101 protein-coding genes and 2 pseudogenes (2 of these 103 running past the window's edge) are annotated in these 115,343 nt (G+C 70.9%); 47 read left to right on the forward strand and 56 right to left on the reverse strand.

Annotation, left to right across the window (positions count from 1 at the left end; all coding sequences use genetic code 11):
- Positions 1-1,256, reverse strand: the 5' portion of a protein-coding gene (locus ABZ822_RS01515; protein WP_360845580.1) for a FadD3 family acyl-CoA ligase. It extends 352 nt beyond the left edge of the window; only the first 1,256 of its 1,608 coding nucleotides appear in the window; it begins with the start codon at positions 1,254-1,256; its stop codon lies beyond the left edge, outside the window.
- A gap of 147 nt (positions 1,257-1,403) precedes the next feature.
- Between ABZ822_RS01515 and ABZ822_RS01520 the strand changes: the two genes are divergently transcribed.
- The 4 genes from ABZ822_RS01520 to ABZ822_RS01535 all read left to right on the forward strand — a co-directional run bounded on the left by ABZ822_RS01520 (position 1,404) and on the right by ABZ822_RS01535 (position 4,628).
- The gene (locus ABZ822_RS01520; RefSeq protein WP_360845582.1) at positions 1,404-2,555 is read left to right on the forward strand and encodes a lipid-transfer protein; all 1,152 of its coding nucleotides are present in this window, start codon (positions 1,404-1,406) and stop codon (positions 2,553-2,555) included.
- A gap of 1 nt (position 2,556) precedes the next feature.
- Complete coding sequence (locus ABZ822_RS01525; protein ID WP_360845584.1) at positions 2,557-3,018, forward strand: OB-fold domain-containing protein; 462 nt, start codon at positions 2,557-2,559, stop codon at positions 3,016-3,018.
- A complete protein-coding gene (locus tag ABZ822_RS01530; RefSeq protein WP_360845587.1) occupies positions 3,015-3,779 on the forward strand; it encodes an enoyl-CoA hydratase/isomerase family protein in 765 nt (254 codons plus the stop codon). The genes ABZ822_RS01525 and ABZ822_RS01530 overlap by 4 nt, the downstream gene beginning before the upstream one ends.
- A gap of 285 nt (positions 3,780-4,064) precedes the next feature.
- A complete protein-coding gene (locus ABZ822_RS01535) occupies positions 4,065-4,628 on the forward strand; it encodes a hypothetical protein (RefSeq protein WP_360845589.1) in 564 nt (187 codons plus the stop codon).
- A 144-nt stretch (positions 4,629-4,772) separates the two neighbouring features.
- Here ABZ822_RS01535 and ABZ822_RS01540 read toward each other — a convergent pair whose 3' ends face one another.
- From ABZ822_RS01540 to ABZ822_RS01550, 3 genes are all read right to left on the reverse strand, one after another.
- The gene (locus ABZ822_RS01540) at positions 4,773-7,505 is read right to left on the reverse strand and encodes a serine/threonine-protein kinase (protein WP_360845591.1); all 2,733 of its coding nucleotides are present in this window, start codon (positions 7,503-7,505) and stop codon (positions 4,773-4,775) included.
- 191 nt (positions 7,506-7,696) lie between these two features.
- Positions 7,697-8,548: a VOC family protein gene (locus ABZ822_RS01545; RefSeq protein ID WP_360845593.1), complete on the reverse strand. Its 852-nt coding sequence runs from the start codon at positions 8,546-8,548 to the stop codon at positions 7,697-7,699.
- Positions 8,549-8,567: 19 nt separating this feature from the next.
- Complete coding sequence (locus ABZ822_RS01550) at positions 8,568-9,359, reverse strand: VOC family protein (RefSeq protein WP_360845595.1); 792 nt, start codon at positions 9,357-9,359, stop codon at positions 8,568-8,570.
- Positions 9,360-9,626: 267 nt separating this feature from the next.
- Between ABZ822_RS01550 and ABZ822_RS01555 the strand changes: the two genes are divergently transcribed.
- Complete coding sequence (locus ABZ822_RS01555) at positions 9,627-10,274, forward strand: TetR family transcriptional regulator (protein ID WP_360845597.1); 648 nt, start codon at positions 9,627-9,629, stop codon at positions 10,272-10,274.
- A 318-nt stretch (positions 10,275-10,592) separates the two neighbouring features.
- Here the strand turns inward: ABZ822_RS01555 and ABZ822_RS01560 are convergent, their stop codons facing one another.
- On the reverse strand, positions 10,593-11,063 hold the full coding sequence (locus tag ABZ822_RS01560) for a nitroreductase/quinone reductase family protein (RefSeq protein ID WP_360845599.1): 471 nt from the start codon (positions 11,061-11,063) through the stop codon (positions 10,593-10,595).
- Positions 11,063-12,436 (reverse strand): acyl-CoA dehydrogenase family protein, encoded by a 1,374-nt coding sequence (locus ABZ822_RS01565; protein WP_360845601.1) that lies wholly within the window; start codon positions 12,434-12,436, stop codon positions 11,063-11,065. The genes ABZ822_RS01560 and ABZ822_RS01565 overlap by 1 nt, the downstream gene beginning before the upstream one ends.
- Positions 12,437-12,623: 187 nt before the next feature.
- Between ABZ822_RS01565 and ABZ822_RS01570 the strand changes: the two genes are divergently transcribed.
- Both ABZ822_RS01570 and ABZ822_RS01575 read left to right on the forward strand, forming a co-directional pair.
- A complete protein-coding gene (locus ABZ822_RS01570) occupies positions 12,624-13,868 on the forward strand; it encodes an acetyl-CoA acetyltransferase (RefSeq protein WP_360845603.1) in 1,245 nt (414 codons plus the stop codon).
- Between the two features lie 45 nt (positions 13,869-13,913).
- Positions 13,914-14,582, forward strand: a complete 669-nt coding sequence (locus tag ABZ822_RS01575) for a pyridoxal 5'-phosphate synthase (protein ID WP_360845605.1) — start codon at positions 13,914-13,916, stop codon at positions 14,580-14,582.
- 13 nt (positions 14,583-14,595) lie between these two features.
- Here the strand turns inward: ABZ822_RS01575 and ABZ822_RS01580 are convergent, their stop codons facing one another.
- Both ABZ822_RS01580 and ABZ822_RS01585 read right to left on the reverse strand, forming a co-directional pair.
- Positions 14,596-14,913 (reverse strand): DUF397 domain-containing protein, encoded by a 318-nt coding sequence (locus ABZ822_RS01580; RefSeq protein ID WP_360845607.1) that lies wholly within the window; start codon positions 14,911-14,913, stop codon positions 14,596-14,598.
- Positions 14,910-15,734 carry a helix-turn-helix transcriptional regulator gene (locus tag ABZ822_RS01585; protein WP_360845609.1) on the reverse strand — a complete coding sequence of 275 codons (825 nt, stop codon included), beginning with the start codon at positions 15,732-15,734 and terminating at the stop codon, positions 14,910-14,912. Before ABZ822_RS01585 ends, ABZ822_RS01580 begins: the two co-directional genes overlap by 4 nt.
- 75 nt (positions 15,735-15,809) lie before the next feature.
- Between ABZ822_RS01585 and ABZ822_RS01590 the strand changes: the two genes are divergently transcribed.
- Positions 15,810-16,118 (forward strand): hypothetical protein, encoded by a 309-nt coding sequence (locus tag ABZ822_RS01590; protein ID WP_360845611.1) that lies wholly within the window; start codon positions 15,810-15,812, stop codon positions 16,116-16,118.
- Between the two features lie 64 nt (positions 16,119-16,182).
- Here ABZ822_RS01590 and ABZ822_RS01595 read toward each other — a convergent pair whose 3' ends face one another.
- The 3 genes from ABZ822_RS01595 to ABZ822_RS01605 form a co-directional block, all read right to left on the reverse strand.
- Positions 16,183-17,298: a hypothetical protein gene (locus tag ABZ822_RS01595; protein WP_360845613.1), complete on the reverse strand. Its 1,116-nt coding sequence runs from the start codon at positions 17,296-17,298 to the stop codon at positions 16,183-16,185.
- Between the two features lie 184 nt (positions 17,299-17,482).
- Entirely contained in the window at positions 17,483-17,887 is a 405-nt protein-coding gene (locus tag ABZ822_RS01600; protein ID WP_360845615.1) for a Zn-ribbon domain-containing OB-fold protein, read from the reverse strand.
- Positions 17,884-18,336, reverse strand: a complete 453-nt coding sequence (locus ABZ822_RS01605) for a DoxX family membrane protein (protein ID WP_360845617.1) — start codon at positions 18,334-18,336, stop codon at positions 17,884-17,886. Before ABZ822_RS01605 ends, ABZ822_RS01600 begins: the two co-directional genes overlap by 4 nt.
- A gap of 162 nt (positions 18,337-18,498) precedes the next feature.
- Between ABZ822_RS01605 and ABZ822_RS01610 the strand changes: the two genes are divergently transcribed.
- On the forward strand, positions 18,499-19,845 hold the full coding sequence (locus tag ABZ822_RS01610) for an NAD(P)/FAD-dependent oxidoreductase (RefSeq protein WP_360845619.1): 1,347 nt from the start codon (positions 18,499-18,501) through the stop codon (positions 19,843-19,845).
- 198 nt (positions 19,846-20,043) lie between these two features.
- Here ABZ822_RS01610 and ABZ822_RS01615 read toward each other — a convergent pair whose 3' ends face one another.
- Together ABZ822_RS01615 and ABZ822_RS01620 are read right to left on the reverse strand one after the other, a co-directional pair.
- Positions 20,044-20,736, reverse strand: coding sequence for a GAF and ANTAR domain-containing protein (locus ABZ822_RS01615; RefSeq protein ID WP_360845621.1), 693 nt, complete (start codon positions 20,734-20,736; stop codon positions 20,044-20,046).
- 239 nt (positions 20,737-20,975) lie between these two features.
- A complete protein-coding gene (locus ABZ822_RS01620; RefSeq protein ID WP_360845623.1) occupies positions 20,976-22,196 on the reverse strand; it encodes a histidine kinase in 1,221 nt (406 codons plus the stop codon).
- Positions 22,197-22,432: 236 nt separating this feature from the next.
- Here ABZ822_RS01620 and ABZ822_RS01625 point away from each other — a divergent pair, with 236 nt between their 5' ends.
- The 10 genes from ABZ822_RS01625 to ABZ822_RS01670 all read left to right on the forward strand — a co-directional run bounded on the left by ABZ822_RS01625 (position 22,433) and on the right by ABZ822_RS01670 (position 33,110).
- A complete protein-coding gene (locus ABZ822_RS01625; RefSeq protein ID WP_360846921.1) occupies positions 22,433-23,005 on the forward strand; it encodes a sigma-70 family RNA polymerase sigma factor in 573 nt (190 codons plus the stop codon).
- A complete protein-coding gene (locus tag ABZ822_RS01630) occupies positions 23,002-23,769 on the forward strand; it encodes an anti-sigma factor (RefSeq protein ID WP_360845625.1) in 768 nt (255 codons plus the stop codon). Before ABZ822_RS01625 ends, ABZ822_RS01630 begins: the two co-directional genes overlap by 4 nt.
- 497 nt (positions 23,770-24,266) lie before the next feature.
- The gene (locus ABZ822_RS01635; protein WP_360846923.1) at positions 24,267-25,931 is read left to right on the forward strand and encodes a molybdopterin-dependent oxidoreductase; all 1,665 of its coding nucleotides are present in this window, start codon (positions 24,267-24,269) and stop codon (positions 25,929-25,931) included.
- A 308-nt stretch (positions 25,932-26,239) separates the two neighbouring features.
- Positions 26,240-26,917: a fasciclin domain-containing protein gene (locus ABZ822_RS01640; RefSeq protein WP_360845627.1), complete on the forward strand. Its 678-nt coding sequence runs from the start codon at positions 26,240-26,242 to the stop codon at positions 26,915-26,917.
- Positions 26,918-27,111: 194 nt separating this feature from the next.
- The gene (locus tag ABZ822_RS01645) at positions 27,112-27,828 is read left to right on the forward strand and encodes an alpha/beta fold hydrolase (RefSeq protein WP_360845629.1); all 717 of its coding nucleotides are present in this window, start codon (positions 27,112-27,114) and stop codon (positions 27,826-27,828) included.
- A gap of 210 nt (positions 27,829-28,038) precedes the next feature.
- Positions 28,039-30,264, forward strand: coding sequence for an acetate--CoA ligase family protein (locus ABZ822_RS01650; RefSeq protein WP_360845631.1), 2,226 nt, complete (start codon positions 28,039-28,041; stop codon positions 30,262-30,264).
- Between the two features lie 247 nt (positions 30,265-30,511).
- Positions 30,512-31,342: an enoyl-CoA hydratase-related protein gene (locus ABZ822_RS01655; protein ID WP_360845633.1), complete on the forward strand. Its 831-nt coding sequence runs from the start codon at positions 30,512-30,514 to the stop codon at positions 31,340-31,342.
- Positions 31,343-31,461: 119 nt separating this feature from the next.
- Complete coding sequence (locus ABZ822_RS01660) at positions 31,462-31,899, forward strand: MarR family transcriptional regulator (RefSeq protein ID WP_360845635.1); 438 nt, start codon at positions 31,462-31,464, stop codon at positions 31,897-31,899.
- A complete protein-coding gene (locus tag ABZ822_RS01665; protein ID WP_360845637.1) occupies positions 31,896-32,384 on the forward strand; it encodes a hypothetical protein in 489 nt (162 codons plus the stop codon). Before ABZ822_RS01660 ends, ABZ822_RS01665 begins: the two co-directional genes overlap by 4 nt.
- Before the next feature lie 24 nt (positions 32,385-32,408).
- On the forward strand, positions 32,409-33,110 hold the full coding sequence (locus ABZ822_RS01670) for a flavin reductase family protein (RefSeq protein WP_360845639.1): 702 nt from the start codon (positions 32,409-32,411) through the stop codon (positions 33,108-33,110).
- Positions 33,111-33,167: 57 nt separating this feature from the next.
- Here the strand turns inward: ABZ822_RS01670 and ABZ822_RS01675 are convergent, their stop codons facing one another.
- Entirely contained in the window at positions 33,168-34,511 is a 1,344-nt protein-coding gene (locus ABZ822_RS01675; protein ID WP_360845641.1) for an MFS transporter, read from the reverse strand.
- 203 nt (positions 34,512-34,714) lie between these two features.
- On the opposite strand from ABZ822_RS01675, the gene ABZ822_RS01680 reads away from it, so the two are divergent.
- Positions 34,715-35,674, forward strand: coding sequence for a helix-turn-helix domain-containing protein (locus ABZ822_RS01680; RefSeq protein WP_360846925.1), 960 nt, complete (start codon positions 34,715-34,717; stop codon positions 35,672-35,674).
- Positions 35,675-36,106: 432 nt separating this feature from the next.
- Here ABZ822_RS01680 and ABZ822_RS01685 read toward each other — a convergent pair whose 3' ends face one another.
- The 4 genes from ABZ822_RS01685 to ABZ822_RS01700 form a co-directional block, all read right to left on the reverse strand.
- Positions 36,107-37,180, reverse strand: a complete 1,074-nt coding sequence (locus ABZ822_RS01685) for a Zn-dependent alcohol dehydrogenase (protein ID WP_360845643.1) — start codon at positions 37,178-37,180, stop codon at positions 36,107-36,109.
- A 185-nt stretch (positions 37,181-37,365) separates the two neighbouring features.
- Positions 37,366-38,832 (reverse strand): aldehyde dehydrogenase family protein, encoded by a 1,467-nt coding sequence (locus tag ABZ822_RS01690; protein WP_360845645.1) that lies wholly within the window; start codon positions 38,830-38,832, stop codon positions 37,366-37,368.
- Complete coding sequence (locus tag ABZ822_RS01695; RefSeq protein ID WP_360845647.1) at positions 38,829-40,244, reverse strand: acyl-CoA dehydrogenase family protein; 1,416 nt, start codon at positions 40,242-40,244, stop codon at positions 38,829-38,831. The genes ABZ822_RS01690 and ABZ822_RS01695 overlap by 4 nt, the downstream gene beginning before the upstream one ends.
- Before the next feature lie 12 nt (positions 40,245-40,256).
- Entirely contained in the window at positions 40,257-41,255 is a 999-nt protein-coding gene (locus ABZ822_RS01700) for an SDR family NAD(P)-dependent oxidoreductase (RefSeq protein WP_360845649.1), read from the reverse strand.
- A 278-nt stretch (positions 41,256-41,533) separates the two neighbouring features.
- Here ABZ822_RS01700 and ABZ822_RS01705 point away from each other — a divergent pair, with 278 nt between their 5' ends.
- Positions 41,534-42,460, forward strand: a complete 927-nt coding sequence (locus tag ABZ822_RS01705) for a cyclase family protein (protein WP_360845651.1) — start codon at positions 41,534-41,536, stop codon at positions 42,458-42,460.
- A gap of 556 nt (positions 42,461-43,016) precedes the next feature.
- On the opposite strand, the gene ABZ822_RS01710 is transcribed toward ABZ822_RS01705, so the two are convergent.
- The 4 genes from ABZ822_RS01710 to ABZ822_RS01725 all read right to left on the reverse strand — a co-directional run bounded on the left by ABZ822_RS01710 (position 43,017) and on the right by ABZ822_RS01725 (position 47,835).
- The gene (locus tag ABZ822_RS01710) at positions 43,017-43,721 is read right to left on the reverse strand and encodes an ATP-binding protein (RefSeq protein ID WP_360845653.1); all 705 of its coding nucleotides are present in this window, start codon (positions 43,719-43,721) and stop codon (positions 43,017-43,019) included.
- Between the two features lie 388 nt (positions 43,722-44,109).
- The gene (locus tag ABZ822_RS01715; RefSeq protein WP_360846927.1) at positions 44,110-45,429 is read right to left on the reverse strand and encodes an acyl-CoA dehydrogenase family protein; all 1,320 of its coding nucleotides are present in this window, start codon (positions 45,427-45,429) and stop codon (positions 44,110-44,112) included.
- Positions 45,430-45,434: 5 nt separating this feature from the next.
- Entirely contained in the window at positions 45,435-46,592 is a 1,158-nt protein-coding gene (locus tag ABZ822_RS01720) for an acyl-CoA dehydrogenase (RefSeq protein ID WP_360845655.1), read from the reverse strand.
- 7 nt (positions 46,593-46,599) lie between these two features.
- Positions 46,600-47,835, reverse strand: a complete 1,236-nt coding sequence (locus tag ABZ822_RS01725; RefSeq protein WP_360845657.1) for an amidohydrolase family protein — start codon at positions 47,833-47,835, stop codon at positions 46,600-46,602.
- Positions 47,836-47,977: 142 nt separating this feature from the next.
- Between ABZ822_RS01725 and ABZ822_RS01730 the strand changes: the two genes are divergently transcribed.
- Entirely contained in the window at positions 47,978-49,678 is a 1,701-nt protein-coding gene (locus ABZ822_RS01730; RefSeq protein WP_360845659.1) for an AMP-binding protein, read from the forward strand.
- An 88-nt stretch (positions 49,679-49,766) separates the two neighbouring features.
- On the opposite strand, the gene ABZ822_RS01735 is transcribed toward ABZ822_RS01730, so the two are convergent.
- On the reverse strand, positions 49,767-50,576 hold the full coding sequence (locus ABZ822_RS01735; RefSeq protein WP_360845661.1) for an alpha/beta hydrolase: 810 nt from the start codon (positions 50,574-50,576) through the stop codon (positions 49,767-49,769).
- A 672-nt stretch (positions 50,577-51,248) separates the two neighbouring features.
- Between ABZ822_RS01735 and ABZ822_RS01740 the strand changes: the two genes are divergently transcribed.
- The 3 genes from ABZ822_RS01740 (at position 51,249) to ABZ822_RS01750 (ending at position 54,959) form a co-directional block, all read left to right on the forward strand.
- A complete protein-coding gene (locus ABZ822_RS01740; RefSeq protein WP_360845663.1) occupies positions 51,249-53,030 on the forward strand; it encodes a hypothetical protein in 1,782 nt (593 codons plus the stop codon).
- Between the two features lie 266 nt (positions 53,031-53,296).
- A complete protein-coding gene (locus ABZ822_RS01745; protein ID WP_360845665.1) occupies positions 53,297-53,734 on the forward strand; it encodes a VOC family protein in 438 nt (145 codons plus the stop codon).
- 331 nt (positions 53,735-54,065) lie between these two features.
- Positions 54,066-54,959, forward strand: coding sequence for a virginiamycin B lyase (locus ABZ822_RS01750; protein WP_360845667.1), 894 nt, complete (start codon positions 54,066-54,068; stop codon positions 54,957-54,959).
- Between the two features lie 121 nt (positions 54,960-55,080).
- On the opposite strand, the gene ABZ822_RS01755 is transcribed toward ABZ822_RS01750, so the two are convergent.
- Positions 55,081-56,445, reverse strand: coding sequence for an ABC transporter substrate-binding protein (locus ABZ822_RS01755; protein ID WP_360845669.1), 1,365 nt, complete (start codon positions 56,443-56,445; stop codon positions 55,081-55,083).
- A gap of 181 nt (positions 56,446-56,626) precedes the next feature.
- Between ABZ822_RS01755 and ABZ822_RS01760 the strand changes: the two genes are divergently transcribed.
- The gene (locus ABZ822_RS01760) at positions 56,627-57,079 is read left to right on the forward strand and encodes a hypothetical protein (RefSeq protein WP_360845671.1); all 453 of its coding nucleotides are present in this window, start codon (positions 56,627-56,629) and stop codon (positions 57,077-57,079) included.
- A 66-nt stretch (positions 57,080-57,145) separates the two neighbouring features.
- Here the strand turns inward: ABZ822_RS01760 and ABZ822_RS01765 are convergent, their stop codons facing one another.
- Entirely contained in the window at positions 57,146-57,661 is a 516-nt protein-coding gene (locus ABZ822_RS01765) for a hypothetical protein (protein WP_360845673.1), read from the reverse strand.
- 182 nt (positions 57,662-57,843) lie between these two features.
- On the opposite strand from ABZ822_RS01765, the gene purU reads away from it, so the two are divergent.
- Positions 57,844-58,728, forward strand: coding sequence for a formyltetrahydrofolate deformylase (gene purU, locus ABZ822_RS01770; protein ID WP_360845675.1), 885 nt, complete (start codon positions 57,844-57,846; stop codon positions 58,726-58,728).
- A gap of 77 nt (positions 58,729-58,805) precedes the next feature.
- On the opposite strand, the gene ABZ822_RS01775 is transcribed toward purU, so the two are convergent.
- Entirely contained in the window at positions 58,806-60,161 is a 1,356-nt protein-coding gene (locus tag ABZ822_RS01775) for a maleylpyruvate isomerase family mycothiol-dependent enzyme (RefSeq protein WP_360845677.1), read from the reverse strand.
- On the reverse strand, positions 60,158-60,784 hold the full coding sequence (locus tag ABZ822_RS01780; protein ID WP_360845679.1) for a sigma-70 family RNA polymerase sigma factor: 627 nt from the start codon (positions 60,782-60,784) through the stop codon (positions 60,158-60,160). Before ABZ822_RS01780 ends, ABZ822_RS01775 begins: the two co-directional genes overlap by 4 nt.
- A 270-nt stretch (positions 60,785-61,054) precedes the next feature.
- Here ABZ822_RS01780 and ABZ822_RS01785 point away from each other — a divergent pair, with 270 nt between their 5' ends.
- Complete coding sequence (locus tag ABZ822_RS01785) at positions 61,055-61,429, forward strand: STAS domain-containing protein (RefSeq protein ID WP_360845681.1); 375 nt, start codon at positions 61,055-61,057, stop codon at positions 61,427-61,429.
- Here the strand turns inward: ABZ822_RS01785 and ABZ822_RS01790 are convergent.
- Positions 61,375-61,893 (reverse strand): ATP-binding protein, encoded by a 519-nt coding sequence (locus ABZ822_RS01790; protein WP_360845682.1) that lies wholly within the window; start codon positions 61,891-61,893, stop codon positions 61,375-61,377. The genes ABZ822_RS01785 and ABZ822_RS01790 overlap by 55 nt on opposite strands.
- Positions 61,894-61,986: 93 nt before the next feature.
- Here ABZ822_RS01790 and ABZ822_RS01795 point away from each other — a divergent pair, with 93 nt between their 5' ends.
- The 3 genes from ABZ822_RS01795 to ABZ822_RS01805 are packed head-to-tail and all read left to right on the forward strand — an operon-like array spanning position 61,987 to position 63,613.
- Positions 61,987-62,796, forward strand: coding sequence for a helix-turn-helix transcriptional regulator (locus ABZ822_RS01795; RefSeq protein ID WP_360845684.1), 810 nt, complete (start codon positions 61,987-61,989; stop codon positions 62,794-62,796).
- Positions 62,793-63,059, forward strand: coding sequence for a DUF397 domain-containing protein (locus ABZ822_RS01800; protein ID WP_360845686.1), 267 nt, complete (start codon positions 62,793-62,795; stop codon positions 63,057-63,059). Before ABZ822_RS01795 ends, ABZ822_RS01800 begins: the two co-directional genes overlap by 4 nt.
- A 32-nt stretch (positions 63,060-63,091) precedes the next feature.
- Entirely contained in the window at positions 63,092-63,613 is a 522-nt protein-coding gene (locus ABZ822_RS01805) for an EF-hand domain-containing protein (protein WP_360845688.1), read from the forward strand.
- Positions 63,614-63,726: 113 nt separating this feature from the next.
- On the opposite strand, the gene ABZ822_RS01810 is transcribed toward ABZ822_RS01805, so the two are convergent.
- Complete coding sequence (locus ABZ822_RS01810) at positions 63,727-65,121, reverse strand: transcriptional regulator (RefSeq protein WP_360845690.1); 1,395 nt, start codon at positions 65,119-65,121, stop codon at positions 63,727-63,729.
- Positions 65,122-65,398: 277 nt separating this feature from the next.
- On the opposite strand from ABZ822_RS01810, the gene ABZ822_RS01815 reads away from it, so the two are divergent.
- Positions 65,399-66,238, forward strand: coding sequence for a bifunctional DNA primase/polymerase (locus ABZ822_RS01815; protein ID WP_360845692.1), 840 nt, complete (start codon positions 65,399-65,401; stop codon positions 66,236-66,238).
- Positions 66,239-66,503: 265 nt separating this feature from the next.
- Entirely contained in the window at positions 66,504-67,811 is a 1,308-nt protein-coding gene (locus tag ABZ822_RS01820) for an ATP-grasp domain-containing protein (protein ID WP_360845694.1), read from the forward strand.
- Here ABZ822_RS01820 and ABZ822_RS01825 read toward each other — a convergent pair.
- Entirely contained in the window at positions 67,797-68,858 is a 1,062-nt protein-coding gene (locus tag ABZ822_RS01825) for a fibronectin type III domain-containing protein (protein ID WP_360845696.1), read from the reverse strand. The two genes, ABZ822_RS01820 and ABZ822_RS01825, sit on opposite strands and share 15 nt — an antisense overlap.
- A gap of 361 nt (positions 68,859-69,219) precedes the next feature.
- On the opposite strand from ABZ822_RS01825, the gene ABZ822_RS01830 reads away from it, so the two are divergent.
- Complete coding sequence (locus ABZ822_RS01830; RefSeq protein WP_360846928.1) at positions 69,220-70,026, forward strand: ABC transporter ATP-binding protein; 807 nt, start codon at positions 69,220-69,222, stop codon at positions 70,024-70,026.
- A gap of 62 nt (positions 70,027-70,088) precedes the next feature.
- Entirely contained in the window at positions 70,089-71,738 is a 1,650-nt protein-coding gene (locus tag ABZ822_RS01835) for a transporter (protein WP_360846930.1), read from the forward strand.
- Positions 71,739-71,800: 62 nt separating this feature from the next.
- Here ABZ822_RS01835 and ABZ822_RS01840 read toward each other — a convergent pair whose 3' ends face one another.
- From ABZ822_RS01840 to ABZ822_RS01925, 18 genes and pseudogenes are all read right to left on the reverse strand, one after another.
- A complete protein-coding gene (locus tag ABZ822_RS01840) occupies positions 71,801-72,466 on the reverse strand; it encodes a hypothetical protein (protein WP_360845698.1) in 666 nt (221 codons plus the stop codon).
- Positions 72,467-72,704: 238 nt separating this feature from the next.
- Complete coding sequence (locus ABZ822_RS01845; RefSeq protein ID WP_360845700.1) at positions 72,705-75,653, reverse strand: bacterial transcriptional activator domain-containing protein; 2,949 nt, start codon at positions 75,651-75,653, stop codon at positions 72,705-72,707.
- Between the two features lie 252 nt (positions 75,654-75,905).
- The gene (locus tag ABZ822_RS01850; RefSeq protein ID WP_360845702.1) at positions 75,906-76,946 is read right to left on the reverse strand and encodes a hypothetical protein; all 1,041 of its coding nucleotides are present in this window, start codon (positions 76,944-76,946) and stop codon (positions 75,906-75,908) included.
- Positions 76,934-77,590, reverse strand: a complete 657-nt coding sequence (locus ABZ822_RS01855) for a hypothetical protein (protein ID WP_360845704.1) — start codon at positions 77,588-77,590, stop codon at positions 76,934-76,936. The genes ABZ822_RS01850 and ABZ822_RS01855 overlap by 13 nt, the downstream gene beginning before the upstream one ends.
- A 207-nt stretch (positions 77,591-77,797) precedes the next feature.
- On the reverse strand, positions 77,798-78,445 hold the full coding sequence (locus ABZ822_RS01860; RefSeq protein WP_360845706.1) for a hypothetical protein: 648 nt from the start codon (positions 78,443-78,445) through the stop codon (positions 77,798-77,800).
- Positions 78,446-78,635: 190 nt separating this feature from the next.
- On the reverse strand, positions 78,636-78,758 hold the full coding sequence (locus tag ABZ822_RS01865; protein ID WP_360845708.1) for a hypothetical protein: 123 nt from the start codon (positions 78,756-78,758) through the stop codon (positions 78,636-78,638).
- Positions 78,759-78,874: 116 nt separating this feature from the next.
- Positions 78,875-79,369 (reverse strand): hypothetical protein, encoded by a 495-nt coding sequence (locus ABZ822_RS01870; RefSeq protein WP_360845710.1) that lies wholly within the window; start codon positions 79,367-79,369, stop codon positions 78,875-78,877.
- Positions 79,370-79,644: 275 nt separating this feature from the next.
- Complete coding sequence (locus tag ABZ822_RS01875; RefSeq protein WP_360845712.1) at positions 79,645-80,640, reverse strand: hypothetical protein; 996 nt, start codon at positions 80,638-80,640, stop codon at positions 79,645-79,647.
- Complete coding sequence (locus tag ABZ822_RS01880) at positions 80,622-81,272, reverse strand: hypothetical protein (protein WP_360845714.1); 651 nt, start codon at positions 81,270-81,272, stop codon at positions 80,622-80,624. Before ABZ822_RS01880 ends, ABZ822_RS01875 begins: the two co-directional genes overlap by 19 nt.
- Positions 81,273-81,373: 101 nt before the next feature.
- Positions 81,374-81,784, reverse strand: a complete 411-nt coding sequence (locus ABZ822_RS01885; RefSeq protein ID WP_360846933.1) for a pilus assembly protein TadG-related protein — start codon at positions 81,782-81,784, stop codon at positions 81,374-81,376.
- A gap of 62 nt (positions 81,785-81,846) precedes the next feature.
- Entirely contained in the window at positions 81,847-82,353 is a 507-nt protein-coding gene (locus ABZ822_RS01890; protein WP_360845716.1) for a TadE/TadG family type IV pilus assembly protein, read from the reverse strand.
- Between the two features lie 6 nt (positions 82,354-82,359).
- Positions 82,360-82,731: a TadE family protein gene (locus tag ABZ822_RS01895; protein WP_360845718.1), complete on the reverse strand. Its 372-nt coding sequence runs from the start codon at positions 82,729-82,731 to the stop codon at positions 82,360-82,362.
- A gap of 538 nt (positions 82,732-83,269) precedes the next feature.
- Positions 83,270-83,539 (reverse strand): hypothetical protein, encoded by a 270-nt coding sequence (locus ABZ822_RS01900; RefSeq protein WP_360845719.1) that lies wholly within the window; start codon positions 83,537-83,539, stop codon positions 83,270-83,272.
- 75 nt (positions 83,540-83,614) lie between these two features.
- A complete protein-coding gene (locus ABZ822_RS01905) occupies positions 83,615-84,532 on the reverse strand; it encodes a type II secretion system F family protein (RefSeq protein ID WP_360845721.1) in 918 nt (305 codons plus the stop codon).
- Entirely contained in the window at positions 84,529-85,521 is a 993-nt protein-coding gene (locus ABZ822_RS01910) for a type II secretion system F family protein (protein ID WP_360845723.1), read from the reverse strand. The genes ABZ822_RS01905 and ABZ822_RS01910 overlap by 4 nt, the downstream gene beginning before the upstream one ends.
- A 10-nt stretch (positions 85,522-85,531) precedes the next feature.
- Positions 85,532-86,881 carry an ATPase, T2SS/T4P/T4SS family gene (locus ABZ822_RS01915; RefSeq protein WP_360846936.1) on the reverse strand — a complete coding sequence of 450 codons (1,350 nt, stop codon included), beginning with the start codon at positions 86,879-86,881 and terminating at the stop codon, positions 85,532-85,534.
- Between the two features lie 311 nt (positions 86,882-87,192).
- Positions 87,193-87,999: pseudogene (locus ABZ822_RS01920) on the reverse strand (hypothetical protein); the annotation flags it as partial.
- A 59-nt stretch (positions 88,000-88,058) separates the two neighbouring features.
- Positions 88,059-88,670 carry a hypothetical protein gene (locus ABZ822_RS01925; protein WP_360845724.1) on the reverse strand — a complete coding sequence of 204 codons (612 nt, stop codon included), beginning with the start codon at positions 88,668-88,670 and terminating at the stop codon, positions 88,059-88,061.
- A gap of 383 nt (positions 88,671-89,053) precedes the next feature.
- On the opposite strand from ABZ822_RS01925, the gene ABZ822_RS01930 reads away from it, so the two are divergent.
- The 3 genes from ABZ822_RS01930 (at position 89,054) to ABZ822_RS01940 (ending at position 92,288) form a co-directional block, all read left to right on the forward strand.
- Positions 89,054-89,782 carry a hypothetical protein gene (locus ABZ822_RS01930; RefSeq protein WP_360845726.1) on the forward strand — a complete coding sequence of 243 codons (729 nt, stop codon included), beginning with the start codon at positions 89,054-89,056 and terminating at the stop codon, positions 89,780-89,782.
- Between the two features lie 187 nt (positions 89,783-89,969).
- Positions 89,970-91,562, forward strand: coding sequence for a hypothetical protein (locus tag ABZ822_RS01935; protein ID WP_360845728.1), 1,593 nt, complete (start codon positions 89,970-89,972; stop codon positions 91,560-91,562).
- A gap of 198 nt (positions 91,563-91,760) precedes the next feature.
- Complete coding sequence (locus tag ABZ822_RS01940) at positions 91,761-92,288, forward strand: hypothetical protein (RefSeq protein ID WP_360845730.1); 528 nt, start codon at positions 91,761-91,763, stop codon at positions 92,286-92,288.
- Between the two features lie 127 nt (positions 92,289-92,415).
- On the opposite strand, the gene ABZ822_RS01945 is transcribed toward ABZ822_RS01940, so the two are convergent.
- The 6 genes from ABZ822_RS01945 to ABZ822_RS01970 all read right to left on the reverse strand — a co-directional run bounded on the left by ABZ822_RS01945 (position 92,416) and on the right by ABZ822_RS01970 (position 97,629).
- Positions 92,416-93,084, reverse strand: a complete 669-nt coding sequence (locus tag ABZ822_RS01945) for a hypothetical protein (protein ID WP_360845732.1) — start codon at positions 93,082-93,084, stop codon at positions 92,416-92,418.
- Between the two features lie 8 nt (positions 93,085-93,092).
- Positions 93,093-94,523: a hypothetical protein gene (locus ABZ822_RS01950; protein ID WP_360845734.1), complete on the reverse strand. Its 1,431-nt coding sequence runs from the start codon at positions 94,521-94,523 to the stop codon at positions 93,093-93,095.
- Entirely contained in the window at positions 94,520-94,858 is a 339-nt protein-coding gene (locus ABZ822_RS01955; protein ID WP_360845735.1) for a hypothetical protein, read from the reverse strand. The genes ABZ822_RS01950 and ABZ822_RS01955 overlap by 4 nt, the downstream gene beginning before the upstream one ends.
- The gene (locus ABZ822_RS01960) at positions 94,843-95,631 is read right to left on the reverse strand and encodes a hypothetical protein (RefSeq protein ID WP_360845737.1); all 789 of its coding nucleotides are present in this window, start codon (positions 95,629-95,631) and stop codon (positions 94,843-94,845) included. Before ABZ822_RS01960 ends, ABZ822_RS01955 begins: the two co-directional genes overlap by 16 nt.
- Before the next feature lie 322 nt (positions 95,632-95,953).
- Positions 95,954-96,988 carry a hypothetical protein gene (locus ABZ822_RS01965; protein ID WP_360845739.1) on the reverse strand — a complete coding sequence of 345 codons (1,035 nt, stop codon included), beginning with the start codon at positions 96,986-96,988 and terminating at the stop codon, positions 95,954-95,956.
- Between the two features lie 11 nt (positions 96,989-96,999).
- Complete coding sequence (locus ABZ822_RS01970) at positions 97,000-97,629, reverse strand: hypothetical protein (protein ID WP_360845741.1); 630 nt, start codon at positions 97,627-97,629, stop codon at positions 97,000-97,002.
- 318 nt (positions 97,630-97,947) lie between these two features.
- Between ABZ822_RS01970 and ABZ822_RS01975 the strand changes: the two genes are divergently transcribed.
- From ABZ822_RS01975 to ABZ822_RS01985, 3 genes and pseudogenes are all read left to right on the forward strand, one after another.
- Entirely contained in the window at positions 97,948-98,586 is a 639-nt protein-coding gene (locus ABZ822_RS01975; protein ID WP_360845743.1) for a hypothetical protein, read from the forward strand.
- An 88-nt stretch (positions 98,587-98,674) separates the two neighbouring features.
- Positions 98,675-99,001 (forward strand): annotated as a pseudogene (locus ABZ822_RS01980) (hypothetical protein); the annotation flags it as partial.
- Positions 99,002-99,557: 556 nt separating this feature from the next.
- Positions 99,558-99,812, forward strand: coding sequence for a hypothetical protein (locus tag ABZ822_RS01985; RefSeq protein WP_360845745.1), 255 nt, complete (start codon positions 99,558-99,560; stop codon positions 99,810-99,812).
- A 454-nt stretch (positions 99,813-100,266) separates the two neighbouring features.
- Here the strand turns inward: ABZ822_RS01985 and ABZ822_RS01990 are convergent, their stop codons facing one another.
- Positions 100,267-100,569: a WXG100 family type VII secretion target gene (locus tag ABZ822_RS01990; protein WP_360845747.1), complete on the reverse strand. Its 303-nt coding sequence runs from the start codon at positions 100,567-100,569 to the stop codon at positions 100,267-100,269.
- A 269-nt stretch (positions 100,570-100,838) separates the two neighbouring features.
- On the opposite strand from ABZ822_RS01990, the gene ABZ822_RS01995 reads away from it, so the two are divergent.
- From ABZ822_RS01995 to ABZ822_RS02020, 6 genes are all read left to right on the forward strand, one after another.
- Entirely contained in the window at positions 100,839-105,476 is a 4,638-nt protein-coding gene (locus ABZ822_RS01995) for an FtsK/SpoIIIE domain-containing protein (RefSeq protein WP_360845749.1), read from the forward strand.
- A 299-nt stretch (positions 105,477-105,775) separates the two neighbouring features.
- Complete coding sequence (locus tag ABZ822_RS02000; RefSeq protein WP_360845751.1) at positions 105,776-106,423, forward strand: hypothetical protein; 648 nt, start codon at positions 105,776-105,778, stop codon at positions 106,421-106,423.
- Between the two features lie 26 nt (positions 106,424-106,449).
- The gene (locus tag ABZ822_RS02005) at positions 106,450-107,439 is read left to right on the forward strand and encodes a hypothetical protein (RefSeq protein ID WP_360845753.1); all 990 of its coding nucleotides are present in this window, start codon (positions 106,450-106,452) and stop codon (positions 107,437-107,439) included.
- Between the two features lie 162 nt (positions 107,440-107,601).
- Positions 107,602-108,249, forward strand: coding sequence for a hypothetical protein (locus ABZ822_RS02010; RefSeq protein WP_360845755.1), 648 nt, complete (start codon positions 107,602-107,604; stop codon positions 108,247-108,249).
- Positions 108,250-108,690: 441 nt separating this feature from the next.
- Positions 108,691-113,265 (forward strand): RHS repeat-associated core domain-containing protein, encoded by a 4,575-nt coding sequence (locus ABZ822_RS02015; RefSeq protein WP_360845757.1) that lies wholly within the window; start codon positions 108,691-108,693, stop codon positions 113,263-113,265.
- On the forward strand, positions 113,262-113,792 hold the full coding sequence (locus tag ABZ822_RS02020) for an Imm15 family immunity protein (RefSeq protein ID WP_360845758.1): 531 nt from the start codon (positions 113,262-113,264) through the stop codon (positions 113,790-113,792). Before ABZ822_RS02015 ends, ABZ822_RS02020 begins: the two co-directional genes overlap by 4 nt.
- A gap of 156 nt (positions 113,793-113,948) precedes the next feature.
- Here the strand turns inward: ABZ822_RS02020 and ABZ822_RS02025 are convergent, their stop codons facing one another.
- On the reverse strand, positions 113,949-115,343 hold the 3' portion of the coding sequence (locus ABZ822_RS02025; protein ID WP_360845760.1) for an AarF/UbiB family protein. It continues 795 nt past the right edge of the window; 1,395 of the gene's 2,190 nt are visible here — the last part of the coding sequence; its start codon lies off the right edge, out of view; the stop codon is at positions 113,949-113,951.

Below are 115,343 nucleotides of genomic sequence, written 5' to 3' on the forward strand. Positions count from 1 at the left end.
ACGTCGCCCGTGCGCAGCCAGCCGTCCGCCGTGACGGCCTTCCTCGTCTCCTCCGGCTCCTCGAAGTAGCCCTGCATGACGTTGTAGCCGCGGACGAGCACTTCGCCCGGGCGCCCCGGCGGCAGGTCGTCCCCGGCCGGGCCGACGACCTTCACCTCCGTGTCGGGGATGGCACGCCCCGACGTCCCGGAGACGACCTCGGGCGGGTCGCTGCGGCGGCACATCGTCACGGTGCCGCCGGCCTCCGTGAGCCCGTACGCGGTGAGCACCGTGGCGATCCTCAGCTCGGAGCGGAGCCGTTCCACGAGTTGCAGCGGCACGACCGCGGCCCCGGTCACCACCAGGCGCAGCGCCGAGAGGTCGTGCTTCGCGCGCGAGGGATGGTCGAGGATCGACTGGTGGAGCGTGGGCGGGCCGGGCAGCACGCTGATGCGTTCGGCCGCGATGTTGGCGAGCGCGGTGTCCACGTTGAACACCGGTTGCGGGATCATCGTCGCGCCGCGCAGCAGGCAGGCGATGATGCCCGCCTTGTAGCCGAAGGTGTGGAAGAACGGGTTGACGATCAGATAGCGGTCGCCCTCGCCCAGTCCGGCGAGTTCGCTCCAGGTGTCGTAGATGCGCAGGGTCTGCGCGTGGGTGACGACGGCGCCCTTCGGCCGGCCGGTCGTCCCCGAGGTGAAGGTGATGTCGGAGGGGTCGCCGGGCCGCACCGCGTCCGCCCGGTCCCGTACGGAGGCGGCGGGCACCGCTTCGCCCGCGGCCAGGAAGTCCTTCCACGTGCGGAACGCGTCCGGGGCGTCGTCGCCGAGCACGACCACCTCGCGCAGATGCGGTAGTCCGGGCAGCGGCCCGTCGCCCGCCCCCACCCCCGCGGCGCGCCGCAGCGAGGCCACGTAGGAGGTTCCGAGGAAGGTTCCGGTGACGAACAGCAGCCTGGCGCGGGTCCGTTCCAGCACGTGGGCGGCTTCGGTGCCCTTGAAGCGGGTGTTGACCGGGACGAGGACGGCTCCGGCCGTCACCGCGCCGAGCGCCGAGACGATCCAGTCGGCCGTGTTGGGCGCCCAGACCGCGACCCGGTCCCCCGGTTCCACGCCGGCCGCCATGCAGGCCGCGGCGGCCCGTTCGACCCGCTCCCCCAGCTCGCCGTAGGTGATCCGGGTCCGGCCGTCGACGACCGCCTCGCGGCCCCGGTGGCGTTCCGCCGCCGCGCGGACCAGCCTCGGGATGCTGCCGAACTCCACCTCTGCGCGCCGCATCGCACACCCCTCCCGTGCGGGACTCCGTACGGATCCCGTCCGTGTCCCGGTACGAACAACCTCCGCAACCGCCATAGCTGACTGTCCGTCAGATTAGCGGTACCCTTCCCGGCTGTCAGCAGTGGCGGCTGGACCGCGGAGGTGGCGATGGCGGCAACCCTCAAGGACGCGACGGCGATAGCGGGGATCGGACAGACCCCGTTCGCCAAGCGTCTCCCCGAGTCCGAGAAGACCCTGGCCTGCCGGGCGATCCTGGCCGCCCTCGACGACGCGGGCATCGCCCCGCACGAGGTCGACGCCTTCGCCTCGTACACCATGGAGGAGACCGACGAGGTCGAGGTCGCCAAGGCCGTCGGCGCCGGTGACGTCACCTTCTTCTCCAAGGTGGGCTACGGAGGCGGGGGTTCGTGCGCGACCGTGGGCCATCTCGCCGCGGCCGTCGCGACCGGGCAGGCGTCCGTGGGCGTCGCGTGGCGCTCGCGCAAGCGCGGCAGCGGCCCCCGCCCCTGGAAGAACACCGCCGTGCAGCTCCCGACCCCCGGCCAGTGGACGCGGCCCTTCGGGCTGCTGCGCCCCGCCGACGAGATCGGCATGCTCGCCCGCCGCTACATGCACGAGTACGGCGCGACCCGCGACCACCTCTTCAACGTCGCACTGGCCTGCCGCAACCGGGCCAACCAGAACCCCGCCGCGATGATGTACGAGCGGCCGCTGACCCGCGAGATGTACATGACGGCCCGCTGGATCAGCGAACCCCTCTGCCTGTTCGACAACTGCCTGGAGACCGACGGCGCCCTGGCGTGCGTCGTCGTCTCGGCCGAGCGCGCCCGCGACTGCCGCAGGAAGCCCGTCTACGTCCACTCCGTCGCCCAGGGACTGCCGGCCCAGCACCACGGGATGGTCAACTACTGGTGCGAGGACCCGCTGAGCGGCCCGGCCTGGACGGCGGCCCGGCACCTGTGGAAGTCCGCCGACTTCGGCCCCGACGATGTCGATGTGGCGCAGATCTACGACGCGTTCACCCCCCTCATCCCGCTGTCCCTGGAGGGCTACGGCTTCTGCGGCCGCGGCGAGGGCGCGGCCTTCACCGAGGGCGGGGCGCTGGAGATCGGCGGGCGGCTTCCCGTCAACACCGGCGGCGGCGGGCTCTCCGAGGCGTACGTCCACGGCTTCAACCTGATCACCGAGGGCGTGAAACAACTGCGCGGCACCTCCACCGCCCAGGTGCCCGACGCCGCCACCTGCCTCGTCACGGCGGGCGAGGGCGTGCCCACCTCCGCGCTGCTGCTGAGGAGTTGAGATGCGCGAGACGACGACCACCGACGGCACCGGCCTGCTGGCCCCCACCGTCGACGAGGACGGCGCGCCGTTCTGGGAGTACGCGGAGCGGGGCGAACTGCGCGTGCAGGCATGCGGCGCGTGCGACCGGCTGCGGTTCCCGCCGCGGCCGTGCTGCCCGCACTGCCAGTCGTTCGACAGCACCTGGCGGAGGATGAGCGGACGCGGCCGGATCTGGTCGTTCGTCGTCCCGCACCCGCCGCTGCTGCCCGCGTACGCCGACCAGGCCCCGTACAACGTGATCCTCGTGGAGCTTGAGGAGGACCCGGCGATCCGGCTCGTGGGCAATCTGGTGCCGTCACCCGAGGCGCCACTCGGCGCGGCCGACCCGTTCGCGATCCGGATCGGTACCCCGGTGCGGGCCGTGTTCGCCGGGCTCGCGGACGGTGTGACCGGTCCGCGCTGGATCGCGGAGCGGCCATGACCGTCCGCACCGAGGTGAAGGACGGCGTCGCGCTGGTCACGCTCGACCGGCCCGAGCGCCACAACGCCATCGACCTGCCCATGGCCGCCGAACTCCGGTGCGTCTGGAAGGAGTTCCGGCGCAGGGACGACGTACGGGCCGTGGTCCTCACCGGCGCCGGCGACCGCGCGTTCTGCACCGGTCTCGACCGCTCCGCCGACGTCCCGCAGCCCGCCGGCCCGTACGCGATCGACGACCCGCTGCTGCACGTGGGCCCGAAGGCGTGCGACCTGTGGAAGCCGGTCGTCGCGGCCGTCGGCGGTATGGCGTGCGGAGGAGCGTTCTACCTGCTGGGCGAAGCCGAGTTCCTCATCGCCTCCACCACCGCCACCTTCTTCGACCCGCACACCACGTACGGCATGGTGAGCGCGTACGAGGCCATCGGGATGGCGCAGCGCATGCCGTTCGGCGAGGTGGCGCGGATGGCGCTGATGGGCACGGCCGAGCGGCTCTCGGCGGCCCGGGCTCACGAGATAGGGCTGGTCTCGGAGGTCGTCGCCCCGGAGGAGCTGGCGGAGGCGGCGCTGCGCGCGGCCGGGGTGCTGGCCTCGTACCCGACGGAGGCGGTGCAGGGCACCGTACGGGCCGTGTGGTCGGCGCGGGAGGCGGTGCGCGCGCAGGCACTCGCGGGCGCGCCGCATCTGATCGCGCTGGGGAACCTGCCGCCGGAGCGGCAGGCGGAGCTCTTCGCGGACCGGGGCCGCGACTTCCGCGTCCGCTGAGTCGGTGCCGGAGGGCGGTGCGCGGAACGACGCCGGAGGTCGGTGCGCGGAACGACGCCGGAGGTCGGTGCGCGGGGCGGTGCCGGAGGTCGGTGCGCGGGGCCGTGCCGAGGAGCGCCGCACGCGGACGGCCGCTCCCGGCACGGGACTTGACGCCCGTCGCCGCGTTCCGGGGAGGCGCGCGGGGGCTCGCGTGGCGGGCGCACCGCACCGGGCGTAGCGTCGGCAGGGGAAGCGCTCCCCGGCCGGTCCGCGGGAGAGGCCCGAACGAGGTGGTCCGCGCGTATGGTCCGCAATCTGCTGGGTTCCTTCATCGCCCTCATCGGGGCGGCGGTGGCCGTGTGGAGCCCGTTCCACGACTGGTACGGCACCCGTGAGGGCCAGGACATCCGCGTCCAGGACCCCTTCACGGGGATCACGTCGACGATCCCCTCGGATCTCTGGGTCTCGGTCATGCTGCCGATGCTGGTCGCGGCGTTGCTGACGCTGATCGGGGTGGTGTTCCGGTCGCGGCTTGTCGTGGCGATCGCGGGCCTGCTGATCCTCGGCTACACCGTCCTGTGGATGGTGCGGCAGGGCATGGAGCTGGGCAGCCTGACGGCCGGCGGAGACGGAGGGCTCGGTGCGGGAGCCGGGCTGGCCGTGGCGGGTGGCGTGCTGGTGCTGATCGGCTCGCTGGTGATGCGCGGACGGAAGCCGCGTGGCCGGGCCCGGCACGGGCTCGACGGCCCGGAGACGCCGGAGGACGACCTGTACGGGGGGCCGCCGACGGTCGCGACCGACTACAGCGACTACCGGCCGCGCCCGGACGACCCCTGGCCGCCGCAGGATCACCGCCGCTCCCCGTAGCGCGAGTACGGCCTCGTGGCGCGGGGGGCGTCGTGGCACGCGCACGGCGTCGTGGCGCCGCGTACGGCCGGGCCGACGCGGGCCGGGTCCGGACCGCCAGGCGTGGGGCCGGCTGCACCCGGACCCGCCTAACCGCCCTACCCGCTACCCGCGCCCGGAGGCCGACTGCCGCGAGAGCCCCGTGCCCTTGAGGGCGTCCAGCGCGTACACGCACCGGTCCTTGCTGCATGCGTAGACGACACCACCGGCCACCAGCGGCGCGCCCGTGATCTCCCCGCCCGTCGCGAGTTTCCACCGGAGCTGGCCGCCACCCGCGTCGAGCGTATAGAGGCAGTGGTCGGCGGAACCGAAGTGGACTCGGCCGTCGGCGACCACGGGGGCGCCGATGACTTCGCCCTGCGCGGCGAAACGCCACTTCGGGGTGCCCGTGACCGCGTCCAGGGTGTAGAGCGCGCTGCCGCTGCCCACGTGGACGGATCCGGCGGCGACGAGGACGGGTTCGGTGGACTGCCGGGTCTCGGTCGCGATGCGCCAGCGGTCGCGGCCGTCGGCCGCGTCCAGGGCGTACACCATGCCGAGGTGGTCGGCGATGTAGATGCCACCGCCGGTCACGGCGGGGCCCGGCGCGTAGGCCGGGGCGCTCAGGAAGACCGCGGGCGCCTCGAAGCGCCACCGCACATCGCCCCGCGCCGCGTCGATCGCGAGGACGCGCGCCCCCGCCGCCACGTACACGACCCCGTCAGGGGCGTGCAGCAGCCGCACCGGGACGCCGCCGCAGGACGCCGCGTCCCCGACCGGGTAGGACCAGCGCTCCACGCCCGTACGGGCCTCCAGCGCGCGCAGCCGGCCGTCGGACCAGACGTAGACGATGCCCTCGTGGACGGAAGGACCCGCCTCAGGCGTCTCGAAGTCGGTCTGGGCGCCGGTGATTTCCCACAGCTTCTCGCCGTTGGCGGCCTCCCACGCCTGGACACCTCCGCCGCGCGTGCCGGTCACCACCGTGCCGTGGCCGACCTTCAGCGAGTAGACCCAGCCGTCGGCGTTCAGCCGCCACCGCTCGGAACCGTCGGCGGCGTCCAGCGCGTACAGCGTCGGCCCGTCCGAGGCGTGGATGCGGCCGTCGGCGACGGCCATCGCCCACGCCACGTCACGGGTCTTGAACTGCCGCCGCCCGGTGGCCACATCGAGCGCGTGCACCTCGAAGGAGGTGACGTAGAGCAGGTCCCCGGCGACGGCCGGGGTGCCCCAGACGTCGTTCGACATCCGGAACCGCCACGGCCGCCAGCGCGCGGGCGCGCCCTGTGCGCCGGGCGGCTCCGCGGGCGCGGGCAGGGGTGCCGATACGGGGGCGGGCGGGGCGTGGTGGTTGTCGGCCGCGGCCGCGGGTCCTGGCACGGCCGCCGTGCCCGCGGGCGGCCGGACCCAGCCGGTGGCCCCGGCGCCGTGCCGGGCGGCGTCCCGGCCGTCGGCCGCGGCGCGGGGGCCCGGCCCTATCGCGACCTGCGACCCGGGCAGGCGCACCGCGCCGTCGGCGGGCGCTCCGGGTCCGGCCGCGGGCGCGCTGGCGCCGTCCCAGCCTGCGGCGGCGGGGCCGTGGCCCGCTGCCGGCGGGCGGTCGGGGGCGGGGCGCAGGGCCGTGGGGCCGTGGCCCATAGCGGGCCCGGAGGCCAGCGGTCCCGGCCCGCCCTGCGCTGCGGCCGCGCCGCGCGGATCTCCCACGCCGTGGCCGCCTCCGCCGGGCCGGTGAGCGTCGGGCCCCGCCGCGTGGCGTGCGGCGGCGGCCGCGGCTCCGAGACCGGGCGGGCCCGGCGCCTGGCCGTCCGGGGCGCCGGCGTGCCGGGCGGGGCCGCCGTGCGCGTCCGCCGGGGCCGGGGCGCCGCCCTGGCCCGCACCCGGGCCGTACGAGGGGCGCGGCGGCTGTGCGGGGCGTGCCTTCGCGCCGCCCGCACCGCTGCCACCCGACGGCCTCGGTGCCGACGGCCGCCCGCCGCGCCGCTGCTCGATCATGGTGACGGCCCGCCCGGGCAGCCAGGCCGACGCCGTCCCGCTGTCGTCGCCGCCCGCGGAGAACAGATGGGGCGCGAGCTGGGACTGCAGGTCCGCGGGGCTCGGCCGGTTCTCGGCGGCCATCTGCATACAGGATTCGATGAGCGGTCGCAGTTCGTCCGGCAGCCCGGCGAGGTCGGGCCCTTCGCGGAGGAGCATGAAAACCGTCTCCACGGGGTTGGCACCGTGGAAGGGCGCGTGCCCGGTCGCCGCGAAGACGAGGGTCGAGCCGAGCGAGAAGATGTCGCTGGCGCCGGTGACGCTGCGCGAGTCGCGCGCCTGCTCGGGGGACATGTACGCGGGCGTGCCGACGGCCACATTGGTCATCGTCAGACGGGTGTTGGAGACGCCGCTCGCGATGCCGAAGTCGATGACGCGCGGACCGTCCTCGACGACGAGGACGTTGGACGGCTTCAAGTCCCGGTGGACGAGGCCCGCTCCGTGGATGGACTGCAGCGCCTCGGCGACGCCGGCCGCGAGCCAGCGCACCGCCTGAGCGGGCAACGGGCCGCACTCATTGACTATTTCCTCGAGGGAGGGCGCCGGGACGTACGCCGTCGCGAGCCACGGCACGGCGGCCCGCGGGTCGGCGTCCACGACCGCGGCGGTGTAGAAGCCGCTGACGGCGCGGGCCGCCTCCACCTCGCGTGTGAAACGGACCCGGAAGAGCTGGTCCTCGGCGAGTTCCGTCCGCACCGTCTTGATCGCCACCCGTCGGCCGGACGCCGAGCGGGCGAGATAGACCAGCCCCATGCCGCCGGCACCGAGTCGGCCGAGCACCTCGAAGGGCCCGATCCGCCTCGGGTCGTGCTGCGTCAGCTGCTCCACCACTTGCCTGCCACCTCCCCGTGGGGGCCTCGAAGGTTTTCAGCCCCGTGCAGCGTCTCACCGTGAACCGTCGCGGGGTACGCAACCTGATTCTTCCTGGCGAAGGCGGTGGTTGCGAACCCGGGGGCAAATCGGGGTGTCTCCCCGGACAATTAACGCAAATACCCAGGCAGAAGGGGGTTACCCATGGGTTGTCACAGGTTTGCGGCGGGTTGACAACGATCGGCGGACAGATCCCGGAACGGGCCACGCGCGCCTAGTGTGCCGCTCTCGAGAGGTCGATGACCGCAAAGTTTGCGCCCTGATTGTCGACCATGACCGCGAGGCGACCGTACGGCGTGTCTTCGGGATCGAGGATGACACGTCCGCCGAGCCGGACCGTCGTCCGTACCGCCTTGTCGCAGTCGGCCACGGCGAAGTACACGAGGAAGTGCGCGGGCATTTCGGCCGGAAAACTGCCGTCGATCTCGGCACGCCCGGCGACCGCGCCCTCCACGCCGGCCGGCTTGCCGGGCGGGGACCCAGACCGCGAAGGGAACACCGTCGCCGGTGTCCAACTGCCGTGTGGTGTAACCGAATACGGTCTCGTAGAAGGTGTCGGCCCGCTCCGGCACCCGCGTGTAGAGATCGGTCCAGGCGTACGAGACGGGGCGGCCCCGCTTCTCGAATCCGGCGTGCGCGCCCGCCTCCCACAGCCCGAAGACCGCACCGCCCGGGTCGGCCGCCATCACCGTCGCGCCGAAGTCGCCGACCGGCCTGGGCGCACTGACGATCCGGCCGCCCGCCTCCTCGATCCGGGCGGCGGCCGTGTCGGCGTCGCGGGTCGCGAAGTAGAGGTTCCAGACGGTGGGCATGCGCCCGTCGGGCTTGGGCACGAGGGCCGCGACGCCGCGCCCGTCGTGGAAGGCCCAGGTGTAGAAGCCGTACTTCTGCTCGCTCTCCTGGAAGGTCCAGCCGAACAGCTCGCCGTAGAAGCGCTTGCCCGCCTCGAGATCGGGGACCATCACGTCCACCCAGCAGGGGACGCCCTCGTCGAACGCGGCCATCGGAACCGTCCTCCCCGGCCTAGCCCTGGACCTCGGGCTCGCCCACCGTCGTCCGCGGGTCGATCACGGAGAACGCCGCGCCCTGCTGGTCCTCGACGATCGCGAAACGGCCGTACGGGCTGTCCTGGGGGTCCACCCGCACGGCGCCGCCCAGCCTGCGGACCGTGCCCACGGCGCCGTCGCAGTCGTCGACGACGAAATAGACCATGGCGTGCGGCGGGACGGAATCCGGTGTGCCCTCGGGCAGTTTGAAGCGTCCGGCGACCGGCTTGCCCGCCACCTGCCAGACGACGAAGTCGACGCTGTCGTCGCCGTACGCCACGGGCTCGATGGGGAAGACGGCCGGGTAGAAGGCGTCCACGCCCTTGGTCTCGCGGACGCTGATCTCTGCCCATCCGAAGGAGCCCGGCTGGTACTGCCGCTCGAACCCTTCGTGCGCACCGGCCTGCCAGACGCCGAAGACGGCGCCGCCCGGGTCCTTGGCCGTCATCATGCTGCCGTGCGGGCCGACCTGCATCGGCTCCGTCACCACCTCGCCCCCGTGCTCGCGGATGCGCCCGGCGGTCCGCTCGATGTCGTCGGAGGCGAAGTACAGGCTCCAAGCCGGCGGCATGCCCTCCATGCCCTCGGGGACCGGGTAGAGCGCGGCGACCCGCTGTCCGTCGCGGAGCGCCTGCGTGTAGTGGCCGTAGTCGGCCTCACCCTGGTCGAAGGTCCAGCCGAAGAGCTCGCCGTAGAAGCGCTTGCCCGCCTCGAGATCGGGGACCATCGCGTCCACCCAGCAGGGTGCGCCCTCGGGGAATGCGGCCATGACGTGCTCCTCGTGGTCCTTGTGGTCGGCAGATGTCTGGAGAATGTCCTGTTTCTGCACGTTAACCGCATATTTGAGGGGGCGCCCGTTGTCCACGGAAGTTGTCCACAGCCTGTTGATAAGAGGATTCATTCGTATGGACCAAAAGGGCCTCGCGGATCTTCGGCGTCACCGGCACTGAGCTGGCCCTTCTCCCCGCGGTCCGAGCCCCTCCCCATTTGCATGCGGCCGAATCGCGCTCCGATCACCCCTCGGTAAGCTGACGGCATGACAGGACAAGTTCGCACCGTCGACGGCCGGGTCGCCGGGCGCCGCGGGCAGGCGACGCGGCAGAAGCTGCTCGACTGCCTCAGCGAGATGCTCAGCTCCTCGCCGTACCGCGACGTCAAGGTCATCGACGTCGCCCGCAAGGCGGGGACGTCCCCCGCGACCTTTTACCAGTACTTCCCCGACGTCGAGGGCGCCGTCCTCGAACTCGCGGAAGAGATGGCCAAGGAGGGCCAGAAACTGACCGACTTGGTCGCCGGGCGCTCCTGGACGGGCAAGGGCGGCTGGCAGACGGCCGAGGAGCTGGTCGACGGCTTCCTCTCCTTCTGGCGCAAGCACGACGCGATCCTGCGCGTGGTCGACCTCGGCGCGGCAGAGGGGGACAAGCGGTTCTACAAGATCCGCATGAAGATCCTCAACGCCGTCACCAACTCCCTGACGGATTCGGTCAAGGAGCTGCAGAGCAAGGGGCGCGTCGACAAGGACGTGAGCCCGGCCGCGGTCGCCGGTTCGCTGGTGGCCATGCTCGCCGCGGTGGCCTCGCACCAGAAGGGCTTCCAGAGCTGGGGCGTCAAGCAGGCAGAGCTGAAGCCGAACTTGGCACTGCTGGTGCACCTCGGCATCACCGGCCGCAAGCCGACGAAGTAGACGACGCAGGGGCGCATCGCGGATCGCGCCCCGACGGCGGCCATGTGCCCGCCCTCGTCTCCTGCCGCACGCGCGGGAGTTCCCCCGTGGGGCGCGCCAACGCCCTGATGCCGCATGTCGACCGGCCCTCCGGCCCGTGGGCGACCGCCGATGTCCTGTCACACAACGGCGGCGCCGGCGCCCGGGGAGCCGGTCGTTCCTGTTCCCGTATCTCCCGTGCCGTGCGCGGACGTTCACCACACCGTTCCCCGAACTCCCCTACGGAACCCCGCGATCGGACCGCGGATGGCTGTCGGGTGGAGACGTCGAAGCAGCCCGTCAGCGCGGGTGCAGGCGGAAGACGCGGATCCTGCGCTCCACCCGCCGCTGGTACGTGGCGTACGGCGGCCAGTACGCCAGCGCCGCCGACCACGCCTCCTCCCGCTCCTCCCCCTCCAGCAGCCGCGCAAGGACCGGGACGTCGCACCCTTTCCAGCTGATCTCCGCCTCCGGGTGCGCCAGCAGGTTGGCGGTCCACGCCGGATGCCCCGGACGCCCGAAGTTGCTGCCGACCAGCAGAAACGTCCCGCCGTCCTCCGGCAGGCAGGCCAGCGGCGTACGTCGCGGCTCCCCGCTCCTCGCGCCCGTCGCCGTCAGGACCGCCCCGGGCAGCATCCGCGCGCTCGGCAGCACCCTGCCGCGCGTCAGCCGGTGCACGGCCCGGTCGAGCGCCGGGATCACATGCGGCGCGACCTTCGCGAAGCCCTTCGTCGAGGACACCTTCTGCACGATGCGCAGGGCCGCGTCCATCAGACCGCCATCCCTTCCGCCGCGGCGCCCCGCGCGGCCCGTACCGCACGGGCCTCGCCGAAGAGGCCCGCCTTCTCCGCCGCGTGCGCCCGCAACCGGTGCACGGGCCCGAAGAGGAGTTCGTCGGACGCGGCGCGCTTGAAGAACAGGTGCGCGTCGTGCTCCCAGGTGAAGCCGATACCGCCGTGCAGCTGGACCGCCTCGCCCGCGACCGCGCGTTGCGCCTCCAGCGCCTGCGCGAGCGCAAGTCCCCCCACGCCCGCCGCATCCCCGTCCAGGCCGCCCGGCCGGTCCAGGCTGTCGGGTATCTCCCGACCGTCCGGTAGCCCCCGCCCGCCCCGGGACTCCTGCCCGTCCCCCTGGGCTCCTTCGCCCGCCGCCCACGCCGCGTAGTACGCCGCCGATCTGGCCGCCTGGATCCGCACGTACAGGTCGGCCAGCCGGTGCTTGACCGCCTGGAAGGAGCCGATGGGCCGCCCGAACTGCTCGCGCGCTCCCACGTACTCGACCGTCCGCGCGAACACCCCGTCCGCGGCGCCCACCGCTTCCGCCGCCAACGCCGCCGCGGCCGTTCCGCCCAGGCGGTTCAGGGCGTCGAGCACGGCCGCGCCCTGCTCGTCCTCGCCCAGTAACTCGGCCTGCACATGGCGCAGTTCGACCCGCGCCTGGGGCCGTGTCTCGTCCAGTGCCGTACGGCGCGTCCGGGTGAGCCCCGCGGAGCCCTCGTCGCCCGCCCTCACGACGAACAGGAGGGTGCGGCTGCGCGCGTAACCGCCCGTGTGGGCGGCGACCAGCAGCAGCCCCGCGCTGTGCCCGTCGAGCACCCGGTCCGCCTGCCCGTACAGCCGCCAGCCGTTCGCCGTGTGCCGCGCCTGGACGCCTCCGGCGCGACCGCCACCCGCCCAGCCGTCCTCCGTCGGACCCGAGCCCGGTCCCGCCGCACCGGCCCGGTTGTCCCCGGTCAGGCCGAGGGCGAGAGCCGGAGCCGTGCCGGGGAGGGCGAGGGCCGCGGTCAGTTCACCGCGCGCGAGCGGCGGGAGCAACGTGCGCCGCTGTTCCTCCGTGCCGAGGCGGGCTATCAGGGGCGCCGCGAGGACGGCCGTGGCGAGCAGCGGGGACGGCAGGAGCACACGGCCCGACTCCTCGCAGGCCAGCGCCAGTTCGGTCGTCCCGCAGCCGACTCCCCCGTACGCGGCGGGCACGGCGAGTCCGGGCAGACCGAGCTGTTCGGACAGCAGCCGCCACAGCGTCTCGTCCCATCCGGCCGGGGTCCGCACGGCCCGCTTGACCTCGTCCGGGCCGCACCGCTTGAGCAGCAGCTCGCGCAACGTCCGGCGGATCTCGTCCTGTTCGGCGGTGAAGGCGGCGTCCATCGGCAAACTCCTCCCACCCGCCCTGCTCCCGCCGCCGCGCGGGCGGAGGTATCGTGACCGGCGGCGCGACCAGGGAGATGTCCATGATGCACGTGAACTGACGGGCCGTCATGCTAAGCCGCCCACGGCCAGATGGACAGAGTCGTACGGGGGCGCGACCCAACACATCTGATGTACCGTCAGATTCATGTGGAATGCGACCTCAGCGACGTCAGCGACCCGCAGGAAGCCCCGCACGACGACAGCCCGCACCACAGCCCCCTACCGGGCCCCCGCCCGCCGGGTCGCCGTCGTCGGCGTCGCCCTCGCGGACTGCGGCCGGGTCGACGACCTCACCCCGTACGCCCTGCACGCCCAGGCCGCCCGCCGAGCCCTGGCCGACTCCGGCCTCGACCGGTCCCTGGTCGACGGCTTCGCCTCGGCGGGCCTCGGCACGCTCGCCCCCGTCGAGGTCGCCGAGTACCTGGGGTTGCGGCCGACATGGACCGACTCCACCGCGGTCGGCGGCGCCACGTGGGAGGTGATGGCGGCGCACGCTGCGGACGCCATCGCCGCGGGCCACGCGAACGCCGTCCTCCTCGTCTACGGCTCCACCGCCCGCGCCGACGTCAAGGCCGGGCGCCGCACCGCGAACCTCTCCTTCGGGGCTCGCGGCCCGCTCCAGTTCGAGGTCCCGTACGGCCACACGCTCATCGCCAAGTACGCCATGGCCGCCCGCCGCCACATGCACGAGTACGGCACGACGCCCGAGCAACTCGCCGAGGTCGCCGTCCAGGCCCGCGCCAACGCCGCCCGCAATCCCGACGCGATGCACCGGGACCCCATCACCGTCGACGACGTGCTGTCCGGTCCCGTGATCGCCGACCCGTTCACCAAACTCCACTGCTGCATCCGCTCGGACGGCGGCTGCGCGGTGTTGCTCGCCGCCGAGGACTACGTACCGGACACCGCCAAGGAGCCCGTGTGGATCCTCGGCACCGGCGAACACCTCTCCCACAGCACCATGTCCGAGTGGGAGGACTTCACCGTCTCCCCCGCCGCCGTCTCCGGCCGCCTCGCCTTCGAGCGCGCCGGGGTCCGCCCCGAGGACGTCGATCTCGCCGAGATCTACGACGCGTTCACCTACATGACGCTGGTGACCCTGGAGGACCTGGGCTTCTGCGCGAAGGGCGAGGGCGGCGCGTTCGTCGAGAAGGGGCGCCTGCTGCGGGACGGCGAACTGCCCGTCAACACCGACGGCGGCGGCCTCTCCGCCTGCCACCCCGGCATGCGCGGACTGTTCCTTCTGGTGGAGGCGGTACGGCAGTTGAGGGGGGAGGCGGGCGAACGGCAGGTACGGAAAGCGGGCGGCCGCCTGCCCGAGCTGGCGGTCGCCTCCGGTACGGGCGGCTGGTTCTGCTCCTCCGGAACGGTGGTCCTCGGGACCGGGTGACCCACCGCTCAGGGCCGGGAGCCGGGCTGCTGGTTAGGCTGCCGCATGGCCTCCGAACAGCAGCGTTCCTTCCGCGACCTTCTGCGCTCCCTGCGCGTCTGGGACGGCGAACTGCCCACCTTCGACCCGGCGACCGCACCCGACGGCCCGCTGCCGCTCTTCCAGCAGTGGCTGCGCGAGGCGGCGGAGGCGGGCGCGCCCGAGCCGCACACGATGACGCTCGCGACCGCGGGCGCCGACTGCCGCCCGTCGCTGCGCACGCTGATGCTGCACGACGCCGACGACCGCGGCTGGCACTTCGCCACCCACAGGACGAGCCGCAAGGGACGAGAACTGGCCGAACGCCCCGACGCCGCCCTCGGCTTCTACTGGCCGGCGGTCGCCCGGCAGGTCCGCGTCCTCGGCCGCGTCACGGCCGCCGGGCCCGAGGAGAGCGCGGCGGACCTCCACCGGCGCTCACCGGGCGCCCTGGCGGCGGCACTCGTCGGCCGCCAGAGCGAGGTGCTGGACGCGTACGAGGAGCTGGAACGCGCCTCGGCCGCCGCCTGGGACCGCGCCCGCCGCGAGCCCGAAGCGCCCGTCCCGAGCTGGACGTTGTACGTGCTGGAGCCGGACGAGGTCGAGTTCTTCCAGGGCGAGCCCCAGCGCCGCCACATCCGACTCCGGTACAGGCGGGAGGGCGACGGCTGGGTGCGGGATCTGCTGTGGCCGTGACGGGGGTGGGTGGTCAGGCGGTGGGCTTCGGCCCGTCGCTGACCATCGCGAGGAAGTCCGCCCAGGCGTCGGCGGAGAAGGCCAGCGCGGGGCCGGTACGGTCCTTGGAGTCGCGTACGTGGACGGTGCCGGGGGTGGCGGCGACTTCGACGCATTCGCCGCCTTCGTTGTTGCTGTAGCTGGACTTGTGCCAGTTGTAGGCGACCTCGACGCAGGCGCCGCCTTCGTTGTCGCTGTAGCTGGACTTGCGCCAGTTGAACGCGACTTCGACGCAGTTACCGCCCTCGTTGCTGCTGTAGCTGCTCGTGAACCAGCCCAGTTCCGAGTTCATAGCGCGCTCGCAGTCCTTTCGATCAAGTCCACGGACTCCCAGGGCGTCAGTGCCTGCGCCCGAAGAATGCCGTATCGGTCGAACAGCAGATTGACCTGATCCGGCTTGGAGATCAAAGTACCGCCGCCCGGCCCCTCCGCATACGCCAAGTTGCGCCCCTCTGGAGTGCTCAACAGCTGTACGGGTCCGCGCAGTCCCGCGTGCTCGTGCCTCCGGGTCGGCATCACCGTCAGCGTGAGGTTGTGCATGTCCCGCATGCACTGCGAGAGGTGCCAGAGCTGCGCCTTCAGCACCTCGTCACCGCCGATCGGCCGCTCCAGGACCGACTGCTCGATCACATAACTGAGGGTGGGCAACGGCTTGCGGCTCAGCACCGCCTGCCGCTCCAGCCGCGCATCCACCAGCCGTTCGATCTCCTCGTCCTCCAGGACCGGGACGCGCACGCGGTACAGGGCGCGGATGTACTCGGGTGTCTGCAGCAGGCCCGGTACGAGCAGGCTCTCGTACGCCCCGATGCTCACCGCGTCCGCTTCGAGCTTCACCCAGTCCACGAACTCCGGCGGGTACTTCTCCTCCTCCATCATCTCCACGCAGGACACCAACGCGCCCTGTGCGCCGAGCACGTGGTCGGCCTGGAGGAGGAAGTCGCGGCTCGGGATGCGTTCGGCGCGTTCGTAGGCGCCTTCCAGCGACTCGGAGACCAGCAGCCGTTCGGCGAGATCCTTCTGGGTGAGTCCGGCCCGCTTCCGGAAGTTCTTGATCAGCTCGCCCACGTGCCTGCGCGCGTGCGTCGGTTCCTGACCCGATCCCACAGCGCTCACCACCCTCCCCACATCCCGCCGATGTGCACCGTGTTCCCCTGGTCACGGTACGCAACGGCCAGGACAGTTGAGGCTGTGACGACGGAAAACCACCCCACCGATCCGCGGCCCGCCGAACCGCGTCTTCTGCCCTGGCCGAGCCCGGAGGGCAAGCCCTGCTATCTGATCTCCGACGGTGACGGCGGCCGGATCTCGGACCTCGCCGACGACATCGAGGAGCTTCAACTCGACCTGGCGTCGGAGGTCCTGACGCACAGCCGCACGATGCTGTCCGCCGCCGAGCCTCCGCGTCCGGTGGAGCTGCGCTTCGTCGCGTACCGGCTGGCGGAGTCGCTGCACGACGCGCTGCGCGTGGCCGAGAGCCGCGGCCGGCGGCTGCCCTGACGCCGAGCGGCCGGAGGCCCGTAGGACCTCCGGCCGCTCGACCGTCCGCTCGCCGGTCAGGGGCTCAGCGCGGTGAGACCAGGTTGGTCTGCGACGGCTGGTTCGGCCGCCAGGCGCCCTGGTTCGTCTGCGACGGCTGGTTCGGCCGCGAACCACCCTGGTTGGCCTGCGGCATCTCGTTCGGCCTGGAACCGCCCTGGTTCATCTGCGGAACCTGGTTGGGCCGCGAGCCACCCTGGTTCGCCTGCGAAGGCTGGCTCGGCCGCCACCCACCCTGGTTCGCCTGCGGAACCTGGTTGGGCCGCGAAGCGCCCTGGTTCGCCTGCGGCACCTGGCCCGGCCGCGAGCCGCCCTGGTTCGCCTGCGAAGGCTGGCTCGGCCGCCAACCACCCTCGTTGGCCTGCGGCATCTGGTTCTGCTGCCGCGGCGGCTGGTTCAGCTGCGGGGCCTGGTTGTTCTGCTGCTGCGGGACCTGGTTCGGCCGCGGGACCTGGTTCAGCCGGCCCGGGTTGAAGCCGGGGTTCGTCCGGCAGCCGAGGTTCTGGTAGATGTTCCTGTTCGTCTGCGGGTCCCTGCCGGCCCAGTGGTACTGGCACGCGCCCTGGATGTACCGGCCCTTGATGCCGCCCGGGAAGTCGATCTCCTTGTTCCACAGGTACTGCGACTCGATACCGGTCTGCCGTGCCGTGGCGTTGATGTCGATCCCGCCGGGGGCCTGGATCGCGTAGACCCAGCCGTCCACGCCGTTCGACGTGGCGAAGCCCTGCGCCACCCAGCGTTCACAACTGGTGCTCACGTGGGCGCTGTTCTGGCCGCCGCCGCCGATGATCCACCGCGGCAGCGGGGTCAGCTCGGTGCCCAGCGGGGTGAACCCGTTGCGGAAGATCGCGCTCGGGTCCTGGCGGGTGTCGCCGCGCCACAGCAGGTTGTCGTCGTGACGCCAGTACCAGTCCTCGCGGACCGAGGCGAGGTTCACCTGCTGGCGGAGTCCGATGTTCGTCGTGGTCCGCACCCAGTCCCGCTCGCGGTACGCACCGGTCCGGCCGCAGGGTCCGGTGTCGCGGATCTGCTCCGGTGTACCCGGGTACGGATCCGCCGAGGCGTCGGCGGGGGCGCCGATCGCCAGCGTGGCAGTGACAAGGGCCGTGGCGGAAGCGATTCGAAGCGCAGCCTTCAGCATGCTCGGGACAACCCCTCAGTCGGCACAGTTGACCCACGGTTGGTAGCCCGAACCGGGCCGGAATCGACCGGCGTTCGCGACAGTCACCCGCAGGCACCAGCACGTCCACCCGCTCGGCGCAGACGGGGTCGGCTGTCCGGCCTCGCCTGGGTCCCGTACACCCGGCAGAAGCCCTGGCCTTGGATCAGGCGGGGCGGAAGACCGGGACGGACACGCCCTCACTCGTACGGAAGGCCGCGCGGACGTCCATGCCGATGCGCAGTGCGGCCTCCGGGCAGCCGACGATCTCGGTCATCATCCGCGGGCCTTCGGCGAGATCGACGACGGCGGCGGTGTACGGGACGCGGTCGCCGAACGGGGGCAGGTCGTTCCGGTGGACGACGGACCAGGTGTAGAGGGTGGCGTGACCGCTCGCCCGTTCCCAGGTGACGTCTCCGCTCCAGCAGCGCGGGCAGAACTCGCGCGGGTAGTGGTGCGCCGCGCCGCAGTCGCCGCAGCGGCGGATCAGCAGGCGGCCCTCGGCGGCGGCGTCCCAGTAGGGCCGGGTGAAGGCGTCCGTCTCGGGCACGTCGTGGCGGGGGGCGCTCACCGGAACAGTCCCAGCGCGGCGTCGAGCGACCAGGTCTGCCCGGCCATGGCGAAGAGGGCGACGAGCGAGATGAGCGCCATCATCGAGTTCTGGCCCTGCTCGGCCCAGTCGTGGATCATGAGCACGAGGTAGAGCAGGTTGAGGACGAGCCCGCCGACCAGGGCGACCGGGGTGAGGAAGCCGAGGATCAGGCCGAGTCCGAGGGCGAGTTCGGCGTACACGACGACGTAGGCCATCAGCTTCGGCCGCGGCTGGACGACCTTCTCGAAGCCGCGCCGGACGGCCCCCCAGCGATGGTCGGCGGCGACGCCCGCGGCCCAGGCTATGCCCGTACCCCGTTCGAACCAGGCCTTCCTGTCCTTGTGGCGCCAGCTCTCCAGCCACCACAGGCCGAGGCCGATGCGGAGGACGGCGAGCCATTCGGCTCCGCCGAGCCAGATCGTCTGCATCGGGGACACCCCCCTCATAAGTTTCTGACGGTACGTCAGTTCAGCGGATGAGGACGGCCGGACGCAAGAGGCCGTCGCCGACCACGGTCCGTGATGCATCCGCAACCGATTCGGTATCGGGTTGACCGACACACGACAATCCGGGCCCCTACGCTCACGCGCATGCCCGACATCACCGCCACGACCGCCACACCCCCGGTGACCGCTACACCCGCCGTGACCGCTACACCCCAGGTGACTGCTACACCCCTGCTGACCGCCACGCCTCGCACGACCGCGACAACCCCGACGACCCCGACGACCGCCGTGGCCGAAACGCCCGGCACGTCTCACGCGACGGCCACGCCTCCGGCGACCGCCGTCGCCGGAACGCCCGTCTTCGTGATCGGCGGCGGACCCGGCGGCCTCGCCGTGGCCGCGGCTCTCCGCGAGCGAGGGCTGCGCTCGGTGGTCGTGGAGAAGTCCGGCGGCGTGGGCGGTGCGTGGCGCGGGCACTACGACCGGCTCCGGCTGCACACGACGCGCAAGCTGTCGGCCCTGCCCGGGCTCGCGATACCCCGCGCCTACGGGCGCTGGGTCAAGCGTGACGACATGGTGCGGTACCTGGAGGACTACGCCGAGCACCACCGGCTGGAGATCGTCACCGGTGTCGAGGTGACCCGGATCGAACGGCGGTCGGTCGAGGACGGCGCCCGGACCCGCTGGCTGCTGCGGGCCACCGGCGGGCGGGAGCTGGCCGCGGACGCGGTGATCGTCGCGACCGGCTTCAACCACACGCCGTACGTCCCTGACTGGCCCGGACGGGACGGCTTCCGCGGGGAACTGCTGCACGCGGCGCACTACCGGAACGCCGAGCCGTACCGCGACCGGGACGTCCTGGTCGTGGGAACCGGCAACACGGGCGCGGACATCGCCGTCGACCTCGCGAAGGGCGGCGCCTCCCGTGTACGGCTGGCGGTGCGCACCGCGCCGCACATCGTGCGCCGGTCGACGGTCGGCTGGCCCGTGCAGCGGTCCGGGATCCTGATGCGGCGGATGCCGCGGTGGGCGGTGGACCGCGCGGCGCGGATGGCCGGTCCAGACCTCGCTGCGTACGGGATGCCGCGGCCGGAGACGGGGCTCTCGTCGCGCGTCCGGGAAGGTGCCACACCTGTACTGGACGCGGGCCTGGCCAAGGCGGTCCGGAAGCGGAAGGTCCAACCGGTCGCGGCCGTCGGGTCGTTCGACCACGAGAAGGTGGTCCTCACGGACGGCACGGTCCTCACGCCGGACGTGGTCGTCGCGGCCACGGGCTACCGGCGTGGCCTGGAGGACCTGGTCGGCCATCTGGACGTCCTGGACGAGCGGGGGCGCCCGCGCGTGAACGGGCGCCGGTCCGTCACACCCGGCCTCCACTTCACCGGCTACACCACCCCGATCAGCGGGATGCTGCGCGAACTCGCCCTCGACGCCCGCCGGATCGCCCACGCCCTCGACCGTGAGGACCGGCGACGGCGAAGGGGCCGCTGAGGGCGGCGCGCGGGCGCTCACCGACGGAGGCCGGTCGGAGGCCGGGCGGAGTCCGGCACGCGGCCGGGGACAGCACACGTAAGCCCGGTGTTCTCGGGTACCCGCGGGCCAAGCTGTCGTAGCTTCCCCCGGGGGACCTCGATGGCCAGGCTCTTCCGGTCCGGACAAGGGCCGGAAGAGCCGCACCGGACAGCTCGGTCACGATTCATCGTCGAGTGTGCCGGTCTCGCAGATCCGCCGGGCGAGATCCCGCAGCTTGACGTTGCGGTCCTGGGACAGGCGCCGCATCACGTTGAACGCGTCCTGCCCGCTGAGGTCGTACCGCTCCCTGACGATGCCCATGGCCTCACCGATCGTGTGCCGGGTGTCGAGCGCGCTCTGGAGCTGGTCGGCCGTACGCGCGCTGGAGAACGCGACCGCGGCGTGCGAGGCGAGAAGCCAGCCGGCCGTCTCGCTGCCCTTGGTGAAGACCGCGGGCTTGCGCGAGTAGAGGTTCAGGGCGCCCAGATCCTCGTCGAGGGTGTAGAGCAGGAACCCCATCATGCTGCCGACACCCAGGTCACGGGCCTGCCGGGTGTACTCGGGCCACTTCTCCTGGGGCTCGGTGAAGTCCTTGATCCGGTACGACGGCTCGCGCTCGCGAGCGGCGTCGAAGCAGGGTCCTTCCCTGAGCCGCTCCTGGAGCTGGTCGGAATGGACCACCAGCCCGTCGGTGGGCGCCAGCGTCTCCACGTGCTTCTCCCGGAGGAGCAGGATGCCGGCGGCGTCGCAGCCCTCCACGTTCTCCACGGCGGACTCCGTGATGCGCTCCAGCGTCGCCTCGACCGAGTCCTGCGCGAGCAGATCCCGCGCCATCGCGGCCATGCTCTCCGCGAAGTCTTCCCAGTCCATGACCGTCGCCTTTCTGCCCGTACAAGTCTCTCCCGAGCCTCGGTGATCCGCCCGGGATACGCCAGGAAGGTGCGGCCGATGCGGTCTGAGCAGCGCTTCGGCCCCCGAGTCCGGTCCTGCCCCGTAAGGAGGCGCCGAATCCGGGCCGCGCGCCGGAGCCGCGTGCGCGGTGGGGCGAAGGGCTCCTGGGCGGGCGAGGCCGGAGGCTGTACGCGGGCCCGGGCGGAGGCTCGTGTCCGTCAGGCGGGATCGACGGGGATGTCGGCGGCCACGCGGAATCCGCCGTCCGCGCCCGGGCCCGCTTCGAGGCGCCCGCCCACCGCTTCGATGCGCTGCCGCATACCGGCCAGGCCCCGGCCGGTGCCGTCGCCGTTGCCACCGCCCATGCCGTTGCCACCGCCGTTGCCGTTGCCGTTGCGCGCCGCCGATCCCGCTTCCGGCCCGGGCACCGGTTCCGCTCCCGCGGGGCGGGGTCCGGCGCCGTCGTCGGTGATCTCGGCGCGGAGGGAGTCGGGCGCGTAGATCAGCCGGACGCGGACCCGCTGGACCGCGCCGGCGTGCTTGATGATGTTGGTCAGGCTCTCCTGTACGAGCCGGTAGACGCTGAAGCCGACGACCGAGGGAACGTCCCGCGGCGCCCCCGTCACCTCGTAGACGGCCGGGAGTCCGCCGGCGCGCGTCTCCTCGACGAGACGGCCGAGATCGGCCAGGCCGAGGTCCTGATGGTGCGGCGCGGCGTCCTGCACGTCCTCCAGGAGCCGCAGGGTGCTGCGGATCTCGGAGAGCGCGGTGGCACTGGCGCGGTTGATGCGCAGCAGCGCGTCCTGCCCCGCTTGCGGATCGGTGGCCAGGACGTGCGCCGCCACCCCCGACTGCACGTTGATCACGGCAATGGAATGGCCGACGACGTCGTGCAGTTCCTGGGCGATGCGCAGCCGCTCCTCGTCCACCCGGTGACGTGCCTCCACCTCGCGCGTCCGCTCGGCGCGCAGGGCGCGTTCCTCCATGGCCTGCGCATACCGGCGCTGATTCCGCATGGCCAGACCGACGGCGCTCGCGGCGACGAACCAGCCGAGCTGAATCCCGTTGTCGAGCCGGAATCGCTCGATGTCCGGGATCAGGGTCGCGGAGAAATACATCGCGGCGACGGTCGCTGCCGTGAGCGCGACCGACATTCTGAGCGCGCACCGGAGGCCGACTTCGTAGAGGGCCACCATGACGGTGATCGCTGCGGGGAAAACCGTTCCGTCGACGAGTGCGGCGTAGGCCAGGGACGCGACCACGGTGACGACCAGCACCGCCACCGGCCGGCGGCGCCGGAGCGCGACGGCGACGCAGGCGGCTGCCGCGATCAGCGCGGTCTCGGCTCCCAGCCATGCCGCGCTGAACAGCGCGGAGTACGTCAGCACCAACGCGAGAACGACACCGGCCAGCGGCCATCCGGTCCATCGCTGCCCCATGACTGCGACGGTAGATCATGCACCGCGTCCGATGACGTACGACGTCCCGGGTGGGGGTCCACCGCTGCCTTCCAGGAGGGCCCGGTCCCATCGTTACGGGATCGATGCCGCTTCCACCCATCCGATCGGCGAGCGGCCCCGAATCGCTTGCGGAATCCCCTCGTCATCGTGAAGCCGGAGGAAGACATGGCCCCTGCCGTGTATGCGGAGGCAGTGCTGTGAGCGAACCGCTGCGGATCGCTGGATCCACACCCACCATCGAGGCGTCGGACCTTTCCGCGCTCTTCTCGCTGGTCGCACGCGGCGACCAGGAGGCGTTCGGAAAGCTCTACGACGCCGTGAGCGGCCCGGTCCTGGGCCTCGTGATCACCATCCTGCGGGACCCGGCGCAGTCGGAGGAGGTGGCCCAGGAGGTGTTCGTCGAGCTGTGGCGTACCGCCGCGCGCTACCGCTCCGACCGCGGCAGCGCCATGAACTGGGTCCTGACCCTCGCCCACCGGCGTGCCGTGGACCGCATCAGGTCGACGACGGCCGCCGCGAACCGTGAGCACCGGGCGGCCCTGCTCGACCAGTCGCCCGCCTACGACGAGGTGAGCGAACAGGTCGAGGCGCGGCTGGAGCGCCAGCAGGTGCGCCGGTGCATGAAGACACTCACCGAACTGCAGCACCAGTCGGTGACCCTGGCCTACTACCGCGGCCTGACGTACCGGGAGGTCGCGGAGCTGCTCGGCTCACCGCTGGGGACCGTGAAGACCCGGCTGCGCGACGGCCTCATCCGCCTGCGGGACTGCCTGGGGGTGACCGTATGAGCACCGCCGATCTGCACACGCTCACCGGTGCCTACGCCGTTCACGCGCTCTCCGTGGACGAGCGCGAGGCGTTCGAGCGCCATGTCGGCTCCTGCGACCCGTGTGCGCAGGAGGTACGGGAACTGTCGGCGACTGCGGACCGGCTCGCTCTCGCCGTGGCGCGGGTCGCGGCGCCCGAGCTGAGGGCACGGGTGCTGCGCCGGATCACCACGGTCCGCCAGGAGGCGCCGGACGTGCCCGTACGGTCGCGGCGTGGCCGCCTGGGCCGGTTCGCCTCCTGGTCGCTGCCGCACCTCGCGCTGGCGGCGTCGCTGGTGGTGGCCGCCGTGGGCGGGGTGGCGCTGTGGCAGAACCAGGAGGCGCGGGACGCCCGTCACGAGGTCCAGCAGGTCCGCGCCCGGACGGACGCCGTCTCGCGCGTGCTGTCGGCGCCGGACGCGGTGAGCCGGCCGGCGGGGCTGGGCGGGGGCGCCAGGGGCACGGTGGTGGTGTCGCGCGGCGAGGACAAGGCGGTGTTCGTCGCCCACGGCATGCGGCGGTTGAGCGGCGGCAAGGTCTACCAGCTCTGGTTCGACGACGGGGGGCGGATGCGCTCCGCGGGCCTGATGGACGCGTCCCGGGGTGCGACGGACGCGGCGCTGATGGAGCTGATGGAAGGGAAGGTGGGCAGGGCCTCGGGCATGGGCGTCACGGTCGAGCCCGCGGGCGGCTCGGACCGGCCGACGTCCCGGCCCTTGGCGCTCGTCGCGTTCCCGTCGGCGTAGCGGCATCCGGGGGCGGGCTTTCCGGGCCGCGGCTTACGGGGCCCTACGAGGGCTTACGGAGGATTAGCAGGGGCTTGCGAGGGTCGTGGCCGCGGACCAGCGCCTGCAGCTCCAGCGGCACGGCCGCTTACGGAGGCTTGGCAGGGGCTTGCGAGGGCTTACGGGGAAGGGCTCGTGCGGGAGGCCGCCCGGCGGCGGTGACCGCCGGGCGCCGCCCGCGGCGCTCGCCTCCGTGCTCGTCCCGGCGCCGGCGGTGGCTTGTCGGCGGGGTTGACGGGGTGACGCCAATCCAGGGGCGGGCGCGGCGCCGAATCAGATACATGACGGGCCAACGCGACACCACAGCCGAATCCGCCCCTCCCTCTGCCACTTCGACGGCGCCCTCCCCCGGACCGCGCCGACCACGCCCGCTCCGGCGGCTGTTGCACCGCGCGGCGTGGGCACGCCGGTGTCCGGCCGTCTTGAGCGGACTGCTCGCGGGAGTGGCCGCGCTCGCCGTGGCCGAGCTGGCGTCGGCGGCCGTGCGCCCCGAGGCCGGTCCGGTGATCGCCGTGGGCGGGGCCGCCATCGACCTCGCTCCCCCGGCGCTGAAGGACTACGCCGTACGCACCTTCGGCACCCAGGACAAGCTGGTGCTGCAACTCGGCATCCTCGCCGTCCTCGCGGGGTTCGCCCTCGCCCTCGGGATTCTCGCGTTGCGTCAACGCCGGGCGGCATCGGCGGGCGTGCTGGTCTTCGGCGTCGTGGGGACGGTGGCCGCGCTGACACGTCCGTTCGCCGGCGTGCTGGACGCGGTGCCCTCGGTGGTGGGGGCGCTGGCCGGCGCGGGCGTGCTGTACGTCCTGGCCGGGCGGCTGCGTACGTCCGGCGGCCGCGAGGGCGCGGCAAGCGGCGAGGGCGGCGGGGAGGCGGGCGGAAGGGGCGGCACCGACGACGGGGGTGCACGGGGCGACGGAGAGGCGGCGGACGGCGGAGGGGCGACCGACGGAAAGGAGACTCCCGGCGTCCTGGGTCCCCCTGACGGCACGGAGACCCCGGACAGTGCGGTCGCCCGACCGGCGCCGGAACCACGACGGTTCGACCGACGGGGCTTCGTCATCGCGGCCTCCGCCGTCGCCGCGGCCTCAGCGGGCGCGGGGGCACTGGGCCGGAAGCTCAACTCCTCCAGCGGGGCCGCCGTCGCCTCCCGGACGAACGCCCGTCTGCCCGCACCGGGTTCACCCGCCTCCGCCGTCCCGCGCGGCGCGGACTTCCGCCGCCCCGGCCTCAGCCCGTTCATCACCCCCAACCGGGAGTTCTACCGCGTCGACACCGCCCTCGTCGTCCCGAGGATCGACGCCACGCGCTGGCAGCTGCGGATCCACGGCACGGGTGTGCGCCGCCCCCTGACCCTGGGCTACCGCGATCTGCTGAGGCGCGAACTGATCGAGCGGGACGTCACGTTGACCTGTGTGTCGAACCAGGTCGGCGGCCCCTACGTCGGCAACGCCCGGTGGATCGGCGTCCCGTTGGCGCCCCTCCTGGAGGAGGCCGGGGTCGAGCCGCCCTCGCGCGGGGGGAGGGCCGATCAGATCGTCTCGCGTTCCGTGGACGGCATGACGATCGGCACCCCCGTGGAGGCCGTCATGGACGGCCGGGACGCCATGCTCGCTCTGGGCATGAACGGCGAGCCGCTGCCGTTCGCCCACGGCTTCCCGCTGCGGATGGTCGTGCCCGGCCTCTACGGCTACGTCTCGGCCTGCAAGTGGCTGCGCGAGCTGGAGTTGACCACCTTCGACGCCTACGACGTGTACTGGGTACAGAGGAAGTGGGCCCGCGAGGCCCCCGTCAAGACGGCGTCCCGGATCGACACCCCGGGTTCGTTCGCGCGGCTCAAGAGCGGCACGGTGGCGGTGGCCGGTGTCGCGTGGGCGCAGCATCGCGGGATCGACCGTGTCGAGGTCCGTGTCGACGGGGGCCGGTGGCACACGGCTCGGCTTGCGGACGAGGCGGGCGTGGACACCTGGCGGCAGTGGCTGTGGGAGTGGGAGGCCACCCCCGGTTCGCACCGGCTGGAGGTTCGGGCGACCGACCGCAGCGGCGCCCCGCAGACCGGGAAGCGGGCCGGGACCGTGCCGGACGGTGCGACGGGGTGGCATTCCGTCGTCGTCACCGTGGAGTGAACGGCGTCCTGTCGGGCCGGCGGCGCGTCATGGCCCGCGCCGGGTCCGTGCCGCCCGAATGTGCGGACGTGAGAAGTTGCGGAACTGAGAAGTTGCGGACGTTCTTTTCGTAGCCGACTGCCGTGCGGATGGGCGCCGCCTGTGAATTTCCCTGCCGGGAAGAGAAGTTCACTCTTTCGGATGGGTGACCAATCCGAAGGGCCGTAGCGCGGCGAATGACTCGCGGAAGGGGAATCGCGGTGACCGCTCAGCCCTCGATTCCCGCCTTTTCGGTGTTCCACGAAGCCGACACGTCAGGAGACTCTGGAATGCACACCGCGCGTACGACTCGAATCCGCCGTATCGCCGTCGCCGTCACCACGGCGGCGGTCCTCCCGCTGTCTCTGGCAGCCTGCTCCGAGGAGAGCAAGGACAAGGCATCCGACTCGGCCGCGGCCTCGTCCGAGGGTTCGGGCGACGGCTCGGCGGACAGCGGATCGGGCTCGAAGGCCGACGGATCCATGCCGGCGGGCGACCGGCCGTTCGGCCCTGCTTGTTCGACGGTGCCCGAGAGCGGCGCGGGCAGTTTCCAGGGCATGGCCCAGGACCCGGTCGCCACCGCGGCGTCCAACAACCCCGCTCTGTCCACGCTGGTCGGTGCCGTCAAGAAGGCCGGGCTGGTGGACACGCTCAACAGCGCGAAGAACATCACGGTCTTCGCGCCGACCAATGACGCCTTCGCCAAGATTCCCAAGGCTGATCTCAACAAGGTGCTCAACGACAAGGCGATGCTGACCAAGGTCCTCACCAACCATGTGGTCGGCGAGAAGGTGACGCCGAAGAAGATGGAGAACGCCTCGTACGAGACGCTGGCCAAGACCAAGCTGACCACGGCCGGTTCGGGCACCTCCTACAAGGTCAACGACACCGCAAATGTGGTCTGCGGAAATGTCCGCACCTCCAACGCGACCGTGCACATCGTCGACACCGTGCTCATGCCCGGATAGCGGTCGCCGGCGCCGAGCCACGGCACGGCACCACCTCGGCGACGGCCGGACGGTTTTCCGCGGAACGGGCGGACCGTCCGGCCTTCGGGTGGGAGCGAGCCGATACGGCAGGTGCGGCCGGAGTGCCGTGACACGGGAATTTCGGGAAAGACGTCGGGAGACGGCACGGGGTGGGAGACGAACGGGATGTGAGCATGGACCATCAGGCACTCGCCCTGAAGGACGCGGACGGTCGCGCTGAGGCGGTCGTCCTGTTTCTGCACGGCGGACGCGAGTCCGGCCTGACCCGCCCCACGCGATGGAACCTTCCGGGTCTGCGCATGCTGCCGTTCGTCCACGCGGTGCGCTCGGTGACGGACGGGCACGGTGTCGCCACGGGCGTGGTCCGCTACCGGCACTGCGGCTGGAACGGCGACCGCGCCGACGCCGCGCGCGATGTCCGCGACGCCCTGGGGGAGATCGCACGCCGCTGCGGCCCGGTGCCGGTCGTCCTGGTCGGCCACTCCATGGGCGGGCGGGCCGCGCTGCGCGTCGCGGATCACCCCCGGGTCCGCTCGGTGATCGCGCTGGCGCCCTGGTGCCCCGCGAAGGAGCCGGTCGAGCACCTGGCCGGGGTCTCCACCGTGATCGTGCACTCGGACCGGGACCGCGTGACCGAGCCCCGGCTCTCGCGCGTCTTCGCCGCGCGCGCCAGGGCCGCGGGAGCGCCGGTGTGCCGGTTCGAGATCAAGGGCAGCGACCATGCGATGCTGCGCCACGCCGCCCGGTGGCACCGGCTGACCGCACGCCTGGCGACGGGACTGCTGGGCATCGAGGACCTGCCCCTGCGGGTGGGGGCGGCGCTCAGGCTCGACGGCGGCGCACCCGACGGGCTGGACCTGGACCTGGCCTCGGTCGCCCAGGAGGCATGACGGCCCTGAGAGGCCGTCGGCATGACGGTCCCGAGCGGTGGTCGGCATCACGGTCCGAGTGGTCGTCGGCACGCCGGTCCGAGTAGCCGCCCTTCTCATGTGTCTTTCTCACGCCGCACTGTTTTCTGATGGGTTGTCAGTTCAGTAACCTGACAGTGCGTCAGTTACTGCGCGGACCATCGGCCATCGAGCAGGAGCGGGGCGAGAACGATGCTTGGTTCGACCCACGGCACCCTCACCACTCACTCCCGCCCGGCCCGCGTCGTGGCCTGTGGCGAGCACACCGCGACCACGGTGCACGGCACCGCGGATCCCGGCAAGGACCTGGACGTCAGCGGGCGTCCGCTGCACGCGCCCGTACCCGACCTGGACCGGTTCTTCCGGCCCGCCTCCATGGTCGTCGTGGGTGCCTCCGACAGCGAGGGACGCCCCAGCACAGGCATCACCCGCCGGCTCATCGACTGGTCCGAGCGGGTCGGGGCGCGTCTGCACCCCGTGAACCCCGGCCGCTCCACCGTCTTCGGCCTGCCCTGTCTCCCTTCCGTCGCGGACGTGTCCGAACCGGTCGATCTCGCCGTCCTCCTCGTCGCCGACCCTCTGCCCGTGATCGAGGAACTCGCCGAGGCCAAGGTGAAGTTCGCGGTCGCCTTCGCCTCCGGGTTCGCCGAGACGGGCGGCGAGGGCGCCATCGCGCAGGCACGTCTCGCCGCCGCCGTCGAGCGCTCAGGGATCCGGCTGCTCGGACCCAACACCAACCTCAACGCGTTCGAGGAGTTCCGCGACGACCTCGACGGTCCCGCCATCGCCCTCATCACGCAGTCGGGCCACCAGGGGCGCCCCGTCTTCGCGCTCCAGGAGCTGGGCATACGGCTCTCCCACTGGGCGCCCACCGGCAACGAGGCCGACCTCGAGACGGCCGACTTCATCTCGTACTTCGCCTCGCGGCCCGAGGTCGGCGCCATCGCCGCATATGTGGAAGGACTCAAGGACGGCCGGGACTTCCTGCTGGCCGCCGACCGTGCCGCACGGAACAAGGTGCCCGTGGTGGCCGTCAAGGTGGGCCGCACCGAGACCGGTGCCCGGACGGCAGCCTCCCACACCGGCAAACTCACCGGCGCCGACGAGGTCGTGGACGCGGCGATGCGGCAGTTCGGCGTGATCCGGGTGAACGGGCTCGACGAACTCCAGGACACCTCCGCGCTCCTGGCGCGGGCCCGCCCGCCGCGCGCGGACGGCGTTGCGGTGTATTCGATCTCGGGCGGCACAGGGGCCCACTTCGCGGATCTCGCCGCGGCCGCCGGGCTCCGTCTGCCGGACCTCTCCGCCGAGAAGCAGACGGAGCTCCACCAGTGGATACCCGACTACCTCGGCGTCTCCAACCCCATCGACAGCGGCGGCCATCCGGTCGGCGACCGGCGCGGCCGGAAGATCATCGACGCGATCCTCGCCGACCCCTCCGTGGGCGTCCTCGTCTGCCCCATCACCGGGCCCTTCCCTCCGATGAGCGACAAGCTCGCCCAGGACCTGGTGGACGCGGCGGAGGCCACGGACAAGCAGGTCTGCGTGGTGTGGGGGTCGCCGGTCGGCACCGAGGACGCCTACCGGCGCATCCTGCTCGGCTCCTCCCGTGTCGCCACCTTCCGTACGTTCGCCAACTGCATCACCGCCGTCCGCGCCTACCTCGGCCACCACCGGTTCGTCTCCGGCTACCGCTCCCCCTTCGACGACGCGCCCCGCACCGCATCCCCCTCGGCCCGCAAGGCGCGCGATCTGCTGCGCCCCGGCCAGCAGTTGAGCGAGCACGCGGCGAAGCAGCTCCTGCGGGCGTACGGGATCCGTGTGCCGCGCGAGCAGTTGGTGACGAGCGCGGCCGCCTCCGTACGCGCCGCCGGACTGGTCGGCTACCCCGTCGTCATGAAGGCGTCGGCCGCCCAGCTCGCCCACAAGACCGAACTGGGCCTCGTGCGGGTCGGGCTGACCTCGGCCAGCCAGGTCAGGGACGCCTATCGCGAGCTGACGGACATCGCGCGCCACGAAGGGATCACGCTGGACGGCGTACTCGTCTGCCAGATGATCGAACGGGGTGTGGAAATGGTCGTGGGCATGACGCACGACAGCCTCTTCGGGCCCACGGTGACGGTGGGCCTGGGCGGTGTGCTCGTCGAGGTGCTGCGCGACGCGGCGGTGCGTGTGCCGCCGTTCGGCGAGGACCAGGCCCGCGAGATGCTGCGCGAACTGCGCGGCCACGCCCTGCTGGAGGGCGTGCGCGGCGGACCGCCCGCCGATGTCGACGCGCTGGTGGAAGTCGTGCTGCGGGTCCAGCGCATGGCGCTCGAACTGGGCGACGGCCTGGCCGAACTCGACATCAACCCCCTGGTCGTACTCGACCGGGGCCAGGGTGCGGTGGCGCTCGACGCGCTCGCCGTCTGCCGGTGAACCGCGGACGCGCAGGCGCCGCGACGCACGGATCAGCGACGCACCGGTCATCAGGGCGCCGATCAGTGACGTGCCGATCCACTGCAGGCCGTCCCGCAGGGCGCCATCGCGCCACAGCCCGCGTCCCGAAACGCCGCGCGACGATGCGCCGCACCGGCCACGCACCCTCGCGCGCAACGGCCGGTGGGCCGTGTCTTTCCCGCCCCCCGCGCGGGAAAGACACGGCACGACGACAAGGAGCTTCAGCATGACTGCCTCCCCCGAGAAGTCCTTGGAGACATTGGTACTTCACACCACTGACAACGGCGTCTCGTGGATCACGCTGAACCGCCCCGAGGCGATGAACGCCGTCTCCTGGGACCAGCGGGAACGCGTCATCGCGCTCCTCGAAGCGGCCTCCGCGGATCCGGGCGTGCGGGCCGTCGTCATCACCGGTACGGGCAAGGGTTTCTGCGCCGGGGCCGACCTGCGGGGCGCCCCGGCGAACACGGGCGAACGGGCAGCGGAGGAGCGCATCGCGGGCGATGTGGCCCGTACGATCCGGCGCGGCGCGCAGCGGCTCGTCGCCGCGGTCCTGGACTGCGAGAAGCCGGTGATCGCCGCGGTCAACGGCACCGCGGCCGGCCTCGGCGCTCATCTCGCGCTGGCCTGCGACCTCGTACTGGCCGTGGAATCTGCGCGGTTCATCGAGGTGTTCGTGCGCCGGGGGCTGGTGCCGGACGGCGGCGGTGCGTATCTGCTGCCCCGGCTCGTCGGTCCGCAGCGGGCCAAGGAGCTGATGTTCTTCGGCGACGCCGTGCCGGCGTCGCACGCGGAACGGCTGGGACTGGTCAACCGGGTCGTGGCCGAAGGGGAGTTGGAGAAGACGGCCCGCGCGTGGGCCGAGCGCCTGGCCACCGGGCCGACGCGCGCGCTCGCGCTCACGAAGCGGCTGGTCAACGCGTCACTGGACGCCGACCGGAGCACGGCGTTCGACGCCGAGGCGACGGCTCAGGAGATCAACATGGCGACGGCGGACGCGCAGGAGGGCGTCGCGGCGTTCGTCGAACGCCGCTCGCCGGAGTACGGGGGGCGCTGAGACTCCCGGCCCTGCCCCTGAGCCGCAAGGGCTGCACCGAGCCCGGCGTAAGCCCTGGTGCGCGGACCGGGCAGAACCCCGTTGCGCGCCGATACTACGATCTCGTACATTCCGAAAACGTGATACCTGAACCCGATCCCTCCGAGGCGTCGCCGCTGCTCGCACTGCAGCGGGCCACCCACGCGACGTTGCAGGTCCTCGCCGCGGAGCTGGTCGATCTCGATCTGACCGCCTCGGAGATCAACGCCCTGGCGATCCTCGCCGACGGCCGGGGCCGGACCGTTTCCCAGCTCGGCGCCGCCGCGGGCACCCGCCCCACGACGCTGACCAGCGTGCTGGACCGGCTGGAGCGGCGCGGCCACATCACCCGCGGCACCCGCGCGGGCGACCGCCGCGTCGTGGCCATCGAGCTGACGCCGTCGGGCCGCGTCGCCGCCGACACGATCCGGCGGACCGTGGCCGGGCTGGAGCAGCGCGCGATCGGCCACCTGTCCGCCGAAGCGGTCTCCGGTTTCCACGCCGTGCTGCGCGCCCTCTCGAAGGTGACCACCCCATGACGACCGACCACACCGACCGCACCGAACACACCGACACTGACCGCACCGGCCACGACGACCGCACGCGCACTGAGCCGCCCCTCGGCCGCGACCCGGTCTTCGACGAGCTGATGGCCGACGTCATGGCGTACGCCGAGCACTTCGGCCACCGCGAGCACATCCGGCTGACCTGGCTGGCCGTCCACCGCGTCGGCATGCCCGCGGCGATCGGCCTGATCAGCGAGGGCATACGGCACACGGCGCGCTACGCGGGCGCCCCGCAGAAGTACAACGCGACGGTCAGCCGGGCCTGGGTGGAGCTGGTCGCGCACCATGCGGCCGAGGAGGGTTCGCGCACCTTCCCCGACCTCGTCGGCCGGAACCCCGGGCTGCTCGACAAGCGTCTGCTCGGCCGCTTCTACCGTTCCACGACGCTGGCCCGCCCGGAGGCCAGGACGGGTTGGTTGGAGCCGGACCTCGCCCCGTTCCCGTGGACCCAGGGCTAGGAATCTGACGATCCATCAGCTTCAATGGGTTCCATGATGGGACACGCAGGCATGGCGGCCACCGCCGTGCGATATCTGCGCTCGGTCGGCTCGCCGGTGTCGTCCGCGCGCGAACCGGTCGACCCGCTTCCCCGGCCCGATCTGCGGGCCGTACGGGAGGACGAGCGGCTGCCCGTCGATCCGGCCGAATTCCGTCGCGTCCTCGGCCACTTCGCGAGCGGCGTCACGGTCGTCACGGCACCGGGCGCGACGGGTGGTGACGACCGGCGCAGCGGCGACGAGCAGGGCGAGGGGCCGGCGGGCTTCGCCTGCCAGTCGTTCGCCTCGCTCTCCCTCGACCCGCCGCTCATCGCGTTCATGGCCGGCAGAACGTCCACGACGTGGCCGCGGATCGCCCGCGCCGGGGTGTTCTGCGTCAACATCATGGGCGCCGAACAGGGCGAACTCTGCCGGGACTTCGCGGTGAGCAGCCGCCAACGGCCGGACAAGTTCGCGGGGGTGTCCTACGACGCCGCGCCCGTGACGGGTTCGCCGCTCCTCGACGGCGTACCGGCGTGGATCGACTGCACGGTGCACGCCGTGCACACGGGCGGAGACCACCTGATCGTCGTGGGCCGCGTCGAGGCGCTCGGCACGGACGAAGCCGCCGCGGCCGCGGGGCCGTTGCTCTTCCACCGCGGGGCCTTCGGAGGTTTCAGCGGCGGGCCGCCCCTGAGCAGAGGGTGAGGCGGCGCACGCCGAGTTGACGCGACACCGGCACCCCCTGCGCCGCCGCTCCCCACCTCAGGCTGGTACCGCCCGCATCCGTTCCGGTCGGCGGCGGATCACCAGGGCCATCAGGGCCGCGGCGGCGCACAGCGCGCCCGAGGTGTACCAGGCGGTGTCGTACGAACCGGTGACGTCCCGGATCACCCCCGTCCCCAGGGCGACGAGACCGGCGCCCACCTGGTGGGACGCCAGCACCCATCCGAAGACGATCGCCCCGTCGTCGCCGAAGTGTTCGCGGCACAGCGCGACCGTGGGCGGAACGGTGGCCACCCAGTCCAGGCCGTAGAAGACGATGAAGAACAGCATCGGCGGGTGGACGGAGTCCGCGAGCAGCATCGGCAGGAACATCAGGGAGACGCCCCGCAGGCCGTAGTAGACGGCGAGGAGGCGGCGGGAGTCGTACCGGTCGGTGAACCAGCCGGAGGCGACGGTCCCCACGAGGTCGAAGACGCCGATGACCGCAAGCAGCCCGGCGGCAGCCGTGACCGGCATGCCGTGGTCGTGCGCGGCGGGCACGAAGTGCGTCTGGATCAGGCCGTTGGTGGAGGCACCGCAGATGGCGAACGTTCCGGCGAGCAGCCAGAAGGCCTTCGTGCGCGCGGCCTCGCGCAGCGCGCGGAGGGCACGCCCCGCCGCGCCGCCCGCCCCCGCCTCCCGCGCGGCGTCCTGTTCCTGCGCGACGGTCTCCTCCGGGCCGGCGCCGTAGCGGGTGGTGTCCACGTCCCGCGGGTGGTCCCGCAGCAGCCACAGGACGAGGGGGACGACGGCCAGGGCCGCGAAGGTGACGGCGAGCGTCGCCGTGCGCCAGTCGTAGCGTTCGGCGGTCCAGGCGACCAGGGGCAGGAAGACGAGTTGCCCGGCGGCGCTGCCCGCGGTCAGCACGCCCGTCACCAGGCCGCGGCGGGCGACGAACCAGCGGTTGACGACGGTCGCGACGAACGCCAGCGCCATGGAGCCGGTGCCGAGACCGACCAGCACACCCCAGCACAGGACGAGCTGCCAGCCGGCGTTCATGAAGACCGTCAACCCGCTGCCCGCTGCGACCAGCAGGAGGGCGGAGGCGACGACCTTGCGCATGCCGAAGCGGTCCATCAGGGCGGCGGCGAACGGCGCGGTCAGCCCGTACAGCACCAGGTTGAGCGAGACGGCGCCCGAGATCAGGCCGCGCGACCAGCCGAACTCCGCGTGCAGCGGATCGATCAGCACGCCCGGCGCCGCGCGGAAGGACGCCGCCCCGACGAGCGCGACGAACGCGGCGACCGCCACCCACCAGGCACGGTGGACGCGCGGCGGGCGGCGTGCGCGGGCGTGCGGGTCGCGCTGTCCGGGGCGTGCGGGGCGGTGAGGCGTCTGAGTCACCGGTCCAGCATCGGCGGCCCCGACTGATCGTTCGAGTGGCCCGAAGGCCATGCTTCGCTAGGATCGGGCCACGGCACGCCGTCACCGGACGGCCGGGCCGGGGGGGCGAGAGGAGGAGGTCACCCGTGGCGAGAACCCCTCGGACGGCGCCCCGCGCACACGGCGGAGGCGGAGCGAGAACCGCTGCCGCGCGCCTCCACCGCATCGTGGTGCTCACCCTCGACGGGGTCATCCCGTTCGAACTCGGCATCCCGTACCGGATCTTCGGCAAGACCCGTTCACCCGACGGCAGGCCCCTGTACGAGGTCGTCACCTGCGCGCTCACGCCCGGACCGGTCCGCACGGACGCCGACTTCTCGATCACCGTCGACCTGGGTCCGCACGCTCTGGCCGGAGCCGACACCGTCGTGATCCCGTCCTCCTTCGAGCTGGGCCCGGTGTACGAGGAGGGGACACTGACCGAGCCGCTGGCCGCCGCCCTCGCCCACGTACGCCCCGGCACCCGCATGGTGTCGATCTGCACCGGCTCCTACGTCCTGGCCGCGGCGGGGCTGCTCGACGGACGGCCCGCCACCACCCACTGGCGCAACGCCGACCACTTCCAGCGGCTCTTCCCGAAGATCGACGTCGACCCGGACGTGCTGTTCGTCGACGACGGTGACGTACTCACCTCCGCGGGCGTCGCCTCGGGGATCGACCTCTGCCTGCACATCGTGCGGCTTGACCACGGCGCGTCGGTCGCGAACGAGGTCGCGCGGCGCAGCGTGGTGCCGCCCCACCGCGACGGCGGCCAGGCTCAGTACATCCGGCGCCCGGTCCCGGAACCCCAGGTGGCCACCACCGCCACCGCACGCGCCTGGGCACTGGAACGCCTCGACCGGCCCATCCAGCTCCAGGACCTGGCCCGGCAGGAGGCGATGAGCGTACGGACCTTCACCCGGCGGTTCCGGGAGGAGGTCGGCGTCAGTCCCGGGCAGTGGCTGGTGGCCCAACGTGTCGAACGCGCCCGGCACTTGCTGGAGGACACGGACCTGGCGGTGGACCGGGTGGCCCGGGAGTGCGGCTTCGGCTCTGCGGCGTCGCTGCGGCAGCACGTGCAGACGGCGCTCGGCGTCTCGCCGATGGCGTACCGGCGCACGTTCCGCGCGGCCGGGGAGTGTTGAGGCCGCGGCGGCGCTCTGTCCGCTCTGCGTTCGTTCTCCGACGCGGGGCGCCTGACGACGGACCATGTCGCCGGGTGCGCCCGGCGCGTACTGGAGCGGCCCGGGAGAACGCTGATGCCTTCCCTGCTCGGACTCCCCGGTGCGGAGCTGCGCAGAGATCCGGGCAGGGCGGCGGCCCTCGTACCGCTCATCGAGGACTCCTTCGGGCACCCATGGGCGAACGTGCAGGAGAGAGCGCTCGAACTCGCCGTCTTTCTCGATGCGTTGCTGGACGGGACGGCACGTCGGCAGCCGGCCTCCGCCGCGGGCGGTCTCGTGCCGGACCTGAGGGTGAGAGCCACCGAAGCGTTCGGGGGGCCCATGGACCCGGTGGGCGCCCGGACGAGGAGCCGACGGTCACCCGGACGTAGAGGACGGTCGGCACCAGGTCTCTCAGGAGCCGAACGTCAGCACACCCCGGGCCACCCTGCCGTGGTGCGCGTCGTCCGCCGCCTTGGCGAAGTCCTCCACGGGGTAGGTGGCGGTGACGAGTTCGTCCAGCAGCAGACGTCCGGCCCGGTACAGCTCGGCGTACAGCGCGATGTCGTGCTGCGGGCGCGAGGACCCGTACCGGCAGCCCAGGATCGCCTTGTCCAGATACATCGACGAGACGAGGAAGGACGCCTCGGCGGTGGCGGGCGGGACGCCGAGCAGCACGGCCTGGCCGTGCCGGTCGAGGAGGTCGACGGCCTGCCGTATGAGCCGGGTGCTGCCGACGCACTCGAAGGCGTGGTCGGCGCCGGTGGGCAAGATCTCCTTCACGGCGGCCGACGTGTCGGGGACGGCGGAGGCGTCGACGAAGTGCGTCGCGCCGAACTGCCGCGCCACCGCCTCCTTCGCCGGGTTGGCGTCCACGGCGACGATCGTCAGCGCGCCCGCGATCCGCGCGCCCTGCACGACGTTGAGACCGATTCCGCCCGTCCCGATGACGACGACGCTGTCGCCGCCCGCGATTCTCGCCCGGTTCAGAGCCGCCCCGACTCCGGTCAGGACACCGCACCCGATGAGGGCGGCCGAGGTGAACGGGATGTCGGGATGGATCTTGACCGCCTGGACGGCCTTGACCACCGTCCGCTCGGCGAAGGCCGAGTTGGAGGCGAAGTTGAACAGGGGTTTCCCAGCGCGGGAGAACGGCCTGCCGGGCCGCCCGATGGAGGACCGGCACATCGTGGGGCGGCCCTGGTCGCAGTCGCTGCAGGCGCCGCAGTTGGCGAGGGTGGACAGGGCGACGTGGTCGCCGGGCGCCACATGCCGCACGCCCGGTCCGACGGCCTCGACGACGCCCGCGCCCTCGTGACCGAGCACGACGGGCACGGGGAAGGGGATCGTTCCGTCGACGACGGACAGGTCGCTGTGGCAGAGCCCGGCGGCGCGGATGCCGACCAGCACCTCCCCGGGCCCCGCGTCGCGTACATCCAGGTCGTCGACGACCTGCGGCTGCCGGCCGTCGAAGATGACACCTCTCATGGCTGTCGTTCCCTTCCTCTGCCTGGGGACCTGCCTGCCTCGACTCCGCGCCCGTGCATGCGCGTCCGTGCATGCGCGTGCGTGGGTGTGCGGCCGTGGGTGTGCGGCTGTGGGTGTGCGGCCGTGGGTGTGCGTGCCTGTTCGTGTCTGCTCGCCGTGGCCTGGATGTCCCTGGACGTCCGGCCTCAGGAAGGCCAGACGACGGACTGGAGCTCGCTGTAGGCGTGCAGGCCGAACGAGCCGCCGTCACGGCCCACTCCGCTCTCCTTGAAGCCGCCGAACGGCGTCTCGGGGTGGCGCTGGACGGTGTTGATGCCGACGTTGCCGCTACGGAGCCGGGCGGCCAGGGCCCAGGCGCGGCCCGCGTCGGCGCTGAAGACGTAGTCGTAGAGGCCGTACGGGGTGCCGTTGGCGATCCGCAACGCCTCGTCCTCGTCGTCGAAGGGGATCGCGACGACGACCGGGCCGAACAACTCCTCCTGCGCGACGGTCATGGCGGGGTCGACGTCCGCGAGGAGCGTGGGCGCGACGTAGAAACCGGTCTTCGTGCCGGGGCGTTCACCGCCGACGACGAGACGAGCGCCCTGGTCGACGGCCCCTTCGATGTACGCCTCGACGCGGTCGCGCTGCGCGGCGGAGATCAACGGGCCGACGACCGTGGAGTTATCCACAGGGTCCCCGACAGTCAGCGCCGACGCGTAGTGTTCAAGACCGGCGACGACCTTCTCGTACAGCGATCGATGGACGAGAGCGCGGGTCGGAGCCGTGCAGATCTGACCGCTGTGGAACGACCACGTAGAACCGACTGCCGAGATCGCCGACTTGACCACCCTCTCGTCGGCATCCCCCAGCACGATGGCCGCGCCCTTGCCGCCGAGTTCCATGAGGGTGCGCTTCATCGTCTCCCCTGCGGACGTGGCAATCCGCCGTCCCACAGCGGTCGACCCTGTGAAGCTGATCATGTCCACATCTGGGTGGGCGACCAGCGCCTCACCGGCCGCCGCGCCCGAGCCGGTGACGACGTTGAACGCGCCCGCGGGCAGCCCGGCCTCCTGGAGCAGCGGGCCCAGCTCCAGGCAGCCCAGCGGGTCCTGCGGGGCCGGCTTGGCGACGACCGTGTTGCCCATGGCCAGAGCGGGCGCGACCTTGCCCGCGAGATTGACGATCGGAAAGTTGTAGGAGGTGATGCATGCGACGACACCCACGGGGCGGCGGACGGCCGCGGCGCCGATGAGCCCGCCCGGCGCGAGCGGGCTCGCCCTGACGGGCTGGGGTGCGAGCGGGATGGTGCCGGGCTCCAGTGCGCCGCGGGCGTAGCGCCTGAACCGGTCGGCGGCGGTGGGCACTTGCATGGTCGAGGCGACGCGCAGGGTGGAGCCCGTCTCGGCCTGCAGGAGCGGCACGAGGTCCTTGCCGCGCTCGGTCAGCAGGTCGGCGACGCGGTCGAGCACCTTCGCCCGTTCGCGGGGCTCGGTGCGCGACCACTCCTCGTGGGCGGCGCGTGCGGCGGCGACGGCATCGGCGACGTCGGCGCCGGCGGCCTCAGGTGCGCTGCCGACTACTTCCTCGGTCGCCGGGTTGATGACGGGGTAGTGGCCGGCCACCGGCGCCCGCCAGGCGCCGCCGATCCAGTGCTGGTACGTCGTCGTCATCGGGGTTCCTTCGGCAGGCCGAGCACCCGCTCGGCGATGATGTTGCGCTGGATCTCGTCCGAGCCGCCGTAGATGGTGTCGGCGCGGGAGAAGAGGAACAGGTGCTGCAGGGCGTCCAGTTCGTACGGGCGGTCGGCCGACCAGTCCGCGGGCCCGAAGGCAGCGGCCCCGCCCTGCGCGTGCATGGCCAGTTCGCCGAGGCGCTGGTGCCATCCGCCCCAGAGCAGCTTGGCGACGCTGGGTGCTCCGGGGTCCGTGCCGGTGCCCGTGGCGGGGCCCGGGGTCCTGGTCGCAATGCTGGTGCCGGGGCTGGTGCTGGTGCTGGTGCCGAGGGTGCGCAGGGCGTTCCAGCGCATGGTGCGGAGTTCGGCCCACTGGCGCACCAGCCGGTCCCTCAGGACGGGGTCGTCCGCGGCCCCGGTCCTGACGGCCAGCGCGACGACGCGGTCCAGCTCTTCGGCGAAACCGATCTGCTGGACGAGTGTCGACACGCCTCGCTCCACGGCGAGGAGGCCCATGGCGACGCGCCATCCGTTGCCCGGGCCACCGACGATGTGCTCCTCGGCGGCCACCGCCCCGTCGAAGAACACCTCGTTGAACTCGGCGGCGCCGGACATCTGTCGGATCGGCCGAACCTCGATCCGGCCCGGCTGGTCCATCGGCACGAGAAGGAAGGAGAGACCGCGATGACGCTGTGACCCCGGCTCGGTCCGTGCGAGGACGAAGCACCAGTCCGCGTACTGGGCGAGGGAGGTCCAGATCTTCTGGCCGGTGATGCGGTAGGTGCCGTCGGCGGGGTCCCGCACGGCCGTGGTGCGGAGCCCGGCCAGGTCGGAGCCTGCGCCCGGTTCGCTGTAGCCCTGGCACCACAGCTCTTCGCCGCGGGCGATCGGTGGGAGGAAGCGCTCCCGCTGGGCCTCGTCGCCGAAGGCGATGAGGGTGGGTGCAAGCAGGTTCTCACCGATGTGGCCGACGCGGGACGGGGCTTTGGCGCGGGCGTACTCCTCGGCCCAGACGACCTGTTGAGTGAGGCCGGCGGCCCGGTTGCCCCAAGCGCCGTGGGTGCGGTCCCAGCCGAGGCCGATCCAGCCATCGGCGCCGAGCTCGCGCTCCCAAGCGGTGCGCTGCCGCCTGCCGGAGGAGTCGGGAAGGGCGGGAGGGGCGGGAGGGGCGGGGAGGGTGGGGGTGGGGGTGGGGGCCCCGGAGAGGGAGGAAACGATGGCGGCCTGCCCAGTGGTCACACCGGCGGCAGCGACGTCGTCGGCTGTGACGTCCCCGCCACCCGTACCCGCGACCGCGCCCGCCCCCGGTTCGCCCACGCGGTTCGCGAACGCACCGATGACGTGCGTGTCGAGCCAGGCGCGTGCTTCTGCGCGGAATCGCTCGTCCTCGGGCCCGAAGCTGAAGTCCACGGCGTTCCCCTTCTATTTCCCGCGCTGCGCAGGGGGGTTGTCCCCCTGCTGCGCCGTTGCCGCGTTCGTCGTCTTGGCAGTCGTCGCCTTGGCGGCCGCGGCGGCCTGCGCCATCGCCTCCAGCTGCGCGAGCATCGGCATGGGGTCGGTGCCGACGGTCCCCGGGAGGAAGTCGGCGATCCGCTCCGGGGTCCAGGCGCCCTCCGCATACGCGGACCGCAGCTCTCTCGGCTGCGCCCACACCGCGATCTTGGGACCGGCGATCGTGTAGACCTGACCGGTGATCTTCTCTTCCCTCGCCCGGTCGCTGAGCAGGTAGACGACGAGCGCCGCGACGTCCTCGGGGTCGCCGATCTCCTTGAGTTCCATCGGAACGTTCGCGGACATCCGCGTACGGGCCACGGGCGCGACACAGTTGGCGGTCACCCCGTACTTGTGGAGTCCGAGTGCCGCGCTGCGGACCAGCGAGATGATTCCGCCCTTGGCCGCCGAGTAGTTGGCCTGCGAGACGCTGCCCTGGTGGTTGCCACTGGTGAAGCCGACCAGTGTGCCGCCACCCTGCTTGCGCATGACCGCGGAGGCCGCACGGAAGACCGTGAACGTGCCCTTCAGGTGCGTGGCGAGGACGGGGTCCCACTCCTCCTCGCTCATGTTGAAGAGCATGCGCTCGCGGAGGATCCCGGCGACGCAGACGACGCCGTCGATGCGTCCGTACCGCTCCAGGGCGGTGTCCACGACGCGTTGGCCACCGGCCATCGTGGAGATGTCGTCGGCGACGGCCACCGCTTCTCCCCCGGCGCGCGCCCCGCCGTCTCCGCTCGCGCCCGCCTCGATCTCCTTCACCACGGCCTCGGCGATGTCGCTCGCCGGCTCCGCGCCTTCGATGGAGACGCCGTAGTCGTTGACGACGACTTTCGCCCCTTCGGCCGCGCAGGCGAGGGCGACCGCCCGCCCGATGCCGCGACCGGCACCGGTGACGGCGATGACCTTGCCTGCCAGGAAGTTCCCCACGCCGCGCCCCTTCCGCAGTTTCTGACGGACCGTTAGATTTTCGGCAGAGGCGGTCTTGAGCACAAGCCCCGTACGGGATTCGGCACTTCAGGACCGGCCGCACCGACCGAGGACCGACCAGCCCGACCGGTCGGACGAGCCCGACCGTTCCGACCCAGGAACCGACCGGGCTGACCGAGATCCGACCGGGACGACCCGGCGGCCGTCCGGCTCGGGACGGCCGCGAGCACCGGACCGCCGGTCGAGGCGAACTGGCTGGGGAGAAGGGCGGGAAACCCATGGCACTGCCGCCGGAGTTCCACGACATCGCCAAGCGCGTCAACAACTGGGGACGCTGGGGCGAGGACGACGAGATCGGCACTCTCAACCTCGTCACCGACGCGGTGGTGCGCGCCGCGGCAGGCACCGTGCGCACCGGCCGACGCGTCCCCCTCGCCCTGCCGCTCCAGCACGACGGCGTGCAGACGGGTGTGATTCCCGGCCGGACCAATCCGCTCCACACCATGATCGCCGTCAACCAGGAGCTGTTCGGCCCGGGAACGGTGGCCACCAGCGACGACACCGTCACCATGGCGCTACAGACGGCCACCCACTGGGACGCACTGACCCACGTGTCGTACGCGGGCAGGATCTACAACGGGCGCCCGGCCGGCTCGATCACCAGCCACGGCCGGGCGGCGTTCAGCGGCATCGAGAAGGCGCGGCACATCGTGTCGCGCGGGGTGCTCCTCGACGTCGCCCGCGCCCGCGGCACCGCCCGCCTCGACGGCGGCCACGCGGTCACGCCGGAAGACCTCGAAGCCGCCCAGGAGTTGGCGGGTACGCGAGTGCGGACCGGGGACATCGTGCTCGTACGGACCGGGCAGATCCAGCAGTACCTGGCGGGCGACAAGCACGGTTACGCCTTTCCGTCTCCGGGCCTGTCGATCCGCTGCCCCGCGTGGTTCCATGCGCGCGATGTCGCCGCCGTCGCGAACGACACCCTCACCTTCGAGATCTTTCCTCCGGAGATCGAGAATCTCTGGCTCGGCGTCCATGCCCTCGATCTCGTCGACATGGGCATGCTGCAGGGGCAGAACTGGAATCTGGAGGAATTGTCAGAGGTCTGCGCCGAGGAGAGGCAGTACGCGTTCCTGCTGTCGGCCATGCCCGAACCGTTCGTCGGCGGAACCGGAACCCCCGTCGCGCCCGTGGCGATTCTCTGACCCCCGCGATCGGCACCGCGGCGGACCGGCGGCGGGTCCATGGGAGGAGTCCGCAAGAAACGGCTTTCCCGAACCGGCCGTTGCCGATTCCGCCGCGCTCGGAATCAGTGACCGATTCAGCAAGGCCGGTCGGGTGGCGGTGCGCTCATGCGCGCCCCGAGCACGGCACGGCGACCGCCACCCGGCTCCGGCGCCCAGGCGCCGCGCTCACTCGGTGAGCGGCCGCACCGGACCACGACCCGCACTCGCCGAGGACCGGAGCCAACAGGCCGGGTCGCCCTCGACGTCCCCTCGCGACGAATCGTTCCCCACAAGGGTGATCAAGTGAACACGGGACGTCAACACCTGGTCTGGACTTTGCGGCGTATGCCCGCTTTCGCCGTGCCCGTTTCGCTTAGCCTGTTCGCCGATGCCCGTCCGGTGCGCCGGCGCACACCGCACCCGCACCCGCACCCGCACCCGCGACCACAGCCACAGCCCTGGCCGTCACCGCATCGCAACACCCGCCGACCCGGGCCTGGTTCCACCCACCAGAGCCTGCACCGGCGGGACCGCGTCAGCGGCTGGCCAGCGGTCGCGATCCCGTCGACGTCCCCGCGGCGGACTGGCCCCAGGCCCCGAGCACATGCCCCAGCGCCTGTCCGACCGGCCGCACCACGGACTCGCCGAGCGGCGGAACGGGTGATGCCCCGTCGGGGTTCGCCACCACCTGCGCACGACCGGCCCGTTGCGGCGCGACGCACGGACCTCCGCGGTCGATCTCGCACCAGATGCTCTTGCCGCCGTCCTCCGGGCACCAGCCCCAGCGGTCGGCCAGGCCGGAGACCAGCTCCAAGCCACGCCCGTTGGTGTCGTCGCCCTCTGCGTGCCGCGGCTTCGGGGCGTGGGCGCTGCGGTCGGCGACCTCGACCCGTACGGTCCCGCGCACCGCTCCGGCACCCTGCTCCGTACGCGCGCCCGGGACGCCCGAACCCGCGCCGGAACCGGAACCGGAGCCGGAGCCGGAAGCAGACCCCGACTCGGACTCGGTACCGGTCCCGCTCACCGCAGCGTCAGGCAGCAGCATCCGCAGCACGGCCGGACACCCGGTGTGCACCACGGCGTTGGTGACCAGCTCCGAGATCAGCAGGACCAGCGTCTCCGCCAGAGGCTCGTCCGGCGCTATTCCGGACCCGGCGAGCCGCGAACGAGCCCACCGACGAGCCCGCCCCACTTCCGCGGGATCGGGCCGCACCTCGAGCTGAACCTGAAGCACCTGCACCGCTCACACCATCCGAACCGGCGGACACATCGCCTCGCGTCTCCAAGAGGTCACACTCCGTGACCCCGCCGGAGAACAGCATGGTTGACGTACAGTCACCCCAACAAGCGCTTCAGGCATATTCCGACGGAACGGAGTACGCGTGCTGCATACTGTGCGGCTCGCGCTTCGGGGACTCGAAAGAAGGGGCTTTCCCTGCCCCCACCTGGCGCGAGTGGCGCACATTCGACACCCCGGGATCGCCACACTGGCCACACCGGGATGGTTGCGCATCAGAACTCCTCGCACCCGAGGCAGAGTACCGGAGCAGTGCCGTGACTCCCCCCTGTGACGAGTCACGTATAGGACACAACCCCATATCAACGCTCAGTGACTTTCCTCCCTGAACTCATCCGAACTGAGCCGAATCATTCGGACATTCCGCTGATGGCGCTTTCTGGCGGGACATTCTTCGGTCGACAAGGTTGTCCGCGAGAAGTTCCTCGGCCTCGGCCGCGGACCGCCATTGGCGAGATCGCACCCATGCCCGCTTGAGATGGAGGTGGACATCCGCTTCCCAGGTGAATCCCATCCCGCCGTGGACCTGGAGGCAGTCGCGGGCGTTGCGTACGGCGGCGTCGTCCGCGAGCAGTTTGGCCGCCGCGATGTCGTACGCGTCGCCGGTGACGGCCGCCGCGTAGACCGCACTCCGGGCGACCTCCGCCCGCACCAGCATCCGCGCGCAGAGGTGCTTGACGGCCTGGAACGCGCCGATGGGTTGCCCGAACTGCTCGCGCTCGCCCGCGTAGCGGACCGCCGCCGCGACCGTGCACGAGGCGCTGCCGAGTTGCTGTGCCGCCGTGAGCAGGGCCGCCTCCCGCCGCACCACCGCACCGCACCGGGAAGAGCCACCGGTGGCACCGCTGTCGCCACCGCCCCGCCCGTCGGAAACCGTCCGCCACGGGGCAAGGGCGACCCGGTGCAGTGGCGTTGCGGGGTCGACCGATCGCAACCCCACCGCCTCCGCGCCGTCCTCCCCGTCCTCCCCGTCCTCCTCGCCCTCCCCGCCACCCTGCTCATCTGGCACGCCGCGTCCGCCCGCCCCGAACTCCCCGACGGCGACGATCCGGACGTCCACGTCCGGTTTCACGTCAACGTCCGGGTCCACATCAACGCCCGCATCAACGCCCGCACCCGGGCCCCCCTCTCCTCGGCCGTCTCCGTCGTCGCCCACGACCAGCACCGCGTCGGCCGACGGCAGGTGCTCGACCAGCCCGGCGTTGCCGTCGCCCGCACCGCGTCCGTCGAGAGCGGTCACCACCGCCTCGCCCCGCGCCGCGGCCTCGATCACGCCCACACCCGCGCCCGCGTCCACACGCGCGCCCGCACCCCTGCCCGTACGGGCCAGATGCGTCACCGCCAGATGCGTCGCGACGAGCGGCCCCGGCAGCAGCGCGCGCCCCGCCTCCTCGAAGAGGAGCACCGCCTCCGGCAGTCCCAACCCGACCCCGCCGCACGCGGAGTCCGCGCCCTCCCCCTCCTCCGGCAACCGCAGCGCGAACAGACCTGCTTCGCCCAGGTCGCGCCACAGCGCCCGGTCCACCCCCGTCCCACCGGGCGCCGCGTGATCGACGGCGGCCCTCAGCCGCTCCCGAGGGAACCTCCGCGCCAGCAGCTCGCGGAACCCCCTCCGCAGTGCCTCCTGGTCCTCCGTGAGCCGGAAGTCCACCGCGCTCACCGCCCCTTCGGCAGGCCGAGGATCCGCTCGGCGACGATGTTCGCCTGAATCTGCGAGGTGCCCGCCGCGATCGTGTACGAGAGCGAGGAGAGCCGGTCGGCGGTCCACGGATGCCCGGCGTCGAGCGCGCCGTCCGCCCCCAGCACGTCGGCCGCCGCGTCGTACAGCTCCTGGCGCGCCTGCGAGTAGCGCAGCTTGAAGACAGAGCCGCCGACACCCGGTACTCCGCCCGTTCCCTCAGCCGCGCTCACGTTCCACTGGGTCAGCCGCCACAGCGCGGTGAACTCCGCGGCCAGCCGCCCGAGGCGGCGGCGCAGCACCGGGTCGTCCCACCGCCCGTTCGCCCGCGCCGTGCGCGCCAGGTCCTCCAGCACGCGTCGGCAGGCGACGACCTCGCCCACGAAGGCGGTCCCGCGTTCGAAGGAGAGGGTCACCATCGTGACGCGCCAGCCGTCGTTCTCCTCGCCCACCCGGCAGGAGACCGGCACCCGCACCTCGTCGAGGAAGACCTCGGCGAACTCCGTCGACCCGGCGAGGGTGCGCAGCGGCCGTACGGTCACGCCGTCGGCGTCCATGGGCATGGCGAGCCAGGTGATGCCGCGGTGGCGGGGCGCGTCCGGGTCGGTGCGGACGAGGAGTTCGCACCAGTCGGCGACCTCGGCGTGCGAGGTCCAGATCTTCTGGCCGGTGACGACGTACGCGTCGCCGTCCCGTACGGCGCGGGTGCGGAGGGCGGCGAGGTCGGATCCGGCGCCGGGTTCGCTGAAGCCCTGGCACCAGATCTCCTCGCCGCGCAGGATCGGTGGCAGCCAGCGCCGCCGCTGGTCGTCGCTGCCCTCGGCGGCGATGGTGGGTCCGGCGTGCAGGAGGCCGACGAAGTTCGCCCCGACGTACGGCGCTCCGGCCCGCTCGGTCTCCTCCAGGAAGATGAGGTGCTGGGTCGGGGTGGCGCCGCGCCCGCCGGCGTCGGCGGGCCAGTGCAGTCCGGCGTATCCGGCGTCGTACAGCACGCGCTGCCAGCCCAGGTCGTACGCCCTGCGCCCCGGCCAGTCGTCCGGGTCCGGCTTGGTCGGCAGGCCCGGCAGCGCTTTTCCGAGCCAGGCCCTCAACTCCTGCCGGAAGGCTTCCTCCTCCTCGCTGTACGCCAGGTCCACGCGTCGCTCACCGCGCTCCGTCGAAGCGGTCCCGGTCCCGGCCCAGGCCCCGGTCCAGGTCCAGGTCGAGGCCGAGCATGCGGATGGCGTTGCCGCGCATGAGCTTGTGCACCGTCTCGTCGTCGAGCCCCTTCACATGGTCGAGGGCGACCTCCTTGGTGTGCGGGAAGGTCGAGTCGACGTGCGGGTAGTCGGTCTCGAAGGTCGCGTTGTCGCGGCCGACGACGTCCAGTGAGGCGACGCCGTGCCGGTCGCGGAAGAAGCAGCAGAAGATCTGCCGGTAGTAGTAGGTGGACGGCGGTTCGGGGACGAGGTCGCGGACCCCGCCCCACGCCCGGTGCTCCTCCCAGACGTCGTCCGCGCGCTCCAGGGCGTAGGGGATCCACCCCATCTGCCCTTCGCTGTAGGCCAGTTTGAGTCGCGGGAACTTCACGAGGACCCCGCTGAAGAGGAAGTCCATCATCGACGCCATCGCGTTGTTGAAGCTGAGCGATGCCTGGACGGCGGGCGGTGCGTCGGGTGAGGCGGCGGGCATCTGCGACGAGGACCCGATGTGCATGTTGACGACGGTCTCCGTCTCCTCGCACACGGCGAAGAACGGGTCCCAGTAGCCGGAGTGGATCGACGGGAGGCCGAGGTGGGTGGGGATCTCGCTGAAGGTGACGGCGCGTACGCCCCGTGCGGCGTTGCGGCGGATCTCGGCGACGGCGAGGTCGATGTCCCAGAGGGGGATGAGGCAGAGCGGGATGAGCCGCCCGGCGCTGTCGCCGCACCACTCCTCCACCATCCAGTCGTTGTAGGCGCGCACGCACGCGAGCGCGACCTCCTTGTCGCTCGCCTCGGCGAAGGTCTGTCCGCAGAAGCGGGGGAAGGTGGGGAAGCAGAGCGAGGCCTCGACGTGGTTGAGGTCCATGTCGGCGAGCCGGGCCGCGGGGTCCCAGCAGCCGCGCCGCATCTCCGCGCGCGTGATGCCCTCGAGGGTCATCTCGTCGCGGTCGAAGCCGACGGCGGCGATGTTGCGCTTGTACGGGAACTTGAGGTCCTCGTAGATCCACCAGTCGGTGGGCGGGCCCTCGGGGTCCATGGTGATGACGTACTTCCCGCCGACGTAGGCGAGTTCGCCGATCCCGGCCGTCAGCGGCTTGGGGCCGCGGTCGCGGTACCTGGCCGGGAGCCAGGTCTCGAAGAGGTGCGCGGGCTCGATCACATGGTCGTCGACGCTGACGATCCGCGGTAGCTCCATCGCCGTCTCCCCTCGTTTCCGATGAACCATTTCTGATGACCCGTCAGAAACGAGGCTAGCCCCCGACCCCTGGACCGACAAGGCGCACACCCGTACGCTTCCGGGCACGCGGTCTGACGGTCCATCAGATCTGGGGAGTGTCATGGACGACGCCACAGCCACCGCACACGAAGGCTCCGCCGCACGTCGCGACGCGGCTCCCGCTGCCACCCAAGCGGCCAGCGCTGCCACCGCTGCCACCGCTGCCACCCAAGCGGCCACCCCGGCCCACGAAGCGGCCACCACCCCGCACGAACCGGCCTCCGCCACCACCGCGCACGAACTGGCCGCCTCCGCGACCCTCTGGGAGCTGGTCGACCGGCGCGCGCGCCTCACGCCCGACGCACCCGCCCTCCTCCAGGCCGGAGCCACGCCGGAGGAGGACCGGCGGATCACCTTCGGCGGACTGCGGGACCGCGCGGAGCGCGTGGCCGCGGGGCTGTACGAACTGGGCGTCCGCCCCGGCACCCCGTTCGCCTGGCAGCTCCCCACCCGCATCGAGACCGTGGTGCTCTCATTGGCCCTCGCCCGCCTCGGCGCCGTGCAGAGCCCGGTCATCCCCATCTACCGCGATCGCGAGACGGGCTTCGCGCTGCGCACGGCGAAGGCGGAGTTCTTCGCCGTGCCGGGCGAGTGGCGGGGCTTCGACTACACGGAGATGGCGCGCCGCCTGCCGGCCCCGCCCTCGCCCGCGCGACCCCCGCGCGTCCTGGAGGCGTACGACGCGCTGCCCGAGTCCGATCCCGCGCACCTCCCCCCGCCCCCGGCCTCCGGCACCGACGTCCGCTGGATCTACTGGACATCGGGCACCACCTCCGACCCCAAGGGCGTCCTGCACACCGACCGCAGCCTGATCGCCGGAGGCTCCTGCCTCGCCGACGCGCTGCGTCTGAGCCCGGCCGATGTCGGCTCGATCGCCTTCCCGTACGCCCACATCGGCGGCCCCGACTATCTGGTGATGGTGCTGCTCCACGGCTTCCCGGCCGTCCTGCTGGAGCAGTTCGCGCTCCCGGCGTCGCTGGAGGCGTACCGCCGCCACGGCGTCACGGTCGCGGGCGGATCCACGGCCTTCTACGCGATGTTCCTCGCCGAGCAGCGAGAGGACCCCTCGCGCCCGCTGATCCCCACGCTGCGCCTCCTGGCGGGCGGCGGGGCGCCGAAGCCGCCGGAGCTGTACCACGAGGTGGTCTCCGAGCTGGGCTGCCGGCTGACCCACGGCTACGGCATGACCGAGGCACCGATGATCACCATGGGGTCGCCGGACGACACCGAGGAGCAGCTCGCGCACACGGAGGGCCGCCCGCCCGCCGCGATGGAGATCCGTATCGCCGACGGCGAGGTGCGGCTGCGCGGCGAGGCCGTGTGCCGCGGCTACACCGACCCGGACCAGACCGCGGCCGCGTTCGACGCGGACGGCTTCTTCATCACCGGCGACCTGGGGCATGTGCGGGAGGACGGCCATCTCGTCCTCACCGGGCGGCTGAAGGACGTCATCATCCGCAAGGGCGAGAACATCTCGGCCAAGGAGATCGAGGAACTCCTCTACCAGCACCCGGGGGTGGGCGACGTGGCCGTCGTCGGGCTGCCGGACGCGGCGCGCGGGGAGCGGGTGTGCGCGGTGGTCGAGCAGCCGAAGGGTGCCGAGCCGCTGACGCTGGAGGCCGTCACCGCGTATCTGGGGGAGCTGGGGCTGTCGGTGCACAAGCTTCCCGAGCAGCTGGAGATCGTGGACGCGCTGCCGCGCAACGAGACGCTGCGGAAGGTCCTCAAGTACCGGCTGCGGGACCGCTTTTCGGCCTCCTGAGGCGTTCCGGCACGTCCCGATGCGGCCTCGCGCACGCTCCGGCCCAGGAGCGAGCGTCACCCCCGGCGGTGACGCGGTCCGCCGCGCCCTACGCCCCGCCGTCGAGCCGGAGCCGGTGCGTGAGGTCGGCGAACGCCGCCCGGACGGCCGCCGGGTTCTCGACCCAGGGGAAGTGCCCCGCCGAACCGATGGTGCGGTGCAGCACGTTCGGTGCGGTGAACGCGGGCTCCTCCCGCCAGAGGCTCTGGTCGACGACCCGGTCCTCGGCCCCGCTGATGATCAGGGCCGGCAGGGACGCGGGAGCCCATCGCGCGCGGTAGTCACGGTCGAAGTGCTCGTCCGCCCACGCCACCGCGGCATGGTTGTACGCGCAGCGGGACAGGAGCTCCCGGCCGGCGCCGACCGCGGGCGCGGTGAAGTTGAACGGCGCGGAGGCGAGCACGAGGTGCCGCAGGGTCGCGTCGTCCGGCTGCCGCTCGTAGCGTTCGGCGGCCTCCGCCGCCTCGGGGACGGGGTGCCGCGCCGCCCGCTCCGCGAACCGCGGCCGCCAGCCCGCGTGCGGCGCGCTGCTCACCAGGGCCAGTCCGGCCAGGCGGGAGGCGAGTTCGGGGACGGACAGCAGGAACATTCCTCCGGTGGAGTGGCCCACCATGACGACGTCGTCCAGTGCCGTCGCGGGCTCGGCGACGACACCGGGCCACACCGCGTACGGGTCGGCGGGCACCTCGGGCGCGTCCCGGTTCGAGCCGTCGCCCGGCAGGTCGACGAGCCAGGTGCACCCAGGGACCGCGGCCGCCTCGGCCAGTCCGGCCACGGATTCCGAGCCCAGGCCGGGACCGCCGGGAAGGAACAGCCAGTTCCAGCGCCCCGGCCGGGAACCGGCCCGACGGAGTCTCACGCCCGACGGCGTCCACCATGCGTCCGGTAGGTCGCTCCGTCCCAGTGGCCGGTCGTTCGGTGTGTACGAGGCGTTCCGCGGTGCGTACGAGGCGTCCCGCTGGTCGTCCTGCCCGTTCCGCGGCGCACTGCCGTCCCCGCCCATGTCCGTCACCTCAAGTCCGTCCTGTCCGTCCTGATTCGTGTCCCCACGGTGGTGGATCGGCGTGACCGCACGCCGCTCTTCCGTGCCCGCACGGTGCTCGCGCGGGCCGCGCCACGGTCCACCGCCCGCGCCCGCAGAACCGTCGCGACACCGTCCGCACGCACCCGCAGCGGAAGTTCACATTCCGCACCATGCGGGACAGCCCGCGCAACCGGATTTCCCGCCCCAGCCGCGGACCGGCAGGGCCGAACCGCCGCCCCGGCAAGGGCGGACACCCGCACAGAACCGGCGGCCCGAGGAGTTCTTCGTCACGCGCCGGAACCCAGCAGGCCCCCGCGCGCGTCCGTACGGAACGTGCGCTTCCGCCTCCGAGCAGGACCCTTGGCGGGATGCCCCGGAACCCCGCCCCACCGCGCCACAGGTCTGTACCGGTGGCGGGAACGGGTCCGTGGCAGAGCGCCCGAGCAACCCGGTAGCGTGAGCCGACGCTTCCGTCGTTACGTTCCGCATGAGGCATGAGGAGTCCTGGTGACGCACAGCGGACAGGGGAACGATTCGCAGCTCCCCGCGGCCCGCCACACCCACGAGGGCGTCGTGCTGCCCGCGAACGGCGGCGAGCCCTTCGTCCCGGATCAGCAGGCCTCGCCCGCGGCCGGGCAGCCGTGGGGCCGGCCCTGGGGCCCGGACTCCGCGGACGCACCGGCCGGCCCGCCGGCCCCGCACACCTCCCAGGAACCGCTCGGCCCCGCCGCGCCGCAGTCCCACGCCTGGGCTCCGCAGCCCGACGCGCCGGACTCCGCGGGGCAGTTGCCCGCCGGGCCCGGTGCGCCCGCACCGCTCGATCCGCCCGCGCAGCCCGTCTCCTGGGCGCAGCCGACACCGCCGCCGGGCCTCGCCGCACAGCCCGGCGCGCATGCTCAGCCCGGTCAGCAGGCACACGGCCGGCAGGCCCACGGTCAGCCGGCCCAGCACGGCCTGCCCGGACCGCAGGCGCCGCACGGCGCGTACGGACAGCACGACGGGTCCGGGCAGTCGCTCCCGCTGCCCACCGGGGAGACGCCGTTCCCGTCCCAACAGGCGCCGCAGGCGCAGCAGATGCCGCCACAGCCGGACGCCGGGGCGGTGTCCAGCACGGACGCCACCCAGTACATACCGCCCATAGCCGGTGGAGGCGCGCTTCCGCCCGAGGCGCCCTCCGAGTCCACGACCTTCCTCGGTCACCGGCCGCTGCAGCACCAGGCGGACGGCAATCCCGATGCCGAGTCGACGCAGTACATGCCCCCGGTCCCCGGCGCGTCCGGCCCGGATCCGCAAGCGCCCCTTCCGCACGGGCAGCCGCCGCAGAACCCCGCCGCCGGCGGCCCCGTCCCGCCCGGGCGCGCGCCGTTCGGCATCCGCCCCGGCATGCCCGGTGACCGGCAACCGCACGCCGACTTCGACGGACTGTTCCGCTCCGACACCCCGGCGGGACCGAACGCCGGTACCGGCCCCGCGACGAACGCCGGGCCGCCCGGAGCCACCCAGCACCTGCCGCGCTTCGCCGAGCCGCCGCAGAACGCGCAGCAGCCCGGCGCCCAGCCGTATGCGACCCAGCAGGGCAACGGCGGCCAGGGCTTCGGCAACCAGCCGCCCACGCCCGGCTCCTACGAGCCCGAGGGCCGCGGCCGCCGCCGGCTCTCGCCGCTCGCCCTCATCGGGATCGTCATCGCGGGCTGCACCGTCGCGGGCCTCGCGGCCGGTGCCGCGCTCAGCGGCGGCAGTGACGACCAGGACGACACCCAGAAGACCGCGCAGGCCGGAGACGTCGGAGACGGGGACGACGGCAACAAGTCCTCACCGGCCGCCGACCCGGCCGAGGCCCAGGCCAAGGAGCTGGACGGGCTCCTCGCCGACAGCAACAACAGCCGCGCCACGGTCATCCGGTCCGTCGAGGCCATCAAGTCCTGCCGCAACCTCGGCAAGGCCGCCCAGGACCTCCGCTCCGCCGCGGGCCAGCGCAACAGCCTGGTGACGCGCCTGGGGAAGATCTCCGTCGACAAGCTGCCCGACCACCGGACGCTCACGTCCTCGCTGACGAGCGCCTGGAAGGCATCCGCCGCCGCCGACAACCACTACGCGGCCTGGGCCGACCAGGTCGCCAAGGGGCGGAAGAAGGGCTGCCCGGGCGGCAAGGCGCGGGTCACGGGTCAGACGGCCGCGGGCAACCGGGCCAGCGGAGAGGCCACCACCGCCAAGAAGCAGGCGTCCCAGCTCTGGAACTCCGTCGCCGAGAAGTACTCCCTCCCCAAGCGCCAGGTCACCCAGCTCTGACGGCCCGGCGGGGCACGCGGAGGAACCGGCGGAGAAACCGGCGGAAGCGCGGGCGGCGGCCGCGGCCCGTGCGGGCGCGTACGACATTTCAGGCGCGGCCTTCCGTCACCGGCGCCGACGCGGACACACGGTCATCCGTTCCGCATCAAGGAACGGAACTGTCCGCGATGTGCGGGAGTGTGGCCGCATGACCGACCACACCTGGAACCTTCTGCTCCGCGACCGGCCCGCCCGGCACCGGCAGACCCGACGGGAGGCGAGCTGACATGGCCCGCGACGTCCAGATCACCTTCGACTGCGCCGACCCGGCCGCGCTCTCCGCGTTCTGGGCCGACGCCCTCGGCTACCTGCTGCCGGACCCGCCCGGGGACTTCATCTCGTGGGACCAGGCCCTGGAGGCGATGGGCGTCCCGCCCGAGCGCCGCAACGACGCATCGGCGCTGGAGGACCCTCAAGGCTCCGGGCCGCGGCTGTTCTTCCAGCGGGTGCCGGAGGGCAAGCAGGCCAAGAACCGCGTGCACGTCGACGTACGGGCCGCGCCCGGGCTCGAGGGCGAGGCGCGGATGGCGGCCCTGGAGGCGGAGGCCGAACGGCTCGTCTCCCGCGGCGCCACCCGGCTCGAGCGCCACGAGCCGGCTCCTCCGCTCGGCGCCGGTCACATCGTGATGACCGATCCCGAGGGCAACGAGTTCTGCCTCGACTGACCGGCGCGCGACGGGGCGCCGCAGGCCGGCAGCGGCTCCTGGTACGGGAGTTGCGCCAATCGCCCGGCCTCCCGCCCCGACGCGAAAAGCAGTTGCGGCCGCTGACCCCCACTGGGCAGGGTGCGATGGTGATCGGCTCGGAGATCGAATGACCCGTCGCGGACGGGGTCCTGTCGGACCCCGACGTCGGCGGCCGGGGACGCCGGCCGGCCCCCGTCCCCCTGAGATCACCCGTGCTCCCGTGAGATCCGCGCGCATCCCCGCGAGATCCCCGATGAACCCGCCGATCCCGCCGATCCCGCCGATCCCGCCGATCCCGCAAGGAGCTGCTGTGCACCCTTCCGTTGCCCCGACCATCACGGAGATCCCGGTGGCGGACCAGGGGGCCGGGCCCTACGGCATCACGGCCGGCCCGGACCGCTCCCTGTGGCTCACTTTCGCGCACAACGGTCGCATCGCCCGGCTCTCCCTCGACGGCGAACTCGAGGAGTACGCCCTGGACTCGGCTGGATGCCGTCCCCTCGTCATCACGCCCGGGCCGGACGGAGCCCTGTGGTTCACCCGCTCCCAGGACCACCGGATCGGCCGCATCACCACCGACGGTGAAGCGACGTCCTTCGACGTGCCGACCCCCGGGAGCGGACCCTTCGGTATCACCGCGGGCCCGGACGACGCGGTGTGGTTCACCCAGATGAACACCGACCGCATCGGCCGCATCACCTCCGAAGGGGAGATCACCGAGTTCGTCCTCCCCGGCGAGGGCGGCTATCCCTCGGGAATCACCTCAGGGCCGGATGGCGCCCTGTGGTTCACGCTCAACCAGGCGAACGCGATCGGCCGCATCACCACCGACGGCGACACCGTCCTGCACCCGCTGCCCACCCCGAGCGCCGCACCCGTGGGGATCACCAGTGACGGCGACGCCCTGTGGTTCGTCGAGATCGCGGCGGGTGCGGTCGGCAGGATCTCGGTGGACGGCACGATCAAGGAATTCCCGCTTCCCGACAGCACGTCCAAGCCCCACGCCATCGTCGCCGCCTCCCCGGGGGACTGCTGGTTCACGGAGTGGGGGGCCAATCGCGTCGGCCGCGTCACCGCGAGCGGCGAGATCGCCGAGTACGACCTGCCGTCGCCGTCGTCCGAACCGCACGGCATCGCCCTGGGCCCCGACGGCGCCCTCTGGGTGGCTCTCGAGACGGGAGGGGTCGCGCGGGTGGCACCGTAGCCTCAGTGGCGCCAACTAGCCGTGGCGCCACGGACGGTGGCCCGTCCTCCGGGTCGTCACCAGCACGGTCGGGGAGCACCGATCGGGCCCGGGTCCGTCGAACGGGCCAAGAGCTTTCGCCCTAGTCGACCCGCCCCTCCAAGGTCTTCGCGACGTCCACCGAGTCCCGGCCGACCGGCACGAGCCGCCCGTCGCGCACGACCTGGTACGTCACCCGGGCGTTGGTGATCCGCGGGAAGCCCCCGACCGCGAGCATGTCCTCGTACCGCCAGCTCAGTCTGGGCGTCAGCCCGCCGGTGTCCACGCCGGCCTTCCCGAGACCGCTGTCCAGTACCCGGCGTACGGACTTGGCCGTGACCTCGCCGCCGTCCAGCGACTCGACCGCGGCGCGCAGCACCGTGTACGCGATCCAGGTCGTCTGCACGCCCGGGTCCGCCGGGTCGATGCGGTTGTCGCCGAAGGCGTGCTGGTTGACGACCTGGCGCATGGGCGCCCAGCGGGGGTCGCTCGCCGCCGGGTACCACCCGGTGACGTACGCGCCTTCCAGCGGGGAGGACTTGCCGCCGGTCCGGGTCACCAGCGACTGCTGGACGCTGCCGAGGACGGAGGCGATGGTGACCTTGTCCTTGTCCTCCTGGATGCGGCGGAAGGAGTCGAAGAAGCTGTCGGTGCGGTCGCCGAGCGCCGCGGTGACGCACGCGCCGCCGGATGTCGCCGCGTACTCCGCGGTCCCGTACCGGGCGGGGTCCGCGCCCGCGCGGGCCAGGGCGCGCTCCGCCTGCGGGGTGTAGTCGGTCGCGTCCTCGGGCGCGCGGACGTCATGGGCGGACTGCCGGTCGCCCTGTTCCAGGCCGGCGTTGATCAGGGACGGCATCTGGTCACCCGCGATGGTGTCGGGCCGGACGAGCGAGACCTGGTCGCAACTCCGGGCGAGCTGGCGCCCGTTGCCGGCGAGCAGCGTGGCGACGCCACCGTTGACGGGGTACGACAGGGGGCTGTTGAACTCCTCGTCCGAGATGCCGTATCCGCCGATGTAGGGGATGCCGGACGCTTCCAGTTGCGGCATGAAGGACCGGCCGTGCTGGCTGTACGAGCCGACGACCGCGACGACGTTCTCCGTGACGGCTCGCCGTGCGCAACGGCCCGCGCCCACCGACTCGTTGCGGTCGTTGCAGCGGATGACCTTGAGCTCGCGCCCCCCGATCCCGCCCCTGTTGTTGATCCATCGGGCATACGCCTGGGCCATTGCGGGCATGCCCGGCATGTTGGTGGCTTTGGTCCCTTCCGGGGCCATGGTCATGACCACGATCGGATCCTTGGCCGTACGCGCGACCCCGGACAGCTCGCCGCATCCGGCGAGGACGGCGGCACCCGCGGCCAGCGCGGCGACCGAGGTGATCGCGGCAGTTCTGGCGGAGCGGGAGGGACGAGAGGGGCGGGCGGGGTGAAAGGGGCGGGAGGAAGAGGAGTGTCGCCGTCCGGTCATACCGCACAACCCTTCCGGCCGCCGCACAACGGAAGAGTGACGACCGGCCAACGCCGCGTAACTCACGAGTGAACAGCGAGGGTCCGTGCACGAGGTACTTGTGAAGAACGTACGATCGGGAGCTGTGCAAGGTAAGGAGAGGTCTTCCCGTCCCGGCCGTCGCTCGACCACCATGGGCGGCATGCCACTCAACGACATGCCGTGGTGGCGCTGGCGCAGCAATGTGCGCTCCGCGCTGCACATGCTCTCGGACCCCGTCTTCCAGCAGGAATGCTGGCTGCCCGGCCGCGAAGGCTACGGGGACGTCACCGACGCCGTTTACCGGCTCGTCGAGGACACCTGGCTGGACAACTGGTCCGCCGAGAAATACGTCGGAACCATCTTCCGCGACTCGCAGGAGGCGGCCCTCGTGGACGTCGCCGTGCTGCGTGTGCTGCGGATCATGCATCAGGTGGGTCCCGACGCCCCCGTTGCGGCCTATCTGGAGCACCACGGGTGGACCGAGGCCGTGCGGGCCGCGCGCGAGGCGCACGTACGGCTCGCCGCCAACGACGGTGAGGACCCGGACACCGCGCCCCTCTCGCTCGACGTGCTCGCGATCATGAAGCGGGAGATCGCCTCCGAGGCCGTCTGACGTCCGGGCCGTCCGGCCCGCGACAGGTTCGGCGCCCGGCGTTCACCGTCGGCGACGGGCGTCTGTTCAGGATCGGCGACGGGCGTTCGCCTCGGCGCTGAACCGCTTCAGGCGCGCGTTCCGCCGCTCGGGAGAGACGATCACCGCGACTCCGGCCATCAGCCCCGCCCAGATGTGCCAGTACGGGGCCTGGGCCAGGACCAGGACCATCACCGTGGCGCCGGCGGTCACGGCCGCGAGGGTCACGACGCTGCTCGGCCACATGCTCCGGTGCGGCGGAGGGGCGAGTCCGGACGGCCGCAGCGGGGGGGCGATCCCGAACAGGCTGCGCCCCTGAGGGGTGTACTGGGCGACGGCGAACGCCGTGACGAGGACCGCGCTCGACACGGCCCACCATCCCTTCCACCGTTCCAGGTTCAGCAGCGGCAGCAGGTCCGGCGAGGCGATCAGCAGGAAGAGGCAGGTGCCCCAGGCCACGCCGAACCAGAAGGGCAGACGCTGCGCGTCGATCGCCTGGTCGCGGCGGTGCTGGACGTCGTCCAGAGCGCGGGCCGCGTCCTCGGGATCGGGTTCATGGGACACAGCCGTCTCCTCACGTCGCGGACCGGGGCATCAGCACGTAACCGGGTTACCGGGTAACGAGTGGAACGTACCTTTCATTTTCCTATCAGGCAAGTAGTTGCCCATGGGGTGGGAGCGGATGCCGGCGAGCGCGGGCGGACGCGGTGCGGGTGAGCTGCGCAGGTGTGCGACGCTATGGGGTCATGAACGAGTCCCAGTCCGCCGCGGCCCCGCGCGACCCCGAGCAGTACGTCCTCACGCTCTCCTGCCCGGACAAGCAGGGCATCGTGCACGCCGTGTCCAGCTACCTGTTCATGACCGGCTGCAACATCGAGGACAGCCAGCAGTTCGGCGACCACGACACGGGACTGTTCTTCATGCGGGTGCACTTCTCCGCCGAGCAGCCGGTGACGCTGGACAAGCTGCGGGCCAGCTTCGCCGCGATCGGTGACCGCTTCGGAATGGACTGGCAGATCCACCGGCCCGAGCAGAGGATGCGGGTCGTCCTCATGGTCAGCAAGTTCGGGCACTGCCTGAACGACCTGCTGTTCCGCACCCGCATCGGTGCCCTGCCGGTCGAGATCGCGGCCGTGGTCTCCAACCACACCGACTTCGCCGAACTCGTCGCCGGTTACGACATCCCGTTCCACCACATCCCGGTGACCAGGGAGAACAAGGCGGAGGCGGAGGCGGAGCTGCTGCGCATCGTCGAGGACGAGGGCGTGGAACTGGTCGTGCTCGCCCGCTACATGCAGGTGCTCTCGGACGATCTGTGCAAGGCCCTGTCGGGACGGATCATCAACATCCACCACTCGTTCCTGCCGAGCTTCAAGGGCGCGAAGCCGTACCACCAGGCGCACGCCCGCGGCGTGAAGCTGATCGGCGCCACCGCGCACTACGTGACCGCGGACCTCGACGAGGGCCCGATCATCGAGCAGGAGGTCGAGCGCGTGGGGCACTGGGTCACGCCGGACCAGCTGGTCGCCATCGGCCGTGACGTGGAGTGCCAGGCGCTGGCCCGCGCGGTCAAGTGGCACAGCGAGCACCGCGTGCTCCTCAACGGCACCCGCACGGTCGTCTTCGCCTGAGGAACGTGAGACGCGCGCGGCACCTGTAGGACCCGCCACCACCCCACGAGGACCGCGGCGTCACCGACAGGACGCCGTCACAGACGGGACAGTGCGGCCGCGGCGGACAGCACCTCGCGGATCGCCTCCCGGTCGCCCTCCTGCCCCGCCGCCGCGTCCTCGGGCAGGATGTGCCCGGCCGCGAGCTGGCAGAACTCCGTGGCGTCCAGAGCCACGCGCGCGACTTCCTCCTCCGGGGACCCCACCGCGCCCGGCGAGTCCAGCGGGATGAACCAGTGCCCGCCGCCCTTGCCCTCGACCTCCAAGTGCAGGGTGCGGCCCGGCTTTCCCGCCGCGCTCAGCCGGTGCACCGGACCGGCGAGCCCGATCCGCCGCCGCCCGGCGAGCGCCTCCGGCAGCATCCGCACCGCCAGATCGATCATCAGGTGCAGATGCGGGGCCGCAGGGGGTTCGTACGGATAGTCCACGGCCTCGGCTATGTCCCAGGCGTGCATCCAGCACTCGAAGGCCCGGTCGAGGAAGGAGTCGCACAGCGGGAGCCCGAACTCCCCGTACGGGACCTGCTGTTCGGCGGCCCGTCCGCCCGCGAAGCCGACCGTGCGGACCATCGAGCGGGCCTGGTCGCGCCAGACGTCGCGCACCGATCCCGGCGGTTCCGGCATCTCCGACCGCCAGTACGCCTCCGTGCGGGAGGCCGGTGACACGGGCGGGGACCCGGGTCCCGTGAACTCCCCCAGCCCACCCAGCGGATCGGCCAGACCCAGCGCCGCGGCCACCGCGCCGTCGACCGCCATCAGATGCGCCAGCACCGCGGCGACCGTGGCCTCGCGCTCGACCCCGCGGCTGCCCTCGTACCAGCGCAGCCGCACCGGAGTGCGCCACTCCGACTCGCCCATGTCGTGGAGGAGCGCGTCCAGCCGCGCGGTCTCCGCGTCGTACGGCGCCGCCCACGCGGGCACCGGGATACGCGCCGGACGCCGTCCCAGGCATCCCGCCAGCGTGCGGGTGCGCAGCATCGGGTCGAGGTCGAGATTGTCCTCCTTGTGGAGAAGGCCGACCGCGTCGCGCAGCCGTACGGCCTCGTCCGCGCACATCCCGCAGTCGGTCAGATGCGCGTCGACGGCCGCGGACTCCTCGGCGGAGCACGCCGACAGGGCCCAGGCGCCGAGCAGCGACTTCAGGACCTTGTGGTCGAACGGAACCCCCGGAGGCGCACTCCGAGCCGGGACCTCCGGCTCAGGCTCAGGCGCAGGCGGAACCGGCAGCTGGATCGGCTCGGGCGGGGAGGGCGACGCGGACGGCATCACCGTCTCCGGGTCCGGCAGCGGGCCGCGGTCCTCGGCCGCCGCCCGCGGGGGTGGTATGCGGGGACGCTCCTCGGCCGGGCCGCCCTCCGCCTCACCCGGCCGGTCGGGTCCGAACGGCCCGCTCACAGCACGCCCCCGGGACCGGGTGGCTGGGACGGGGACTGCGCCGGTGACGGCGCGTGCCCCGGCGAAGGGTGCGCCGATGCCTGGTGCCCCGACACCTGGTGCGCCGTGGACAGCAACTGCAGGCCGAGGCGCAGCCGGCGACGCGCCTCGTCCTCGGTGACGCCCAGATCGGCCGCGGCCGCCCGGTAGTCGAGGTGCTTGAAGTACGCCAGCTCCAGCGCGGCGCGCAGCGATGCGGGCATGGAGTTCCTGATGTAGTCGGCGCGCGCCGCGGCGGACGCCGCCCTGACCTTCTTCTCCATCCGGTCGGGCGGCACGCCCTCGCCGAGGAGTTGCGCCTCGGTCTCGCGCAGCCGCCGCACCGCCTGGCGGTGCGCGATCGAGGCGATCCAGGAGCGCAGCGGGCCCTGGTTGGCGTCGTACGCCTCGGGGTGCTCCCAGATCCTGACGAAGATGTCCCGCGTGACGCGGTCGGCGGCCTCCTCGTCGTCGAGCACGCGGTAGGCGAGGCCGTGGACGAGGGAGGCGAAGCGGTCGTACAGCTCACCGAGCGCGGCCGCCTCGCCACGCACCAGCCTCTGCTGCATCTTCCGGTCCCAACGGGGAGATGCCTCGTTCGCCATCCGGCCCCCATCCCTGTGCCGTCGTCCCCATCGAATGTAGTGGGCTCTACGCATATCGCACGCCCTTTGGGCAATGTGCCCTCCGGAGACGAGCGAACCTGATATAGATCCGGTCACTTTGCTCGTCGCTTCTGAGACTGGTGTTCCCGATTGCGCATAGGGTCGCCATGAGCGACGACCGAGTCGTGTGTTTCGAGGGGGAACGGTCGGGCAGCCGCAGTCGGAAGGGCTGCTTCCGGATAGCGATCGCAAGCGAAGGGACGTCGGGGCGTGACGTTGAAGGTGATGGAAGCCGAGCAGGGCGACTGGGCGGTGCTACGGATCTCGGGCGAGATGGACCTGGTGACCTCGCCCGCCGTACGCCAGCACGTGCACGAGGCGGTGGCCGAGGGCCGCCGCAGCCTCGTGCTCGACCTCTCCGGAGTCCGCTTCTGCGACTCCAGCGGGGTCGGGGTGCTCATCGCCTCCCGCAGGCTGATGCGCTCCTGTCAGGGCCGGCTGCGCCTGATCCTTCCCGCGCGCGGGGCCGAGGACGGTTCGCATGTGAACCGCGTTCTCGCCGCCCTCGGCGTCCGCCGCCTCTTCGAGGTCTACTCGGACGTCGACTCCGCTCTCGACGAGTCCGCGCGCCCGCTCTCCGCGTAACCCCCGGCACCCCCTTCACCCCTCGCGCACCCGTCGACCGCCGGGAACTCGCACCAGACGACCTTCCCGCGCACCGGTCGCTCGTAGGAGCCCCAGTCCTTCCCCAGCGCGGCCACGATCGCCAGGCCGCGACCGCCGCACCCCTCCGTGTCCGGTACGCCCTCCGGCCACCGCGGCGGCGTCCGCGCCGGATCCCCGACCTCCACCCGCAGCCGCCCGTCCGCGCGCCACAGCGCCAGGGCGATCACCCCGCGTGTGCAGCCGCAAGGGCACACGGCGTGCCGTACGGCGTTGGTGACCAGTTCGCTCGCCACCAGCTCGACCGCATCGGCCAGTTCGCCCCCGCCCAGCCCCCAGGTCCTCAGCACGTCCCGGACATGACGGCGGGCCTGGGCGGCGGCCAGGGGGCTGTGCGGCAGAGGCAACCTGCTGATGTGCAGGCCACCTTCGGTTTCGTGATTCACATCACCACTGTCGGCGCTGATGGCTACTCTCGGCTACAGGGTGATTGCTGACAGCGGTCACTGTTGCAGTGCCGTACGCCAAGGGGGACCGCCATGCCGAACACGACCGACCTCGATCCGTCCAAGTCCCCCCTGGCGTTCTTCGGCTCGGAGGTGCGTCGGCACCGCGAGAAGACGGACATGACGCAGAAGGACCTCGGCAGCAAGCTGTACTGCTCGGGCGCGCTGGTGGGCTACATCGAGACGGCGAAGCGCTTCCCGACGGACGAGTTCGCCGACGGCTGCGACAAGATCTTCGAGACGGACGGCTCGTTCGCGCGCCTGTGGCCGCTGGTGGCACGGCTGGCCCTGCCGTCGTGGTTCCGCGAGTACACGGAGTTCGAGGCATCGGCGACCTCGATCCGTACGTACCAGGCGCAATACATGTACGGACTGCTGCAGACCGAGGACTATGCGCGCGAAATGCTGCGCATGGGTCGCCATGAGGACCTGGAGGCAAAGGTCGCCGCCAGGATGGAGCGTCAGGACATCCTCATGCGGCAAGATGCACCACAGATCTGGGTGGTCCTGGACGAAGCCGTGCTCCGCCGCCGCCCCGCGGACAACGGGATCATGCGCGCTCAACTCGAGCACCTGTTGAGCTACCGCTACGACCCGAACATGGTCATCCAGGTCCTGCCGTTCAGCGCTGGGATCCCGACATCGGCCGATGGCTCGTTCAACCTCTTGACCATGAACGAAGGGGCCGACTTCGTCTACAGCGAAGGCGTCGGAAGCGCTCATGTAATGGCTCATCCGGACGAGTTCAAGCAAGCAGCGTTCCGATACGATCTTCTCCGGGCCGCCGCGCTCTCACCAGAGGGTTCGGCGGGGCTTATTGCCTCACTCCTGGAGGAGCTATGAGCACCAGATGGCGCAAGTCGAGCTACAGCAGCCCCCAAGGCGGAGACTGCATCGAATGCGCCCCGCTCGGAGGCGCCGAGTGGCGTAAGTCCAGTTACAGCAGCGGCCAAGGGGGCGAGTGTGTGGAGTTCACTCAGCTCGCCGGAGCAGCCGTAGCCGTCCGTGACTCCAAGGATCCGGACGGTCCGCGGCTCCACTTTTCGGCTGATGCATGGCACACGTTTCTGAACTTCGCCTCCGGCCAGGACGTACGTACTATCTGACCCCGGTACCCGACGCAAACGTGAGGCCGACCGTGGATCCCGCTGAATACCAAGCAAAGATCGCCCGCCGCTTCGCCGCCTTCGACCAGGACGGCAACGGCTACATCTCCCGCGAGGACTTCAACGCCGCCGCTGCCGCCGTCCTGGCGGAGTTCGAGGTGACCGCCCGCTCGATGAAGGGCCAGTCCCTCTACGAGGGCGCGGAGGCGTTCTGGCAGGGGATGGCGGCGATCGCCGACACGGACGGCGATCAGCACGTCACGCGGGAGGAGTTCGTCAACGGGGCGGTCAAGCGCCTCAGCGACAACGCGAAGCGGTTCGCCGAGATCGCCAGACCGTTCCTGCGGTCGGTGATCCGGATCGCGGACACCGACGGCGACGGCGTCATCACCCCTGATGAGGCCGAGCGCGTGGTGCGGTCACTCGGGGTTCCGTCGGACGCGTGCGCCATGGTGGCCGCGGCGCTCGACGACAACAAGGACGGCAAGATCACCGAGGAGGAGATCATCGCCGCCTTCGCGCTCTACTTCACCACGCCCGAGCCGACCGCCTGACCCGCAGGCGTACGGGCTCCGGCCCCTCGTACGTGGCTCCGCCCACCCGCCCCGGTCAAGGGCGGGTGGGCGGACGTCTTTTTTCCCTGCTCCTGCGAGTTCTCCGGCGGCCCTCAGGCCGCGACCGTGTCCAGGCGGGCCCCGAACTCCCGTACCAGCGGCTCGTCCTTGAAGGGGGCGAGCCGCTGCTGCAGGTCCTCCAGGTACTCCGTACCGCGGTTGGAGCGCAGCCCGGCCAGGAGTTCGAGCGCCTGCGTACCCGTCGTGCACGCCAACTCGATCTCCCGCTGCTGCACTTGGGCCGAGGCGAGCAGGGCGAGGCCGATGGCGCGGCGCCGCGCCCGCGACTCCGGGTGCCCGGCGAGCGCCTCCTCCGCCCGTCGTCCGGCGGCCTCGGCCTGGCCCAGGTCGCGGTGGCAGTGCGCCAACTCATCGGCCAGATAGGCGTGGTCGAAGTGCGCGATCCACTCGGGGTCGTCGCCGGGTCCCTCGGCCGACGAGCCGCCGGCCTTCTCCATCGCCGACTCGGCGCGTGCCGCCACGGTCTGGAACGCACCCCCGTCCCCGAGGAGCGCGTGCCCGCGCGCCTCGGCCGCGAGGAACATGGCCTGGGCCCGCGGTGTGACGTGCCCGCGCGCCCCTTCCTGTGCGGCGCGGGCGAGTTGGGCGATCTCCCGCGGATTGCCGAGGGCGGCGGCGAGGTGGCTCATGCTCGCGGCGAGGACGTAACCGCCGTAGCCCCGGTCCCCTGCGGCCTGGGCCAGCCGCAGGGCCTGGATGTAGTAGCGCTGGGCCAGGCCGGGCTGGCCGGTGTCGACGGCCATGTAGCCCGCGAGTTCGGTGAGGCGGGCGACGGCGGCGAACAGATCGCGCCCGACGGCCTCCCGGTAGGAGCCGCTGAGCAGTCCGGCCACCACGCTGTTCAGGTAGTGCACGACCACCGGCCGTACGTGCCCGCTGCCGAAGCGGTGGTCGAGGTCGACGAGCGCCTGGGTCATGGAACGTACGGCTTCGACGTCGGTCTGCCCGACACGCGCCCCCGCGGTGCGCGCCACGTGCGGATCCGTCTCCGTGATGAGCCAGTCGCGGCTCGGCTCGACGAGCGCCGACGCGGCGACCGAGGAACCGGAGAGGAAGTCCCGGCGCCCGACGTCGCTCCGCCACAACTCGCAGACCTGCTCGATCGCACCGGCGACCGTGGGCGAGAACAGCAGTCCGACACCGGAGGCGAGGTTCTTGCCGTTGGCCATGCCGATCTCGTCGATCGTGACCGTGCGCCCCAGCTTCCGGCCCAGCGCCTCGGCGATGATGGCGGGGGCGCGGCCCCGCGGCTGCTGACCGCGCAGCCAGCGCGCGACGGACGTCTTGTCGTAGCGCAGGTCGAGGCCGTGCTCGGCGCCGCACATGTTGACCCTGCGGGCGAGGCCGGCGTTGGAGCAGGCGGCCTCCTGGATCAGGCCCTGGAGTCGTTCGTTGGGCTGACGCGCTACGAGTGGCCTGGCGGCCATGGCACTACCCCCTTCGTCGTCGCTACGGATCTCTTCCCTGCCGTTATCTCGTAAATTCGTGATATTTCTGCCGTTCGGTTCTCCAAACGGACGCCCGGGAACTGAGCAGGGTCTTCCGGATGACAGGTGCGCAAAGCGCCGCACTACCCCGTACCCGCTCTTCGCGGACCGCTCTCTCGCGCGCCCCCGTGCGTGCTTCTGTGCGCCCCACCCGCGAAAACGATGCTGCCGGTCGCCCCCGGCGAGCCCGTAACCCTTGAACACGGCGGGAGTTGTCATGAACGTGAACGAGACCATGGGAGTCACCGGCGCGGACGCGGGCCGTGTGACCGGCATCGGCGTGGGCGTGAACACGAATACGGGCGTGGGTCTGGGCGTGAGTACGGATCCGGGAGCGGTCACCGTCGGGCGCGCGGGCGCCGCGCCGGACGCGGGTGCGGGACCGGACCCGGACCCGGGCGCTCCCCGCTTCCCCCGGCAGCGCGGCGAACTGCTCGCCGACATCGCGGCGGGCTACGTGAAAGAACGGCAGTGGGACGTGTTCCCCGGCACCTGGCTCGAGATCGTGCGAGGAGCGGAACGCTGCTCGTGCGCGGACGTCAACTGCCCCTCCCCCGGTGGACATCCGGCCCGTCCGGACTGGGCCGCGCAGGCCACGGGCAGCGGGGTCGTGGCGCGGCGCCTGTGGTCGAAGCAGCCGCACGCGTCGATCCTGCTGCCCACGGGCCGTACGTTCGACGCGCTCGACGTGCCCGAGACGTCCGGCTGTCTCGCGCTGGCTCGGATGGAACGGCTGGAGCTGTCGCTCGGCCCGGTCGCGTCCGCACCGGACGGGCGGATGCTGTTCTTCGTCCAGCCGGGGGCGGGGTCCAAAGTCCCGGATCTCGTACGGCAACTGGGCTGGACGCCCAGCACGCTCGACCTCGCGACGCGGGGTGTGGGCGCGTACGTGGCGGCGCCGCCGACGCGGATCGGCGGGCGCGGGCCCGTGCAGTGGGTGCGGCGCCCCACGGCGCTGAACCTCTGGCTGCCGGACGTCGAGGAGCTCATCCGCCCGCTGGCGTACGCGTGCGGGCGCGACGCGGCCGCCGGCCGCATGCGCCGCACGGCGGGCTGAGATGCCGAGGGCGGTGGGCTGACGGTCCCGTGGGCTGAAGGTCCCGTGGGCTGAAGGTCCCGTGGGCTGACAATTCCCGTGGAGGTGAGGGGGCGGCCTGGGCGGCGCTCCTGGACGAGCGGCCGGGACGGACGGCGGGGGCGGCGAGCAAACCGGTTGTTCGCATCCGGAGTGTTTGCTTGGATCCGATTCCGGCCGTGAGGCGGCGGCACGTGCCCCGTGCCGTCGCGGCGGCGCCGCAGACCGACCCCGCAAGGACACCGCGATGACCACGAACCGCCCCACCGTCGTGCTGGTGTACCAACGCACCTCGCTGCCCTGGGTCTTCGAGAGTGCCGAGCGGGCGGGCATCGACCTCGTCCTCGTACCGCGTCCCGACGACACGGTGGCCGCGGATCCGCCGCCCGCGGTCACGGAGGTCCTGCCCCTGGATCTCGACGCGGACCGGGCCGGAGCCCTGGAGGTCCTGCGCAAGCGGCATGCGGACCAGCCCTTCCAGGGCATCGTCACCCTCTACGACCCGGCCGTGCCGTTCGTCGCCGAGGCCGCCGAGATCCTAGGGCTGCCCGGTATCAGCCTGGACGCGGCGCTCGGCGCGCAGGACAAGCGGGTGATGCGGGCGCGGCTCGCGGCGGCAGGGCTGAACGTGCCGCGGTTCGAACGGCTCGACGCCCCCGGCACAGGCCCCGGCGCGGACACCGGCGGGGGCCCGGGCGGGTGGGAGGAGGCGGCGGCCCGGCTGACGTTTCCGGTCGTCGTCAAGCCCGCGCACGGCTTCTCCAGCCTCGGCGTCACCAAGGCCGCGACCCCGGACAGCCTCGGCGCGGTCGTCGAGGAGGTCCGGCGGATCTGCGCGGCCCAGCTGGGGCGCCCGGACGGCCTGGTGGTCGAGGAGTACCTGGACGGGCCCGAGTTCGCCGTCGAGTCCCTCGCGCACGGCGGTGAGGTGCGCGTCCTCAGCATCGGCTACAAGGGCGAGCCGGAAGGACCCCACTTCGAGGAGAGCGTCTACCGCGCTCCCGCGTCCCTGCCCGAGGACGTCGCGGCGGACATCCGGCGCGAGGTGGTCGCCGCGCACGCCGCTCTCGGGATCACGGACGGGCCCACGCACACCGAGCTGCGGCTGCGCGGAGGCAGGACCCCGTATCTGCTCGAACTGGGCGCCAGGATCGGCGGTTCCGGGGTCTCGCACTACATCGCCTCGCATGTGACGGGCATCGACGTCGCGGCGGAGGCGCTGCGGATCGCGGCCGGTACGGCCCCTGCGTCGATGGGCGGCGGAGACCCGGTGCCCGTCGGTGCCGCGGCCAACTACATCGTGCCGTGCGGCGGTTCCGGGCGGATCACGGCGATCCACGGCCTCGACGCGGTGCGGGAGGACCCGCGGGTCGACCACGTGGTGCAGATGCTCTTCCCCGGTGACGTGGTGCGCCCCTACCCGGACTTCACCGGCTATCCGGCCTTCGTCCTGTCGCGGCACGCGGAGGTGACGGAGGCGGAGGAGTTCCACCGGTGGCTGGAACGCTCGGTCCGTATCGACTACGCGCCGCTGGATCCGTCACAACTCCCTTGAGGAGGGGGTGGTTCGGCTCCCTGGAGTGGTGACCGTCCGCTCCGGGGTGAAGCGGCCCCACGTGCCGTCGGGCAGCCTCGCCCGGACCTTCACCCGGTAGGTGGCGCCGGGTTCCTTCCCCACGGCTAAGCTGTGCCGGACCGTGCCGCGAGGCGGGGCCGCGCCCCAGGTGAGGGTGGTGGCGAACGCGCCGTCGAGATGGATCTCGTACGCGGGGACGTCCCCGCCGGTCCTCGGCGGGAGCCAGGACAGGACGAGCGTGTGCGCGCCGGACGCCGTGGTGCGGGCGTGCACGCGGAAGCCGGTGGGCGCGGTACCGGTCCCGGCGCCCGGCCCGTGCGCGGTGGTGACGCGCACAGGGTGGGCGGCGGGCGAGACGTTCCCCGCGGCGTCGCGCGCCCTGACCGTGAAGGTGTAGCGGGTGCCGGGCCGCAACCCGGTGAGCAGGGCGGTGGTGTCACCGCCGTCCACGGTGTGGATCCGTACGCCGCCCTGGTGGATGTCGTACGAGGCGACGCCGAGGGTGTCCTGCGACGCCGCCCAGGTGAGGGTGGCGGCCCGCCCGCCGTCGGCGCGGCCGCGCAGACGGCCCGGACGGGTCGGCGCCGTACGGTCGTCGGCGGCCGCGGCGGACGGCAGGGTCACGCGGATCTCGCGGCCGGCGGAGGAGAGGTTGCCCGAGGCGTCACGGGCCCGCACGGTGAAGGCAAGGCGGGCCCCGGGCTTCAGCCCGGTGACGTCGACCATGTACCGGCCGCCGGGCACCTTCGCCACCATCTCGCCGCCCTCGTACACCTCGTAGCGGGCGACCCCGGTGTCGTCCGTCGAGCGGGTCCACATGACGTGGACGGAGGTGGCGCTTCCGGTGTGGACGGTGACGCCCGCCGGGGCGGAGGGCGCCTGCCCGTCGCCGCCCCCGGGCCCGAGGGCTCCGCAGGCGGTCACGGTCAGGGACCCCAGGAGCAGGCAGAGCACCGGGACGCGGCCGCCGCGGGAGCGGCAGCGCAGGGGAATGCTGGAGGAGCCAGGTGCCGTCGGTCGTCTCACGGGCCGGCCTTCCGCTCGACGGGAACGCCCCGGACAAGGAACGGGCCTTAGGGAAAGACCTGGAACGAATGGTCTGGACCATGTATGGCACAGGCGGCGCCACCCGGCAAGAGAGATGCACGGAACGTCTCGGGGCACCGGCGGCGAACGGCTCGGCGAACGCCGCCAGGTGGGCCCCGCCCGGGCCCCGCGCCGAGCCCCCGGCCACCGTTCGTACCGCTGACCAGGCCGTGAATCGGGCGGCACCGGCACCCTGCCCGCCCCCCACCCGTCCCCGTATCGTGGGCCGCGGATCGGGAGCCAGGCCCGGCACCGACGGGGACACCGAAAGGCACCACACGTGGCACGGGAGCCAGAACACATCGATCAGGCATCGACGTCGACGGCAGCGGGGGACGCGCCGCCCGCGGTCCGTATCGAGGGGCTGTGGAAGAGGTTCGGCGAGCAGATCGCGGTCGCCGGGATCGACCTCGAACTGCCCGCGGGCAAGTTCATCGGAATCGTCGGACCGAACGGCGCGGGCAAGACCACCACGCTGTCCATGGTCACGGGCCTGCTGCGCCCCGACTCCGGCCGCGTCGAGATAGGCGGACACGACGTCTGGCAGGACCCGGTCGCCGTCAAGGGCCGGATCGGTGTGCTGCCCGAGGGGCTGCGGCTCTTCGAGCGCCTCTCCGGCCGCGAACTCCTCGCGTACACGGGGCGGCTGCGCGGCCTGCCGGGCGAGGAGGTGGACCGGCGCGCGACACAACTCCTGGACGTCCTCGACCTGGCCGGCGCCCAGAACAAGCTGGTCGTCGACTACTCGACCGGTATGCGGAAGAAGATCGGCCTCGCCGCCGCGCTCCTCCACAACCCCCAGGTCCTCTTCCTGGACGAGCCGTTCGAGGGCGTCGACCCGGTGTCGGCCCAGACGATCCGCGGCGTGCTGGAGCGCTACACCGCCTCCGGCGCGACCGTCGTCTTCTCCAGCCATGTGATGGAGCTGGTGGAGAGCCTGTGCGACTGGGTCGCGGTGATGGCCGCCGGTCGCATCCGTTCGCAGGGCGCGCTGGCGGACGTGCGCGGTGACGCACCGTCGCTCCAGGCGGCGTTCCTGGAGCTGGTCGGGGCGAACGGCCGCGCGGTCGGCCAGGACCTCGAGTGGCTGGGCGGCGGCGCCCGATGACCGCTGCGACCCCGTCCGCCGCTTCCCCGTCCCCCTCCTCGTCCCCTGCCTCCCCGTCCGCGATGGTCACCGGCGGCCCCGTCGGCGGCCCTGTCGGCGGCGCACCGGCGCCGTCGCTGTCCGCCGTCGCGCCCGTCTTCGTACGGCTGAAGATCACTCTGCTGCGGAACGGGCTGCGGCAGTCCTCGGGCCGCAAGGCCGCGTTCATCGCGTCCATCGTCATCACGCTGCTGTTCGCGTCGGGGCAGATGCTGGGCCTGATCGCGCTGCGCGGCCATACGCACGCTCCCGCGCTCGTCGTCTCGGCCATCACGCTCGTCGCGCTCGGCTGGGCCGTCATGCCGCTGTTCTTCCCCAGCGGCGACGAGACGCTGGACCCGACGCGGCTGGTGATGCTGCCGCTGCACCCCCGCCCCGTCGTCGTCTCCCTGCTCGTCGCCTCACTGATCGGCGCCGGGCCGCTGTTCACCTTCATGCTCGCGCTCGGCTCGGTGATCGCGGTCGCGCGGGGCGGTGCGGCCGTCGCGCTGGGCGTCATCGCCGTACCGCTGGTGACGCTGATCTGCGTCACGCTCTCGCGCGCCGTCGCCGCCGGGAACATCCGGCTGCTGACCAGCCGCAAGGGCCGCGACCTCGCGGTGCTGAGCGGCCTGATCATCGCGGTGGGCGCGCAGTTCGTGAACATCGGTGCGCAGAAGCTCGCCAGCCCGGACGGGCTCGGCATCCTGGAGCCCGTGGCCGACGTGGTGCGCTGGCTGCCGCCGGCGTCGGCCATCGACGCCGTGCAGGCCGCGGGCGACGGCGCGTACGCCCGGGCCGCCGTCCAACTGCTGGCGAACCTGGCGGCGCTGGCCCTCCTCGTCCGCTGGTGGCAGCACAGCCTCACCCGGCTGATGACCGCCCCCGACGGCTCGACGCTCCAGGCGTCCACGGGCGCCGAGGACAAGGCGGCCGACAGCGGCCCCGGCCTCGCCCGCCTGCTGCCGCCCGGCCGCACGGGCACGGTCATGCTGCGCACCCTGCGCTACGCCTGGCGCGACCCGAAGATGAAGGCGGCCTGGGCGACATCGCTGGCCATCGGACTCATGCTGCCGGTGGTGACGGCGGTGCAGGGCGGCGGCAGCGTCTACACGGCGTGCTGGTCGGCGGGGCTGCTCGGCATGCAGATGTACAACCAGTTCGGGCAGGACTCGTCCGCGTTCTGGATGGTCGCTCAGACGATCTCCTCACCGCGCGACGCGTACCTCGAACTGCGCGGCCGCGCCCTGGCATTGGGCGCGGTGGCCGTGCCGTACGTGACGCTGGTGGTGCTGGGGAGCGCGGCCTTCCTGAGCCAGTGGGAAGCCTTCCCGGAGGCGCTCGGCATCTCGCTGGGCCTGCTGGGCGCGCTGCTGGCCACGGGCTCGACGGCCTCGGCGCTGTACCCGTACTCCATCCCGCAGGACAGCGGCTACAAGAACGTCGCACCGGGGCAGGTCGGGCTCGCCTGGATCAGCATCATGGGCGGCATGGTGGTCGGCGCGCTGCTGTGCGCGCCGCTGCTGGGGCTGACGATCTGGCTCCACACGTCGGGCGGCCACGCCTGGCTGTGGCTGATCCTCCCGCTGGGCGCGGCGTACGGCCTGACGCTGACGGCGCTTGGCCTCCGCTTCGCCGCCCCGAGGACGGCGAAGCGCCTGCCGGAGATCCTGACGGCGGTGAGCAAGGGCTGAGGGAGCGGGGCGGGGGCTCCCCGCAACGACAGGTCGAGCCCCGCCTCCTCACCGAACCCGCGTCACCTCCGCACGCACGACGCGTCGCCCTTCGCCCACTGCACCTGCGCGACCTTCCACACACCGTCGACCTTGCGCAGCTTCAGGGTGTAGAGGAAGAAGTCGTCGTTGCTCGGCTCGGTGCGGAACACCTTGCCGGTCTTCCGGTCCTTGGGGTACGCCACACGCTGGTCCTCGCAGTAGCGCGCGTCGGCGCTGTCCCTGTCCACCAGGTCGGTCTCGAGGCCGTAGTACCGGTACGAACCCGTGATCGTACGGCCCGACTTCCTGAAGTCCTCGATGGCCTCGGCCCAATACCGGCCCGCCTCCGAGTCGAAGGCGTGCCGCATCGACGCCGTACCGCCGTCGCCTTTCGCCTTGCCGTCGATCAGAGCCGCGATGGCGTAGGAGAGATCGGCCAGCGCCGCCCGGCTCCGGGCATCCGCGTCGGGTTTCGCGATGTCGAGCGCGACGTCAGGCGGGAGGCTGATGCGAGGGGCGCCGCCTCGTCCGGACGGAACACCCGAGGACTTGGCCGGTGATGTCTGGTCCGGGGCCCCCGCCTTGCCGGACTTGGAGGGCTTGCCGGACGTCGAGGGCGTCTCGCCCCCGCCTCCGCAGGCCGACAACAACAGGGATGAACTCGCTGCCAGAGCGGTGACGAACGCAAGGGATCGGCGGGCAGCCACAGGCGACAACTCCCGTGTGGGGAAGGGGGATGAGAACGTGCGGGGAAGGAGGATTCGAAGATCTTCGACGCTACCCGCGCCCGTGCGGTTGCGCTGTGGCCCCGGTCGTGACGGGTAACTTCACCGGCCGACGGGCCGCCGACGAAGCGGTACCGGCATCGCACCGCGAGAACGTCCGCTACGGCATTCGGGCCCCGTCCCCAGTGGGACGGGGCCCAACGGCCGTCGAAGCGCGCGGTCAGTTCGCCGCCGCCTCCGTCGTGCGCCACGTCGGGAGCAGTTCGTCCAGGAGCGCTTCCGTGCGGGGCGGGAGGCCGCGGGTGCCGCCGCTGAGCGCGCGGTTGCGCTCGATCAGGGCGTCCGCCGTGGACGTGAGGAGACCCGTGTCGCCGGTGGCGTGGACCGCGCGCAGCAGCTCGTTCCACAGGCGCTCGTCGGCCGGGGCCGACACCAACGAGGTGTTGAGGGCCTCGATGGCCGCCGACGGGTTGTCCGCCTCCAGGTGGTGGGCCGACAGCGCCAGCGCCACGTCCGCGACCAGCAGCGGGAGCTGGGCCTCGATGATCTCGTGGGAGAGCCAGCCGTAACGCCCCTGCGGACGGTCCGCCAGCAGCGGGCCGCGGGCGAGCGCGAGGGCGTCAGTGAGAAGCCGCTCGCGTACGGACGCCCGGCGCGCACCGCGGCCGGCCGTCGCCTCGTGGTGCAGGGTGCGCAGCACGTCCAGGTCCGAGACCACGGACGAGGCCAGGGTGAGCCGCCCGGTGTCGTCGGCGCGCAGACGCGGCGTACCGTCCTCGTCCTGGCCCAGCCAGGTGCGCAGCCGCTCGATCAGCGCGTCCCGGACGTCCTCCGTCGCGCCGCGCGGCCACAGGCCGGACGCCAGGACGCGCGGGTGCACGCCCTCCCGGTGCAGCAGCAGCATGGCGAGGGCCTCGTGGAGCAGCGGGCTGCGCTCGCCGTCGGGGTCGTCGAGGCCCATGACCTCGTACGGGCCGACCAGTCGGGCGTACACCGCGGGCCGGCCGTGTTCGGTGATGTCCACCAGGAACGGGAGCCGGGACGGGTCCGCGGGCGCGCCGCCCTCGCCGCCGTCCTCGCCCTCGGCGTCCGGGTCGAAGTCGGCGGAGCTGAACAGCTCGACCACGGCGGCGTGCAGCTCCTGCGGCAGCCGCTGGGCGGTGAGTTCGAGGCCGAGCAGCGGGGCGAGCAGACGGCCGTCGGCGGTGATCTCCAGCTCCCAGGTGGCGCCGGGGATGCCGTCGTCGGTGGCGCCAACGAGGTAGCCGATGCCCAACCGGCCCGAGTCCGCGGCGAGTTCGGCGATGCGTACGGCCTGCTCGTCGGTCGGCTCGGCGGCCAGCAGGACGAGGTGCGGCGCCCACTGGGTGTGCTGCGCCTGGCCCGTACGGCCGGTGAGGACCGAGTCGTGGCCCGCGTTGCCCAGAGCGCGGCGACGCTGGCCGGTCTCGGCCTCCATGGTCTCCAGCAGGGCGTCGACGTCCTCGACGTGCCGTATGCGGGTGGGGGCGAGGGCGCCGAGTTCGGCGCCGAAGCCGACGAGGGTCACGGTCAGCCGGTCCGACCAGCCGTTGGTGGCGAGTTCGGCGGCGACGGACGCGAAGACCGCCGTACGGTCGGCGGGCGTGCCGGACAGCGACACGATGCCGGGGACGGCCTCCAGGTTCAGCAGCAGGCGGGCGTCGTCGAGCGTGCCGAGGCTGACGAGGCCGGGGTACGGCGCCGCCGCGTCCTCCACGTCCTCCAGGGCCCGTACGTCCGCGCGCGGCACCCTCCAGAACGTCTGGTCCTGGCCCAACTGCCAGGGCGCGGGCGGCTGTCCGGCGGGGTGGGCGAGCTGGAGGTGCAGCTCGGCCTCGGTGAGCCAGGCGGCGTACACGGTCGGCAGCGTCTTGGACTCGGCGCCGAGAGCGGCCGCCAGCCCGCGCAGGGCACGGTCGAGATCGCGTACGGCGTCCGGGTCGGCGCCGACGAACAGCGAGTCCTGGACGTCGGCGGCGGCGCCGGTGGGCGTGGCCAGATCGGGCGTACGGCCGCCGACCGCGCGCATCGCCGACTGCCACAGCGTGGCGCGGCGGCGCCGGCCGAGCGCGGCGAGCAGACCGGCGGCGAGCAGCGGGGAGCCCATGAGGGCGTCGGAGAGGCCGAAGGACGAGCCGGACTCGGCGGCGGGCGCGGCGTGTTCGCCGGACTGCGCCGGGCCGGGGTCGGCGGGGGCCCGCTCGGGCGTGCTCGGCGCCTCGGGTGTGACGGCGATGGGCTGCGTCACGTGGTCGCCGCCCGGCTTCTGGGCGTTCGGGCTGGACTGCTGGTAGTCGGCGATCTGTTCGCGGACGTTCTCCGGGACCTTCGGCGACTCGTCGGGCATCTCGACGAGTTCGCCGCCGTGCGCGTCCGCGGGCATCTCCATGATCCAGCCGGGGCGGATGAGGCTGGCCTGCGAGAGCTGCGAACCGTCGGGCTGCACACGGTCCTTGTTGAGCTGGTAGATCTCCTTGTAGCGGCGGCCGTCGTCGAGGTGGCGCTCGGCGATCTCCCAGAGGGAGTCGTGGTGACGGCCCTCGGGGGGCTGGATGCGGTAGTACTTCGTACCGCTCTGCTCCATACGGGCCTTCTGCCCGCCCTGCACCTTGGTGTTGTCCAGGTGCTCGGCCGCCTGCTGGGCGGCCTCCTCGGCCTGCTGCGCCGCGAACTGGCCGGGCGTCTGCTGGGCGGCGGCCACGGTCGGGCGCTGATTGCCCTCGAGGCTCTGGCCGAGCTGCGACAGGCCGGGCGTCAGGCTCGCGGCGGTCGCGCCGACGAGCAGCAGCGCGGCGACGAGTTGGCGCGCGAGCATCTGGCTCGGCCCGGCGCCCGGGATGCGCGTGGGCACGCCCACGCCGGACAGCTCGGCCTTGGCCTCGACGAGCACGCACGCGGTGAACTGCGCCCAGGCCACCCACACGACCGCCGTCAGCACCTTGATGAAGACGGTCGTGGTGATCTCTTGCTGCAAGGTGTCGAGTGACGGCATGGAACGCGGCAGGGGCCAGCCGACCAGCGACGCCAGCGCGACCGGCACGCCGAACAGCAGCACGGACAGCGCGATGAACGCGAAGAACGCCTTGACGAAGTCACCGGCGGTGCGCCGGCGTCCGATCCGGACGGGAGTTGGGTTGCTGGACGCCATGGGCGGGGTTCCTATGCCTTTGCCGTTGTGGGTCGCCTGTGGTCGGGCTGGATGGTGATGTGATGAGCCTAGTCAGTCGCAGGCGCGGCGACGACCGCCCCCGGCCTTGCTCAGCGATGCAGTTCGAGTGCGGCGAACGGCATCCATTCCAGGCTTGCTGACCACCTTTCTCCGGCCCGCGAGACCACCGAGCAGCGTCCGCCTTCGACGGACACAAAGCAATGGCCTCGGGGCCTGGGTCGTTGCGCCGGCTCAGCGGTTGATGGACTGGACTTCCTGGACAGTGACGTCCTGGGTGGTACCGAAGGTGCCGTCGGGTAGTTCACCGCCCGCTCCGCCTGACCCTTCCCAGTTGATCTTCCAGGTGACAGTGGCCTTGAACTCGTACGAGCCGTCGCTCCCAGAGGCACGGAGGTACGTCAAGCCGCAAGGCGGTGTCCGGTCACCTGAACCCTTGGTGTAGGGGGTGCCGATACTGCCGTCCTTGTTGATGGGGCATTCACCGGAGGCCGGGTGGAGTTCGGCGTCTGCGGTGCCGGGCTCCAGCTTGAGAGAGACCGGCGTTGCCGTCGTCGTTGCCTCGATGTCGAGGACCGGAACGGAGGCTGTGACGGAGACCGGCTTGAACTGGGCCTTGTCCAGCCAGGCCCAAGTGGGCAGGTTGACCGTCTGGTTCTGGGTCGGAGACATCTCGACATCGGTATCCGGGACGCGAATCTCGGCATAGGCGAGCCCGGCGAGGATTTCCGGGGTTACCGCCTCAGGGGCGTCTGCCGGGGGCGGGTCCCCCTTGTCCACCCAGAAATACGGCTTGTTGCAGGAGTCCCAGCCAGGCGGGTAGCTCTTGTTCACATACGAGTCCCACCAATAGCCGTCCCCGGCCTTGTCCTTGTTGAAGTCCTTGTACGGATGGCCCTTGACATATCGGTCACGCTGGTCCGCATCCCACCCGTAGCCGGTGGACCCGGCCTCCCAAATGGGCTCCAAGTGCTTCTGCAACTGGGCGGGCGAGTACTTGGGCGCATACCAGCAGGCCGGCGGGGACCAGTTTCCGACCGGGGTGACGGCACCGGCCCTGGAACCCGAACCGTTCTTGGAACGATCGAAGACCACGGCGGCAGAGATCGTGCCATCGCCCTTGGCGTCGCCGGAGGTATGAGTATCCCCTCCCGTGCCCTGGGAGCCACTACCGATCTCCCTTCCAGCCACCGCCGGGCCGGCCGAAAGCAACACCATACCGGCTGCCACAGCCGCAACAGTCGTGATGCCGAACCGGCTTGCTATGACTGACACTTGGCGCTCCCCCGTTCCGAATTCAGGTCCTCAGTGACCCAAACGCCCAACTCGTTCTTACGCAGCTTCGCGGCATAGAGTACGTAACTGTTCTTGGTCACGGGCGTCTTGTTGACCTTGCTGGTCTTGATGTACATATCGAAGACTTTGCCCTGATCCTCACAGTAAACGAGCGAGGCGGAGCTTCCACCGTTGACCGTCACCGTTGCATCGTAGTAGCGAACAGTGCCGGTGGCGCGGGCCTTCTCGTCGACGTAAGCCTGAACGTACTTCTGCGTTTCCGCGGCCCTCTCTCCCTCGGAGTAGAAGCCGTACGCCTTGTGGAGGGGGTCTTGTTCGGCGATCGCCATATCGATAGCCATGATGTATTGCTCGGTGTCGTGGAGGACCGCGTCCTTTTCCTTGTCACCGGTCTTGGCCCACTCGAATTCGTGCTTCAGGTCGGACGGCAGCTTGATCTTCGGGCGGTCGGCAGCAGCTGAGGCGGACGCGCTCGGCGACTTGGACGCCTTGCCCCCTCCACCCTGCTCGGCACCAGCGATCTTTCCGTCTTTCGGCTCACTGTCCCCGCCGCACCCGGCCAGCAAGATACCGGCGGTGGCAGCGAAGGCCGTAGCAGCTACGCGCAGACTCCCGGATTGCAAAGCATTCCCCTTCAGTACGCAAACATACGGAACACCTACGCTACTGCACGGGGCTTGTCACTCCGGCAACGGCCATCCGCACAATTCGTGGCGATTTCTTGTGAGTTGATCTCACCCAGACGTTTATGGAGCCACGCCTTTCGTTCGTGGCCGGGAGGCCCGAGATCGCGAGGGCGTCGATGGCGATCGCACTCCCGGAGCGCTTGGTCACGCGCACGACTTGTCCCCCCTCTTCGACAGCACCTTGGTGGTCTGCCAGACGCCCTTGCCGCTCTTCTGAAGACGTGTGTTGTAGAGCACGTACGGGCTCTCACCGGAAGGCGACTTGTCCACCTTCCCGGTCTTCCGGTTCTTGTTGAAGGCCTTGCTCTCATCCGCGCAGTAGACGACGCCCGCAGAATTCTTGCCCGACATCTGCACCTTGGGTGCGTAATAGCGGGTGGTTCCAACGAATGTGAGGTCTTCGTCCAGCCATGCCTGGATCCACTTGGAGGCGCTGGCCGCGGCTTCACCCTGGCGGTAGTAGGAGACGGTCGGGGAGTTGGCATCTCCCTTCAGGATGGCGTAGTCGACCGCGTTCACTGTCTGCGAAACGTCGGCGAGGACGGCATCCTTCGTCTTGTCTCCCGTCTTCCACCCTTCGAATTCGTTCTTCACGCCCTTGGGGAACGTGGTCTTGGGGCGATCGGCCTCGTCGGGCGCCTGCGCAGTCGGCGACGCCGACGTGGTGTCGCCCTTGCGAGCCCCTGCGATCTTGTCATCCTTGGATTCGCCGTCCTCGCCGCATCCGGTGAGCAGGATTCCGGCAGCGGCAGCAAATGCCGTGGCGGAAACGAAACAGCTACGGATGTTCACGAATCCCTCTCCAAAAATGCCATGTTCGTGCTCGCGAAGTCTCAAGTTACTTCAGGGGTCTGACACTTGGCGGCCATGCGCGCACCGCTCCACTCCTGCTCGGCGACGGCAGAATGTCAACCGTCCTGGACCGGCTCCGCCCGACTGGGGTTACCGGACAGGCCCACGGTTCACCATCGCGGTCCCGCCGTCATACGACCCCCGCGATCCGCAGACTCCGGGCGAACGCGTCGACCTCGCGGAGGTGCGCCGCCAGCCATTTGGGGTCGTTCGTCGAGGTGTAAAGGCACAAGTCGACACCGGCCTTCTCCACCCGCTATCCGAACTTGACCGTCATCATCAGGTCACCCACGGCGTGGTCCAGTACTGCGTCGAGCGCAGGCCCTCGCCGAACTGCTTGGTGGTGAAGGGATCCACCTCCACCCTCGCTCAGGCGTCTTTTCGGCATGACTCGCTCCCCCTCTGACCCAAGTACTCGGTGACCTGCCAGTCGCCGGCGCCTCCCTTCTCGAGCACCGTACGAATCTCGATGAAGGAGTCCAGGCTGGGCTCGTCTCTGGCGACCTTGCGGCTCTTCACGTCCTTGTCGAACGCCTTGCTCTGGTCCTCGCAGAACGTGACGAGCGCCTTCTTGCCCTTGAGCGACATCACAGCCCGTCCGTAGAACCGGTCCGTTCCGGTGATGGTCGTGCCGCTCTTCTTGTACTCGCCGAAGACCGCGCGGAACTTGGCCGCGGCTTCGTGACGCCAATAGCGGTCGAAGTTGCCCGTGGCTTCCGCCTTCGCGTACGCCTCCTGCATCGCCATCAGCGCGTAGCCGTGGTCCTTCAGGACCACGTCCTTCGCCTTGTCGCCCGTCTTGTCGGCGTCGATGACGACCTTGACGTCCGACGGCAGATCGAACTCCGGTGTGCCCTTCCCCACGGATGACGGGGATGCCGACGGTCTGTCGTCCTTATTCGCTGCGCCCGCGGTTTCGCCTCCGGCCCCGCTTCCGCTTTCGCCGTCGTCGCTCCCGCACGCGGCCAGCAACAGAATTCCGGCCGTTGCCACGGCTGCGGCTCCGGCACATCGGATCTTCATCGGACTGGCGCTCCTGTGCGTTCGTGATCGGTTTCGAAGGCGACTCTGCTGGGCCGCACAACGCTGGTCCGGCACCGGGTGCTCGGCCTCATGGCGAGCACCCGGTGCCGGGGCGGTCAGCGGACGATCGCCTGGACCTCCTTGACGGTGACGTCCTGCTCATTCGTCGACAGGCCGTCCGGCATGGCCGGCTGCTGAGGAGCGCCGTCGGGGTCGGCCGATGCGGTCCAGTGGACGTCCCAGACCAGCTCGCTCGTGAGGGTGTACGTGCCGTCGCCCGAGGACTTCTTGTACTCGATGTTGCAGTCCGAGCCCTTGCTGTCGACCTCGTAGCCGCCCTTGCCCTTCACCAGGTCGTACTCGCAGGTCTGCGGATCGGCGTACTCCGTGCCGGCGTTGACTCGCAGCTTGCTGGGCGTGGCGACGGTGGTCGCTGCGATGTTCACACCTGCTTGGGCGTTGTTGAGGCTCGCCGTGACCCACACGCGGTCCAGGGGTTGGGCGAACTTGACCTGGGTGCCGAGGTTGACGATCTGGTTGCCCGCGCCGGGCCGCAGCTCCACCGGCGGAGCCGGGAGCCTCGTGCGGTCGTACGCGAGGCCGGCGAGAATCTCGGGATCGACCGCGCCTTCGGGGGGTGCGGGGTCCCGAGGCTCGACCCAGATCCACAGCTCACCGATTTCGCACTCGCGGGGCGACATCACCGGGGTGCGTTCCCACCACATCCCCTTCTTGTCCTTGTGCGCGTCCGTCTCCTCCTTCCGACGGCCCGCCGTGTCGTGGTCGATGCCCTCGAATGGGCCCTTGCCCTCGAGTTCCTTGTTGTGCTTGGCGAGTTCCTCGTTGGTGTACCGCGGCTCGAACCAGCACACCGGTGGAGACCAGGAGGAGCTGGAGCTGTTCATCGGCTTGCCACTGCCGTTGTTCGTCACATGGAACTGAACCTGGGAGCCGATGGCGCCGTCGCCGCTCTTGGAATCCGCCTGGCCTTCCTTGCCTCTCCTCTCCCAATCCGCCGCTGCATCTCCGGCAGTCCAGGTGGCGATCCCCAACAGCAGAGCGAGCGCGAAACCGACTCCTGCTGAACGCTGCCTCAGGCATCCTGCTGGCATGACCTGCTCCTCTCCAGGCGCTGCTCGTCGATGACCTGCCATTCACCTGTGACGCTCTTCTTCAGTTGTGCACGGAGCTCGACGAAGGACTTCAAACTCGGCTTGGTCTTCTCGACCTTGTCGGTCTTCACGATCTTGTCGAAGACCTTGCTCTGGTCCTCACAGAAGGTGACAAGCGCGCTGTTGCCCTCGACGGACTTGACCTCGCGGCCGTAATAACGGTCGGTTCCGGTGACTGTGGCGCCATCGTCCTTGTAGATCTTGAAGTTCGCCACGTATTTTGCGTGAGCTTGCTCCGCCCAATAGCGGTTGAAGTTGTCTGTGGTCTTGCCCTTGGCGAAGGACTCGACCATGCCCATCAGCGCGTAGCCGTGGTCCTTCAGGACCTCGTCCTTCGCCTTGTCGCCCGTCTTGTCGGCGTCGATGACGACCTTGACGTCCGACGGCAGATCGAACTTCGGTGCGCCCTTCTCCGCGGCGGACGGGGAAGCCGGCGGCTCCTTGTCCTTCTTGTCCGCGCCCGCGATCTTGTCTCCGGCCTTGCTGCCGCCGTCGTCGTCGCTTCCGCACCCGGACAGCAGCAGGATTCCGGCCGTTGCCACAACCGCGGCGCCTGCGAATCGGATCTTCATCGAGTAAGTGCTCCCGTTGCGTTCGTGGTCGGTTCGGAGGTGACTCTGCTGGACTGCACAACGCTTACTCGGCCACCGAATTTCGATTGCCGGGAGGCCCCTCAGCCCGTACGGACCTCGGCACGCGCTTCGCCGCGCACCGTAAGGGAGCCGCTGTAGAAGAGCCCGGTCAGGACCGGCTGGTAGGTCAACTGGACTTCGACCTCGACGAACTCGGGCGAGCCGTCAAGGCACCTGGCACCCGCGACGTCGTGACCCGAGAGACCTTCCTCCCGGACGAACGCCTGCACCCGCGCGCCGCAGTTCTGGTAGTTGATCGGGGCGCCCCCGTTAGCCCGAAGGGCTTCCTGATCGAGGTCCTGGGCGGCGTAACGGGCGGCCTGTTCCGCGATGTCGGCTGCCCGCTCGCGCTGGGAGATCGACAGACCCCCGTCGACGACGAACGCGGCCAGCGTCAGGAACAGCACCGCGAAGATGATGACGGCGGCCGCGCCCGATCCGCGGTCGTCCATGCGGGCCCGCGGGTCCAGACGCGCCCCTGCGGAGCGCAGCGCGGTGCTGACACGCAGTCGGTTCACGCTGCCCTCCGGTACGGGTCGAGGGGCGAGGTGGAACGGCCCGTCAGTTCGGTCGGGATGTCCAGGCCGAGCATGCCGAGTCCGCGGATCTCGCAGCTGACCTCGACCGTGAAGAGCCCGCCCGGTTCGAAGCCCGCACTGGTCTTCCTGACCTCGACGCCGCCCACGCACACATCGGTGAGCCCCGCCTCGGCCGCCCTGCGCGCCTCGGCCATGGCGGTCGGCAGCTCCTTCTGGATCGAGCCCGCGCGGGCGGCATCGCGGGCCGCGCCGTCGACGGCACCGCGGCCGTCGACGAGTTGGCCGAAGGCCACCAGCACCAGGATGAACATGATCATCACCGGGGCGAGGATGACGACCTCGACCGTCGACAGACCCGCGTCCTGGCCCGGTACGGATTCCTGCCCCGGCTGCTCGGCCGGATCCGTCCAGGAGCCCGTCGTCGCAGTCCGCGTGGTCGTCGTCCGCTCGTCCCGCAACCGCGTCGTCGTTACCTCTTCCATGCGTCCTCAGTCCTCCACGAACCGCTCGACCGGGCCGCGCGACTGCGCGAACACCGTCAGGTCGAGACCCGGGAAGACCGAGGGCACATCCGCCTCGACCTCGATGCCCACCGTGTCCGGCTCAGGCGCGATGGCACGCGTCTCCGGGCCGATCAGGAGGCTGGGCCCGAGCTGCTCGATGTAGTCGTCGGCCTTGGTCGTGGCCAGGCCGCGCCAGCCCCCCGGGTTCTCGTCCGCCTGGGCGCGGGCCTCGCGCGCGCCCGCCTGGGCCGCCGCCTGGGCGACGTGGTCCGCGAAGAAGTACAACGCGAACTGCACCGTCGCGAAGATCATGAAGAACAGTACGGGGGTCAGCAGCACGAATTCGATCGCCGTCATGCCGCGATCGTTCGTACGCCGCGCGCCGCGGCAGCGTTCGCCGCAGCGCGTACGACCCGGCCCGGGGCCAGGTGCTCCGCCGTCGCACGTTCCGCCCTTGTGCGCACGCCCCTGGCCTGCACACGCCGTGCGGACACCCACGCCGCTGTCGCCGCGGGCGGCGTCCAGCCGGCGGCGTACGGCGGCGCGCACAGCGCCGCCTGCGGCACGGCGGCGCGGCCGTGGCCCGCGCCATGCCTCGGTGCGTCTCATGATGCGAATCCCCGTTGTGTTCCTGATGACATCGGTGAGCGGTGTCTCGACACCGTTCGCCTCGGCAGTGCTCGCCTCGCAGCCCCCACCCGCAGGGTGGTTCGGCGGGCGGTCACTGCAACAGCCCCGCACTGCACTCCCGTTCGGGGTGAGAGCGGTTCAACAGCCCCGCCCCGTACGCCTGGTTCGGCATGCGGACGGTTCAACAGCCCGGCCCCGACCGCCGGTTCGGTGAGCGGACGGTTCACCAACCGCCGCCCGCACCCCCGTTCCGCAGCGAAGAGCCTCAGCAGGTCTTGCTGGCGTTGGCGCCCTTGATGCAGTCGCCGACCTTGTTCGCGCCGTCGCTCAGAGCGGTGTTGATGATCGCGGCGACCACGCCGACGATCGCCACGACGACCGCCGAGATGATCACCCACTCCACCGCCGAGGCGCCGCGGTCCGTCTCACTGGAGCGGGCGCGCTCGACCCGGGCGCTCAGGAAGGTGACAAGGAAGTCGACAGCGGGGTGCCGGCGCAGTCCGCCGAGCCCGCCGATACGCGATTCGGAGTTCATGGTTCGTGTGTCCTTTCGACGTGTGGGGTGAGAAGGGGACGCATACGGGCGCCGGGCCGGACCGTTAAGAACATGTCAGACCTGGAACACGCGCATGGCCGCCGGGAAGATCAGGAACACCAGGAAGCCCGCGCACAGCAGCAATTGGGCCACGAGCATCGACTGCGATTTCTCACCGGCCGCCCCCTCGATCTCCGCCAGTTCACGGTGGCGCATCGTCTCGGCACGCGAGGCGAGCGACTCCCGTACCTTCGCGCCGTCGTCGGCCACGAGCGCCAGCGACGACGAAAGGTCCTTCAGTTCTTCCACGCCCAGTTCCCCACCGAGGTTCCCGAGCGCCTGCCACTGACTCGTACCCGTGATCCGGGCGTCCGCAAGGCAGTTGCGGATACGGCGCAGGGCCCAGCCGTCGCTGACCTCGGACGCCGCCATCAGCGCCTCGGGCAGGCCGCGCCCGCCCGCGAGGTTCATCGAGACCAGATCCAGGTACGCGCCCACGACGCGCCTCAGGTCGCGCCGCTTGTTCGCCGCGTCCCGCCGGACCTCGAGGTCCGGCAGCATGAAGAAGATCCCGGCGAAGACGAGGGCCAGCCAGATCGGGATGACCGGGCCGCTGCCGAAGCCGAGCGTCCAGACCACGGCGAAGACGAGCGGGCCGAAGAACAGGCCCATCGCGCTCAGCAGGACCTTCGTCGCCAGGAAGGACTCCCAGCTGCGACCCAGCACCGCCAGGTCGGCGCGCAGGGACCGCTGTTCCCAGCCCTGCTGGAGGTAGATCTCCGCGACGCGCTGCCCGATGCGGGCCCGTACCGGGGCGAGCCGGCCCGCGCCCTCGCCCTTCTGGTCGGTCGCGGCGTGCGTGGTGCCGCGCGCCCGCAGCGCGTCGATCTGCGCGACGGCGGACACCGCGCTGCGCCGGGACGGCATCAGCGCCCGGATCAGTACGTAGAGACCGAGGCCGAAAAGCGCCCCGATCAGCACCGTCTCGGTCATCGCGGCGCCACCTCCTCCTGCGCGTCGGGGACGGACTGGCCGCGCTGTGCCCCGCCCTGACCGGCGGGTGCGCCGGAGCGCGGCCGGACGAACGTGACCGCCGGCTGCTCACGGACCAGGAAGCGGTCCGGGGTGTCGATGCTGGACAGCTTGCGCAGCCACCAGAAGCCCATCGCGAACAGACCGCACACGCAGGCCAGGACGACCTGCCCGACCGGTGTGCCGTACGGCTCCACGAAGTCCCGGTTGAAGACCGAGAGTCCGAGGACGAACGCGATCGAGACACCGACGACGATCTGCACACTCCGCCGGGTGCTGGAGCGCTGCGCCATGACGCGCTGCCGCATGTCGACCTCCTCGCGGGCCGATTTGGCCAGCGCCCCGAGGACCTCGCGCAGACCCGGGCCGCGCAGCCGCGCGTTGAGGATGAGCGCGGCGATGATGATGTCGGCGGACGCGTCGTCGATCTCGTCCGCGAGATGCTGCAGGGCGTCGGGCAGCGGCGTACGGGAGCGCAGCCGGTCGACGAGCGCGTCGAGGTGCGGCCGCAGCGCGGGTGTCGCGGCACGGGCCGAGGCCGGAATGGCCTGTTCGAGACCGACGGCGCCTGCGATGGTGTCGCGCAGCGACTCCGTCCACGCCGCCAGGCCCTCGACCCGGCGCATCGCGGCCCGCTCCTCCGCGGCGCCGCCGAAGAGCTTGTCCCAGGTGAAGACCAGGATGCCCGCGGCGACGCCGGCCACGGGCCAGCGGGTCAGCAGCAGCACGACGAGGCCGACACCGACGGCGAGGGAGCCGCGGCGGGAGGCGAACCGGGCCAGTTCCGAGGCCCGTTCGCTCGCCTTGGCCTTCTCGTGCTCGGGTTTGGCGGGCAGCCCGCGGATCGCGGCGATCAGCAGCGCGATGCCTCCGCCGGCTCCGACGCCGCACAGCAGCGCGTACAGCACGGGCAGCGAGAAGATCCCGCCCATCGAGGTAAGGGAACTCATACGGCTCAGGTCACCCCCAGGTCCCTGTCGGCCGGTAGCCGTGGACGGTCAGTTCATCGAGGCAGGTGATCGGCGCGTGCGGCACGATCCGCCCGTCGGGCATCTCCGCGAACACCTCGCTGGACAGCACGCGGCCGTCCACGCCGTTGACCTCGCGGATGGAGCTGACGGTGCGGCTCAGCCGCCCGCCGCTCTGGTAGTTGTTGCGGCGCTCGATGAAGACGACGAAGTTGATGGCGCCGGCGATGAGCATCTGGCTGGCCTCGATGGGCAGCCGCTCGTTCGCCTGGAGCGCGTAGGTCGAGATGCGGTTGAACACCTCGCTGGAGCTGTTGGCGTGGATCGTGGACAGCGAGCCGTCGTTGCCCTGCGACATCGCGTTGAGCATGGTGACGATCTCGTCGCCGAGGACCTCACCGACGATGACGCGCGAGGGGTTCATACGGAGCGAACGCCGTACGAGCTCGGCCATGCTGATCGCGCCCTGGCCCTCGGAGTTGGGCAGCCGCTCCTCGAACGCGACGACGTTCGGGTGCAGGTCGTGGAAGGTGTCCAGGCCGAGTTCGAGTGCGCGCTCGACGGTGATGAGGCGCTCGTGCGGCGGGATCTCGTTGGCGAGCGCCCGCAGCAGCGTGGTCTTTCCGGCGTTCGTGGCGCCCGCGATCATCACGTTCTTGCGGGCCCGTACGGCGCAGGCGAGGAAGTTGCCGACCTCGGGCGTGAGCGTGCCGTTGCCCACGAGGTCGGACATGAAGACCTTGCCCATGCGCGCACGGCGGATGGAGAGCGCCGGGCGCCGCGTGACGTCCATGACGGCCGACAGACGCGAGCCGTCCGGCAGCCGGAGGTCGAGCTGCGGGTTCGCCGAGTCGAACGGGCGGGAGGAGAGACCGGAGTAGGCGCCGAGCACCTGGATGAGCTCGACCAGTTCCTCGTCGGTCTCGGCGACCGCCGAGCCGCGCACCTCGCGGCCGTCGGCATAGCCGACGTAGACCTGGTCGCATCCGTTGATGTCGATGTTCTCGACCTCGGGGTCGTCCAACAGCGGCTGGAGGCGGCCGACGCCGAAGAGCGCGGCGTGCACGGCCGCGGCGTACGCCTCCTCGGTCTCGGCGTCCAGCGGTGTACGCCCGTGGTTGATCTCGGAGCGGGCGTAGTCCTCGAGGATCTGGGCTATGACCGCGCGGGCGTACTGGCGCTCGTCCTCGGTCGACATGGGCGCGACGCCGGACGACTGGTCCATGCGCCGCTGCTCGGCGATACGGTCACCGGCCTCCTGCCGGAACCGCTTGACGAGGGAGTGGTCGACGTCGCTGCGGGACTGGCCTCCGGAGCCGCCGAGGTTGCGGCCCCGGCCCATGGTCTGTCCGGTGCCGGCGCTCACCGCTGCTCACCCGCGGAACCGCCGCCGCCCGGCGGCATGGTGCCGTAGCCGCCGCGGGGCATGTGCTGACCGGCGTGGGCCTGGCCGCCCTGGGCCGCGTGGCCCTGCTGACCGGCGTGACCCTGCCCCTGAGGCGCATGGCCCTGAGTTGTATGGCCCTGAGTGGCGTGGCCCTGAGGCGCATGTCCCTGAGTGGCGTGACTCTGAGTGGCGTGACCCTGAGGCGCATGGCCCTGGGTTGCCTGCCCGCCGGCGGGCAACCCGCCCTGGCCGCCCGCGGCCACCGCCGACGGCCCCGACCAGGCGGCACCGAACTGCTGGTGCAGATCGCCGGCGACCTTGCGGGCGGAGCGGATGAGCAGCGACTTCTCCAGCCTGCCGCGCTTGCGCCCCGCCAACTGGTCGGCGCCCGCCGGGTCGTACGCGATGGTGCCGACGACGCGGGCACCCGCCTGCGCCGCCACCAGCATGTCGTTGACCTGTCCCGCGATACGGCTGTTACCGGCCTCGGCGATCAGCAGTACGCCGATGAGCGGCAGCCCGAGCTGCGCGGCACCGCGGTGCGAACCGTGCAGCTTGGCGGACAGGGCGGAGGCCCGGTCCCTTATGCGGGCGAGGTGCTCCGGCTCGGTACGGGCGATGAGCAGCACGAGGGCCGCCTGCCCGAACATCTCGATCGCGGCCGAGTCCGGACCGATACGGCCGCAGTCGGCCACCACGTCGGCGGCGCCGTGCGCGGAGTCGGCGAGCCCCGTGAAGGCGCGGCCGAGGGTCGGCCAGAGCCCGCTGAGGCCCGCTGCCTGCTCCGAACTGCCCAGCCCGACCAGGACGTCGAGCCCGCCCGACATGGGCTGGGCGTGGTCCCAGAGCTGCTCCGCGACCAGACCGCGGCGTGCGGTGGCGGCCACGGAGAGCATGCCGATGTTCGGATCGAGCGGTCCGCCGTGCGCGGCGGCACTGCGGTACACCAGGTCCCCGCCCGCCTGGTCCGCCTCGGCCAGCAGCACCCGGCGCGGCCAGACCGCGCTGAGCGCGACGGCAGTGGTGGTGACCCCGGGCGAACCCTTGTCGGCGGCGAGAGCGATGAGCGCCATGTCCTTTTGTCCCTGTCCCTAGCTGCGCCGGGAGGACGCCAAGTCCCCCGGCGCCCTTGTCAGTTGGCGCTCTTGGGCACGCGTACGACGGCGACTTCCTGGACGGAGGCGGCGGGCGTCACGAGCTGTGCCTCGTCCTGGCTGACGAGCACGGACACGGGGAGGTCACCGCTGCTGATGGATTCACCGCCGTCGGCCGATGCGACCTCGCTGACCCGTGCGTTCTGCACGAGCACGTTGTCGCCGGAGGTGCCGGAGCCGGTGGAATCGGAGCTGCCGGAACCGGACTTGGCGGCGTCGCTGCCGACCCGGTACAGGGCGACTGTGTCACCGGCCTTGAGCCCGGCCGGGTACTGACCGTCCTTGAGGTTGAGGCCGACGAGGGCCTTGCCGTCGGTGATGTCGGACTTGCCGGTCAGCATGGACCCGACGAGGAGCGACCCCTCGGTGAGGTCCGTCGCGGCCCAGTAGTCGGTGGAGAGCAGATCACGCTGATCCCAGGTCACGTATTCGACACCGGAATCCTTGGCGACCATCGTGGATTCGATCGCGCTCTGCGGGACGCGCTTGCCCGCGGGCACCGCTTCCGTAATCTTCACAACTTCAACGCGCTCTCCGGCGCGCAGCACCAGAACAGTGGTGCCCAGCGCGCCGATGAGAATGAGAAGCACGGCAAGTGCGGCAAGCGCCGGCTTGCGCTCACGGGGCGCCGTGGGAAGCCTGTCCCCCACCGGCTGACCGGCTCCGGAAGCCCTGTGACTCCCCGCCCCCGCACGCTCCTGGACCTTCACGTCACCCGTCCCCGTAACTCCGACAACATTCGGGCATCTACGCCAAACCAGCCTCACCCGGCGCGAATTACACAGCGGAGTGAGGCTGTCAAGTCATCGCACCGTATCAGCAGCACATAAGCGCCTCAAGGCGAGTCACCGTCTGTGGACAACCGGCGCAAGGTCGTTATCAGAACGCAAACCGGGGACAGGAATCGACATTCGCGCCCATGCCATGATCCTCTGACGATCGCTTGACGCCACAACACGTTCACGGGGGCAATGTGAGGGTCCGGAGACCGATACGAACTCGAACCGCTCTGGCCGCCGCCGCCCTCATAGCGGCGACCTTCTCCGTACGGGCGAACTCCGGTACGGCCGCCGCGGACACCTCCGGACCGGACGCCTCCCAGGTGGCCTATTTCGCCCGGCAACTCGGACGAAATTCCGTTTACGTCAGCGACCAGATGCCCCGCGAACTGCCCCGCTCCTCCGCCCCGGCCATCGCGGAGACGGCGAAGCGACTCGATGTGCCCGCCTTCGTCCTGGCCCTGCCGAGCGGTACGGTCCGGGGCACTCAGGAAGCGCTGCTGGACGCCGTGCACACACGCCTCGGCCGGGACGGCGTGTACGTGCTGCTCGACGAGACCAGCGTGGGCGCGGCACGGCCCTACGGCGTCGCTCACTCCGCTCGGGAGGTGCGGGACGCCGCATACGCCGTCGGCTACGAGCTGCCCTCCGACGCGAGCGCCCAGCGCAGCTTCCGGCGTTTCGTCGAGATCGTCAACTCCGGTCAGGCCCACCAGCGTTACAAGACAGCGCGGGTCGAGTTCGATCACGCGTCGGGACGGGAACCCGAGCCGCTCCACCCGTCCCCGACCGACCGGGAGAACCAGAGCCTCCTCACGGGCGTCGCCGTGGCCGGAGTCCCGGTACTGCTCCTGACCCTCGTCCCGTACCTACGGCACTGGCGCCGGACGCTCCCCGTGCCGGGGAGGGAAGACCGCGCATGAGCAGCGGACTTCGCACACGCGGTGATGCGACGCCGGACTCTCCCGCACGGTCCGGTTCCGGAAGCGGCCGGTTCCCCTCCGTGCTGTTGACCGTTGCCGCTCTCGCAGCCGTCCTCCTCGCCCTGGCCGCGCACTCGCGGTTCGACGACACCACGTCGACCGACAGCGCCCCGCCCAAGGCCACGGCATGGCCTCGCGCCTCGACCGGGTCGCCGAGGGGCTGCGTAGCGCACCGGTCTACACCGACCCCGAGAGCCCTGACCCCTTCGAACCCCGCGAGCGCTCCGCGCTGCGCGCTCGCATCGAAGCGCTCGACGTTCCCGTGCACCTGGCCGCGGTTCCCTCGGCCTACGAGGACGAGTCGGCCGGTGACAGCCTCCTCTTCGCCCGTGATCTGCACGAGACCCTGGGGCGGGACGGCCTCTACGTGATCGCCGACCCGGTCGAGGGCGACATCGAACTCGCCAACTACGGGGCGCGGCTGGACACCGACTATCTGGAGTCCGTCCCCGACAGCATCACCGGCCCCGACTACGACGCCCCGGCGGACGACCCGAGACTGGCCGAGCGTCTGGACAAGCTGGTGGCGTACCTCGCCAAGGCCCCGTCCGGACCACCCGGTTCTGTCCCGTACGAACCGGTGTCCGCGCCCGACCCGGTCGAGGAGGACGCCCTGCCCGGCCCCTTCTCCGGCGATTTCGTTCCTGGTGTGTTCCTGGGGATCTTCGGCGCACTGTCCCTCACGGGACTGGCCGCCCTGGTGCTGTGGGCCGTACGTCAGTACCTGGTGGGGCGCGCCGCGTCCAGGACGTACGGCACGCGGCTGAGCAAGGGCACCGCCGGGACGACCGCCCCGCACGGCACCCTGCTGCGCCGTGTCGCCGCCACCATTGCAGCCGTCGGTGGACTCGTGCTGACGGCTCTCGTCGCCAACACCCCTGAATCGTTCGGTCTCGGGGCTTCCCCGGCCATCTTCGAGGCCGTGTCCGACCGCGGCCGGGCACTCGAAGGCATCATCCTCGGCTGGTATCTGATCACCCTGCCTCTCGCCGGCCTGCTGCAGACGGCGGTGGCACGCTACCGACGCGCGCGGATCGGCACGGGCTGGGCCCTCCTCGTCCTGTACTGGGCCATCGGCCTGCTCGTGGCCGTCGCCGCGTGGTACGTGGCCGACGCGTTCCCGGCGCACGGCGGAAGGGGCAAGAGCGGCGGCCTGTTCGGCGCGGCGCTCACCTTGGTGCTCGGCGTTCCGGCCGTGTACGCGTGCTCCGGAGCCGTCTTCGTACGGCCGCAGGCGGAAGGCAGGGATACGGCCGAACCCCTCAGGGACCAGATCACCATGGTGGCGCTCGGTGTGCTGGGCATGGCCGGCTTGTTCGGCGGAATGATCAGTGCCGTGCTGACCGTGCCGAAGAACGGTGCGTACGCGATGTTCTGGCCGGGCGCGGGCTGGGGCGCAGCATTGGGCGCGTCGTTCGCCCTAGCCCTGTGTGGGGCCGCCGAGGTGAAACCGTCGCGGCGGGATCAGCGCCGGGACCTCCTCCTCAACGCGGCGCGCCTGGCACGTCTCAGCGCGTTGATCTTCGCTGTGGCGCTGAGTGCCGCGCAGCTCGGCTGGTTCCTGCCTCCCGCACCGGTGGGGCTGGTCTCGGTGCCGATCGTTGTCGCCGTGCTGGTCCAGTTGTCGAGGCGGACCCGGCTCAGCGGGTGGTTCCACTTCTCGTTGCCGCTGCCGCAGCGGCAACGGGAAGGCGAAGCCGATCGAGCGCCGAGCCGCTGACCGACGGCCCGGCGGATGGTCCGGCAGATCGTCACCGGAGTCGGCCCGGCCTCGCCTGGCCAACGCCGTACGGGTTCCCTGAGCCGGAGACGGTCCCGGGAACGGTCCCTTGGGCAGGAGCCCCGCTGAGGCTATTCTTCGGCGGACCCGCCGCCCCGACGCAGGCGGGCCCCGCCGCCCCGACGCAGAGGAACCACCATGGCGACGCAACGCCCCACCCCGAGCGCCCGTGCCGAAGGCTCCACGCCCCTGGGGAAGGCCGGGTTCGCTCTGGCGGTCGTGGTGATCCTCGCGCTCATCACCGTGTCGGCCATCGGGGCGCTGGCCGTCATGGGGAAGCTGACGCACGAGTCTCCCTTGTCGTCCGTCGTGCCGGAGGACGGACGCATGGCGACGGCGATCGGCGCCCTCGCCATGGGCGGGGTCGTAGGGCTGTTCGTCCCTCTGACCCTGATCAAAGCGGTCAAGGGGTCGGCGACGGAGGAACGAACGAGCCCTTCCGCGGCCGCGGTTCAGATCCTCGGCTTCCTCGGTTTCGCCGTCTACGTCGGCCTGGTGTCCCTGATCGTCGCCCAGCTCGGCCGGCTGCTGCCCGCCCCCCTCACCGGCACCGTCGCGGTCTTCGCCGTCGGCTTCAGCTGGATCCCGCTGGCCCTCGTGCCGTGGGATCGCATCGGCCTCGGCGGCCTCCGCGGCGCACTGCCCCGTTCGCGCAAGCAGGGCTGACCCGCAGGCCGGCCGGTGCCGCGCGCCCCCGCGGTGCGAGGACGGCGACGCGCAGAGGGGCGCCCCACCGGCCGGTCGGACGACGCACGCCCCACCGGCCGGTCGCACGACGCAGCCGGGGGCCCCCTCAAGAAAGACGGGCTGACGCCGCCACCGCGTCGGCCATCGTGGCGAGCACTTCGCCCAGCGCCGGGCTGCTCCAGGTCATCAGCAGCTCGAGTACGGTCCCCGGAGCCTCACCCGGCAGGACGTAGTGCGCGACGCCCTCGACCACACCCGCCGCGTCGCTCCCGGGGTCCGAGGGCTCCAGTCGGTGCACCCGCAGCGCCGGTCCGAGCGGCAGGGCGACCTCTGTCAGCTCCGGCGGCTGGAAGTAGGGCCCGTCGGAGGCCGCGGCCTCCGCCCGCAACGCCTCGACCCGCCAGGACTCCTCCGGAACGCTCAGCTCGCGCAGCGACAGGAAGGCCAGGATCGGCCCTCCCCCCGGCGCGAACACGGCTGCGGACAGGGCATGGCGGCCCCGCGCGGCGTCGGCGGCCACGGTCAGGTCGTCGGCGTACGCCTGGAGCCACGCGGGCTCGGCGCTCGCACCGAGCCGCTCGCGCGCCTCCTCCAGCGCCCACGCGCCGGGCTGTTCGGCTGCCAGGTCCAGCACGATCCAGTTGTCCGGTTCCGGGAGGGAGACCGTGCAGGTCTCCCAGCCGGTGCCGTCGAGCGTGCCGGATCCGGCGGGTACGGAGGGTACGGCCGCCCCGGCCGCCGCCCTGGCCGGCCCGGCCGGCCCTGAGGTGTCCATCCGGGTCGTCACCTCCCGGCCAGCGACGCGTCCGGGCCCGTCACGTCGAGACCCGACCGGCCCAGCAGGAACTCATCGACGAACGAGCCCGAGATGTCCGAACCGGCGTTGACCGAGCTGTAGGTGTCCGAGCCCGCGCCGACGCCCATCGCGCCCATGGACAGTCCGCTGAAGACCGTCGCCTGCCGGAACGCGTTCGGCGTCCCGATGTCGTTGAGGACGGTCGGGCCGATGGCCTGCATCCTGCCGACCTCGTCGACCATGCCCGGCCCCGCGTACATGCTGCCCAGGCCCCGCATCCCGCCGGTCCGCCACGCGTCCCTGGCCGCCCCGAAGTTCTCGCCGAAGTTGCCGAGGGACCGCCAGTTGCCGCGCACCGTGGCGAGGTCGTCCGCGAAGCTGCCGGGCAGCCCGCGGAACGCCGCACCGAACGACACGTTCGGGGTGGCGGCGTCCCAACTGCGCGCTCCCGCGCGCCTGCCCACCATCTCGACCACGCGCATCCGGCGGTGCGCCGAGTTCAGTTGCGGCGCCGTCGTCCGTACGAAGCGGTTGGCCGCGTCCCACACCCGGCTGCGGCCCAGGGTCGCGGCCAGCTTGGACGCGCTGGAGAAGACGCGCCCGATGCCGAAGGTGGCAAGGCCCAGGACGTCCATCGCGACGTCGGTCCACTCGGCGTCCCCGTTGATGTACAGCAGCAGATGGCAGACGAGGGAGACGGCCGTGGCCACGAGCGCGATCGTGCCGAGGATGCCCGCCAGGGCCTGGCCGATGACGGGGATCCAGCCGACGAGGAGCGCAAGGATGCCGCAGACCGCGGCGATCACCCCCGCCACGTTGGCGATGGCGTTGAGGGCGTCACGCAGCTCGTCGAGCCAGGAGTCGTTGAGGTCGTCGTTCTCGGTCACCTCATGGATCCGGTCGGCGGCCTTCTTGCCGGCGCTGCCGTGCCGCGTCTTCAGCTTGCCGAGCTGGGACCGCAGGTCGTCCAGGTGGCCCTGGGCCGTCTCGACCTTGTCGTCGAGGTCCTTCTGGCCCTTGTCGTCCGTGTCCTTCGGCGGGTTGTCCGCCTTCCGCTGGGCGGCCGAGACGTCGCCCGCCGCCGTCTCTGCCTGCTCGAGCAGCCGGTCGGCCTCGCGCTGGATCTCCTCGAGATCGGTGTAGTAGTCCTTGAGCGCCTTGCCCGCCTCGTCGTAGCGCTTGTGCGCCTTGCTGACGGTGTCGGCGGTCTCCTTCGCCTTCTCGGCGAACTCCTTGCCCGCGTCGGAGTCCCAGCTCTTGAGGTCACCGATACGCCGCAGAGCGGCGGCGGACTTGGAGATGGTCTCGGCGGTCTTGGTGAAGCGCGTGGACAGCGACTTGAGGTCGTAGACGTCTCCGGGTACGGGGTCGGAGCTCTCGCCCAGCGGCTCCCATTTCCAGTCGGCGGGCCTGCTCACTTGTCCCCGCCCTTCCCCTTGCCGTTCTTGCCCTTGTCGCCCTTGCCCTCGCCGAGCAGAGCCTTCATGAGCTCGGTGTCGATCTCCTCGTACGCCTCGCCGGCCTTCTCCGCCACCTCACCGAGGCCCTTGATCTCCTCGATCATCTTGGTGCGATTGTCGTTCCAGCCGTCGGAGAAGTCCTGAAGGCGCTCCTGGAGCAGGTCGTGGCCCACGGTGCGGCGGTCGTACGTCTCCATGAGCTTGTCGAGTCCCTCGAACTCCGTGGCCACGGTGCGGAGTCCACCGCCTGCCGTGCGCAAGTCCTCGGTGTTGACTTTCAGCTTCTCGCCCACGCCGTTCCCCCGTTCGTCTCGTCGTTCTTCCGTCCGTCGTGGCGATCGCCGTTCCGGCCGTCCGCCCCGCCGTCCTGCCCGTGCTCGTCCTCGTCCTCACGCCGGCTCTGGCCGTTGCTCCGGCCGTCGGCTTCGCCGCCGCCTTCGTGCCGATCGTCGTGCGGCCAGCGGAGCGTCCCCGCCACGGCGTCGAACAGCTCGGCCATGGCGTCCGCGATCGGCTCCAGCGGCGTGCTGAAGGTGAGCATCAGTGTCTCGTCGCGGTCCGGAACGGGCACGAAGTACTCGACGACGGTATCGGCGAACTCCGTTCCCATGCGCCGCGATTCCCTGCTCCGCTCGGTACGCCGGCGCCGTGCGGCGGGCCCCGCGGAGAGCTTCACGGGCTCCACCTCGCCCAGGCCCTCCCTGGCGAGGGCGGCGACGGTGTCGAGCGCCCGGAAGCGCTCGGGCACGACGGACACCAGGAGGGAGGCGGACAGCGGCACGCCGCCCACATCCATGAAGGAGAGGTAGAGGACGACCCCGCCCTTCTCGACCCCGGCCTCCGCGACGCCGCGCAGGGTCTCCTCGGCCTCGCGCCGCAGGACGGGCTGGTCGTCGATGCCCTTGAACTGCCGCTCGATGAGGGCCTTCACGGACGCCTCGCGCCGCTCGGGCGGCTGCAGCGGGATGCGGAACCAGTCCTGGGGCGTGAGCAACCCGAAGCCCCTGCCCCGGCGGCGTATGCCTGCGCGGGCGGCCTCTGCTGAGTCGTCCGGCCGACGTGTCATGAGTAGCCTCCGCACCGCTCAGCGAGCGGCCCGTAGATGCGATCCATGGAGCAGTGGCCGCCTGGCGCGGTGGGGGGCGCGGCCGCTGGGCGAGCCACTCTACGGGAATGTTTTCGGCCACACATCGGCCACAGACGCGACCTGTCGGTCATGCGGGGGCGAAAGGGTCGATGCGCCGAATCATTGAGGCGCGGAATGAACGCCACAGGAACCGGGGCCGGTTCATTCGGCCCCGGCTCCCATGGTGCGATGTGTCCGCGCGTGCTCGCAGATGGCTGCTCGCCGAATAGGGCGAGCACCCAACGCGGCCTTCGCCGAACCTTCAGCGGTTGATCGCCTGGACTTCCTGGACGGTCATGTCCTGATCGGTCTCGAACGTACCGTCCGGCAGATCTCCATTGGCCCCGCCCGAGCCCTCCCAGGAGATCTCCCACGTCACGGAAGCGTTGAGCTTGTACGGCTCGTCACTGGCACGCAGGTACGTGATCCCGCAGGGCGGGGTCTCCTTGCCCTCGCCCTTGGTGTACGGCGTCCCGATGCTGCCGTCGTCGTTGATCCTGCACTCACCGGAAGCGGGATGCAGTTCGGCGTCCTCGGTCCCGGGGTCCAGGTTCAGACTGACGGGCTTGGCGGTCGTCTCGGCCCACAGCCCGGTGTTGGGCAATTCGGCACGGACCTTGACGTCCTTGAACGTTCCCTTGTCCAGCCAGACCCACGTGGGCAGGTTGACGGTCGACTTGCCCTCGGGATTCAGCTCGACCTCGGTGTCGGGCACGCGAATCTTGTCGTACGCGTACGAGGCAAGCACCTCGGGGGTGGGCGCGTGCTCGTCATCAGGAATGGTCCCGGCATCCTGCCAGAACATGATGCGCCCGCAGTCCCACGACTTGGGCTCGTTCTCATCGGGAGCGACGCTGCGCCAGAAGTAGCCGTCCTTGCCGAGGTTGTAGTTCTTGTATCCCGGAGCGGTGGTGTTGGCCTCGTCGAAGTTTTCGGTCGCTTCGCCTTCCTTGTAGTGGTCGACGAAGATTCCATTGGACCAGGACTCGTGGATACCCACATCGTCGATCTTGTCTTCTTCGACCGCGCGCTTGAGCTGCTTGGGTGTGAGAAGAGGCTCGTACCAACAGGCCGGCGGCTTCCAGTTGGTGCCGATGGGGGCCAGGTTGCCCTTCTTGCCGGTTCCGCCGCCGCCTTCGTGTGAGATCTTGATCTGTGAATGAGTGACGGCCGCCGCGACTTCTTGGTTGTCGGCGCCGCCTTCCACGCTGTCCCCCTCGCCGTACGCCAGGGCCGACTGAGTTGAGAGCGCAAGGACAGCTGCGGTCGCGACTGACACCAGCGACGCTCGACGCATTACCCTCATTGTCAGCACCCCCCTCGCTTCGCCTCCACCGATCGCGTCTTCCACACTCCGTGCGCGCTCTTCTGCAGGCTCGTCACGTAGTGCACGTGTGGGTTGACGTTCTTGGGAGTCCCCTCGACATCACCGGTCTTGCGGTCCTTCGTGTACCCCTTGCCCTCATCCACGCAGTAGAAGAGCGTGGCGCGCTTCTTGTCGAGGAGTGTGACTTCGGGGTCGGAGATACGCGCCTTGCCGATGAGAGTGAGGTCCTTGTCGGTGTACCCCTTGATGTAGGTACGGGACGTCTCCGCAGCTACGTCACTGCTGTAGAACCTCAGGTATTCCGCTTGCGGATCGTTATCGATGATGGCCGCATGGACACCACGAAGCCGCTCCTTGCCGTCATTCAGAACGGCCTGCTTCTTGGGGTCACCGTCCGTCCAGTCCTCGAAGCTCATCTCGAACGACTTCGGCAACTTGATCTCGGGGCGCCCGGCACCGCTCGGGGCATCCGGGCTCGGACTGGATGACGCCTTTTTGTCTGCGCCCTCGATTCTGTCCGGCGATCCATCGTCGCCGCCACCACAGGCCGTCAACAGGAGGGTCGCGGTCGCGGCGAGTGCGGCAGCAACGGACAGAGAGCGGCGGTTCACTGGCGACTCCCGGTAGGGCGAGGCGTGTTGTTCTGGGCGGACTGACACTATCTATGGGGTAGGCGCTTTCGCCAACGCGAACCTTTGGACAAGAGCGGGTAGTCCGGGCGAGGTCGGGCGAACCATAGCTTTTGTTCCGCGTCGGTTCTGCGTCATGGCAGCGAGGAATTCGTAGAGACACCACGGAGGTTGGACCACCACAAGCTGGTCCTCGGCATCCCTCACCAGTACACGACCTACTCGTGTCCCCGGCCCATCGTGAAAGATCGTAGGCTTGCCGGCAGTCGGGCATGTAGCGAATGGACGGGGAGCGTGAGCATGAGCCGGTATGTCGAGCCGCAGACCGTTGAGCGCGGGGGTTTCCGCATCAGCGTGCCCGACTCCTGGTGGGAGTTCGACGTTCGGCCCGAGTCGCGGGACGACAGCATCCGGAAGATGGTCAACGAGCGCATCCGCGCCGTGCCCGAGATGGCCGAGCACCGCGACGTGCTGGTCGCCTTTCTTCAGCGGTCGGCGCGCGAGGCGTGGGAGTCCGGTGCCGTCTACTGCGGCTGCATGGCGGAGAGCTTCGGCGGCGAGGTGCCGATCACGGCGTCCGTCACCGTGTCGCTCGTGGGCGCACGGACGTCCGACGGGACCATCCTGCCGACCGATCCCGCGGCCATCGTCGCGCAGTTGAAGCCGCGGATCGCCAAGCGGGAGGGCGACGCGTGGCGGAAGGTCACGACCGTCGACATCCCCGAGGTGGGCGTCGCCGCCCGTACCCACGGGATCGAGGACATCGAGATCCCGCCGGACAACCGCACCGTACGCGCCGTTCTGATGCAGACGTTCATTCCCGTGCCCGGCCAGGAGGGCAAGGTGGCGCTCGTGGCCGGAAGCAGTCAGGTGCTCGACCTCGCCGACTCGTTCTTCGACATCTTCGACGCCGTCACCTCGACTTTCCGCTTCGCGTAACGGGCATCACTGCGGAGGCTCAACTCCTCGCGTAATGTTGTGGAGTTGGGCCGTAGGTGGATGACAACCGCCGGGGGAGGCATTCGACATGGGTGGGAAGAAGCCCGATTTCGCGATTCCGCTGAGCGAGCTGGAGGGCTTCGGCGGAAAGCTGAGGTCGATCAAGTCCCGGATGAACGGGACGAAGAAGATGTTCGACGACTACCGCGAGGACATCGGGGACGGTGGAGTCGTCGACAAGCTCGAGGAATTCGAGTCCGGCTGGGAGGACGGGCGCGAGGACATCGACCAGCAGTTGAGCGGTCTCGCCGACATGGCCGACGCCGTCGTCCGCGAGGTGCGCAAGGTCGACCACGACCTCGAGAAGGAACTCAACAAGAACACCAAGAAGGGCGAGAAGCAGATCGGCAGCGGCAAGGGCGGCGGCTCCGTCAAGGTCGGCGACGGCGGCAAGGACGGCGGCGGCGACGGCAAGGGCGGCAGCGGTCAGAACGCCCCGACCGCCGCGAACAAGTGACCCGGCCCTTCCACGTCCGGGAATACGCCGGGCAGTTCGCGCGCCCATGACGTCGACCGCACGGGCACAGGCCGGAGGGCTTCGTTCATGAGCATGGACCCTCTGCTCCGCGGCCCCCGGTGGTACAGAGTCCTGCTCCACGCCGCGCTGGCACTCGTCTCGGGGCTCGCAGGCATCGGGGCTCTCGTCGCCCTCGGTGCCGGCAGCCTTCTCGGGGCGTATTCACCCGACTTGAGCGGCTTCAGGTACCGGGCACTCGTCTTCACCGTGGGGGTGTCCCTCGGTGTCACGGCGCTGCACCTGGCGTACGCGTTCGGCCGCGACACCGTAGAGCTGTTCGCGGAACGCGGCAGGCGCGCCCCCGCGGTCCGGCACGACGACGTCGGACGCCGTCGAGAAGAGCGCGCCTCTGGCGCTCTACGCGGGCGGCGCGTACGGCACCGTCGCCGGAATCGTGCTCAGCACCAGCGGATCCGGCATTCCCCTCCCCGGCGCCCTCCTCATCGTCTGGGCGCCGCCGGCCGCGCTGACGGCCTGGCGCCTTCCCGTCGCTCTGCGGAGACGGCGCGAGCGGCTCGAGGCCCGTGCCGCCGCCCGTGCCGCCGATCGTCCGGCCGGTCGGGTCGTCACCGCACGCCGGCAGCGCGTCGTCCGCACCAGGTCCCGCGCGCAGCGCCGCAGCGGACGGGCCCGCTCCTCGTCCGTCTGACCTGACGGCGACGGATCAGGGCCGGAGTCGGACCGAGCCCCGTCGGCACACGCCTGCGGGAAGTGACGGTCGTGACGCCCATGCCCCCGGTGGCCAAAGGACCGCCGCACGCATGCCGCGGGCCCGGCACCACGGCTCAGCCGCGGCACCGGGCCCGCTCGACGCATGAGGCCACGAAGGCCGAAGTGACCACAAGGCCCTGGGAAATCCCCCCGAAGAAACCGCGGGAAGCGGTCCCGGACCCGTACCGATACCCGTACCGGAATCCGTGCTCCGCACCGGAGAGCGGGCACAGAAGATTCACGAACGGAACGCCCGTACGGACCGCGGAGATCGACGGAGATCGACGGAGATCGACGGAGATCGACGGAGATCCCGCGATCGCAGGAGATCCCGCGGAGATCCGTCACCGGAAAGCCCCCGAAGCCCCCGAAGGCCCCGAAAGGCCCGCGCCCTACTTCTTGAGACCGCGCTCGAGCTCGGAGTCGAGGTTGCGGAAGGCCTCGGCGGCCTTGTCCAGGAACTGGGCCATACCGTCCATACCCTCGATGGTGTCGGTGGCGCCCTTCGTGAACTCCTCGTAGGACTGGTCGAACTGCTTCGACGCCTTTTCCGTGACGAAGCCGTCGTTGATGAGCTTCTTCACGTACTTCTCGGCGGCCTTGAGGTCCTTGTCGATGGCCTCGCGGTGCTTCCGAATCTTGTCGGCAGCATCCTCCATGTCCTGGTAAGTGAGATTCACATCGCCCTTGCCCATATGGCTCCCCTTCTCGTATCAAACGTGCCGCAGGGCAGACCCCCGTGGCCACCGTGCTTCTCATGATGCGGATGTGTGATGGTCCGCTCGGTAAGGCAGCTTACGGGTGAGGACACCGCCAACGCAGCCGTGGTTCCGCGTGCTTGGGCCCTTTCCGGCGGGACAAGTCCGATAGGACCCGTTGTCCATGCGGCCCGTGGTCCGGATATCGTCGCCGGACAAGGAGGTTCGCGTACGGGGGAGCCTCGGAGGACTCGAGGAGGTCGCTCGTGCGCCTGACTCTGACCGTCGTCGACCCGCTCGGCGGCGCCGGCGCCGATGTCGTGCTCGACGCCGATCCCGAGGCGCAGATCGGCGATGTGGCGCGTGAACTCGCCCAGCAGCTGGGCGCGAGCGGGCCCGCCGGCGGTGGCGGCGCGCAGATCATCCCGCTCCAGAGCCAGCGGGACACCGCCGGCCGCCAGAGCGCCGCGGCCGGACTGCCGCTGGTGTACGTCGACGGGTACGCCCTCGACCCCTCCCTCACCGTCGCCGGCTCCCCGCTCCGCGAGGGCGCCGTCGTCAGCCTCAACGACCCGGCCGGGTGCCTGCCCGGTGAGCCCGGCGGTCTGGTCGAGCTGCGCGTCGTCGGCGGCCCCGAGGCCGGGTCCGTCCACCGCCTCGGCATCGGCCGGTACGAGATCGGCCGCGGCTCCTCCGCCTACATCCGCGTCAGCGACCCCGAACTGGACGACCGCGCCCTCGTCCTGTCGGTCGCCGCCGACGGCACCTGCCAGGTCGCGCAGCCCGCCAGGACCGGTTCCCGCGCGGGCCGCGCCTCCAAGGACGCGCCCAAGCTGACCCTGGACGGCAAGGAGCTGGAGGACGGCAAGGCGGACTGGCCCCTGGGCGGCCAGATAGGCGTCGGCAACACCCTGCTGGAGATCGTCCGCTACGCCCCGCCCAACGCCGCGCTCAAGTGGTCGGACGACGGCGCCGGCCTCGACTACAACCGCCCTCCGCGCCTGCGCCCGCCGGACCGTACGACCCGCTTCCGGCTGCCCGGCCCGCCCCGTGAGCACGAAGCGCGCCCGCTGCCCTGGCTGATGGCGTTCATGCCCCTGGTGGCCGCGGTGACCATGGCGATGCTCATGGACCGCTGGTACTACCTGATCATGGCCGTGATGAGCCCCATCATGCTCTTCGCCAACTACTTCATGGACAAGAAGCACGGGCGCAAGTCGCATGCCAAGCAGGTGGCGGAGTACAAGGAGCACAAGGCCCGCATCGAGAAGGACGCCCAGGACGCGCTGGTCGCCGAGCGGCTCGACCGCCGGACGGCCATGCCGGACCCGGCCACCGTCCTGACGCTGGGCACCGGCCCCCGCACCCGTCTGTGGGAGCGGCGGCGCACCGACCGCGACCACCTGCTCCTGCGCGTGGGCACCGGCCAGATCCCGTCCGAGGTCGTGCTCGACGACCCCGAGCAGGACGACCACCGCCGCGAGGTCACCTGGAAGATCGAGGACTGCCCCGTCGCGCTGCCGCTGCGCACGCTCGGCGTCGTCGGCCTCGCCGGCCCCGGGGACGCCGCCCGCGCGCTGGGACGCTGGGCCGTCGCCCAGATCGCGGCGCTGCACAGCCCCATTGACATCCAGTTCTATGTCCTCACCGAAGGCGCGGCGCGGGACAGTTGGGACTGGATGCGCTGGCTGCCGCACGCCCGGCCGGGCAGCGGACAGGACGCCAACGCCCTGATCGGTACGGACGCCGAGACCGTCGCCGCCCGCGTCGGCGAACTGACCCAGCTCCTCGACGCCCGCCAGAAGGCGGCCAAGGAGTCCGGGGGCCGCACCGCCTCGTTCTCCGACCCCGACATCGTCGTGATCTGGGACGGCTCACGCCGCCTCCGTTCGATGCCCGGCGTCGTACGGCTGCTGCGCGAGGGCCCGTCCGTCGCGATGTACGCGGTGTGCCTCGACGACGAGGAGCGCTTCCTGCCCGGCGAGTGCCAGGCGTTCGTCATCGCCGAACCCCGGCCGGTCGACCCCGCGGAGGCGGACGCCCTCGCCGAGACCGCCCAGGCGGGCCACGCGGCGCAGCCGGGCGGCTTCCCGTCGTTCCAGGCCTGGCACCCCGGTGCCGCCGGCATGCCGGGTCAGGCCGAGCAGGCGCTCGCCGAGCCGCACCTTCGGCTGCGCGTGGAGCAGACGAGCGCCGAGACGGTGAAGAACGTGCGGCCCGACTTCGTCTCGCCCGCCTGGTGCGGGCGTCTGGCCCGGTCGTTGTCCCCGCTGCGTGACATCAGCGGCGAGACCGAGGACGCGGGACTGCCCGGCTCCAGCCGCCTGCTGGACGTCATCGAGATGGAGCCGCCGAGCAGCGAAGCGGTCGCGGCCCGCTGGCAGTTGGGCGGCCAGTCGACGATGGCGGTGATCGGCGAGTCGTACGACGGCCCGTTCGGCATCGACATCCGGCGGGACGGCCCGCACGGCCTCATCGCGGGGACGACCGGTTCCGGTAAGTCGGAGCTGCTGCAGACGATCGTCGCCGCGCTCGCCGTCTCCAACACGCCGCAGAACATGACGTTCGTATTGGTCGACTACAAGGGCGGCTCGGCGTTCAAGGACTGTGTCCAACTGCCGCACACCGTCGGCATGGTGACCGACCTCGACGCCCATCTCGTCGAACGGGCCCTGGAGTCGCTGGGCGCCGAGCTGAAGCGGCGCGAGCACATCCTCGCCGACGTCGGCGCCAAGGACATCGAGGACTACCAGGACCTGGTGCGGCGCGACCCGGCGAACCAGCCGCTCCCCCGGCTCCTCATCGTCATCGACGAGTTCGCGTCCATGGTCCGCGACCTGCCCGACTTCGTCACCGGCCTGGTCAACATCGCGCAGCGAGGCCGTTCGCTCGGCATCCACCTGCTGCTGGCCACGCAGCGCCCGAGCGGTGTGGTCTCGCCCGAGATCCGCGCCAACACCAACCTGCGTATCGCGCTGCGCGTGACCGACGGCAGCGAGTCGACGGACGTCATCGACGCCCCCGACGCCGGCCACATCTCCAAGTCCACGCCGGGCCGGGCGTACGTACGACTCGGCCACGCCTCGCTCGTCCCCTTCCAGTCCGGCCGCGTCGGTGGCCGCCGCCCCGGTGCCGCGGACCCGCAGACCGAGGCGCCCTGGTCCGGGCGTCTGGAGTGGCAGGACCTGGGGCGGGCCTCGCTGAAGCGGCCCAAGGCCGCCGCCCGCGAGGAGGAGGAGATCACCGACCTCAAGGTCCTCGTCGACGCCGTCATCGAGGCCAACACCCGCCTGGGCATCCCGGCCCAGCACAGCCCGTGGCTCCCCGCCCTGGACACCACCCTCCTGCTGGAGGACATCCCGGCGGTACGGGGAACGGGCGCGCTGCCCCCGGCCCCGTACGGCATCGAGGACCTGCCCGCCGACCAGGCGCGCCGCCCGGTCGCGATCGACTTCGCGACCTTCGGCCACCTGATGATCGGCGGCGCGCCGCGCAGCGGCCGCTCGCAGGTGCTGCGGACGATCGCGGGCTCGCTGGCCCGTACGCATTCGGTCGCGGACGTGCACCTCTACGGCATCGACTGCGGCAACGGCGCCCTCAACGCGCTGACCCGGCTCCCGCACTGCGGGGCGGTCGTGGGCCGTTCGCAGACGGAGCGGGCGACGCGACTGATCGCGCGTCTCGCCGGTGAACTCACGCGCCGTCAGGAACTGCTGGCCGCCGACGGTTTCGCCGACATCGGGGAGCAGCGGGCGGCGGTCGCGGAGGACCAGCGGCTGCCGCACATCGTGCTGTTCCTCGACCGCTGGGAGGGCTGGCTGCCGACGCTCGGCGAGATCGGGCACGGCGAGCTGACGGACGAGTTGATGGCCATCATGCGGGAGGGCGCGAGCGTCGGCCTGCACGCGGTCATCACCGGTGACCGTCAGCTCCTGCTGGGCCGCATCGCCACGCTCACCGAGGACAAGTACGCGCTGCGGCTCGCGGACCGCTCCGACTTCTCGATGATCGGCGTCAACGCGCGGAAGGTGCCCGAGGAGATCCCGCCGGGCCGCGCGTTCCGCAACGAGTCGGGCACCGAGACGCAGTTCGCACTGCTGTCGGCGGACGAGTCCGGGCAGGGCCAGGCGACGGCGGTGGCCGCGATCGGCGAGGCCGCGGCGGCCCGGGACGCGGGACTGCCGCGCTCGCGGCAGCCGTTCCGGGTCGACGTCCTGCCGAGCCGGATCTCGTTCCAGGACGCGTGGGAGCTGCGGGACCTCGAGACGTCGAACTCGCCGATGTGGGGCGTGGTGGGTGTCGGTGGCGACGAACTCACCGCGTTCGGGCCGGACTTGGCGCAGGGCATCCCGGCGTTCGTCGTCGCCGGCCCGGCGAAATCGGGCCGCTCGACGGTGCTGCTGAACCTGGCGCGCTCCTTCCTCGCCCAGGGCACGCGCGTGGTGATCGCCGCCCCGCGGCCGTCCCCGCTGCGCGAACTCGCCGGCCAGGACGGCGTGGTGACGGTGTTCACGGGCGAGGACATCGAGGAGGACGAGATGTCCGAGGCCCTGAGCACGGCGAGCCGCGAGGCACCGATCGTGGTGCTGATCGACGACGGCGAGATGCTGGACGACTGCGACGCGGGCGAGGAGCTGAAGAAGATCCTCACACGCGGCGGCGACAACGGCCTGGGCCTGGTGCTCGGTGGCGACGAGGAGGAGGTCTGCTCGGGCTTCCGCGGCTGGCAGGTCGAGGCGAAGAAGGCGCGGCGCGGCGTGCTGCTGTCGCCGCAGGACTCGTCCAGCGGCGACCTGATCGGCATCCGCACGACCCGCCAGATGGTCGGCGACCCGGTGGCCCCGGGGAAGGGGCTGCTGCACCTGGGGAGCGGGGAGTCGTTCACGGTGACGACGGTGATGTGAGGGAGCGGCGGGAGGCCGGGCTCCCGGGTGTCGGCGAGCGCCCGGGTGTCAACTCCTCGGGAGTGAACTCCCCAGCGCCGCACCGCCGATCACTCCTTGGATCGGCTCAGAGGTGCGCCGGAGAAAACGCTTCCGCTCCCCAAGCGCCGGAGGCCCCAGTGCCGTTCGGAAACACGGGGTGAGGGCTTGCTCTCAATGCGATCACGGTCACAGCCCGTTGTCAGACCCACCTCATACGGTAGTTCCGCAGACACCCCACGGATTTCGGTCTCGTCTCCCCACGACTCAGGAGCAGCAACGTGACAGCCCGCCATCTCACCGCCGCCACGGCGCTCGCCGCCTGCGCGGCGGTCCTTCTCAGCGGCTGCGGCGGCAGCGAGGACAGCAAGCCCAAGGACGACAAGATCGCCGGAGCGGAGAAGGAGAGCGCGACCGCACCGACCGCTTCGGCACCAAGCGATGCGAAGCGGCCCAAGATCACGCTCCCTGACGACGACATCCAGATCTTCGAGGGACGCAAGACGGGCGACGCGAAGAAGGACGCGGTCCTCGCGGACAACGAACAGCTCGTACGGGCCATCGACGCCGCAATCATCAAGGGCGACTCCAACTACAAGCCGGTGTACTTCTACGCCACAGGCGATGCTGCCATCAGTTCCGGTGACTGGATCAAGTCCGTGGTCGACGACGGCTACTCCGTGGCGGGAACGATCCGCTTCTACAAGCGCGATGTCACCTTCCGTGAGGACGGCTCTGCCCGACTGACCTATTGCAGCGACGAAAGCAAGTGGTTCGGCAAGTTCCGCAAGTCGGGGAAGCTCGACAAGACTCCTGCAGAAAAGGGCTCGCACGTCTTCTACGACACCAGCTTGGAGCGCAACAAGCGGGGTGTCTGGCAGACAACCGCGATCACTTCCGAGAGGGGAGCACAGCAGTGCAAGGGGTGACCGCCGGCATGCGGGCAGGTATCGCGGTGGCAATCGCAGGAACTGCTCTGCTCATCGCCCCAGGCATCGCCCATGCGGCGGGCCCCGGCGGTGGTTCGGTCGGATCGCCGAAGGCCAGCGGGGAGAAGAAGGGCAACACGATCGCGTCCAAGATCCGCTTCGACGTGTCCAAGAACTCCAGCAAACCTTCAAGCGGACCCCTGACGGTGAATTCCTCCAACTGGACTCCTCCACCGTGCTGGTACGAGCCCAAGTACACGCCGGACCAGCTCAAGAAGGAGCACGGAAAAACGGAGCGGCTGCCGCACACGAGCGGACTCGGCCAAGCGATCGAGCGCTTCGAGGATCGCTACGTCGAGGGCCACCCGTACAAGAACTTCAACCTCGCCAAGAAGGGCAAGGGCATGTGGTGGGACCGCGCCGCGCTGCCCTACGAGGAAGGTGGGGACATCTTCGCCTGCACGAAGTCCGCCTTCTGGGTCGACAACGGCCGGCCGCCACAAGTGGAGGATGCGGTCACACCCGAGGTGCTTGCCGAACTCGCCTACGCGAAGATCCGCGTGCCTGACACCGAGGTCGAACTGTCCCCGAAGACCGAGCAGACGGTGAACCTGCCGACCTGGACGTGGCTGGACAAGGCGAACTTCAAGCCCGTATCCGTGACGGCCTCGCTGCCCGAACTCGACATCTCGGCGACCACGACCGCGACCCCGGTATCGCTGAAGATCGACCCGGGCACGCAGGACGCAGACCTGCACCCGTCCTCCGGCTCGTGCGAGATCGGCAAGAACGGGAGCATCGGCGCCCCGTACACAAAGGGTTCCGGCGACAAGACTCCCCCATGCGGGCTGACGTACCTGCGGGCCTCGCACGGTGAGCCGTACGAGTTCCGGGCCACGGTGACCTGGAAGATCGCATGGACGGAGACAGACGGCGCCGGCGGCGACCTTCCCGACGGCACCTTCGGCACGACTCAGAACGTCGTCGTGCAAGAGGTCCAGGCGATCAACCGCTGACGCACTGCTGAGGCAGCTCCTCGACTCCGGGTACGGCACCGCGGCCTTTGCCCGGCGTCGAGGAGCTGCCCGCGCTGCGGACTCGAACGCCCAGAACGGCACAGCACCGACCTCAGTGACGTCACGCAAACACCCATGTCCTCAGCGCTCAGGAGAGACCACGTGACACCCCGCCATCTCCCCGCCGTCGCGTTGCTCGCCGCCTGCACAGCGGTCCTTCTCAGCGGCTGCGGCGGCAGCGACGACACCAAGCCCAATGACGGCGAGGTCGGAAAAGCGGGGAAGGAAAGTGCAGCCCTCCCCACCTCTTCGACGCAGGACGGCGCCAAGCGACCAAGAATCACGCTTCCCAAAGACGACATCCAGATCTTCGAAGGACGCCAGACAGGCGACCCGAAGAAGGACGCCGTTCTCGCGGACAACGAACAGCGCCTGCGCGCGATCGACGCCGCCATCATCAAGGGGGACCCCGACTACGAACCGGTGTACTTCTACTCGAAGGACGACGCCGCGGTGAGCGCAGGTAAGCGCATCCAGTGGCTTGTCGACAAGGGATACTCAGTGACGGGGACCATCCGATTCTCCAAGCGCGACGTCACCTTTCGGGAGAACGGATCGGCACGGCTCACCTATTGCAGCGACGAAAGCAAGGCGTTCGCCAAGGGCCGCGAGACGAAAAAGATCAAGAAGACTCCCGCGACCAAGAATGCGTACATCTTTTACGACACCAGCTTGAAGCGTAACAAACAGGGTGTCTGGCAGACGACCACGGTGATTTCCGACGAGGGTGCGCAGCAGTGCCAGCCCTGACAGCAGCCATGGCAGCCAGCGCCGACGAGGCACTGGAGATGTTCACTGAGGAAGTCCGCTGGCCGATCCGCCGGACACACCACGGTGAGCGTAACTACAGGCAAGCCGGACGCTCTCCCCTGATGACCACTTGGCGGACAGGCAGGGAGTCGGGCAGCGCCAACGACGACCGACCTCTCATCCTGTGCGCCCCGGGGAGTGAGAGCTGGCCGCGCCGGCACTGGCGCCCGGGACAAATTCCATAAGAGCCCAAGCCGTGGACTCAACCTTCAGGCACGGCGAACGCGCCTGATGCTGAGTCCAAGTGACCGATGGGGCTGGGGCGTTGTGATCGACTTGGCTCAGCTTCTGCTTCCCTCGACCACCGCATGCCGGATAGGTTCGTACGAGCAAGCTTTGCTCATGCACTGACAACAGTGGGCATCACGGGGGTTGTTCGGGGTGGGGAATCGGCCGACGGATTGGCATGTCCTGGATCTGGAGGAGGATCCGGTTCCGGGTGATCCGGAGCGGGTGAAGTCTCTGGCGCGGCGGTTGCACGATTTCGCCGATGATGTCGGGGATGCTCTGCGTCAGATCAAGGGCATGGCCGGTGATGATGCGCTGCTGAAGTGGGCGGGGAAGTCCGCTGATGCGTTCACCGCGGAGTTCGAGGATGTTCCGAAGAATCTGCGGAAGCTGAAGAAGTCCTACGACCTGGCCGGCGATGCCCTGGCAGCCTACTGGCCGGATCTGGACAAGGCGCAGGACGATTCCCGCCGCGCTCTGGAGAAGGGCCGCGAGGCCCGCCGCAATCTCTCCTCGGCCAATACGCGGCTGGACACAGCCAACGGGTGGGTGGACCGGGCGTCGAAGAAGGCCAAGGAGTACGAGGACTCCGGCAAGAAGAAGGACGTTCCGCCTCCGGATGAGAAGGACGTCCGCGCCGCGACCCGTAACGCCACGAACGCCAAGGACGAGCAGCGCGACGCCCAGACGGCCGTCGACAACGCGCAGAACGCGCTCGATGCGGCGAAGAAGATGGCCGCGGACGCCAAGAAGCTGCGTGAGGACGCGGCGACGAAGGCGAAGAAGAAGCTGGAAGAGGCGTCCGACGCCGGTATCGAGAACCGGAGTTGGTGGGAAGAGGGCATCGACTGGGTCTCGGACAACTGGGACACCATCGTCGCGGTCTGCAAGGTCGTCGTCGCGATCGTCGGCATCATCGCCATGATCATCGGCGGCCCCATCCTGGCCGCGATCGTCGTAGTCGCCGCCCTCGTCGTCCTCGCCGATACGATCAACAAATACATGAAGGGCCAAGCCGGCCTGCTGGACGTGGCCTTCGCCGCCCTGGACTGCATCCCCGGCATGAAGGGCCTGACCACCCTCGGCGGACTGGCCAAGGGCCTCAAGGGCATGGCCAAGGGCCTACGCGGCGGCGGCCTGAAGGCCCTGCGCAAGGGACTCGACAACGTCATCGGCAAGAGCAAGCCCACCAAGGGACGCTGCAAAGGCGGCGACCCCATCGACATGGTCTCCGGCGAAATGCTCATGGAAGAGACCGACGTCGAACTCCCCGGCCTCCTCCCCCTCGTACTGCGCCGCACACACCTGTCGACCTACCGATGGGGCCGCTGGTACGGCGAATCCTGGGCCTCCACACTGGACGAGCGCCTCGAACTCGACAACGAAGGGGCCCTGTTCGCCACCGAGGACGGCATGATCCTCGCCTATCCCGTACCCGCCCCCGGCACATCGGTCATGCCACTGGAAGGGCCCCAGTGGCCCCTGGACTGGGACGGCGAACCCGGCGCACCCATCCGCATCACCAACCCCCACACCGGCCACACCCGCCACTTCGCCCCACTGGCCAAGACCGCGCCCGTCGACGCCGCCTTCACCATGCCGCTGGCTGCGATATCCGACCGGAACAACCACCGCATCACCATCGACCGCGACGACACCGGGACACCCACCGCCGTCCGCCACTCCGGCGGCTACCACATCCACATCGACACCGACGACGACCGCATCACCAGCCTGCGCCTGGCCAACCCCGAAGACGGCCCCGACGGCACCACACTCCTGCGGTACGGCTACGACGAAGACGGCCACCTCACCGAGATCTACAACTCCTCCGGCCTGCCCTTCCAACTCGCCTACGACGAACGGTCCCGCATCACCCAATGGACCGACCGCAACAACTCCTGGTACCGCTTCACCTACGACGACCACGACCGCTGCATCCAAGGCGAAGGCGCAGGCGGCTTCCTCAACTGCACCATCACCTACGACACCGAAAACCGCCGAACCCGCTACACCAACTCCCTCGGCCACACCACCACCCACCACTACAACGAACTACTTCAACGCACCGCCGTGACCGACCCACTGGGCAATATCGAGCACAGCCAATGGGATACATGCAACCGACTGATCTCCCGAACCGACGCCTTGGGGAGAATCACTCGTTTCTCGTACGACACTGCAGGCAACGCCGTCTCGATGGAACTGCCGAACGGGAATCGCACGAGCGCGACCTACGACTCACGCAACATGCCAGTACGGGTCCAGTATTCCGACGACTCCTACTGGCACCAGGAATTCGATGATCACGGAAATCTGACTTCGGTAGTCGACCCACTCGGAGCCGTGACTCGCTTTGGATACAACCCTCTGGGGCACCGAGAATCCGTCACCGACCCGCTTGGCAACACCGCCCAGATCACGACCAACCCTGCAGGACTGATTGCTACTGTCACTAGCCCAAGTGGCGCGATCACTTCCATGCATCGTGATGCATTTGGACGCGTCAAGCAGGTCATCGACGCGGTGGGAGGCGAAACGCATTTTGACTGGACGCCCGAAGGGCGTCCAGCACGACGTGTGTTGCCCAACGGGTCCATCGAGACATGGACACATGACGGCGAGGGAAACCTCGTTGAGCACGTCGGACCGAGCGGCGAAGTCACCCGCATCTCTTACACACACTTCCGACTCCCATCGGCGAAGAGCTTTCCCGACGGAGCGGCCGAGGATTTTCGCTACGACACAGAGCTGCGACTCCTGTCCGTCGCAAACGGCAACGAGCTCACCTGGGCATACGACTACGATGCAGCCGGACGCCTGGCAAGTGAACGCGACTTCAACGGGCGAACCGTGCGGTACACCACCGATGCTGCGGGACAGATCACTGCGTGGACTCCAGGCGTCGGCCTCACCACACAGCTCGCATATGACGTACTCGGCAACGTGGTTGAAAAGGTCTCCGGCAACAGTGTCACTACATATGAATACGACCGAACGGGACGACTCCGCCAAGCCATGAATGCGGACGCTGTCATCGAGTTCGTTCGCGATGCGCGGGGCAACGTCGTTTCCGAGGCATGCAACGGTCAGGTACTGACCCATAAATACAACTCCGCCGGACGGCAAGTTGAGCGTCGCACACCATCCGGGGCGTTGAGCAATTGGGAGTACGATTCCTCGCATCGCCTTCGTGAACTCAGCATGACCGGCCACAGCATTACCTTCAACTACGATCAAGCAGGTCGAGAAGTCGAACGCACAATTGGCACCAGCGCTGTCCTGACCCAGAAGTGGACAGCCGGCGCCAGGTTGGCTTCGCAAACCTTGACCAATGAACAAACGCGCGACGCGAGTCGCGGCATCAAGACCGACAACGCACACGTCCTTCAACATCGAACCTATGCCTACCGGGAAGACGGTTTCCTCACCCGAACAACTGATGAATGGTTTGGCGAGCGCGTCTACGATCTGGATCCGACTGGCCGGGTCAGGCATGTTAATTCTCCCGCAATACACGAGTCCTATGCATACGACTCCATGGGAAACCTGACTTTCGCTCAATGGGCGGCCGACCATAAGGATTCTGCCGACCACCACGGCAAGCGGGAATTCAGCGGCACGCTCATCAAGCGAGCCGGCCGCACCGTCTATCAACATGACGAAGATGGACGAGTGGTTTTGCGCACGAGGCGACTGCTCTCCGGAGGAAAGCGCACATGGAGCTACACATGGGATGCAGACGACCGTCTCACCGGGCTCGTCACACCCGATGGTACGCAATGGACCTACCAGTATGACCCTCTCGGTCGCCGTATCGGAAAGCAGCGACTTGCGCGGGATGGCACCGTTGAAGAAATCGTTCACTTCACATGGGACGGTTCAGTTCTCTGCGAGCAGCGAGTGCAAAGGCCGCTCCGCAACGGCACGGAGGCCGATGTGACGGTTTGGGAGTGGGATCCCGAACGCCACCGGCCATTGGTCCAGAGAGAGTTTCTCAACTGCGACATGTCGCAGAACGAAGTCGATGAGCGCTTCTACTCCATCGTCACGGACGTCATTGGCACGCCCACGGAACTCGTGGATGAAAAGGGCAACATCGTCTGGCGTAATCGCACCACCTTGTGGGGCGTCAGCGTGCCGGGTGGACCCGTCCATGAAGTTCAATGCCCTCTAAGGTTTCCTGGCCAGTACCACGATCCCGAATCCGGTCTCCACTACAACTACTTCCGTTACTACGATCCCGAAACCGCCCGGTACTACAGCCCTGATCCGCTCGGGCTCGATCCTGCCCCCAACCACCACGCGTATGTGCCCAACCCGCTCACATGGATCGACCCCCTCGGGCTTGAATGTGGTGACGGCCTTCCTGAGGGCTACACATCGTCTCCTGCTCTTTGCGATGATGTGTACTGCGAAGGTGCGGTCAAGGCCCGTTCGGATGCATGGCGCCAGCACTTCGGGCAGTCCGCCGCCTCCCCAACTGATGAACTTGACAGGCTCGCCCGCCAAGCGCGCAATGAAGTTCGGAGGGGCCGAGGCCCAGACGAAGTCCACCGTATCGACCCGCCGGAGGAGACTGTTCCAGGGAGCAAGTGGCACGCACAGAAGAAGGGCACCGGGTCGCCGGCGCTGAATCAGGACGGCACGTTCCACGACGGGGATCCAAGGTTCAGCAACAAGACCATGAAGTGGCTGAGGAAATACGGCTGGAAGGATCCCGAGTGAGCAACATCGAAAAATTTGCACAGGAGTTCGCAGCGCTCTTCCGCGAGGAAGGGATCGATGATTTCTCTCAGTTCCTTTCCACCGTAGATCTCTTCGACGAAACCCCCCTCTATTCTCGATACTCTCAGTTGCGTTTCCTGAACGACTTGCCTATCGGTGAGCAGAACCGCCTGCTGATCCAAGCTGGTGCTCTTCTTCTCGCCCGGCTTGTAAGCCACATCGAAGATCTCCGAACAAGCGGGGCGGTTGACGCGTTCTGCATGCTCACGATCAGCGATTGGGAGGATTGGGACGACACAGGCGGGCAAGAGCTCCTCACCCCAGCTCTGTGGTTCACGAACCCAAGTCGAGGACTGCTTTCCTCAAAGTCTCTGCGGCATGCAACTGGTCGACACGCGGATGTCGTCAGAGAGTCCCTGCCAAGCGATGGCCGTTTCACCTTGTACCAGGATTCGGTCTCCGCGCCCCGCGTGGAACGGGTGTATGTAGCATCGTCTCCGATGTTGCCCGAAGCGTCATTTTCATGAGAGTAGGTCCATAGCGACCCTCCCGTTCAAGGCGCCTCCCTCACAGTCCAGTCGGCTCCGCTGAGTGATTTCCCGCTTGGACCTGGCGCGGGCTGCTGGTCGCGTGACGTCGATCCGGTGCGGGTCGTGGCCCCAGGACGCTGCGACTCGCCGGGGCTACGGCCCCCGCCTCATCGCCGCGTACAGCACCCTCAGCGTGAGGATCGCGCTCACCGCCAGCAGGTTGTAGCCCAGCAGCGGGAAGAGCTCCAAGTGGTCCGTGACGCGCGGGCCGTGGCCTGTGCCGAGGGCGAGGAGCAGGACCGCCATCAGGCCCGTGCCCGCCGCCAGCAGCGTCACCAGGAGCTGGTGTACCAGGCCCGCGATGAAGCGGCGGTCGCGGTCGTCCGCCAGGAACCGTACGCGTGCGGTGAGGCGGCCCTGTTCCATCGACGCGGTGATACGTTCCGCCCGCCGCGGCAGGCGGCGCAGCATCGGCAGTATCGGCAGCAGCTCCTGCGCGACCGTGCGGGTCAGCGCCGCGGCGTCCAGGGGTTGTGCGTCCCAGGGCGTCTCCTCCTGGGCGCTCTGGGCGTACGGGGCGCCGGTCAGCGTCGCGTACGTCCGCGTCGCCTGCGACGCCAGGCGGCTCGCGGGCGCCGACGCCAGGCGCTCGGTCACGAGCGCGGTCGCCACCCGCCGTGCCTCCGCGACCAGTTCGAAGCGCGGCGAGATGCGGGTCAGCGTCCCCTCCAGGGTCGCCAGCGCCCGGAACACCGCCGCGACCTCGGGCGGCACGGCGAGTCCGAAGCGGGTCGCCAGCCGGAACAGCGCGGTGAACGTCTCGGCGTCCGGGCGGCTCGTCGGCCCCAGGTGCCGGGCCATGAAGCGGCCCAACTCCCGTTCCAACAGCAACGCGTCGAGCGCCGGTCCGTCGTGCTCGGCCGCGTCCGGGCGGGGGCCGAGCAGTTCGAGCAGTGCGTCGCACATTCCGGCCGGGTCGCCGCGGTCGACGGCCAGCAGGAGGTGCTGGATCGCGTCCCGTACGGTCGCGTCGATCCGCCCCACCGAACCGAAGTCCAGCAGGCCGACCCGCGGCCCGTGACGGTCGTCGTCGCCGGCGAGCAGCAGGATGTTGCCCGGGTGCGGGTCCGCGTGGAAGATCCCGTCGCGCATGATCTGGCGGAGCATCGCGCCCAGGACGGTGCGGGCCAGCGCCTCCCTGTCCAGGCCCCGCGCGTCGGCGGCGGCGCCCGCCTGGTCCAGCGTCACCCCGTCCAGCCACTCCTGCACCATGACGCGCGCGGAGGACAGCTCGTGGTGCACGGCCGGTACGCGGACGGGCGCGTCCGATGCCCGCCCGCCGCCGGCCGCCGCGACCGCGTCCGCGTTACGGGCCTCGGTACGGAAGTCCAGCTCCTCGCGTACGGCGTCCGCGAAGCCGTCCGCCAACTCGCGTAGCCCCAGGCCCCGTACGGAACGCGCCCTGACGTGCAGCCCCTGCGCCATGGCCAGCACGATGTCGAGGTCGCGCTCGACCGTCTCCCGGATGCCGGGCCGCTGGACCTTGAC

Origin of the sequence: Streptomyces sp. NPDC047108 (assembly GCF_040643575.1) — a bacterium.
Lineage (GTDB): Bacteria > Actinomycetota > Actinomycetes > Streptomycetales > Streptomycetaceae > Streptomyces.

Bases quoted from the DNA above. Each gene is read 5' to 3' on its own strand.
- ABZ822_RS01520 (WP_360845582.1), top strand. From the start codon at position 1,404: ATGGCGGCAACCCTCAAGGACGCGACGGCGATAGCGGGGATCGGACAG.
- ABZ822_RS01525 (WP_360845584.1), top strand. From the start codon at position 2,557: ATGCGCGAGACGACGACCACCGACGGCACCGGCCTGCTGGCCCCCACC.
- ABZ822_RS01530 (WP_360845587.1), top strand. From the start codon at position 3,015: ATGACCGTCCGCACCGAGGTGAAGGACGGCGTCGCGCTGGTCACGCTC.
- ABZ822_RS01535 (WP_360845589.1), top strand. From the start codon at position 4,065: ATGGTCCGCAATCTGCTGGGTTCCTTCATCGCCCTCATCGGGGCGGCG.
- ABZ822_RS01545 (WP_360845593.1), bottom strand. From the start codon at position 8,548: ATGGCCGCGTTCGACGAGGGCGTCCCCTGCTGGGTGGACGTGATGGTC.
- ABZ822_RS01550 (WP_360845595.1), bottom strand. From the start codon at position 9,359: ATGGCCGCATTCCCCGAGGGCGCACCCTGCTGGGTGGACGCGATGGTC.
- ABZ822_RS01555 (WP_360845597.1), top strand. From the start codon at position 9,627: ATGACAGGACAAGTTCGCACCGTCGACGGCCGGGTCGCCGGGCGCCGC.
- ABZ822_RS01560 (WP_360845599.1), bottom strand. From the start codon at position 11,063: ATGGACGCGGCCCTGCGCATCGTGCAGAAGGTGTCCTCGACGAAGGGC.
- ABZ822_RS01565 (WP_360845601.1), bottom strand. From the start codon at position 12,436: ATGGACGCCGCCTTCACCGCCGAACAGGACGAGATCCGCCGGACGTTG.
- ABZ822_RS01570 (WP_360845603.1), top strand. From the start codon at position 12,624: ATGTGGAATGCGACCTCAGCGACGTCAGCGACCCGCAGGAAGCCCCGC.
- ABZ822_RS01575 (WP_360845605.1), top strand. From the start codon at position 13,914: ATGGCCTCCGAACAGCAGCGTTCCTTCCGCGACCTTCTGCGCTCCCTG.
- ABZ822_RS01580 (WP_360845607.1), bottom strand. From the start codon at position 14,913: ATGAACTCGGAACTGGGCTGGTTCACGAGCAGCTACAGCAGCAACGAG.
- ABZ822_RS01595 (WP_360845613.1), bottom strand. From the start codon at position 17,298: ATGCTGAAGGCTGCGCTTCGAATCGCTTCCGCCACGGCCCTTGTCACT.
- ABZ822_RS01605 (WP_360845617.1), bottom strand. From the start codon at position 18,336: ATGCAGACGATCTGGCTCGGCGGAGCCGAATGGCTCGCCGTCCTCCGC.
- ABZ822_RS01610 (WP_360845619.1), top strand. From the start codon at position 18,499: ATGCCCGACATCACCGCCACGACCGCCACACCCCCGGTGACCGCTACA.
- ABZ822_RS01615 (WP_360845621.1), bottom strand. From the start codon at position 20,736: ATGGACTGGGAAGACTTCGCGGAGAGCATGGCCGCGATGGCGCGGGAT.
- ABZ822_RS01620 (WP_360845623.1), bottom strand. From the start codon at position 22,196: ATGGGGCAGCGATGGACCGGATGGCCGCTGGCCGGTGTCGTTCTCGCG.
- ABZ822_RS01630 (WP_360845625.1), top strand. From the start codon at position 23,002: ATGAGCACCGCCGATCTGCACACGCTCACCGGTGCCTACGCCGTTCAC.
- ABZ822_RS01640 (WP_360845627.1), top strand. From the start codon at position 26,240: ATGCACACCGCGCGTACGACTCGAATCCGCCGTATCGCCGTCGCCGTC.
- ABZ822_RS01645 (WP_360845629.1), top strand. From the start codon at position 27,112: ATGGACCATCAGGCACTCGCCCTGAAGGACGCGGACGGTCGCGCTGAG.
- ABZ822_RS01650 (WP_360845631.1), top strand. From the start codon at position 28,039: ATGCTTGGTTCGACCCACGGCACCCTCACCACTCACTCCCGCCCGGCC.
- ABZ822_RS01655 (WP_360845633.1), top strand. From the start codon at position 30,512: ATGACTGCCTCCCCCGAGAAGTCCTTGGAGACATTGGTACTTCACACC.
- ABZ822_RS01665 (WP_360845637.1), top strand. From the start codon at position 31,896: ATGACGACCGACCACACCGACCGCACCGAACACACCGACACTGACCGC.
- ABZ822_RS01670 (WP_360845639.1), top strand. From the start codon at position 32,409: ATGGGTTCCATGATGGGACACGCAGGCATGGCGGCCACCGCCGTGCGA.
- ABZ822_RS01685 (WP_360845643.1), bottom strand. From the start codon at position 37,180: ATGAGAGGTGTCATCTTCGACGGCCGGCAGCCGCAGGTCGTCGACGAC.
- ABZ822_RS01690 (WP_360845645.1), bottom strand. From the start codon at position 38,832: ATGACGACGACGTACCAGCACTGGATCGGCGGCGCCTGGCGGGCGCCG.
- ABZ822_RS01705 (WP_360845651.1), top strand. From the start codon at position 41,534: ATGGCACTGCCGCCGGAGTTCCACGACATCGCCAAGCGCGTCAACAAC.
- ABZ822_RS01725 (WP_360845657.1), bottom strand. From the start codon at position 47,835: ATGGAGCTACCGCGGATCGTCAGCGTCGACGACCATGTGATCGAGCCC.
- ABZ822_RS01730 (WP_360845659.1), top strand. From the start codon at position 47,978: ATGGACGACGCCACAGCCACCGCACACGAAGGCTCCGCCGCACGTCGC.
- ABZ822_RS01745 (WP_360845665.1), top strand. From the start codon at position 53,297: ATGGCCCGCGACGTCCAGATCACCTTCGACTGCGCCGACCCGGCCGCG.
- ABZ822_RS01755 (WP_360845669.1), bottom strand. From the start codon at position 56,445: ATGACCGGACGGCGACACTCCTCTTCCTCCCGCCCCTTTCACCCCGCC.
- ABZ822_RS01760 (WP_360845671.1), top strand. From the start codon at position 56,627: ATGCCACTCAACGACATGCCGTGGTGGCGCTGGCGCAGCAATGTGCGC.
- purU (WP_360845675.1), top strand. From the start codon at position 57,844: ATGAACGAGTCCCAGTCCGCCGCGGCCCCGCGCGACCCCGAGCAGTAC.
- ABZ822_RS01780 (WP_360845679.1), bottom strand. From the start codon at position 60,784: ATGGCGAACGAGGCATCTCCCCGTTGGGACCGGAAGATGCAGCAGAGG.
- ABZ822_RS01795 (WP_360845684.1), top strand. From the start codon at position 61,987: ATGCCGAACACGACCGACCTCGATCCGTCCAAGTCCCCCCTGGCGTTC.
- ABZ822_RS01800 (WP_360845686.1), top strand. From the start codon at position 62,793: ATGAGCACCAGATGGCGCAAGTCGAGCTACAGCAGCCCCCAAGGCGGA.
- ABZ822_RS01810 (WP_360845690.1), bottom strand. From the start codon at position 65,121: ATGGCCGCCAGGCCACTCGTAGCGCGTCAGCCCAACGAACGACTCCAG.
- ABZ822_RS01815 (WP_360845692.1), top strand. From the start codon at position 65,399: ATGAACGTGAACGAGACCATGGGAGTCACCGGCGCGGACGCGGGCCGT.
- ABZ822_RS01820 (WP_360845694.1), top strand. From the start codon at position 66,504: ATGACCACGAACCGCCCCACCGTCGTGCTGGTGTACCAACGCACCTCG.
- ABZ822_RS01835 (WP_360846930.1), top strand. From the start codon at position 70,089: ATGGTCACCGGCGGCCCCGTCGGCGGCCCTGTCGGCGGCGCACCGGCG.
- ABZ822_RS01845 (WP_360845700.1), bottom strand. From the start codon at position 75,653: ATGGCGTCCAGCAACCCAACTCCCGTCCGGATCGGACGCCGGCGCACC.
- ABZ822_RS01875 (WP_360845712.1), bottom strand. From the start codon at position 80,640: ATGCCAGCAGGATGCCTGAGGCAGCGTTCAGCAGGAGTCGGTTTCGCG.
- ABZ822_RS01880 (WP_360845714.1), bottom strand. From the start codon at position 81,272: ATGAAGATCCGATTCGCAGGCGCCGCGGTTGTGGCAACGGCCGGAATC.
- ABZ822_RS01885 (WP_360846933.1), bottom strand. From the start codon at position 81,784: ATGGACGACCGCGGATCGGGCGCGGCCGCCGTCATCATCTTCGCGGTG.
- ABZ822_RS01890 (WP_360845716.1), bottom strand. From the start codon at position 82,353: ATGGAAGAGGTAACGACGACGCGGTTGCGGGACGAGCGGACGACGACC.
- ABZ822_RS01895 (WP_360845718.1), bottom strand. From the start codon at position 82,731: ATGACGGCGATCGAATTCGTGCTGCTGACCCCCGTACTGTTCTTCATG.
- ABZ822_RS01900 (WP_360845719.1), bottom strand. From the start codon at position 83,539: ATGAACTCCGAATCGCGTATCGGCGGGCTCGGCGGACTGCGCCGGCAC.
- ABZ822_RS01905 (WP_360845721.1), bottom strand. From the start codon at position 84,532: ATGACCGAGACGGTGCTGATCGGGGCGCTTTTCGGCCTCGGTCTCTAC.
- ABZ822_RS01910 (WP_360845723.1), bottom strand. From the start codon at position 85,521: ATGAGTTCCCTTACCTCGATGGGCGGGATCTTCTCGCTGCCCGTGCTG.
- ABZ822_RS01915 (WP_360846936.1), bottom strand. From the start codon at position 86,881: ATGGGCCGGGGCCGCAACCTCGGCGGCTCCGGAGGCCAGTCCCGCAGC.
- ABZ822_RS01935 (WP_360845728.1), top strand. From the start codon at position 89,970: ATGGCCTCGCGCCTCGACCGGGTCGCCGAGGGGCTGCGTAGCGCACCG.
- ABZ822_RS01940 (WP_360845730.1), top strand. From the start codon at position 91,761: ATGGCGACGCAACGCCCCACCCCGAGCGCCCGTGCCGAAGGCTCCACG.
- ABZ822_RS01945 (WP_360845732.1), bottom strand. From the start codon at position 93,084: ATGGACACCTCAGGGCCGGCCGGGCCGGCCAGGGCGGCGGCCGGGGCG.
- ABZ822_RS01960 (WP_360845737.1), bottom strand. From the start codon at position 95,631: ATGACACGTCGGCCGGACGACTCAGCAGAGGCCGCCCGCGCAGGCATA.
- ABZ822_RS01965 (WP_360845739.1), bottom strand. From the start codon at position 96,988: ATGCGTCGAGCGTCGCTGGTGTCAGTCGCGACCGCAGCTGTCCTTGCG.
- ABZ822_RS01975 (WP_360845743.1), top strand. From the start codon at position 97,948: ATGAGCCGGTATGTCGAGCCGCAGACCGTTGAGCGCGGGGGTTTCCGC.
- ABZ822_RS01990 (WP_360845747.1), bottom strand. From the start codon at position 100,569: ATGGGCAAGGGCGATGTGAATCTCACTTACCAGGACATGGAGGATGCT.